This is a genomic window from Mesorhizobium bavaricum, from assembly GCF_056781655.1.
Genome location: NZ_CM165566.1, coordinates 3,629,943 through 3,739,787, shown reverse-complemented (window position 1 = coordinate 3,739,787; position 109,845 = coordinate 3,629,943). Strand labels below are relative to the sequence as shown.

Below are 109,845 nucleotides of genomic sequence, written 5' to 3'. Positions count from 1 at the left end.
GCCCTGGCTGCCGGTACAGATGATGACCAGGTTTTCGCGCGGGATGAAGCCAAAATCCTCCTCGGCGATGAACTCCGGCAGCCCGTCCATGTAGCCGAGTTCATCGGCGACATCGATGACCCGCTTCAGCGAGCGGCCAAGCACCAGGCACTGGCGGCCTGCATCGCGCGCCGCCTTGGCAATGGAAACGATGCGGCCGACATTGGAGGAGAAAGTGGTGACGGCGACGCGGCCCTTGGCAGCCTGGATGACGCCCTTCAGTCCCTCGCCGACGGCGACTTCCGAGGGCGACTCCCCTTCCCGCAGCGCATTGGTCGAATCGCAGATCAGCGCCAGGACGCCCTTGTCGCCATAGGCGCGGAAACGCGCCTCGTCGGTTTTCGGGCCGATCGTCGGTTCCGGATCGATCTTCCAGTCACCGGTATGGATGACGGTGCCGGCTGGCGAGGTGATCGCCAGCGACATCGGCTCGGGGATCGAGTGTGCGACCGGGATAGCCTCGATCTCGAACGGACCGACGGTGAATTTCTCGCCCGCCCGGTAAATCGTAAGCGGTATCTTCGGCGCGCCCTGCTCGCCCTGCCGCTTGGCCTCCAGCAGACCGGCGCTGAACGGCGTCATCCACACCGGCGCCTTCAGCTTCGGCCAGGTGTCGAGCAGCGCACCGTAATGGTCTTCATGCGCATGCGTGATGATGATGCCGCGCAGATTGGCGAGGTTCTCCTCGATGAAGCGCGTGTCGGGCAACACCAGGTCGACCCCGGGCAGACTGGCATCTGGGAAGGTCACGCCGACATCGATGACGATCCACTCTCGCGCGCTGGGCGGGCCGTAGCCGTAGAGGGCGAAGTTCATGCCGATCTCGCCAACGCCGCCGAGCGGCACGAACACGAGTTCGGCGTTTTCCGCTTTCGCCATGATTTTTCCCTTCCTGGCCCTCAGGCCAAGCCCCTTAGACCCTGGCCGACGCGACTGCGCCAAAATGCACGTCGCCGGCGGCAATCGTCAAAACCGAACCTTCATCGTCGCGAATCACAAAACGGCAGTCCTCGTCAATGGTTTCAAACACCCCACGCACCACATTACCGTCAATTCTGACAGCAACCTCGCCGCCAAGTCCCGCTGCGCGTGCCAGCCAGCGTCGCCTGACGGCGGCAAGTCCGCGCCCTTCGTCCCACAACCGGGCATTCTCGCTCCAGGCATCCGACAGCGCCAGAAACAGCGTTTCCGCATCGCATGTCGCGCCCAGTGCGCGCAATGATGTTGCCGGATAAGGCAAATCCTCGGGATAAGCCACAACATTGACGCCAATGCCGACAGCCACCGCGAAGCGGCCGCCGTCCAGGATCGCCGATTCCAGCAGGATGCCGGCCAGCTTGGCGTCGGAGGCAAGCACGTCGTTCGGCCATTTCAGTTCGAAACGGCTTTTTCCGGCGCTTGCGCCATCGAGGCCGATGGCGATTCGACCCTTCGGCACCACGGCGTCGAGTGCATCGGCTAGCGCCAGCCCGGCGACGAAGCCAAGCGTTGCGGCAAGGCGAAGCTCGGCAGTGGTCATGACAAGCAGTGTCGCCGCCAGATTGCCCTCGGGCGTCGCCCAGACGCGACCGCGCCGTCCGCGCCCGCTTTCCTGCTTCTTGGAGACGACCCACAGTCTGCCCGGGTCGCCTGCCCGGGCATGGTCCAGCGCCAGCGCATTGGTGGAACCGACGCTGTCATGCGCCTCGAGCCGGAACCCTTCCGACGCCGAGGTTGGAGCCAGCCGAAATGCCATGCCGTCTAGAAAAATGTCTTGGCGGCGGCTTCGGCATAGGTGCCGATCGGCCCGCCGATCAGCACATAGAACAGCACGAAGGCGCCACTGACGCCGAGCACGAGGCGCAGTTCCGTCGCCATCGGCACGAAGCCGCCGACCGGCTCGTCGAACCACATGATCTTGATGATGCGCAGATAGTAATAGGCGCCCACCACCGAGGCCAGAACGCCGATGATCGCCAGCGCGTAGAGGTTGGCGTTGATGGCGGCGAGGAAGACATACCATTTCCCCCAGAAGCCGGCGAGCGGCGGAATGCCGGCCAGCGAGAACATCAGGATGGTCAGGATCGTTGCCATGATCGGGTTGGTCGACGACAGGCCGGCCAGATCGCTGATCTGTTCGACATTGCCTTCCTTGCGCCGCATGGCGAGGATGAAGGCGAAGGTGCCGAGCGTCATTACCAGATAGATCAGCATGTAGATGGCAACGCCACGCACGCCCGCCTGACTGTTGGCGGCAAGGCCGACCAGCGCATAGCCCATGTGGCCGATCGACGAATAGGCCATCAGTCGCTTGATGTTGGTCTGGCCGATCGCCGCGAAGGCGCCGAGCGCCATCGAGGCGATCGAGATGAAGACGATGATCTGCTGCCAGTCGGAGGCGATCGGCTTGAACGCGCCCATGGTGACACGCACCATCAGCGCCATCGCCGCCATCTTGGGTGCAGCCGCCAGGAAGGCCGTCACCGGCGTCGGCGCGCCTTCGTAGACGTCGGGCGTCCACATATGGAACGGCACCGCCGAGATCTTGAAGGCAAGGCCGGCCAGCACGAAGACGAGGCCGAAAACCAGGCCGAGCTGGCGCTCGCCGCTGCCCAGCGCAGAAGCGATCTCCTGGAAGCCGGTGTTGCCGGTGTAACCGTAGACCAGACTGATGCCGTAGAGCAGCATGCCCGACGACAGCGCGCCGAGGACGAAATATTTGAGGCCGGCTTCGGTCGAACGCAGATTGTCGCGGTTGATCGCGCACAGCACGTAGATCGCCAGCGATTGCAGTTCGAGGCCGAGATAGAGCCCGATCATGCTGTTGGCCGAGATCATCAGCATCATGCCGAGCGTGCTGAGCAGCACAAGCACCGGATATTCGAACTTGTCGAAATGCTCCGCCTTGGCAAAGCGCATCGACATCACCAGCGTCACCGCCGAGCCGGTCAGCGCCAACACCTTCATGAAGCGGGCGAAGGAGTCCTGGATGAAGGCGTTGCCATAGGCACTGCCCTGTCCGACATGGAAGATCAGCCAGGCGCCAGCAATCACCAGCACGGCAACGGCAAGGCCGGTTACGGTGTTGGCGGTGTTGGCACGCGAATAGGCGCCAACCATCAGCAGCGCCAGGGCACCGATGGCAAGGATGAGCTCTGGCGTCGAAAGCGACAGGCTGGAGAGAAGGTCCGGCGTCATGGTTCGCAAAACCCCTGGTCAGTTCGCCGCCGCGGTTTGCGCGGCGCCGATGGATGCAGTGACATTGGTGACGAGCGACTTGACCGATTCGGCCGTCGCGTCGAAGACGGGCGCGGGATAGACGCCGAAGAAGATGACCAGCACGACCAGCGGGTAGATGATCACCTTCTCGCGCGGCGACAGATCCAGCAGGCCCTTCAGGCTGTCCTTGGTCAGCGCGCCGAAGATCACCCGACGATAGAGCCAGAGCGCGTAGGCCGCCGACAGGATGACGCCGGTGGCGGCGAAGAACGCCACCCAGGTGTTGACGCGGAACACGCCCAGCATGGTCAGGAACTCGCCGACGAAACCGCTGGTGCCGGGCAGGCCGACATTGGCCATGGTGAAGATCAGGAACACCGTGGCGTATTTCGGCATGTTGTTGACCAGGCCGCCATAGGCGGCGATCTCACGCGTGTGCATGCGGTCATAGATGACGCCGACACACAGGAAGAGCGCGCCGGAGACGAGGCCGTGGCTGAGCATCTGGAAGATGGCGCCCTGCACACCTTCCTGGTTCATGGCGAAGATGCCCATGGTGACGAAACCCATATGGGCGACCGACGAATAGGCGATCAGCTTCTTCATGTCCTCCTGCATCAGCGCCACCAGCGAGGTGTAGATGATGGCGACGACCGACAGTGTGAACACCAGCGGCGCGAACATTTCCGACGCCAGCGGGAACATCGGCAGCGAGAAGCGCAGGAAGCCGTACCCACCCATCTTAAGCAGGATTGCGGCCAGGATCACCGAGCCTGCCGTCGGCGCTTCGACGTGCGCGTCGGGCAGCCAGGTGTGCACCGGCCACATCGGCATCTTCACCGCGAAGGAGGCGAAGAAGGCGAGCCATAGCCAGGTCTGCATGTTGGCCGGGAAATTGTGCGTCAGAAGCGTCGGAATGTCTGTCGTGCCGGACTGATAGAACATCGCCATGATGGCGAGCAGCATCAGCACCGAGCCGGCCAGCGTATAGAGGAAGAACTTGAACGAGGCGTAGACGCGCCGCTTGCCGCCCCAGACGCCGATGATGATGAACATCGGGATCAGACCAGCCTCGAAGAAGACGTAGAACAGCACGATATCCAGCGCGCAGAACACGCCGATCATCAGCGTCTCGAGCAGCAGGAAGGCGATCATATAGGCCTTGACGCGCTTCTCGATCGCTTCCCACGACGCCAGGATGCAAAGCGGCATCAGGAAGGTCGTCAGGATGACGAACAGCATCGAGATGCCGTCGACACCCATATGGTAGGAGATGCCGGAGTCGAGCCAGGCAACCTTCTCGACAAACTGGAAACCGGCTTGCGAGTTGTCGAAGCCGGTCCAGATGAACAGCGAGATGATGAACGTGAACGTCGTCGTCAACAGCGCGATGGCGCGGATGTTTCGGCGCGCGTTTTCACTGTCATCGTTGATGAACAGGATGAGCAGCACACCAACCAGCGGCAGGAAGGTGACCAGCGAGAGGATTGGCCAGGCGGTCATCAGAGCATCATCCAGGTGACGAGTGCGGCAACGCCGATCAGCATGGCGAAGGCATAATGGTAGAGGTAGCCGGTCTGCAGCTTGACGACGCGGTTGGTGACATCGACGACTCGCGCCGAGACACCGTCCGGGCCGAGGCCATCGATGATGGTGCCGTCGCCGGTCTTCCACAGGAAATGGCCGAGGCGCTTGGCGGGCCGCACGAACAGGAAGTCGTAAAGCTCGTCGAAGTACCACTTGTTGAGCAGGAAGGCGTACAGCCCGCGATGATGGGCGGCCAGATTGACCGGCATGTCCGGCGAGCGGATGTAGAACTTCCAGGCCAGCGCGAAGCCGATCAGCATGGCGATGAAGGGCGACAGCTCGACCCACAGCGGCAGTTCGTGGATCTCGTGCAGTATGTGGTTGTCCGGTAGCGTGAACAGCGACGCCTTCCAGAATTCGGCATAGCCCTCGCCGATGAAGGCGCCGTGGAAGATGATGCCGGCAAATAGCGCGCCGGCGGCCAGGACGAACAGCGGCACCAGCATCACTGGCGGCGATTCATGGACGTGGTGCATCACCTCATGGCTCGCCCGTGGCTTGCCGTGAAAGGTCATGAAGATCAGCCGCCAGGAATAGAAGGAGGTGAAACAGGCGGCGATGACCAGGAGCACGAAGGCGAGGCCGGCGACTGAATTGTGGCTGGCAAAGGCGCTCTCGATGATGGCATCCTTGGAGAAGAAACCGGCGGTGCCGATGACCGTCACCGGGATGCCGACGCCGGTCAGCGCCAGCGTGCCGATCACCATCATCCAGTAGGTGGTCGGGATCAGCGACCTCAGGCCGCCCATCTTGCGCATGTCCTGCTCGTCGGAGACGGCATGAATGACCGAGCCCGAGCCGAGGAACAGCAGCGCCTTGAAGAAAGCATGCGTGAACAGGTGGAAGATCGCGGCACCGTAGGCGCCGACGCCGAGCGCGACGAACATGTAGCCGAGCTGCGAACAGGTCGAATAGGCGATGACGCGCTTGATGTCGTTCTGGACGAGACCGACGGTCGCGGCGAAGAAGGCGGTGAAGGCGCCGATGAAGGTGACGACCGTCAGCGCCGAATGCGACAGTTCGAACAGCGGCGACAGCCGCGCCAGCATGAACACGCCGGCGGTCACCATGGTGGCGGCATGGATCAGTGCCGAGACCGGCGTCGGGCCTTCCATGGCGTCCGGCAGCCAGGTGTGCAGCGGCACCTGCGCCGACTTGCCCATGGCGCCCATGAACAGGAGCAGGCAGACGATCGTCATGGCCGACTGTTTGTCCAGTGCATAACCCAGGAAGGTCAGCACGGCAGCACCTTGCGGCGCGCCTTCAGCCGGAATGAAGGTCGCCGCATTGGCGAAGATGGTGCCGAGATTGACCGAGCCAAACAGCACGAAGACGCCGAAAATGCCGAGCGCGAAGCCGAAATCGCCGACGCGGTTGACGACGAAGGCCTTGATGGCGGCGGCGTTGGCCGACGGCTTCTTGTACCAGAATCCGATCAGCAGGTAGGAGGCGAGGCCCACACCTTCCCAGCCGAAGAACATCTGCACCAGATTGTCGGCCGTCACCAGCATCAGCATGGCGAAGGTGAACAGCGAGAGATAGGCGAAGAAGCGCGGCCGGTTCGGATCGTGGTGCATGTAGCCGATCGAATAGACGTGGACCAGCGCCGACACGGTGTTGACCACCACCAGCATCACCACCGTCAGCGTGTCGATGCGCAGCGCCCAGGGCGCCTCCAATCCACCCGACTGGATCCAGCGCAGCACCGGCACGGTGAACACCTCGCCATGGCCGAAGCCGACGGTGAAGAAGGCGACCCACGACAGCACCGCGGCGATCACCAGGAAACCTGAGGTGATGTATTCGGATGCCTTGGCGCCAAGCGACGTGCCGAACAGGCCGACGATCAGGAAGCCGAGCAGGGGAAGGAAGACGATGGCCTGATACATGGTGGTTCCGTCAACCCTTCATCATGTTCACGTCTTCGACCGCGATCGAGCCGCGGTTGCGGAAGAAGACGACGAGAATGGCAAGTCCGATGGCAGCCTCGGCCGCCGCGACCGTCAGCACGAACAGCGCGAACACCTGGCCGACGAGGTCGCCGAGTGCGGCGGAGAAAGCGACGAAATTGATGTTGACCGCAAGCAGGATCAGTTCGACCGACATCAGGATGACGATGACGTTCTTGCGGTTCAAAAAGATGCCGAACACGCCCAGCGTGAACAGGATCGCCGATACGGTCAGATAATGTGCGATGCCGACGACCATCTCAGACTCCTTCGCCCGACTTCACCTTGCGGATTTCCATGCCGGTCGCCGCGGTGCGGCCGACCTGGGCTGATATCGACTGCCGCTTCACCCCTTCCTTGTGGCGCAGCGTCAGCACGATCGCGCCGATCATGGCGACCAGCAGCACGAGGCCCGAAATCTGGAAGTAGTAGAGGTAGTCGGTATAGAGGATGTCGCCGAGTGCGGCCGTATTCGTCCGCGTGGCGAGATCCGGGATCGGTTTCGACACCGTCGAGGCCAGCTGCGGCGCGAATGTATAGCCGCCGAGCACGACGATCAGCTCCGCCGCCAGGATCAGCCCAACCAGCGCGCCGATCGGTGCATACTGCAGCGCGCCTTCCTTCATCTCGGCGAAATCGACGTCAAGCATCATGACGACGAACAGGAACAGCACCATGACCGCGCCGACATAGACGACGAGCAGGATCATCGCCAGGAACTCGGCGCCCGTCAGCATGAACAGGCCGGCGGCGTTGAAGAAGGTCAGGATCAGGAACAGCACCGAATGCACGGGGTTGCGCGACGAAATGACCATGAACGCCGACGCCACCGCGACAAAGGCGAAGAGGTAGAAAAAGGCCGCCTCTAGTCCACTCAGCATGGGGTTCCCCCGGGTTCCTGTCCGGACCGGCTCTCGCCATGTCCGCTTCTGTGACTTGGTACCGCCTCCGGTTCCCAAGCCGCGTTGTCCTTAGACGAGGCCCCTCGCCCCGTCCATGCGTCAAATATCAGCGGTACGGCGAGTCCAGCGAGATGTTGCGCGCCAGTTCGCGCTCCCATCGGTCGCCATTCGCCAAAAGCTTGTCCTTGTCGTAGTAGAGTTCCTCGCGCGTCTCAGTCGCGAACTCGAAATTCGGCCCCTCGACGATAGCGTCGACCGGGCAGGCTTCCTGGCAGAAGCCGCAATAGATGCACTTCACCATGTCGATGTCGTAGCGCACCGTACGGCGGGTGCCGTCGTTGCGGCGCGGGCCGGCCTCGATGGTGATGGCCTGCGCCGGGCATATCGCCTCGCACAGCTTGCAGGCGATGCAGCGTTCCTCGCCATTGGGATAGCGGCGCAGCGCATGCTCGCCACGGAAGCGCGGGCTGGTCGGACCCTTCTCGTGCGGATAGTTGATCGTTTCCTTCGGCGCGAAGAACTGGCGCATCGACAGGAAGAAGGCGCTGACGAAATCCTGCAGCAGCAGCGATTTTGCGGCTTGGGACAAAGCGGACATCACGCAAACCCCGTGATCTTGAGGAAGGCGGCGGTGGCGACCACCATGAACAGCGAGATCGGAAGGAACACCTTCCAGCCGAGACGCATCAGCTGGTCGTAGCGGTAGCGCGGCACGAAGGCCTTCACCATGGAGATGCCGAAGAACACGAAGCAGACTTTCAGCACGAACCAGATAACGCCAGGCACCCAGGTGAACGGCGCAAAGTCGAAGGGCGGCAGCCAGCCGCCGAGGAACAGGATGGTGGCCAGCGCGCACATCAGCACGATGGCGACATATTCGCCGAGGAAGAACAGCAGGAACGGCGTCGATGAATATTCGACCATGTGGCCGGCGACCAGTTCCGATTCGGCTTCCACCAGGTCGAAGGGCGGGCGGTTGGTCTCGGCCAGCGCCGAGATGAAGAAGATGACGAACATCGGGAACAGCGACAGCCAGTGCCAGTCGAGGAAGCTGTTGGGCAGGCCGAGCTTCGTTCCCAGCCCATCCTGCTGCGACAAGACGATGTCGGACAGGTTGAGCGACCCGGCGCACAAAAGCACGGTGACGATGACGAAGCCAATCGAGACTTCGTAGGACACCATCTGCGCGGCCGAACGCAGCGCGCCGAGGAACGGATATTTCGAGTTGGACGCCCAGCCGCCCATGATCACGCCATAGACCTCGAGCGAGGAGATGGCGAAGACATAGAGGATGCCGACATTAACGTTGGCGATCGCCCAGCCCTGGTTGACCGGAATAACCGCCCAGGCCGAGATCGCCAGCACAGCCGAGACCAGCGGCGCCAAAAGGAACACGCCCTTGTTGGCGCCTGACGGGATCACCGGTTCCTTGAAGACGAACTTCAACAGATCGGCGAAGGCCTGCAATGTGCCCCAAGGGCCGACGACGTTCGGACCGCGGCGCAACTGCACCGCCGCCCAGATCTTGCGGTCGGCGTAGAGGATGTAGGCGACGAAGATCAGAAGCACGACGATCAGCACGACCGACTTGAGAAGGATCAGCAGCGCCGGCAGCACGTAGAAGGAGAAGAAAGTGTCCATGCTTATTCCGCCGCCTGCTTGAAGCCGCTCTTGGCCAGCGCCGAGCATTCCGCCATCACGGCCGATGCCCGCGCGATCGGGTTGGTCAGGTAGAAATCCTTGACCGGCGAGGTGAAGGTGCCCTTGTTCAGCCGCCCGCCGAGCTTCGCCACCTCAGTGATGTCCTCGGCATTGCCGGCCGCGACCTGATCGATGCGGGCCAGATGCGGGTATTCGCCATAGAGCTTCGCACGCAGCTGCGGCAGCGAATCGAACGGCAGCTTCTTGCCCAGCACATCCGACAGCGCCCGCAGGATCGCCCAGTCTTCGCGCGCATCGCCGGGCGCGAAGCCGGCGCGATTGGTCTGCTGCACGCGCCCTTCCGTGTTGACATAAGTGGCCGATTTTTCGGTGTAGGCTGCCGCCGGCAGGATGACGTTGGCGCGATGCGCGCCGTGATCGCCATGCGTGCCGATATAGACGACGAAGGCGCCGCCGGTCTTGCTCATGTCGATCTCGTCGGCGCCGAGCAGGAACAGCAGCTCCATCTCGCCCAGCATGCCGGCGACGTTCTTGCCGCCCTCGCCCGGCACGAAACCGAGATCGAGGCCGCCGACGCGGCCGGCCGCATTGTGCAGAACGGCAAAGCCGTTCCAGTCCGCCCTAGCGGCATTGACGGCGGCGGCGAGCTTTGCTGCCTGGCCGAGCACGGCCGCGCCATCGGCGCGCGCCAGTGCGCCTTGGCCGACAATGATCAGCGGATGCGTCGCCTTCTTCAGCGTCTGGAAGAACTTGCCGTTGCCGTCGGCCAGATCCTTCAGCGAGTCCGGTCCGACGCCCAGCTGTTCATAGTCGTAGCGAGTGTCGCCGACATCGCCGATGACGCCAACCGGCAGATTGCCGATCCGCCAGCGCTTGCGGATGCGGGCGTTGAGCACCGAAGCTTCGTAGCGCGGGTTGGCGCCGATGATCAGCACCGCGTCGGCCTGCTCGATGCCCTCGATGGTCGGATTGAAGATATAGCCCGCCCGGCCGAGCGCCGGATCGAGTGCGGCACCGTCCTGACGGCAGTCGGTGTTCTTCGAGCCGAGCGAAGCCATCAACAGCTTCAGCGCGTAGATTTCCTCGACCGCGGCGAGATCGCCTGAAATGGCGCCGATCTTCTCGGGTGCCGCCTTCGACACCGCGTCCTTGATCGCGGCAAAAGCCTCGGCCCAGCTCGCGGGAACCAGCTTGCCGTCCTTGCGCACATAGGGGCGGTCGAGGCGCTGCGTGCGCAGGCCGTCCCAGATGAAGCGGGTCTTGTCGGAGATCCACTCCTCGTTCACCTGCTCGTTGACGCGCGGCAGGATGCGCATCACTTCGCGGCCGCGGCTATCGACGCGGATCGCCGAGCCCACGGCGTCCATAACGTCGATGGATTCGGTCTTGGTCAGCTCCCACGGCCTCGCCTGGAAGGCGAACGGCTTGGAGGTCAACGCGCCGACCGGGCAAAGGTCGATGACATTGCCCTGCAGCTCCGAGGTCATCGCCTGTTCGAGATAGGTGGTGATCTCGGCGTCTTCGCCACGCCCGATCAGGCCAAGCTCGGAAATGCCGGCGACTTCCGTGGTGAAGCGGACGCAGCGCGTGCAATGGATGCAGCGGTTCATCACCGTCTTGACCAGCGGGCCGATATACTTGTCTTCGACCGCGCGCTTGTTCTCGTGATAGCGCGAGGAATCGACGCCGAAGGCCATCGCCTGGTCCTGCAGGTCGCATTCGCCGCCCTGGTCGCAGATCGGGCAATCCAGTGGATGGTTGATCAGCAGGAATTCCATCACGCCCTCGCGGGCTTTCTTGACCATCGGCGTGTTGGTGAAGATTTCCGGCGGCTCGCCGTTCGGGCCGGGACGCAGGTCGCGCACGCCCATGGCGCAGGAGGCCTGCGGCTTGGGCGGTCCGCCCTTCACCTCGATCAGGCACATGCGGCAGTTGCCGGCGATCGACAGCCGCTCGTGGAAGCAGAAGCGCGGCACTTCCGCGCCAGCGTCTTCCGCCGCCTGCAGCAGCGTGTAGTGGTCGGGTACAGTGATCTCTTTCCCGTCGACCTTGAGCTTTGCCATTCGCCTCAAACCCCTGCGGATTTCCCGCAATCTCTTGTCCCGGGCGCGGTCGAAACCGCAGCCGGCATTTCATTCATTTCCCGACGGCGAGTGCCGCAGCCTGGGCAGTCCAATCGTCACGGCCGATGCGGCCGGTGAGCGACAAATAGTCTTCGACCCAGGCAACCTCTTCCGGCGTCCATGCCGCGATCTGGGCATATGTCCAGATGCCCAGGCCATTGAGAACCCTCTCCAGCTTCGGGCCGACGCCCGATATCGCCTTGAGGTCGGAAGGATGCGCGGGCTTGTCCATGGCCTTTGGCTGCCTGAAATCCTCCGGCATCACCATGGCCGGAACCGCGCCCGCTATCGGGCCCGCATCGACCACCGGCACGGTGTCGGCGGCTTCCCTGGCTGCCATGTCGGTCACATCCTGCGCGAAGGATTGCGCTTCGGCGATCAGGGTCTTGGTCGCCGCGCGGGCTTTGGAAGCGTTCTTTTCCGTCTCCGAAAAGCGCTCGCTGCGCGCCTCGAAATCATCGACGATCGGCTGCAGCAGCCGTTGCGAGGCCTCGGTAGCCCCCGAAAGCGCGCCCAGCCAGACGCCGAAGGCGTGGTTGACGAGCCCGATGCCAAGCGCCGACATCGCTGCCGCACCGGCCACGGGGTGCGCGAGAAGGTTGACGGCACTCGCCATCTCCTTCGGCATCATCCTGGTCAGGTCCTGGTTCATCTTCTCGAGCTGGTCCAAATTGGGCATCAATGAGTAGGGTGTCGAATACGGCGCCATAGATATCTCCTGGTCGTTTGTTCGTTCGCCCCGCCCCGGTTGTCTCAAATCGGGCACTTGCCCGTATTTCGCTTCGGGCTTCGCCCGCAGTCACAAAGTCTCTATTCCGCCGCCACCATCACCGGCTCGGCCCGGTGCGCATTGCGCGAAAACTCATCGATGCGCCGTTCCACTTCGCCGCGGAAATGCCGCATCAGGCCCTGGATCGGCCATGCCGCCGCGTCGCCCAATGCGCAGATCGTGTGGCCCTCGACCTGCTTGGTGACGTCGAGCAGCATGTCGATCTCGCGCTTCTGCGCTTCGCCGCGAACCAGCCGCTCCATCACCCGCCACATCCAGCCGGTGCCTTCGCGGCACGGCGTGCACTGGCCGCAGCTCTCGTGCTTGTAGAAGTAGGAAAGCCGGGCGATCGCCTTCACGACGTCCGTCGACTTGTCCATGACGATGACAGCCGCCGTGCCGAGACCGGATTTGAGGTCGCGCAACGCGTCGAAATCCATCGGCGTGTCGATGATCTGTTCGGCCGGCACCAGTGGCACCGAAGCGCCTCCCGGAATGACCGCCAAGAGATTGTCCCAGCCGCCGCGAATGCCGCCACAATGCGTCTCGATCAGCTCGCGGAACGGGATCGACATCGCCTCTTCGACCGTGCACGGGTTGTTGACGTGGCCGGAGATGCAAAACAGTTTGGTGCCGACATTGTTGGGCCGGCCGAAGGACGAGAACCAGGCGGCGCCGCGGCGCAGGATGGTCGGCGCGACGGCGATCGATTCGACATTGTTGACCGTGGTCGGGCAGCCATAGAGGCCGACATTGGCGGGGAATGGCGGCTTCAGCCGCGGCTGGCCCTTCTTGCCCTCGAGGCTTTCGAGCAGCGCCGTCTCCTCGCCGCAGATATAGGCGCCAGCGCCGTGGTGCATGTAGATGTCGAAGTCATAACCGGACGTGTTGTTCTTGCCGATCAGCTTGGCTTCGTAGGCCTCGTCGATGGCGCGCTGCAGCGCCTCGCGTTCGCGGATGAACTCGCCGCGAACGTAGATGTAGGCGGCAACCGCGCCCATGGCGAAGCCGGCGAGCAGCGAGCCCTCGACCAGCGTGTGCGGGTCATTGCGCAGGATGTCGCGATCCTTGCAGGTGCCAGGTTCGGATTCGTCGGCATTGACGACGAGATAGCTCGGACGTCCGTCGCTCTGCTTGGGCATGAACGACCATTTCAGGCCCGTCGGGAAGCCGGCGCCACCACGGCCGCGCAGGCCTGAGGCCTTCATTTCGTTGACGATCCACTCGCGCCCCTTGGCGATGATGCCCGGCGTGTTGTCCCAGGCACCACGCGCCATCGCCCCGGCCAGCGACTTGTCGAAGAGGCCGTAGATGTTGTTGAAGATGCGGTCTTTGTCCTGAAGCATTTTTCGTCCCTCAGACCGGCTTCTTGCCGAAGACGCGGATGTATTCGGCGACGCCACCCTTGGCGAGCGCCTTGGCCTGCTTGACCCAGTCGTCGCGATCGATGCGGCCGTGGAAAGCGAGATAACCGTCCACCCAATCGCGCTCAGCCTTCTTCCAGGACGCAACCTGCGCAAAGGTGAAGATGCCCAGCGAATGCAGGACGCCCTCGATCTTGGGGCCAACGCCGGAGATCAGCTTGAGGTCGTCGACCAGCGCCGGCCTGTCGATGCCGGCCGGACGGTTCTTGTCCTCGAGCGACGGTTTGTCCGGCTTGGCAGCCTTCGCGGCTGGCGCCTTGACTTCCGGCGCCTTGAAGGCGGCTGCCGGCTCTGCCTTGGCCTTCGGACCATTGCGCTGCTTGGAAACTTTTTCGACTTCCGGTGCTGCCGTGTTGGCGTTGGCCGCGGAATGCAACGGCGCCGAGACGCTCGCCGCCTTTTCCGCCGCCGGCGCGACCTTGGTGGCCGAAGGCGTCTTCAACGCCGGGCTGGTTTCCGGCGCATCGGTCTTCGGCTTGCCGGCATTGGACGGCGCGACAGGGGCGGCCGGTGCCTGCGTCGCCGGAGCGACTGGCGCGGTTGCGGCTGCCGCAGCAGCCGGCGCCGCATTCTGGGCGGCCTTGGTCGCCGCCTTGGCTTCCTTGTCGCGCGTGCTCTTGAGAATTGCCTTTTCGCTGGTCAGCGTCGTCAGACCGGTGATCGGCTCCGACCCCGTACGGCCATCCTGCGGTCCAGGCGTCACCGAGGCGCCCTTGCCTGCTTCAAAGAGATCGATGATTTCGCCAAGCCGTTCCGGCGTCAAATCCTCGAACGTGTCCTTGAAGATCATCACCATCGGCGCGTTGACGCAGGCGCCAAGGCATTCGACCTCCTCCCACGACAAGGTACCCTTGGCATTGGTGTGGAACTGGTCGTGATGGATCTTCGAGCGGCACACATCCATCAGCGCTTCCGAGCCGCGCAGCATGCAGGGCGTGGTGCCGCAGACCTGGATGTGGGCGCGGGTACCGACCGGGCTCAGCTGGTATTGCGTGTAGAAGGTGGCGACCTCGAGCCCGCGGATACGGGGCATGCCGAGCATGTCGGAAATCGTCTCGATCGCCGCCTTGGTGACCCAGCCCTCCTGCTCCTGAGCTATCATCAGCAAGGGAATGATCGCCGACTGTTCACGGCCCTTGGGGTATTTCTTGATCCATTGCTTCGCCGCGGCCGCGTTCGCCCGGTTGAAGGCGAAGGATGCTGGCTGGACGCTGGCTTCTGCGAGACGGCGGACTGACATTTAGCGATCGACCTCACCAAACACGATGTCGAGGGAGCCGAGAACGGCGGTGACGTCGGCCAGCATGTGGCCGCGGCAGAGGAAATCCATGGCCTGCAGATGCGCGAAACCGGGCGCGCGCAGCTTGCAGCGGTACGGCTTGTTGGAGCCGTCGGAGACGAGATAGACGCCGAACTCGCCCTTCGGCGCTTCAACCGCCGCATAGACTTCGCCCGCCGGCACGCGGTAGCCCTCGGTGTAGAGCTTGAAGTGATGGATCAGCGCTTCCATCGAGCGCTTCATTGCCTGACGCTTCGGCGGCACCACCTTGCCGTCGAGGTTCGACACCGGGCCGGTGCTCTCCTTGCCGAGCAGAAGGTCGACGCACTGGCGCATGATCTTCGCCGACTGGCGCATTTCTTCCATGCGCACCAGATAGCGATCGAAACAGTCGCCGTTCTTGCCGATCGGAATGTCGAAATCCATTTCCGAATAGCATTCATAGGGCTGTGACTTGCGCAGGTCCCAGGGCGCGCCCGAGCCGCGTACCATCACGCCCGAAAAGCCCCAGGCCCAGGCATCGGCCAGCGAGACCGTGCCGATGTCGACATTGCGCTGCTTGAAGATGCGGTTGCCGGTGAGCAACTGATCGAGGTCGTCGATCGACTTCAGGAAGGGATCGATCCACTTGCCGATATCCTCGACCAGCTTCTGCGGCAGATCCTGATGCACGCCGCCAGGGCGGAAATAGGCCGCGTGCATGCGCGAGCCGGAGGCGCGCTCATAGAACACCATGAGCTTTTCGCGCTCGACGAAGCCCCACAGCGGCGGCGTCAGCGCGCCGACATCCATCGCCTGCGTCGTCACATTGAGGATGTGCGACATGATGCGCCCGATCTCGCAGTAGAGCACGCGGATCAGCTGGCCACGCTTCGGCACATCGATGCCGAGCAGGCGCTCGGCGGCCAGTGCGAAGGCATGCTCCTGGTTCATCGGCGCGCAATAATCGAGCCGGTCGAGATAAGGGATGGCTTGCAGGTAGGTCTTGGCCTCGATCAGCTTTTCCGTGCCGCGGTGCAGCAGGCCGATATGCGGATCGACGCGATCAACAACCTCGCCGTCGAGTTCGAGAACCAACCTCAAAACACCATGCGCTGCAGGGTGTTGAGGCCCAAAGTTGATGTTGAAATTGCGGACGGAGGTCTCAGCCATTCTGGCGCCTCAATTCGTCTTGGCTTTTTCATCGCCCGGCAGGACGTAATCCGTCCCTTCCCATGGCGAGAGAAAATCGAAATTGCGGAATTCCTGCTTGAGCTCGACCGGCTCATAGATGACGCGCTTGGCCTCGTCGTCGTAGCGCACCTCGACGAAGCCGGTCAGCGGGAAATCCTTGCGCAGCGGATGGCCTTCGAAACCGTAATCGGTCAACAGGCGGCGCAGATCCGGGTGGCCGGAGAACAGCACGCCATAGAGATCATAGGTCTCGCGCTCGAACCAGTCGGCACCGGGATAGACGCCGGTGATCGACGGCACCATCGTCTCTTCGTCGGCCTGCACCTTGACGCGGATGCGCACGTTCTGTTTCGGCGACAACAGGTGATAGACGACGTCGAAGCGCTTGGCCCGCGACGGATAGTCGGCACCGCAGACGTCGATGATCGAGATGAACTGGCAGCGCGCATCGTCGCGCAGGAAGGTCATCACTTCGACCAGATCGCGCGGCTCGACATGGACGGTGAGTTCGCCATAGGCGATCGCCGAGTCATTCACGCGGCCGTTCAGCTTCTCGCCGAGATAGGTCGACAGTTCGCTCAGGGATGCGGTCATGACAATCTCGCCAACCAGCCTAGGACCTTGCGCGAGTCTTCCGCGTCTTTTTCACCAAACCAACCGCTCTCTTTAACCGCGTCAATGGTCAAAAAAATTTGACATTCATCGTCACCACCCGGCTCGTCAAAAAACAACTTTCCGACAAACTGCCGGGTTTGCAGATTTGCGGGGTCACCATTTAGGGCAACGCACTCGACGAACAACTTTTCGGTGACTGCCCCCCGGCCTGACGACGCAGAGCAAAACCTGGCCGACATTTCAGAAATCAGGTTCTTGGTTCGATCTCCAAGCGAACGCAGCCTCACGTCGCCATGATAAAAGACTATTTGTGGATCGCTCGTCGGCTCGGCCTCCCAATCATTCAACATGATGTCGATACCGACACCGGCATTGCCAAATTTTGAGTTTGCTGAAAGCGTGGAAGAATAAAACCTCGAACCAGAGTCGGTTTCCTCAAATCGCTGCTCTAACGCCTTGAACGTCAAACCCAGCCAAGGCTCAGGGTTGCCGTAGATAATCTTGGCTTCATCCATAGTGATTACCGTTCGATCGTGCCGGTGCGGCGGATCTTCTTCTGTAGGAGAAGAATGCCGTAAAGCAGCGCTTCGGCGCTCGGCGGACAGCCGGGCACATAGATGTCGACCGGCACGACGCGGTCGCAGCCGCGCACCACCGAATAGGAATAGTGGTAGTAGCCGCCGCCATTGGCGCAGGAGCCCATCGAGATGACGTAGCGTGGCTCCGGCATCTGGTCGTAGACCTTGCGCAGCGCAGGCGCCATCTTGTTGGTCAGCGTGCCGGCGACGATCATGATGTCGGACTGGCGCGGAGACGCGCGCGGGGCAACACCGAACCGCTCCGAGTTGTAGCGCGGCATCGAGGTGTGGATCATCTCGACCGCGCAGCAGGCGAGACCGAACGTCATGAACATCAACGAACCGCTGCGCGCCCAGGTGATCAGCGCTTCCGTCGAGGTGACGAGAAAGCCCTTGTCGGCCAGTTCGTTGTTGATCTCGAGGAAGAAAGGATCATCCGCCCCGACCGGCCTGCCGGTGTTGGGATCGATCAGGCCCTTGGGCTTCGGCGCGACGAGCGTTCCGGAACTGTCGTTCAATCCCATTCCAGCGCTCCTTTTTTCCATTCATAGGCAAAGCCGATGGTCAACACCGCCAAGAAGACCATCATCGACCAGAAGCCGAGCATGCCGATCTTCGAGAACGACACAGCCCACGGAAACAGGAAGGCCACTTCCAGATCGAAGATGATGAACAGGATCGACACCAGGTAGAAACGGATGTCGAACTTCATGCGGGCGTCGTCGAACGAGTTGAAACCGCACTCGTAGGCGGAAAGCTTTTCGGGATCGGGATTGCGGTAGGCGACCAGGAAGGGTGCGGCCAGCAGCGCCAGGCCGACGACCAGCGCCACGCCGATAAACAGGACGATGGGCAGGTACGAACTCAATAGTGCGTTCATGCTCGGCTTTCCGTTGGCGCAATCACTTTGATTACAGCACCGGACCCTATTGCGGAAGCGTGACAGTTTAACCGCTGAACCGTTTTAAGGGCCTATGCTGCAACGCGGCGAGGGTTAGCGCAGCACTTCCAACGAAGCAAGTCAAACCTTGTTCAAAACGCGGTGCTGGACGGCATATCCGAGGAAACTGGTCCGATCCGCTCCTGTTTGATTTCCTTCGCTTTTTACTCCACTTTTCTCTCCTGACATGGTTGCCGCCAAAACCCTGCTAGCATGGGCCGGAATCACCCATCAGAACTTCGGCCAACCACCCTCAGAGTGACGCCTGCATGAAGGAAAAGATCTCGCTCCCCATGGCCCGGCGCATCGCGCTTGCCGCCCAGGGGTTTCTCGATCCCCGCCCCGTCGGTACGCCCGACCGCCGCCATTTCGCCCGCGTGCTGGCCCGCACCGGCCTGCTGCAGATCGATTCCGTCAGTGCGGTGGTGCGCGCTCATTATATGCCGCTCTATTCGCGCCTCGGCCCCTACCCGCTTGCCTTGCTTGATAACGCGGCCGTGACGCGCAAGCGCACGGTATTCGAATACTGGGCGCACGAGGCCTCCTTCCTGCCGGTCGAGACATACCCGCTGATGCGCTGGCGCATGCAGCGGGCCGAGCGCGGCGATGAAATGTATCTCGGCCTCGCCAAATGGGGCCGCGAACACGCTGGCTACATCGAACAGATCTACCGCGAGGTCGTCGATCGCGGCCCGATCGCCGCCTCCGCGCTCGAAGGCCAGAAAGGCTCCGGCGGCTGGTGGGGCTGGAGCCATGCCAAGCATGCCTTCGAATGGCTGTTCTGGGCCGGGCGCATCACCACGGCCCACCGTCGCGGTTTCGAGCGGTTCTACGATCTGCCGGAGCGCGTGCTGCCGCAGGCGATCCTCGACCTGCCGGTGCCGGCCGCCGAGGACGCGCATCGCGAGTTGCTGCGCATCTCGGCCCGCGCCCACGGCATTGCGACGGCCGGCGACTTAAGAGACTACTACCGCCTGTCGCCCGCCGACATGAAAGGCCGGCTGGAGGAACTGGTCGAACTCGGCGAGCTGTTGCCGGTACGCGTCCAAGGCTGGGACAAGCCGGCTTATCTTCATAAAGACGCCCGCCTGCCACGAAAAATCGAGACCCGCGCTCTGCTGGCGCCGTTCGATCCGGTGGTCTTCGAACGGTCGCGCACCGAGCGACTGTTCGATTTCCACTACCGTATCGAGATCTACACGCCGGCCGAAAAGCGCCAATACGGCTATTACGTCCTGCCGTTCCTGCTCGGTGACAGGATCGTCGCTCGCGTCGACCTCAAGGCCGACCGACCGGCCGGCGTGTTACGCGTCCATGCTGCTTACGCAGAGCCCGGCGCGCCGGCTGAAACCGCAGCCCAACTGTTCGAGGAACTGAAGTCCATGCAGGGATGGCTGGGGCTCGAACGCCTCGAAGTCACCCCGGCTGGTGATTTGGGTCCGGCGCTGGCCGACCTGACCGTGTCGTAAGCTCGCGTTGACACCACTGCCCGCAAAAGCCTAAATCCGTTCCAGACGGTCTCTTCTCTTCAACGAGAGGAGCCAAGAGGGAATGCGGTGCGGGATCTCGGTCTCAAATCCGCGGCTGTCCCCGCAACTGTAAGCGAAGAGCCAAGGCCGAAAGCCACTGGGACGGTCCCGGGAAGGCGGCACCAAGGCGAGGACTCGCGAGCCAGGAGACCTGCCGTCTACGACTACAGAATCCGATCGCCCGGCGGGTTTCCGGGCAAGGAGTTCGATTTTTGGACCATGACAGCAGTTTTTCGGCTGGCACAGCGGATGTTTCGTCCGGCCATGATGATGCCCTGGCCGGCGTCACCGTCATCGTCTGTGCCTCCTGTCGCGACGAAACCGGCTCCGACGCCCATCCCCGCGCCGGCGAACTGCTGGCCGAGGACACGCGCCGCGCCGCTTCTGGCGAAGATGTTCGGGTCCGCAGCGTCGAATGCCTCGGCAATTGCAAGCGCCGGCTTAGTGCCGCCATCCTGCGCGATGGCTGCTGGAGCTATGTCTTCGGCGACCTGACCGCGACCAGCGGCGCCGACCTCGTCTCTGGCGCAAAACTCTTCGCCACCTCGACCGACGGCCTCATTCCCTGGCGTGGCCGCCCCGATAGCCTGAAGCGTGGCCTCGTCGCCCGCATCCCTCCCCTCGACCTGTTGAAGGACTGATCATGACCGCTTCCGTCTCCCGCGTTCCCTGCACCGTCGTCACCGGCTTCCTCGGCGCCGGCAAGACGACGCTGATCCGCCATCTCCTGGAAAACGCCGGCGGCAAGCGGATCGCCATCATCGTCAATGAGTTCGGCGACATCGGCATCGACGGCGAGATCCTGAAGGGCTGCGGCATCGACACATGCCCCGAGGAAAACATCGTCGAACTGGCCAATGGCTGCATCTGCTGCACCGTTGCCGACGATTTCGTGCCGGCGCTCGACCAGATCCTGTCGCTGACGCCGAAGGTCGACCACATCCTGATCGAGACCTCCGGCCTCGCTCTGCCCAAACCGCTGGTCCAGGCTTTCCAGTGGCCGACGGTGAAGAGCCGCGTGACGGTCGATGGCGTCATCGCCGTCGTCGATGGACCGGCGCTGGCCGAAGGCCGTGTCGCCAACGACATGGACGCACTTCAGGCGCAGCGCGCGCAGGACACGACACTCGATCACGACGATCCGGTCGAGGAAGTGTTCGAGGATCAGATCGCTTGTGCCGACCTGATCATCCTGTCGAAGAGCGACCTGATGGATGCCGCCGGCTCGGCCCGCGCCAACGCCATCATCAACGAGCACATCGCTCGCGCCGTGAAGATCGTGCCGACGTCGCAGGGCAAGGTCGATCCGTCGGTGTTGCTCGGCCTTGGCCTTGCCGTCGAGGATGACATCGAAAACCGTAAGACCCATCACGACGACGAGCTCGACCACGAGCATGACGACTTCGACAGTTTTATTGTCGACATAGCGTCGATCGCCAATCCGGATGAGCTGGCAAAACGCGTCGCTACCGCCGCCGAGGAAGAAAACGTGCTGCGCGTGAAAGGCTTTGTCGAGGTCGGCGGCAAGCCGATGCGGCTCTTGCTGCAGGCTGTCGGACCGCGCGTCAATCATTACTATGACCGCGCCTGGACGGCGCAGGACGACCGCCGCTCGCGCCTCGTCGTCATCGGCCTGAAGGGGCTGAACCGCCCGGCGATCGAGCGTATACTCGCCGGCTGACGCACACCACGGACCGCGATGCACATCCTCACCACGACCTCCGCCTCGCTCGACGACCTCGCCGAGCCGGTCGATCTGCGGCAGACGCCGGCGGATATCGTGGCCCTGTCCTTCACCGACAGCGATCTCGCCGGGCTGGCGGCAGCATGGAAGACCGATGCCGACCGCTTGCCCTCGATGCGGCTGGCTGCCTTGCGCGACCTGCGCCATCCCATGTCCGTCGACCTCTGGATCGACAGCGTCGCCCGCCACGCCAAAATCATCCTCGTGCGCATCCTCGGCGGCTACAACTGGTGGCGATACGGCTGCGACCAGCTTGCTTCGACCGCCCGCGCACGCGGCATAAAACTGGCGCTGCTGCCCGGCGAATGCCGCGACGAGGATCTGCGCCTGATCGAAGCCTCGACGCTGTCGCGTGAGGAATTGGACGGCCTGCTCGACTATTTCCGCGAGGGCGGCCCGGCCAATATGAGCGCACTGGTGCAGAAGCTGGCGCGGTTGGCTGGGGCCAAGAGCACCGTCACAGCACCGGTGGCTGTACCGAAGGCGGGATTTTATGAGCCGGGGCGCGGTGTCGTTGATGACCTGGATGTCGTCCGGATGTCCAAGAACGGTAGCGATCCTTCCCACGTCTACGCCCCCGTCACCCCCATCCTGTTCTACCGCTCGATGCTGCTCGCCGCCGATGTCGCGCCCATCGACGCCCTTTTTGAAGCGCTCAGGCAGCGCGGCATCAACCCGGTCCCCATCTTCGTCTCCAGCCTCAAGGACCGGGCATCCCTGACGTTCGTGGAAACCGCACTGACCACGCTCAAACCTGCCGCCATCATCACCGCGACCGCCTTCGCGTCCGGCGCCGAACCCGGTGTTGAGACCCTGTTCGACCGCGCCGGCGTGCCTGTCTTCCAGGTCATCGTCGCCACCACCCGCCACGATATCTGGGAAAACAACCAGCGCGGGCTGGCGCCCGCCGACCTCGCCATGCATGTCGTGCTGCCGGAGCTCGACGGCCGCATCCTGGCCGGCGCGATTTCCTTCAAGGGCGAGACCGAGGTCGATCCCGCACTTGGTCACCGCGCCTTCGCCAACCGGCCGGAGCCCGACCGCGTCGCGCAAGTCGCGGACCGCGTCGCGACCTTCATCAAGCTGCAGGAAACGCCCCGCGCCGAGCGCAAGCTGGCGATCCTGATCCCGGATTATCCCAGTGCGCCCGGCCGCACAGGCTATGCCGTCGGCCTCGACGTGCCGTCCAGCGTGCTGGCCATGCTGCACGACCTCAAGGAACAGGGGTATGCGGTTGACGGGATTCCGCAAACGCCTCGTGAGCTGCTGGATTTGCTGGAAAGTTCAAACCACGGGCTGAAGCTTGGCGACTATCTCTCCTTTTCGACCGAACTGCCAAGGGCTGCAATGGCTGCGGTGGAAGCGGCTTGGGGGAAGGCGGAAGACGAAACCGGATTGCGCGAGGCACCCAGCTCCGCAAAATTCCCCTTCCGCGCCGCCACCTTCGGCAACGTCACCGTGGCGCTCGCCCCCGATCGCGGCCGCTCCGCGGACCGTCGCGCCGACTATCACGACCCGACACTACCGCCGCGCCATGCCCTGATCGCCTTCGGCCTGTGGCTGCGCAAGTCACTCGGCGTCCACGCTCTCATCCATGTCGGCGCCCATGGCACGCTGGAATGGCTGCCCGGCAAGACGGTTGCGCTCTCGGAAAACTGCTTTCCCGAGATCGTCACCGGTCCCCTGCCCGTCATCTATCCCTTCATCGTCTCCAATCCCGGCGAGGCGGCACAAGCCAAACGGCGCATCGCCGCCGTGACTCTTGGCCATTTGCCGCCGCCATTGACCGGCGCCGGGCTGGACGAGGACCAGCACCGGCTCGAGCGGCTGGTCGACGAATACGCCCAGGCCGACGGGCTCGACCGCCGCCGCCGCGATCGTCTGGCCAAGCTGATCGTCGACACCGCGCAGAAAACCGGCCTCGCCTCTGAAGCCGGCGTCGCCAGGACCGACGCGCCCGACGAAGCGCTGCGCCGCATCGACGCCTGGCTCTGCGACCTCAAGGATTTCGCCATCAAGGACGGGCTGCACATCTATGGCCGCGCGCCCGTGGACGAGCCTGACGCCATGCGCCGTCAAAGCGCGGACGCAGAGAAGACGGCTCTGCTCGCGGTACTGGATGGCCGTCACGTCAAGGCCGGCCCGGCCGGCGCGCCGGCACGTGGCCGTTCCGATGTTCTGCCCACCGGCCGCAACCTGTTCACGTCGGATCCGCGCACCATGCCGACGCCGACGGCCTATGATCTCGGCAGGGCTGCAGCGGAAGAAGTCGTGCGCGGCTACCTGCAGTCGCATGGCGACTGGCCGCGTTCGCTGGTTATCGATCTCTGGGGGTCGGCTTCGCTGCGCACCGGCGGCGAAGAAATCGCGCAGGGCCTGGCGCTGATGGGCTGCCGGCCGCAATGGGATACCTCGACCGGCCGCATCACCGGCATAGAAGTGATGCCGCCTGCCGCGCTCGGACGGCCACGCGTCGATGTTACCTGGCGCATATCGGGCCTGTTCCGCGACATGTTCCCGACCCAGATCGCACTGATCGATGCCGCCGCCAACGCGGTTGCCACCCGCGACGAGGAGGATTCGGAAAACCCGCTCGCAGCTCGGAGCCGCGCGGATGGCAAGATCAGCCCACGCATCTTCGGCACCTCTCCCGGCACCTACGGCGCCGGCGTTGAAGATTTGCTGTCGAGCGGTGATTGGGCGGCGCGCGAGGAGATCGGCCGCGCCTATCTCGACGCCACCTCGCATGCCTATGGCGGCGTCGAGGGCGAAGGTGTCTCCGCGCCCGGCGCCTTCGAGGGCAGCATCGCCGAAGCCGATCTTCTCGTCCACACCGGTGACGACCCCGGCCGCGACATTCTCGAAGGGTCCGCCGACGTCGCCTTCATCGGCGGCTTTTCAGCCGCGCTTGCGGCGCTCGGTCGGAACGCCGATGTCATCGTGCTCGACACCACAGATCCGCAGAAACCAAAGCCGCGTTCGATCGGTGAGGCGGTAGCCCGCGTCGTGCGTGCCCGCGCCGTCAATGCCCGCTTCATATCAGGCCAGATGCGCCACGGCCCGCGTGGCGCCTCCGAATTCGCCGAAACGGTCGACCGGCTGGTCGGCTTCGCCGAAACCACCCACGCCATATCGGGCACGCTGATCGAGGCGGTACATGATGCCTATCTCGGCGATCCCCTGGTGCGCGCCTTCATCTTGCGCGAGAACCCTGCCGCCGCCAAAGTCATTGCCGAGCGCTTCCTGTCGGCGCGCCTGCGTGGGCTCTGGCATCCCCTGCGCAATTCAATCGACGACGATCTCGCCGCACTGATTGCCGAGGCAGAAGCGCTTGGGGTTGCGGCATGAACGCCTTCTCGCGTCGCGGCGCCTGCCCCGCTCTGGCAGCCCCCATGCAGACCGGAGACGGCCTGCTGGTGCGGCTCAACCCGGTGGCTGGAGGATTGTCGCCGAAACTTTTGATCGCACTCGCCGAATCCGCCTTGCGGTACGGCAATGGCATCATGGAAGTCACAGCGCGCGGCAGTTTGCAGATACGCGGCCTGACGCCCGAAAGCGCGGCTCTTCTGGCGACGGAGGTTGATGCGCTGGGCATCGCCGTGCGCACCGGCGTGCCGGTCGAGACCGGACCGCTGGCCGGCATCGATCCGCAAGAGATTGCCGATCCCCGGCCGCTGGCCGAGCGGATCAGGGCAGCGGTTGAAGAGACTGGACTGACGCAACGGCTGGGGCCGAAGGTTTCGGTCATTGTCGACGGCGGTGGACAACTTGGACTGGATTCGGTGACGGCCGATGTGCGGCTTGTTGCAACGCGCACCGATACGGGAAATCGGTGGCGCGTGTCTGTCGCGGGTGATGGGCAGAATGCAAGGCCACTCGCCACGGCGGACGACGATGCGGCGCGCGATATTGCTGTTGCCGTGCTCAGGATGGTTGCCGAAAAAGGCCGTGACGCTCATGCAAGGGATTTGTCGGAGAGGCAGCTGACATCTCTCGCCGGTTGGCATTCCTTCGCGCCCCCCTCTGTCGTTGCCGGAGGGACAGAGGGGGGCGCGAAGGATCGCCGACCCATCGGTCTTTTCCCTTTGACCTGCGACGCCATCGCCGTCGGCATCGGCCTGCCCTATGGCAGCATGCCGGCGGACAAGATCATCGGCCTCGCCCAGAGCGTCCTCGCCCTCGGCGCAACCGAAATCCGACTGGCGCCCGGCCGTGCCCTGCTTTTCCTCGGCCAGCCGGCGACCGCCAACCGGCCCCTTCAAGACGCCGCAGCCACCCTTGGCTTCGTCACCGACCCAGCCGATCCGCGCACGCGTATCGCAGCTTGCCCCGGCACGCCGGCTTGCGCTTCCGGCCGGATCGCCACGCGCGACATTGCCGAGACGATAGCCAGGGAAAGTGCCGACATCCTCGACTTCACCTTGCACGTTTCCGGCTGCGCCAAAGGCTGTGCCCATCCGGGCAAAGCAGCGCTTACCCTTGTCGGCGGCGAAAACGGAGCCGGACTTGTCGTGAACGCGACGGCAAAGGGCCTTCCTGCCGGCTACAGGCCGGGCTATGACGCCGCGCGCGGCATCAGCCGCGTCGCGGCAGTGATCCGCAGCGCACGACTTCCCGGCGAAACCGCCGCAGCTTGCCTGACAAGGCTTGGCGCGGCCGGCATCGCCGAAGCTTACCGACAGGAATGAGCATGGCCGCCTACGACTACATCCACGACGGCACGGCGATCTACGAGCGCTCCTTCGCCATCATTCGCGCCGAGGCGGATCTCACGCGCTTCTCCGAAGCCGAGGCCGATGTCGCCATCCGCATGATCCATGCCTGCGGCCAGGTCGAAGCTGCCAGCCATTTTGTTTTCTCGACGGATTTCGTTGCCGCCGCGCGCACCGCACTTTCGGCGGGTGCGCCGATCTTCTGCGACGCGGAAATGGTCTCGCATGGCGTCACCCGCGCCAGATTGCCGGCCAGCAATGAGGTGATCTGCACGCTTCGCGATCCGCGCACACACGACATCGCCAAGGACATCGGCAACACCCGCTCGGCGGCCGCAATCGACCTGTGGGGCGACCACCTGGCCGGTTCGGTGGTCGCCATCGGCAATGCGCCGACCGCGCTCTTCTATTTGCTGGAGAAGCTGCGTGACGGCGGGCCTAAGCCGGCAGCCATCATCGGCATGCCGGTTGGCTTCGTCGGTGCGGCAGAATCCAAGGATGCGCTGGCCGAGAATTCCTATGGCGTGCCCTATGCCATCGTGCGCGGCCGGCTTGGCGGCAGCGCCATGACTGCCGCGGCACTCAATGCCCTGGCGAGGCCGGGCCTGTGAACGCGCTGGCCAAAGGTCGTCTGGTTGGCGTCGGCACCGGTCCCGGCGACCCCGAACTGTTGACGCTGAAGGCTGCACGCGTCCTGGCTGAAGCCGATGTCGTGGCGTATTTCGCCAAGCGCGGCAACAACAGCAACGCACGCGCCATCGTCGAAGCGCAGTTCCGCCCGGGCATGACGGAATTGCCGCTGCTCTACCCCGTCACCACGGAAATCGACAAGGATCACGACGACTACCGGTCGCAGATCACCGGCTTTTACGAGGAGTCCGCCGAGAAAGTCGCCGAGCATCTTCAGGCCGGCAAAATGGTCGCCGTGCTGTCCGAGGGCGACCCGCTGTTCTACGGCTCCTACATGCACCTACATGTGCGCCTCGCCCATCGTTTCCCCACCGAGGTCATTCCCGGCGTCACCGCCATGTCCGGCTGCTGGTCGGCGACTGGCCTGCCGATCGTCCAGGGCGACGATGTGCTGACGGTGTTGCCGGGCACGATGAGCGAGTTCGAGCTCACCCGACGGCTGGCGGATACCGACGCCGCCGTCATCATGAAGGTCGGCCGCAACCTGCCCAAGATCAGGCGGGCGCTGGAGGCGACCGGCAAGCTGGCGCGCGCCGTCTATGTTGAGCGTGGCACCATGGCCGGCAGCGTCTCGATGAAGCTTGCTGACAAACAGGACGACAAGGCTCCCTACTTCGCCATCGTGCTGGTCGCCGGCTGGTCCGCCCGGCCCGGCGTTTCGGGAGCACAGGCATGAGCGGCCGCCTCACCGTCATCGGGCTCGGACCCGGCAATGCCGATCAGGTGACGCCTGAGGCGAGCCGCGCCGTGGCGCAGGCCGCGTTTTTCTACGGCTATAAGCCCTATCTCGACCGGCTGGAGTTGCGCCCGGACCAGACCCGCGTTGCTTCCGACAACCGCGAGGAGCTCGCCCGCTCCACGGACGCCCTGACCAAAGCCGCCGAAGGCCATGACGTGGCCGTCGTTTCCGGTGGCGATCCCGGCGTCTTCGCCATGGCGGCTGCCGTCTGCGAGGCGATCGAGGCCGGCCCGGCTGAATGGCGTGCGGTCGATGTCGCGGTCGTGCCCGGCATCACCGCCATGCTCGCGGTTGCAGCCCGCATCGGCGCGCCGCTCGGCCATGATTTCTGCGCCATCTCGCTGTCCGACAATCTGAAGCCTTGGGAACTGATCGAGCTGCGCCTGCTGGCGGCGGCCGGCGCCGGCTTCGTCATCGCGCTCTACAATCCGATCAGCAAGGCGCGCCCCTGGCAGCTTGGCCGCGCTTTCGAATGCCTGACCGCGATCCTGCCGGGCACCACGCCGGTGATTTTCGGCCGCGCCGCCGGCCGTCCGGATGAGCGCATCGAAGTCTTCCTGCTGGCCGATGTCGACGCGCAAAAGGCCGACATGGCGACCTGCATCATCATCGGCTCGCCGGAAACCAGGATCATCAAGCGCGGCGAAAAGCAGTCGCTGGTCTACACACCGCGTTCGTCCACGGGTCAGAGAAAATGATCGACCCCAAATTGGTTGACAATGGCGGCCAGCGCTTCGACGGTTTCAGCCGAAGGGACGTCCGGCAGCGCGGGCCTGCGGACCATGACCACCTCGATGCCAAGCGCCCGTGCCGCCGCGATCTTGCCATAGGTTGCCTCGCCGCCGCTGTTCTTGGACACGACGATTTCGATGCGATGCTTTTCGAGCAGCGCGCGTTCTTCCGCCTCGGGGAATGGCCCCCTTGCCAGCAGATAGCTCGCATCCGGGACCATCAGTCTGGGCTCAACCCGATCGACGCTGCGAATGAGATAATGATGCTGGGGCGCCGCCTCGAAGGCGGCGATCTCTTGCCGGCCGAGCGCCAGGAAAACGCGCCGCGGCGCGGGACCCAGCGCGTGCACGGCGTCGCCGACCGTATCGACCTGCGTCCAGCGGTCGCCTTCGACGGGTTCCCAGCCGGGGCGTCGCAAGGCGATCATCGGCACGCCGGCCAGGCGCGCGCCTTGCGCTGCATTGGCCGAGATCCGCGCCGCATAGGGATGCGTGGCGTCGATCAGAAGGTCGATGCGCGTCTCCCGGAGATAGGCAGCCAGTCCATCGGCGCCGCCAAACCCTCCGGTTCGCACAGGCACCCCTTGCGCAGCCGGGCTTTCGGTACGGCCGGCCAGCGACAGCGTGACCGAGGCGTGCGCCGCCAGTTTTCCGGCCAGCTGCCGGGCTTCCGTGGTTCCGCCGAGGATCAGAATGCGGTGGGTCATCATGCCTGCTGAGGGTCCGCGCGGCGCCAAGCTCAACGCAAGATGGCTCTCCATCGTCGGCATCGGCGAGGACGGTTTAGCGGGTCTCGGCGACGAGGCCAAGCGACTGATCGCTAGGGCGGAAGTCATCTTCGGCGGCAAGCGGCATCTGGCGCTTGTCGCCTCCTTCGCCAAGGGTGAACCACGTCCCTGGCCAGTTCCCTTCGATGCCGAGATGACCGATGTGCTGGCACTTGCCGGTAGAAACGTCTGCGTGCTCGCCTCCGGCGATCCGTTCTTCCACGGGGTCGGCGCCACCCTCGCCCGCAAGGTGAAGGCGCTGGAGATGCATGTCATTCCCGCACCGTCGGCCGTTTCACTGGCGGCCGCTCGCCTTGGCTGGGCTTTGCAGGATATCGAGACCGTGTCACTGCATGGCCGGCCGCTCGACCTGATCCGGCCGCTGCTGCAGCCGAACGCACGCATCCTGGCGCTGACATCCGACGCGGAGGCACCCGCTGCAATCGCGCGACTGCTCGTCGAACTCGACTTCGGCGCCTCACGGCTGACGGTTCTGGAAGCTCTGGGCGGGCCGAAGGAGACTTTGCGCTCGGCCTGCGCCGATGCCTTCGGCCTCGAAAACATCAATCCGCTCAACGTGCTGGCGATCGAAGTTGAACCCGGTGCGGATGCGCGCGTCCTGCCGCTCACCGTTGGGCTTGCCGATCATCTGTTCGACCATGACGGCCAGATCACCAAGCGCGAGATTCGCGCCATCACCCTGTCAGCGCTGGCGCCCAGGCGCGGCGAATTGCTGTGGGACATCGGCGCGGGCTCCGGCTCCGTCAGCATCGAATGGATGCGCGCCCATTCCTCGCTGCGTGCCATCGCCATCGAGACCAACCCGATCCGCGCCGCCCGCATTGGCCGCAACGCCGCTGCCTGCGGTGTTCCCGGCCTTGTCGTGGTGGAAGGCAGCGCGCCCAAGGCGCTTGCCGGGCTGGACACGCCGGATGCGATCTTCATTGGCGGTGGCGGCAGCGATGCCGGCGTGCTGAACGCTGCCATCAAGGCCCTGCGCCCCGGCGGTCGTCTTGTGGCCAATGCGGTGACGCTGGAGATGGAAGGCCTGCTTCTTGCCCGCCATATCTCGCTTGGCGGCGACCTGACCCGCATAAACATATCCCGCGCATCGCCGGTCGGCTCGATGCAGGCCTGGCGGCCGGCCATGCCGGTCACCCAATGGAGCTGGGTGAAGCCATGATGGTCGCGGGCATTGGCAGCCGAAAGGGCGTGAGCGTTGAAGACGTGCTCGCGGCGATAGAAACCGCCCTGGAGACGCATGGGCTGGCCATGACGGCGCTTTCAGCGTTGGCCACCGCCCCCTTGAAGCGGGACGAAAGGGCCATCTTCGCCGCCGGACATCAGCTCAATCTTCCGGTCATCGTCGCCGATGCGGCCGCTGTCGAGGCCGCCTCATCAGCCACGATCAGCCTCTCCAGCCGTTCGCAGGATCTGGCCGGCACGCCTTCGGTGTCCGAAGCATCCGCCGTTGCCGTTGCCGGCACGGGCGCCAGGCTGCTTGGCCCCCGTACGGTGCTCGGCCCGGTCACCTGCGCCATCGCCATCAGCGGAGATGCGCCATGACCGTGCATTTCATCGGCGCCGGTCCTGGTGCCGCCGATCTCATCACGCTGCGTGGCGCCAGGCTGCTGGCAAGCTGCCCGGTCTGCCTGCATGCCGGTTCGATCGTCGCGCCCGAATTGCTGCAGCACTGCGCGCCGGGGACAAAACTGATCGACACTGCACCGATGTCGCTCGACGAGATCGAGGCCGCATATCTCGATGCCCACAAAGCCGGCCATGATGTCGCCAGGCTGCATTCCGGCGACCTGTCGGTATGGAGCGCCGTTGCGGAACAGATCCGGCGGCTGGAAAAGCACGGCATTCCCTACACGCTGACACCGGGCGTTCCCTCCTTCGCCGCGGCTGCCGCAGCACTTCGCCGCGAGCTGACCATTCCCGAAGTCGCGCAAAGCCTGGTGCTGACCCGCGTCTCCGGCCGTGCGTCCAAGATGCCGCCCGGTGAAACGCTGGCTGGTTTCGGCCGCACCGGCGCCACGCTTGCCATTCACCTTGCCATCCACGCCATCGATCGCGTCGTTGCCGAGCTGACGCCGCATTATGGCGGGGATTGCCCGGTGGCGATCGTCTTCCGCGCCTCATGGCCGGACGAGCGCGTGCTGACCGGCACGCTGGAAACGATCGAAATGTTGCTCGCGGCCGATCCGATGGAGCGCACGGCGATCATCTTCGTCGGCCGTTCGTTGGCGGCGGAAGATTTTGGCGAGAGTTCATTGTACGACGCCCACTACCAGCGGCGTTTTCGCGGACGGGACGGATTGTGAGCGGCAGCACCAGGAACAAGGGCGAGAACGCCACGCTCGAACAGGCTCTTGCGCGGCTGAACTTCACGCCGCGCCCACTTGCACCGGGCCACGTCTGGCTGGCCGGCGCCGGCCCCGGCGACCCTGGGTGCCTGACGCTGGAAGTGCTGGCGGCTTTGGCCGAGGCGGATGCCGTTGTCTACGACGCGCTGGTCTCCCCCGATGTCGTCGCCGTCGCCGCAAGCGCCGAACTGTTCTTTGCCGGCAAGCGCGGCGGAAAACCGTCGATGAAGCAGGACGACATCACCGCGCTGCTGGTTCGGCTGGCGCGCACAGGCCGCCGCGTCGTCAGGCTGAAGGGCGGTGATCCCTATATCTTTGGCCGTGGCGGCGAAGAAGCTTTGGCGCTGGCGCGGGAAAAAATCCCCTTCCGCGTCCTGCCCGGCCTGACGTCGGGGCTCAGTGCGCTGGCAGCCACCGGCATCCCGGCCACCATGCGCGGCATCAACAAGGCTGTGATCCTGGCGACCGGCCATGCCGCCGGCACCGATGACGACATCGACTGGGCAGCAATCGCGCGCACCGGCCAGCCTGTCGTGGTCTATATGGGCATGGCCAATTTGCCCCTCATCGCCGCCGCACTGCTCGACGGCGGCCTGGCGCCGTCGACACCAGCGGCCGTGATCGTCGCCGCGACGACACCGCAGGAGCAGATCGTCGTTGCCACGCTCGCCACCATTGCCGAGGAAGCGGCCGCCGCCGGGCTGACCGCGCCGGCGCTGATCGTCGTCGGCGGCATCGTCGCCATGCGCGCGGCACTGGCGGGTGCACTGTGAGCGCCCGCGCGATCATCATCGGCGCGCCGCGCTCAGGCTCGGGCAAGACCAGCGTCACCATCGGTATCCTGCGAGCGCTCACCCGGCGGGGCTTGAAAGTGCGCGGCGCCAAATCCGGCCCCGACTATATCGATCCCGGCTTTCACACCGCAGCCACCGGCCTGTCCGGCGTCAACCTCGACAGTTGGGCCATGCCACCATCGCTGCTCAATGCGCTCGCCAGACAAGCGGCCGACGATACCGATTTCGTCATCCTCGAAAGCGCCATGGGGCTGTTCGACGGTATTCCGGCGGCCCCCGGCCGCACCGGCTCCGCGGCGGATCTCGCCCGCCTCTACGGCTTGCCGGTGCTGCTGGTGCTTGACGTTTCCGGCCAGTCGACCACGGCGGCCGCTGTCGCCAAAGGGTTTGCCACCTACGATCCGGATGTGCGCATGGCCGGCGTCGTGCTCAACCGGCTGGGCAGCGAGCGCCACCGCCGTCTCTCCGGCGACGCCATCGAGGCGATCGGCCTGCCCGTTGTCGGCGCCATCCTGCGCGATCCGACGCTGAACCTACCCGAGCGCCATCTCGGCCTCGTCCAGGCCGGCGAATATGACGACCTGATGGCGCATCTCGACCGGCTGGCCGACATGGCCGAAAAGTCACTCGATCTCGATGCCATCATGGCCTTGGCGACCCCCCTCACCCCGGCGCCCGGCGGCTTTGACGAAGCGCTATCGCCACCTGGCCAGCGCATTGCACTGGCTGAAGATGCCGCTTTCACCTTCCTCTATCCGCATGTGGCGGCCTATTGGCGCAAGGCCGGCGCCGAGATCGTCCCGTTCTCGCCGCTCGCCGACGAAGCACCCGACGAGGACTGCGACGTCTGCTGGCTGCCCGGCGGCTATCCCGAGCTTCACGCCGGCCGGCTTGCCGCCGCCGCAGATTTCCGTGAGGGAATGGCAAGATTCGCCGCGACGAAGCCCATCCATGGCGAGTGCGGTGGCTTCATGGTGCTTGGCGAAGCGCTGGAGGACGCGTCGGGCGAAACGCACGGAATGCTCGGCCTGCTCGGCCATTCCACCAGCTTTGCCAAACGCAAGATGAACCTCGGTTATCGAGAGGCGCGGCTGCGCGCCGATTGTCCGTTGGGCGCGCAAGGCGCGCTGATCCGCGGCCACGAATTCCACTATGCGCAGATGATCGCGACCGGCAATGACGAGCCGCTGGCCGACCTCGCCGACGGCCAGGGCAATCCCATCGGCGCCTCGGGTTACCGGCGCGGCCATGTCAGCGGCACCTTCTTCCACGCCATTGCGAGGGGCTAGGACATGAAGCTTCGGAACTTGACCCTTTCCCCCCGGCAGGTCCTCGACGACATCGCGCTCTGCCTGGTCTTCTTCACCCGGCTGCCGCTGCCCGTCTTCGATTTTCGCGGGCGCAGCCTGGCCGCAGCGATCTGGGCAGCACCCGTTGCCGGTCTTGTCGTCGGCCTGATCGGCGCCATCGTCTTTGCCGCGGCGGAACGATTTGGCCTTGGCATGGGCCTGGCGGCAGCCCTTGCCCTTGTTTCAACCGTGCTCACGACCGGCTGCCTGCATGAGGACGGGCTTTCCGATGTCGCCGACGGCTTTGGCGGCGGCAAATCGCGCGGCCGCAAACTCGACATCATGCGCGACAGCCGCATCGGCGCCTACGGTGCCGCGGCACTGGCTCTGTCGCTGCTGATCCGCTGGAGCGCGCTGTCGGGATTCGTCGAACCCACGCAGGCCCTCTTCGCCCTGATCGCCGCGCACGCTGCCTCGCGCGGCGTGTTGGGCACCTTCATGCACCTGCTGCCCGCGGCCCGGTCCGACGGCCTCTCGGTCGACGCCGGCACAGTTTCGTTCGAGACGGCTATCGCCGGCGCCGTGGTCGGCGCGATATCGCTGCTCTTGCTCGGGCTCGGCGGCGCCGTTTTCGCGCTCATCCTGCTTGGCCTGCTGTTTGCGGCGTTCCGCGCCCTTTGCCTCAACCAGATCGATGGCCAGACCGGCGACACGATCGGCGCCTTGCAGCAGCTGAGCGAAATCGCCGTGCTGCTCGTCGCTTCCGTAGCTCTCTCCTGATTCCTCTTTGGCCTGATTCCCTTTGGAGACTTTGCCCCCATGCCCTTCAAATCACTAGATGAACTGCGCGCCGCCTGTGTCGACCTGCCCACCGGCAGCGATGCCGCCGCAAAGGCGGTCGCCCGCCGCCAGGACACGCTGACCAAGCCGCAAGGCAGCCTCGGCCGGCTCGAAACCATCGCCGCATGGCTGGCGCGCTGGCAGGGCCGCGACATGCCCAGGCTCGACCGGGTGAAGGTCTTCGTCTTTGCCGGCAACCATGGCGTCACCGCGCAAGGCGTGTCGGCCTATCCTTCGGAAGTCACCGTGCAGATGGTGGCGAATTTCGCCGGCGGCGGTGCCGCCATCAACCAGCTTGCCCGCATCGCCGGCGCCGAACTCGATGTCATCCCGCTCGATCTCGACCATCCCACCGGCGACTTCACGCAAGGCCCGGCGATGGACGAGAAGGTGTTTCTCGCCGCCGTGTCGGCCGGCTATGACGCGGTGACGAAGGACCTCGATCTGGTTTGCTTCGGCGAAATGGGCATCGGCAACACCACGCCGGCAGCCGCCATTTCGGCGGCGCTGTTCGGCGGCGGTGCACAAAAATGGACCGGGCGCGGCACCGGCGTCGATGACGCCGGCCTGAAGCGCAAGGTGGTCGCCATCGAAGCCGGCCTGAAGCGCCACGCTGTCGCCCTTAGCGATCCGCTGGGAGTTGCCGCCGCGCTCGGTGGGCGCGAACTCGCCGCCATCTTCGGCGCCACGCTCGCCGCCCGCCATCTGGGCATACCCGTACTGCTCGACGGCTTCGTCTGCACCGCCGCCGCCGCACCGCTGGCAAGGCTGCATCCGGCCGGCCTCGCCCACACCATCGCCGCCCATGTCTCGGCCGAATCCGGCCATCGTGGCTTGCTCGAAGCGCTCGGCCTGCCGCCGCTGCTCGATCTTGGCATGCGGCTTGGCGAAGGTTCCGGCGCCTGCCTCGCCGTCAACATCGTCCGTTCCGCGCTGGAGTGCCACACCCGCATGGCAAGTTTTGCCGAGGCGGGCGTTTCGGAGAAGTAGGCTAGCAACGCCCGGATCGCGCGATGAACGAGCCCTCCCAAATTTTCGGCGATCCCAAACAGGGTCTTCGCGATACTTTCGCGCTGATTATCAGAGATTTCGATCGCAGGATCGGAGCTTTTGCCGGACTGAAATACAACTCACCATGGATGTTGGCGACGCAGGACTGGGCAGATCGCTCGGGCCATACCATCGAAGAACTGCGCGACATGATTTCCGAGTGGCGGAGCTCAGTCCGCTCTGGCGATCCCATCAATCCGGCGATCCTCCGGACTTTTGAAGATCTTCGTCGCGCCGCAGAAGAGTGGAGAGCAGAAACCAGCTACAATGATCCGCCGATCCGTCTAACGCCTGAAAAGACCAAATTTCCGAACTACAAAGAATTGAAATCGCATACTTGGAAGGTCTGGAGCTCCATGGGATTGGCGACGCCATCACATGGTTACGCACTCAGAGATCTCAGCTTTCATGGAGTAATTGAAGATCGTTTCGGCCACAGGGTTTCTATCAGAATGACCTTCAAGCTTGGATATGGAGGGCCAATTTGGTTAGATTTTCGCTTTCCTTATTATGGAGAAAACGAGCCGACATATTTTGGGCTTGGTCTCCTCTCAGGTTGGGCGCTAAATCGTACCCTTCGGTTGCCGGAAGCCCCGGAACTCGAATGGATCGTTGGCAAAAGCAAGACAAACTTCGAAGACGTCGACGGCGTCCTCGCTATAACGCGAGCGATCCTCAGCTATCTGCGACCAACTATCCAATAGCGTCCACTGAATGCCGCCACCGAACGGCAGCGAAACATCCCACTTTCAGGGTCTTTCCACCAAGTCTTTGAAGATTTTGGTGGGTGCGCACAGGATTGAACTGTGGACCCGCTGATTAAGAGTCAGCTGCTCTACCAACTGAGCTACGCACCCACTCGGCCGGCAAAAACCGGCGTTGGCGGGCATATAGCCGCCACCATCGGTCCTGTCCAGCCCTGCCGGAATCATTTCCCGACAAATCGCCTGGAGCATGATCCCGAAAAGTGGAATCCGGTTTTCGGAAGAGATCATGCTCATACAAAAAGACAGAGCCCCATCCCGATTTTATCGAGATGGAACAGGCTCGAAGTGCCGCAGATGATCAGACGAACAGCTTGCCTTCCGCCACCTTGACCGCGTTGCCGCCGATGCGCGCCGAGGCCAGTTTTCCGCCTTGCACGGTCAGTTCGAGGCGGATGCGCGACGGCCGGCCCATCTCCAGCCCCTGCTCGATCCACAGCTGCGAAACACCGTCTGTCGGGCCATCGAAATGCATGATGGCGCCGGCGAAGGCGGCCGCCGCTGAGCCGGTCGCCGGGTCTTCATAGGACGGCGTGCCCGGCACGATCATGCGCACATGGAACGCACTTTCGTGGTTCACCGTCTCGCGGCAGTAGACATAGGGGCTGGCAAAGGCCCACTCGCTCTTGCGCGGCGCCAATTCGGACCAAGCCTGGTTGTCCAACCGGATTCGGCCCGCAGCTTCGAGATTGGCAACCGGGATGGTCACATAGGGCACACCCGCCGACCAGAACGCGACGCGGTGATTCTCGAAGCCGATCTCATGCGGCGCCAGCCCAAGGGCCGCACCGATCGCCTCCGGATCGGCCTCGAGCTTCAGCGGCTCCGGCAGCTTCGCCAGGTCGAACTCGGCGAAGGTGTTGCCATCGTGCTTGCTGACGGCGCAACGCACCGGACCGATGTTTTCTTCCAGCACGAAGATGCCGGCGCCGCCCTCTCCCGCCAGTTCAGCCAGCGCGATCGCCGAGCCGACGGTCGGGTGGCCGGCGAACGGCATTTCGTAGTCGGGCGTAAAGATGCGAATGCGGTTTCGGTGCTTGGGATTGGCCGGCGGCAGCACAAAGACCGATTCCGACAGGTTGAACTCACGCGCGATGGCCTGCATCGCGGCCGTGTCCAGACCTTTGCAATCCAACACCACGGCCAGCGGATTGCCGGCCAGTCGCTCGGTCGTAAACACATCGTAAAGCAAGTAATTCCGGGTTTGCATTCCTGCCTCAATCCCAACATGGGCGAAATTTAATTTGATATTTGAACCAGTAAGCCTGATCTGTGCACAGATAGGGACATTACGCATCATAGGGGTCCGACGTGGACCAGATTGTCAATCTGCCAAAGACGGAATCGGATTCCGCCATCGAGACGGCGCTCGGTCTCGACAGGCAAGGTCTGCACAAGACGCGACGGCGTGGCTGGCTCTATGCGCTGCTGACATTGATCGTGCTCGCCGCCGGGCTTGGCGCCTATCAGTGGTACGCCGGCTCGCCCGCCAAGATTGACTATACCACCGTGCCGGCCGCCAAGGCCGATCTCACCGTCGAGGTGTCGGCGACCGGCACACTGCAGCCGCTCACGCAGGTCGACATTTCCAGCCAGCTCTCCGGCATCATCCGTTCGGTATCCGTCGAGGAAAACCAGCAGGTCAAGAAGGGCGACATGCTGGCAGCGCTCGACACCGCGAAGCTGCAGGTGCAGATCGAACGGGCCGAGGCGTCCGCCAAGGGCGCGGCTGCCAATGTCGAAGACGCCACGGTAACGCTCGCCGAGAACGAAAAAGCGCTTGTCCGCGCGGCCGCGCTGACCAAGCGCGGCATGGCGACCGACCAGTCGCTGGAGGCGGCAGCCGCAACGCGCGACCGCTCCAAGGCGGCACTCGATAGCGCGGAGGCCAATCTCGCCATCGCCAATGCCGATCTGAAATCGCAGCAGACCGACCTTGCCAACAGCACCATCTATGCGCCGATCGACGGCATCGTGCTGACGCGCTCGGTCGACCCCGGCCAGACGGTCGCCTCCTCGCTGCAGGCGCCGCGGTGCTGTTCATCATCGCCGCCGATCTCAGAAACATGGAACTGGTGGCGGCGGTCGACGAGGCCGACATCGGCGCGGTCAAGACCGGCCAGCATGCCCGTTTCACGGTCGATGCCTTCCCCGACCGGCCGTTCGACGCCGAGATTCGCGACATTTCCTATGCTTCGGTCACCACCGACGGCGTCGTTACCTACAATGCGCGGCTTGAGGTCGACAACAACGAGCTGTTGCTGCGGCCCGGCATGACCGCAACCGTTTCGGTCGTCACCCGGCAGGCAAAGGACGTCCTCACCGTGCCTGCCACCGCCTTCCGTTATCGCCCGGCACAGCAGGCAGCGCGTGGCTGGAGCCTCAGCGATCTGTTCACCGGCCGCATGGGTCGCCCCGGCGGCAACCGCCAGCGCCAGGCCGTGACAGCGCCAACCGACGGCTCGCGCACGCTCTATGTGCTGGAGAACGGGCGGCCGCATCCGGTCAATGTCAAGATCGGTTCCACCGATGGCGAGCTGACCGAGATCACCTCGGGCCTCAAGGAAGGCGCTGAGGTCATCACCGCGTCGCAGCAGCGGAGCTGAGGCCGTGGCTGCCGGTGCTGCCCTCATCACCTTCGACAAGGTCTGGAAGAGCTATGGCCAGGGCGAAGCCAGGGTCCACGCGCTGGCCGGCGTCGACCTTGCCATCCGGCGCGGCGAATTCGTCGCCATCATGGGCCCGTCCGGCTCCGGCAAGTCGACGGCGATGAACATCATCGGCTGCCTCGACACGCCGACCGCCGGCACCTATTCGTTCATGGGCATCGACGCCGGCCGGCTCGACCGCAACCGCCGCGCCATGCTGCGCAACCTCTATGTCGGTTTCGTTTTCCAGGGCTACAATCTCTTGGCCCGCACCACGGCAGCGGAAAATGTCGAACTGCCGCTGATCTATCGCGGCGTCGCCGCCCGCGAACGCCGCGACCTTGCCATGCAGGCGTTGTCCCAGGTCGGCCTGGTCGGCCGCGAGCACCACACGCCGGCCGAGCTGTCCGGCGGCCAGCAGCAGCGCGTGGCGATCGCGCGTGCCATCGTCACCCGCCCGACGCTACTCGTCGCCGACGAGCCGACGGGCAATCTCGACACCGCGCGCACGCATGAGATCATGGAGTTGCTGACACAGCTCAACACCGAGCTTGGCCTGACCATCGCCATGGTCACCCATGAGGCCGACGTCGCCGGCTATGCCGAGCGCACCATTCGCTTCCTCGACGGCCACGTCGCCTCCGATTCCAAGAATCTCGAGGTGGCCTAACCATGATCTGGGAAACCGTCCGCCTCTCGCTCCGCTCGATCCGCCGCAACGTGCTGCGTTCGTTCCTGACATTGCTCGGCATCGTCATCGGCGTTGCCGCGGTCATTGCCATGCTCACCATCGGCTCCGGCACCACCGAAAAGGTCAAGGCCGACATCTCCAAGCTCGGCAGCAACCTGCTGGTCGTCCGTTCCGGCCGGCCGGCCGGTCCCGGCGGCCCGGGCGGTCTCGACCAGGTGGTCCGTCCGCTCGCAGAAAAGGACCTGGCGGCGCTGGTCGCGCACCTGACCGGCGCGCGGGCCATGTCGCCGGCCTCGCAAAAACAGGTCCGTGTCATCTTCGGCACCGAGAGCCTGACCTCGGGGGTCACCGGTACCGACAGCGCCTATCTCGATGCGCGCGACTGGAAGCTGGTGTCCGGCCGCGCGTTCAGCGATTCCGAGACCCGCTCCGGCACCGGCGTCTGCCTGATCGGTGAGACGGTGCGCCAGCAATTCTTCGGCGCCGGCGACCCCGAGGGCGAGATCATCCGCGTCAACCGCACCTCCTGCAAGATCATCGGCCTGCTCGAACCCAAGGGCTATACCGGCTTCGGCCAGGACCAGGACAATGTCGTGTTGATGCCCCTGCATGCCTATCAGCGCCGCATCGCCGGCAACCGCGACATCGACAACATCTACATCGCCGCCGACGACACCACGCCGACCAGCGAACTGCAGCCGCGCGTCGAGGACATCTTGCGCGATGCCCGCCGCATCACCCCCGACCGCGAGAGCGATTTCGCCATCCGCGACATGACCCAAATCGCCGACGCCATGGCCAGCGCCACCACCACCATGACCGGCATGCTGGGCGCGGTCGCAGGCGTCAGCCTGCTGGTCGGCGGCATCGGCATCATGAACATCATGCTGGTCTCGGTCACCGAGCGCACGCGCGAGATCGGCATCCGGCTTGCCATCGGCGCGCATGAAAAGCACATCCTCATCCAGTTCCTGGTCGAGGCGACGGTGCTGTCGCTGCTTGGCGGCATCATCGGCATCCTGATTGGCCTGGCGCTGGCCGGCCTTGCCGCGGCGGCGCTGACCATCCCGTTCGCGCCAAGCCCGGCGGTCATCCTGCTCGCCGTCGGTTTCTCGGCGCTGATCGGCATGGTGTTCGGCTTCTTCCCGGCGCTGCGCGGCGCCAGGCTCGACCCGATCGACGCGCTGCGGCACGAGTAAGCCCAGGTCAGCTTCCCACGGCGATCTCGCCGGGGGTTTTCTTCCGCGTCGTGAAGATTTCAGGCGGCCAACCGCGAGATCGACAGCTTCATGACCCTCCCAAGTTCGCGCCCAAGGTGACGAGAAGCTCGTCCAGCTGTTCGAACTGCTCGGGCATCCCATCCTCCATCCCGGCGATGGCCTCGTCGAGCGCTTCCTTAGAGGGATAGAGTTCGTGCAGCACCAGCAGCGTCTTGCCGTCTTTTTCCTCGAAGGTCACCGTGGTCACGGCGGCGTCCTCACTTTCCTCATTCGTCCAGACGAGGCGAGAGTTAGGTATCACGTCGATGTACTTGCCGAAGAATGCCATAGCGCTCGAGGCATCGTGGCCAAACGCAACGCGGTACCCGCCTCCGACACGAACATCCATCTCGCAGGAAAGCAGAGGAACGCCCATCGACTTCGGTGCCCACCACCGCATGAACAGCTCGGGCTTGGTCCACGCCTCGTACACGATGCGCGCCGGGCCATTGAACGTACGCGTAATGACGAGCTCACGTTCGGACTGCCGTTCGATCGTCGTGCGGTTGTTCATGGGGGTGGGCTCACTATGTCTTCTTTCGTCCATCGGCTTACTCCTTCCGTTTCAGTTCCTCGACAATCTTGTCCAACTCGTTGAAGCGTGCGTCCCACAGCTGGCGATACCTCTCGATCCAAGCCGCCTCTTCCTCCAGTTCGCGTAAGCCGAGCTTGCAGGTCCGCACGCGCCCGACCTTCTCCGTGGTGACGAGCCCCGCCTGCTCCAAGACGCCGACATGCTTCTTCATGCCCGTAAGGGTCATGTGGAACTTCTCGGCAAGCTCCGTGATCGAAGCGTCTGCACGTCCGAGCTGCTCCAGAACGCCGCGTCGGGTGGCGTCCGAGAGCGCGGCGAACGAGGCATCCAAGCGGGTTCGAGCATACTGAACCATGTGGTTCAGTATCTAACACACGAATTGGCGGCATGCAAGGAAAGGTCGGGCGCGCTGCGTTGCCGGCCGCGTTAACTCCCAAATCGGCATCATTTCGATGCGGATTCGATCGACTCGGCGATCCTCAGGCCCTAAGGCAAGATATCTCTGGTCGGGGGGAATAACGCATGAGCAAGAAGACACGACTGATCCTGGCGATGGTGATCATCGAGGGCGTCCTTGCAGGCATCTGGTGGTATCTCGCCAGCTACGGCATGGCCAATCCCGATCGCGTCACCGCCGACTTCCAGTCGGTCGTCGGCCAGACCATGGGAATGGCGATGGGCGGCTTGCTGGGTCTCGGCTTTATCTTGTTCTTCGTCGCCGCCAGCAACGATCGCAAGGCGGCGCAGAACAAGACGCGCCGCTAGTCCATCGTTTCACGGAAACGCAGAACCGCGCTATCTCTTTGTTTTGACGCAACTCCCCAGGGAAAGCGCTGCCCGCCTTCCCGGTAAACCTTTTCCTGGAATTGCTCTAAAGCACCCCGGCAAAATGCCATTCGACCAGCGGCTTCATGTGCGACGCCAGCCCGTCCGGAAGGTCCGTGGCGTGGCGGATGATGACCGGCCCCTCGATCTCCGGGTCGGTCTCGGTGGCAACGAACGCTGAGATCCGACGGGCAATCTCGTCGGCCGGCGCCGTCTCGTGAAAACGCCGAAACATCACCGTACCACTGGCCGTCGACAGGACGTGGTAGCGCTTGCCGCGTGGCGCGTCCGACAGATCTATACCGGTCTCCTCGCGCACCTCGCGGATCATGTTGAAATCGACGTCGACCTGGCCGTCGCGAAAATCAATGGGCTCGAACGAGCCGGCAGCGAAATAGACGCGCCCGGCATTGACCGTGTGCGAACCCATGCGGATCGCCACCAGCGCATTGTCGCCGGCCACCAGTATGGCATGGGCATAGGCATGCTCGGCGCCCGAATTCTCGCGCCGCTTACGCCAGAGCATGAAGGTGGAATAGTTGACCGCATGGCAGCGGCCGACCAGACGGTTGTCGCGGTACGCGAGTTGCGACAGTAGCACCACTGTGCCGTCGAACAGCGCCGGCTTGGCTGCTATCTCGCGCTGCCAGTTCTCGGCGATCGCCTCTGCATTATCGACCGCAAAGGGGTGCGGGCCGGGATCGAGCCGAACGTCGATGGCATCGACCGGCAGGATGACATTGCGCGGCAGGTCGAAACTCATAGCGTATCAGGTCATGTCCAGGGTGATCGCCAACGGGCAGTGGTCGGATGCCTTCGGCCGGTCCCAGCCGGCGCGCGGAAACCGCTCGACCTCCTGGCCGGGCGGGAAAATCGTGCGCCAGGGCTGGCCGTTGCGGATGATGTCGGGAACAGCCGTCGCGTTGCTGGCGGCGAGGCCCTTCGACAACAGGATGTAGTCGAGCTGGCACAGATGCCGCTCTTCCGGTCCACGCGTGTGGTAAAAACTCCAGCGGTTCATCTCCGGCCGCCGCTCGACGACGTTTTCGCAGAAGCCGCCCTCTGTCAGCACGTTGATGCAGGACTGGTTCTCGTTGACCACTTCGAAGCGGTAGCCGTCGATCGCGTCGCCGGCGATCTTCACGCGCTGCCGGTAATCATTCATGTCGCCGCAGATCGCCCAGCGCTTGTCGGCGGCGTGGTTCTTGCCGAAGCGCTCCTCGATGATCCGCCGCACGGCCTGAGCCTCGGCGATGCGCACCGGCATCGTCGCTTCGCGCCCGTCGAGCCCGTTGCGCGGCGGGCCCATCGACTTGAAGTGCACGAGATAAAGCGTCAGCGGCACGCCGCCCACGGTGATGTCGACTTCCAGGCAGTCGCGCCGGAAGATGCGCTCATTGGCCTGGTTGCCGAGCGCCGCCAGTTCGGGCGTCTGCAGCCCGAACTGTTCATAGGTGAGGTAGGCATGGCTGGTCATGCGCACGAATTCAATCGGCTGGCCCTGCGCGGTTTCGTTGCGCATCATCACGGCGACGTCGATGCCGCGCGAATCATTGCCCGATGTGGTGTATTTCTGCCGGTAGCCCTGCCCCACCATCTTGAACAGATAGCCGTATTCGAAGGCCTTCAGCGCTTCGATATTGTCGACCTCCTGCATGCAGATGATGTCGGCGCGGGTGGCCGCGATCGCCAGCGCCGTCAGCTGGCGCGTGTCGTCGGACTGGGCGATGGCCCGCGCCTGCTCCAGCATCTTGTATTCCGCTTCGCTCTGGATATCGAACAGCGCCAGCGTGCGATCCTCGTTGAGCTGGTTGCGATAGCCGGAAAAATCGAACCTGTTCATCAGGTTCTCGACATTGAAGGTGGCGAGGCGCAGCGACATGCCATGACCTTTGCCCGCAAGCGCGGCAGAAAACAAGGTCGCGGGACCACCAGCGGAGACCGATGGGTCCTGATGCCGCTCGCGCCATGGTTGACGGAACCTTTCCGTTCATCCGCCGTTCAGATGCAAACATCCACAGTAGGCCCCTAGAGTAGGCGTGGGGCCTGTGTCTCTTGGAGAGTGCAATGAACTCGCTCTTTTCTTCCACGGTCAAATCCGGGCTGATAGCGCTCGGTATCCTCTCGGGCGTCACGGCGCCGTCCACCGCCGGCCCGATCATGCAGCCGGACCTGTCGATTCCCGCAAGCACGGCAGCGCCGACCGCGGTCCGCGACGGCTGGGCGGGCGGCAATAACAACGGCGGAAACTGGAGATGGCGCCGGTCCGGAAACTGGAACGGAGGCCACGGACACTGGAACGGTGGCGGCGGAAACTGGAACGATGGAGACAACTGGCGTTGGCGCCATGGTCGCCATCACTATCGTGGCGGCCGTTATTACGATGATGGCGCGGCTGCCCTTCTGGGGCTCGGCCTTGGACTTGGCATTGGCAGCATGTACAACAACTACAATTACTACGACGCGCCGCCGCGCCGCTACTATCGCACCTACAGGACGCAGCGGGTTTCGAGCGCCCATGTCCAGTGGTGCTATGACAGGTACCGGTCGTATCGCGCCTGGGACAACACGTTCCAGCCCTACAACGGCCCACGTCAGCAGTGCTACTCGCCCTATTGATGAGCAGCGCTGATCAACGAATACCCTGCGGCGCCGCTCATCGCGGCGCCGTTTTTGTCCACGGGAACCGCGAGCACAGTGTCGTCAGTACGCCGCCGCGATCGTTCGGCTGACTCCTAGCCTGGATCTTTGGAGTGATCCTGCTGCGCCCTCGCTGACAGCTGCTTCAACACGTCAAGGAAGTTGTTGAATCGCTCCTCACCAATCTCCTCCGCCCATTCCGCATGCAATCGCCGCAGGCAGGTGAAAATCGTCTCGACAAGCTGCCGCCCGCGCGCGCTCACGTAGATGAGGCGCCGGTCGCTGCCCTCGGGAGCGCGCCGCTCGATATAGCCGAGCTCCTCGAGCTGGATGAGGAGGTAGTTGATCGCCTGCCTCGACATGCGTTTCTGGCGAGCCAGTTCCGACGGCCTTACGCCATCCGGAAGGGGATAGGAGAACACCGCGAAGTGAGCGTCCTGAAAGTCGGTGAAGCCAGCGTCACGAATGGCCTCGTGCATCTGGTTGCGAACGTGCTGCCAGGTGATGCGCAGGAGAGCCCCGAAGAAGGGTGGGCGCAGCTCTCCGTCGGGCTCCGGCAACTCTGCCGTCTGACTGGCTGTTGACATCGTTGTAAAGTCCTTTTACAAATTCTGTAAAACCACTTTACAACAAGGAGAATGTCTATGGAAGCGGGTACTCAGAGCGTCTTGACGATCGGTGAGCTGGAATTGCGCTTCCTGGTCACCGACAAGGGTGCAACCGTGTTTGAATTCGTTGTCCCGTCCCGCGCCCGCGTACCGGCGCCCCACTACCATCAGGAGGCGGACGAAACGCTGTATGGGCTGGAGGGCATTTTGACGATCACCGTTGATGGCCGAAAGCAGGAACTCGGTGCCGGCGATGCCATCTTCATTCCGCGCGGAAGTGTCCACCACCATGAGAACCTGCACGACGGGGTGTCGCGGACCTTGGCCGTGCTGACGCCGGGGTCCATCGGGCGCCGCTACTTCGAGGAGATTGCCGAGGTGGTCAATGTCCCCGGCAGGCCGGACCTGGCCAAGGCGAATGAGGTCATGCTGCGCCACGGGCTCGTGCCCGCGTAGGTCTCTATCCGAGGCACCCCCAAGCAGTGCTGGTGTATCGCCACGACAAGCTCACTGCGACCAACTCGCAGTGAGCCAGATTGAAGTACGACTGAGTCCGACCAGCTTGTTCCTGGAGATTCCTCCGCGCGCCCACGGGCGAAGCCCGAGGGCGCGCAAGGCAAGAACGTGGATTTTCGTTCAGTTCTTGGCCTTGTCGACCAGCTTGTTCTTGGAAATCCACGGCATCATCGCGCGCAGCTTGGCGCCGACTTCCTCGATCTGGTGGCTGTCATTGTTGCGGCGGATGCCCTTGAAGCGCGACATGCCGGCGCGGTACTCCTGCATCCACTCCGAGGTGAACTTGCCCGTCTGGATGTCCTTCAGAACGCGCTTCATCTCGGCCTTGGTCTCGGCGGTGATGATGCGCGGGCCGGAGACATATTCACCCCATTCGGCAGTGTTCGAGATCGAGTAGTTCATGTTGGCGATGCCGCCCTCATAGATCAGGTCGACGATCAGCTTGACCTCGTGCAGGCACTCGAAATAGGCCATCTCAGGCGCGTAACCGGCTTCGACCAGCGTCTCGAAGCCAGCCCGGATCAGTTCGACCAGACCGCCGCACAGCACGACCTGCTCGCCGAACAGGTCGGTCTCGCATTCCTCGCGGAAATTGGTCTCGATGATGCCCGAACGGCCGCCGCCGACGCCACAGGCGTAGGACAGCGCCAGGTCGAGCGCATTGCCCGAGGAATCCTGGTTGACGGCGACCAGGCACGGCACGCCGCCACCTTTCTGGTATTCGCCGCGCACCGTATGGCCGGGGCCCTTCGGCGCGATCATGACGACATCGACCGACGCCTTCGGCTCGATGAGGCCGAAATGCACGTTGAGGCCGTGCGCGAAGGCGATTGCAGCACCGTCGCGGATGTTCGGCGCGATCTCGTTTTTGTAGATGTCGGCCTGCAGTTCGTCAGGCGTCGCCATCATCATCAGGTCGGCCCATTTGGCGGCGTCCGCCACGCTCATCACCTTGAGCCCATCGGCCTCGACCTTCTTGGCGGTCGCCGAGCCGGCCTTGAGGCCTATGGCGAGGTCCTTGACGCCGGAATCCTTGAGGTTGAGCGCATGCGCCCTGCCCTGGCTGCCATAGCCGATGATGGCGACCTTCTTGCCCTTGATCAGGTTGAGATCGGCATCGCGATCGTAATAGACACGCATTTTGTCTTCCTTCCCGTTTTATGAATCAGAGGCCTTGCAGCCGGTTGTTGCTCTTGAAAAGAGCGAGAAACTGCTGCGTCGCCCGCGCGGCATCGCCGCCGATCGCTGCCTCAGTCAATTCCAGCCGGTCGCCAAGCAGCAGACGGATCTGCACGTCGCGGGCGACCAGCCCGAAAAAGGTGCGGAACGCCGTTTCGGCGTCCGAAAAATCGAGCAGTCCGGCCTGCCGACCAGCTTCAAGCACCGGCTTCAGCCGCTTGGCCAGGGCGAAGCGGCCGTTCTCCAGCACCACGGCGCCAAGGTCATCCTTGCCCGAACCGGCATGGCCGACCGCGACGCGGTTGAGCGCGATCGAAGTGTCGCTGGAAATCACCTTCAGCCAGTCGGAGGCGAAGCGTTCGAGGCTTATGGTCAGCGAGGCAAGATCGAGCCCCTTGCCATCGACCTGCGCCACCCGCACCTTGGATGCCTGCCACTGCACCGTTGCCGTCAGCAGCCCGTCGCGGTCGCCGAACCATTTGTAGAGCGTCTCCTTGGAACAGCTCGCCCGGCGCGCGACGGCGGTCATGGTTAGCTGATCGCCCTCCTCGACCAGCAGCCGCAACGCTGCGTCGAGCACGGCTTTCTGCCGCTCCGTCAGCGCTTCGCTGGTGTCGATCTCTGGCACGATGTGCAACACGCTCTTCTCTCGGCAGGCAAGGTCGGCCGGTCATTCCGGCAAGCCGTACCGTACGTTACGGTTCTCCGCTTTTATGGCGTATTGTTCTGAGCCTTGCAAGCCCTATTTCTACTACACGGCGTCGGTGTGGGACGGCTTGCGCGGGGAAACAGATGCTGATCGGATTGCTTGCCTTGACGGTTGCCGCCGCATTCTCCGGTGCCGCGATTTACGTCAGTGTCGCCGAGCAACCGGCGCGGCTCGGTCTCGACGACGAGGCGCTGCTGCAGGAATGGCAGCCTTCCTACAAGCGCGGCGCCGCCATGCAGGCGTCGATTGCCATTGTCGCCTGCGTTCTCGGTCTCATTGCCTGGTGGCAGACTGGCGGTCTCGCCTTTCTGGTTGGCGCGGTGCTGATCATCCTGCCCTGGCCGTGGACACTGATCGCCATGATGCCGACCAACAGGGTGCTGGAGGCGATGGACGCTGGCGCCGGCAATCCACAAGCCAGGTCCCTGATCGTCAAATGGGGCAATCTGCACCTCGTTCGCGTAGCCCTTGGCGTGTTGGCGACGCTGGCCTTTCTCTGGGGTAGCCATCTGGGCTGACATGGCCGGATCTTGCCAGGCCGTGCTCTCGGCACAAATGGCATCAGTCCGCAATGGGCGGATGGCGCAGCCGGCCAAGCAGTGCCGACACCATGGTCAGTTCCTCCGCAGAGAGTTTGTCGCCGACCAGTTCGGTGATCGACCGTCCGTAGACAGCCCACATGCCGCGGCGGGTCTCGCGGCCTCTTGCGGTGATGCGGATGGTCTGGCCACGACCGTCATCGGCCACCGGCAGCTTCTCCACCAGCCCGTCAGCCTCAAGCCGCGCCAGCAGCCGCGAGATGTTGTATTGCGCAAACAGGGTGCGCTCGATCAACTGGAACGGCCGCAGCCCGCCCTCACCGGCCTCGGCGAGTTCATGCAGCACGTCATACCATGCCAGAGGCGGCAGGCCACCGGCCTTCAACATCTCTTCGGCACTTTCGACCAACTGGCGCGAAACGCGCATCAGGCGGCCCCAGGCCTTGATGGCTTCGGGCGAAGGCATGGCTTTCTCAATCATGGTCCAGCATAGGCAATAGATGCAGTTGCATCAAGCTTGACGATCGATGCACCTGCATCTATATGGATGCAACTGCATTAACTTCGAAAGACGGATCCCATGAAACGAAATCTGCGACGACGCGCGTCGAGGACGGCGCGTTGAACTTGTCGGGGGAGAGTGAGATGACCGACAAGCTCATTCTCGTCAGCCATCCTCTCTGCCCCTATGTGCAACGCGCCGCGATTTCACTGGCCGAAAAGGGCGTGCCGTTCGAGCGCGTCGACATCGACCTCGCCGACAAGCCGGACTGGTTCAAGGCGATCTCACCGCTCGGCAAGGTGCCGCTGCTGCGCGTGCAGCGACTCGGCGAGGAAACGGTGATCTTCGAATCCGCTGTCATTCTCGAATTCCTCGAGGAGACACAAGCCAATCCCCTCCACCCCATCGATCCATATGCCCGCGCCCGGCATCGCGCCTGGATCGAGTTCGGCTCGGCCACACTCAATGCCATCGGCCGGTTCTATTCGGCCCAGACTGAGGCCGGCTTCCTCGCCGAATCCGGCGCACTGTCGGCGATGTTCGATCGTCTCGAGGCGGAGCTGGCGGACACCGAACGGAACGGGCCCTGGTTCACCGGCGAACGCTTCTCGCTCGTCGATGCCGTTTACGGCCCGATCTTCCGCTACCTGGACACATTCGACCGGATCGGCGATTTCGGCATCCTTGACGACAAGCCGCTTGTCCGCGCCTGGCGCAGGGCGCTGAATGCACGCCCATCGATCAGCCAAGCCGTCGCCCCGGACTACCCGCAGCGCCTGCACGCTTTCCTGGAAGCGAAGGGATCCTACCTTTCCAGCTTCATCCACGGAAACGATCCGGCCACAGCGCTTCGGTCAGTCCGATCCGCCTGAACGGATCGATCACCGTGCCGGCCACCATCGAGGCAAGGAACTGCGGCGCCGGCGGGATTTTTGCCACTGTCGCCACCAGCCTGTCGCGGATGAAGGGCAGCGCCACGGAATCCGACTGGTAGAACGGTGTGAATGCCAGCGACAGCGCCTGGAAGACCCGCACATGCCAGCGCCGCGCCTTGGCATAGGTCTCAAGTGCCGCCTCGACACTCCGCGTCCGCCCAAGCGCATGGCTGAGCGCCGCCGCGTCGAGCAGCGCCATGTTGGCCCCTTGCCCGAGCTGCGGGCTGGTCGAATGCGCCGCGTCGCCGATGATGGCCAGCCGCCGGCCGGCTGGCAGCTTCATCGTGTGGTGGCCATAACGTGCCAGCGAGAGCTGGTCGAAATCCCCGATCTGGCTGGTGAATGCCTCGCATTCGGGCCACAGGCGAACCACCCTCTCCTTCCAGGCATCGAGGCCCACCGCCCGAACGCGCTCGACATCGGCCGGCTTCAGGCTCCAGAAGAAGGCGGCCATCTTTTCAGCGCCCGGCTCCGGCCGGCCAATCGGCAGCACGCCGATCATCACGCTGGCCTTGTCGTAGCGTTGCAGCAGCGCGTGCTCGTCGAAACCTTCGTCGCGCCAGCGCAGCGACGCCCAGAACGCGCCATAGGTGAGCGGTCGTGGCGCGCTTGCATCGCCCGTGCACTGCCGCAGCTTCGAGCGCGAGCCGCTGGCGTCCACGACCAGATCGAACGGCCCTGCCCTTCGCCCGTTGCCACAGATCAGCGTCGCCCGTTCGCCGGTATCCAGAGTTTCGATCTCGACACCCGTCTCGATGGCGATCGACTCGCGCTGGACAGCGCGAAAGAGCACGCCGAACAAGGCCGCCCGATGCACTGCCAGCCCGAAACGATGGCCGCGCTGGGCATCATAGCGAACGTCGAGCACGGTGCGGCCGGTGCTGGCATCGGCGCCGTGCAGGCGGTCGATGCGGCTGCCCAGGGCCAGCATGCCGTCGAGCAGGCCAAGATCAGCCAATACCGTCAGCCCGGTTGGCTGCAGGATCAGTCCGGAACCGACCGGCTTCGGCTCCTCGAAGCGCTCGAACACGGTGACCCTATGCCCGGCGCGCTTGAGATAGAGCGCCATGGCCAGCCCGGCCGGGCCGGCCCCGGCAATCGCGATATCGTAGGAAATGCCAAAGCCCCCAAAGCCGAACTGGCCGGGACAATCCTTCAGCGGGGGGACTAAATCAAGCCGCAGCCACGGTCTTTGTCCTGCTCACCCTTGGGCGGCATCAAAACCGGCGCGCGCGTCGCGCACCGCATCATGGTTGAGCTCGGCCCACAGGATCAGCTGGTGCAAGGCGCCGAACATCGACCGTCCGAGGTCGGTCAGGCTGTATTCGACGCTCGGCGGCTTGGTCGGGAACACTTCGCGATGCACATAACCGTCGCGCTGCAGATCGTAGAGCGTCTGGGTCAGCATGCGCTGCGAAATGTCGGGCACCAGCCGCCGCAGCTCGCCGAAGCGGTACGGCTGCTCGGCCAGGGCTCCCATCAACAGCGAACTCCATTTGCCGCTGAGACCCTGAATCACGTCGCGGACCGGGCAATCGGCAATGTTGCCGCCATTGCTCATGGATTTGTAGACCTCGAGCTTGGATTTCAGATTGACGATCGTGCTGTCCACGGCTGGTTCCCTGGCTGTGCCTACCTCCCGAAAAACTGCCTTCTTTACGGCTACTGGTCAATTCCTATTTTAGTGCTGGTCTCTTTTTGAGACCACCTATGCCCTCTCCTCTGACCCTTGCCAGGATTACCCATGAGCAAAACTCTTCTCGTCACCGGCGCTTCCGGCCAGCTCGGCCGCGGCGTCATCAAGCACCTGCTGGACACCTTCAAGGTCCCAGCGGCGCAGATCATTGCCACCACCCGCACGCCGGCCAACCTTGCCGACCTGGCGGCGCGCGGCGTTGTCGTCAGGGCCGCCGACTTCAACGATCCGGCATCGCTTGCCAAGGCCTTCGCGGGCGCCGGCCGGGCGCTCATCATCTCGACAAACGAACTCGAGGTGCAGGGAAAGCGCCGTGAGCAGCAGATCGCAGCCGTCGCCGCGGCCACGCAAGCAGGCGTCGTCCACCTGCTCTACACCTCGATGCCCAACCCCGAACCAGGGTCACCGGTCCATTTCGCCCCCGACCACTACGACACAGAACAGGCGATCAAGGCGAGTGGCATTCCCTATACGATCTTCCGCAACAACTGGTATGACGAGAACCTGTTCATGGCGTTGCCGCAAGTCCTGGCATCGGGCCAATGGTATACGTCGGCAGGCGACGGCGGCATTTCCTATGGTACGCGCGACGACCTCGCCGCGGCGATCGCCGCGGGGCTCGCCTCCGGCACCAACGAGAGCATGACCTACACCCTGACCGGCCCCAAAGCCTATACGACCGCGGAGGTCGCGGCGCTCGTCACCGAAGTCACCGGCAAGCCCATCCAGGTCGTGCAGCTTTCCGACGACGCTCTGACCGAGGGCATGAAGGCAGCCGGCCTGCCTGAGCCCTTCGCCAAACTTCTGGTGTCCTTCGACGCCACCACGCGGGACGGCGGTCTTGGCATGGTGACGGACGCCGTGGAAAAACTCTCCGGCCGCAAGTCGGTGTCGCTCAAGCAGTTCCTCGAGACCAACAAGGCTGCCCTGGCGGGCTGACGGTCAGTGGCGCCGAGAGCCGGACTCCCGGGTTTCGGCGCTGCTACTTCGCTTTTTTGAGCAGCCCGAGCCGGATCAGGCTTTCGCCGGTGGCCACCAGCGCATCTTCCCGCGACCGCGGTGCCCAGCCGAGCAGGCGCACGGCCCTCGCCTTGGTTGCATTCTTGACCTTGCCCAGTTCCGGCACCAGCTGTGCGGCTTCCGGGTTGAACAGGGCCACGATCCGCACCAGCCAATCGGGAAGCTCCCGCGTCGAGACGCGCGCCCCGGCATCGCCCAGCCGCATTTTCAAAGTCTGCGCGATCTCCCGCACGGTCATGAAATCGCCGGCAACCGCGAGGAATCGCTTGCCCCTGGCGGCAGGATTGGTCATGGCACGCACATGCAGATCCGCCACGTCGCGCACGTCGACAACGCCGAAAGACAGGCGCGGCAGCCCCGGCATGGCACCGTTCAGCATACGCTGGACAAATTCGGTGGAAGTCGAGTGGTCGGGCCCGAGAACCGGTCCGAAGATGCCGACCGGATTGACGACGGCGAGTTCCAGTTTGCCACCCTCCGCGGCAATGAAATCCCAGGCAGCACGTTCGGCCAGGGTCTTCGATTTCACATAGGCGCTGACCTTGCCCGCCGGATCGGTCCAGTTCTCCTCGGTGAAAGGCTGGCCGCCGGGCGGCGGCTTTCCATAGCCGATCGCCGCGAAGGACGAGGTCAGCACGACGCGCTTCACGCTCGCATCCCGCGCCGCGCGCAACACCCGTAGCGCACCCTCGCGGGCCGGGATGATCAGGTCGTCTTCATGTTTCGGCTCCCCGGGCGGAAATGGCGAGGCGACATGAAGCACATACTTGCAACCGGCCACCGCATCCGGCCAGCCGGCATCGGCCATGAGATCTGCCACGGCGAAGGAGAGCATGCCGCCAGGCTCGGCGCCGCCAGCCTTGAGCATGGCGAGCACGTCGGCCTCGCGCTTGGCCGAGCGCACGGTGGTGCGCACGCGGTAGCCGGCCTTCAGCAGTTCGAGAATACAATGCGCGCCGAGGAAGCCGGAGCCGCCGGTAACAAGCACCCATTCGCCGCTCATTCCGCCTCCTCAGCCAGTCATCGGCAAGAGACCGTCAAATGGCTACCTGCGTACCGATCTCCACCACGCGTCCGGTCGGGATCTGGAAATACTCGGTCGCGTCGGCCGCCGTGCGCGCCAGGCCGATGAACAACCGATCCTGCCACACCGGCATGCCGGAATTGGGCGACGCCTTGAGCGAACGCCGCGACAGGAAGAACGAGGTCGTCATGATGTCGAACTTCCAGCCCTGTTTGCGGCAGATCGCCAGCGCGCGCGGGATGTTGGGCTGCTCCATATAGCCGAAGGTCAGCGTCACCCGCATGAACAGCTCGTTGACCGTCTCCATCTTGACCCGGTCGCTGTCGGGCACCACCGGCTGCGGCGCCGTCACCACCGAAAGGATGACGTTCTGCTCGTGCAGCACCTTGTAGTGCTTCAGACTGTGCATCAGCGCGGTCGGCGCACTCAAGGGATCGCTGGTCAGGAACACGGCGGTGCCGGATACCAGCTGCGGCTTCTTCTTCAACAGGTTGCCGGCGAGGAAATCGAGCGGGATCTCGTTGCGGCGGGTCTTGTCGAACAGATAGCGGCTGCCCCGCACCCAAGTCCACATGGCCAGCACGATGGTGAAGGCCACGGCCAGCGAAGCCCAGCCGCCCTCGAACACCTTGACGATGTTGGAAGCAAAGAAACCGACGTCGATAAAGGCAAACAGCGCCGTCAGCGAGACTGCCAGCCACAGCTGCCATTTCCAGATCCGCGTCATGACGACATAGAGCAGCACCGTCGTCACCAGCATGTTGCCGGTCACCGAAATACCATAGGCCGACGCCAGCTTGCTGGACTCGCCGAAGCCGACCACCAGCATCATCACCACCAGCGCCAGCAAGAGGTTGACGCGCGGCATGTAGATCTGGCCGGACTGCTTTTCCGATGTGTGCAGGATTTCCAGGCGCGGCAGCATGTTGAGCTGCACTGCCTGCCTGGTCAGCGAAAAGGCGCCGGAGATGACCGCCTGGCTGGCGATCACCGTCGCAGCCGTTGCCAGCACGACCATCGGGATCAGCGTCCAGCCCTCGTTCATCTCGAAGAACGGGTGACCGACCACGCCATTTTGCGCCAGCACGAATGCGCCCTGTCCGGCATAATTTAGCAACAGGCAGGGAAACACGATCGCCAGCCAGGCGAGCACAATCGGCTTGCGGCCGAAATGGCCGAGATCGGCATAGAGCGCTTCGGCGCCGGTGACGGCGAGGAAGATCGCGCCGATGGTGACGAAAGCGACGTCGGGCGAATTGATCAGAAAGGCGACGATGTAGTGCGGGCTCACAGCCCACAGGATTTCCGGGTCGGCGATGATGTGGTTGAGACCGGAAAGGCCAATGGCCAGGAACCATACTGCGGTCACCGGGCCGAACACCAATCCCACCCCGCCCGTGCCAAAGCGCTGCACCGCGAACACCATGGCGAGGATGACCAGAGTTAGCGGCACCACATAAGGCTGGAAGGTGGGGGTGACGACATTCATGCCCTCGACCGCCGACAGCACCGAAATCGCAGGCGTGATGACAGCGTCACCGAAAAACAGCGAGGCGCCGACGATGCCGATGGCAAGCATCAGCGCCGAGCGCTTCGGGAAACTGCCGCGCGCCAAAGCCATCAGCGACAGCACGCCGCCCTCGCCGCGGTTGTCGGCGCGCAGCACGAACATGATGTATTTGATGGTGACGATGATCGTCAGCGACCAGATGATCAGCGACAGAACGCCGAGAATATCGCCACGCTGGGCGACATTTCCGCCCGACGACGCCACCAGCGCCTCGCGAAAGGCGTAGATCGGGCTGGTGCCGATATCCCCATAGACAACGCCGAGCGCGCCCAGCATCAGAACCTTGGTGCTGTGCTGTTCGACTTCTGAATGGCTCGATTGTTCGACGGGTTCTGCCTCACTACCAGCATTGGCAAGGGCCATGGGCGACACTCCGATAAGCGCGCGGTGCTCTACGCTTGCTGCAATGCAATATCAAGTGCCGTCGCGTGATGGCTGCCATGCTTGCCCTGCGAGGCTGCCATCGCTACCACCCGCAGGCCTTGAGAAATCGCCCCACCGTGCCGGCCATGCCATACTCCAACGCGTCGGCTGTCAACCCATGTCCGATCGAGACCTCCGCCAAGGCGGGAATGCGCCTTGCCAGTGCCGGCAGATTGCTGATCACCAGATCATGCCCGGCATTGACCTGAAGGCCGGCGGCAAGCGCGGCATCGGCGGTTTTTCCCAGTCTTTCCAGCTCCTTGGCCGCTCTGGCGGGATCGGAATGATAGCTGCCGTACGGACCCGTATAGAGCTCTATGCGGTCGGCGCCGGTGTCACGCGCCGCCGTCACGCCTACGGAATCCGCGTCGGAAAACAGCGACACACGGAAGCCCCCCTTCTTCAGACGCTTGACGATCGGTGTCAGGAACGCGGCATCGGCGGCAAAATTCCAGCCGTGGTCCGATGTCGCCTGCGCCGGATCGTCCGGCACCAGCGTCACTTGCTCCGGCTGATGCTTTTCCACAAGCACAAGGAAATCCTCAGTCGGATAGCCCTCGATGTTGAATTCCGCGTGCGGGAACTCATCGTCGATCAGCGACCTGATCTCAGGCAGATCGGAGTGTCTTGTGTGCCGCTCGTCTGGGCGCGGATGCACCGTCAGCCCATGCGCCCCGGCTGCGAGTGCAATTCGGCCGAGCCCGGTCACGCTGGGCCACGGCAGGTCACGCCGGTTGCGCAGCATGGCGATGGCATTGAGGTTGACGGAGAGCTTTGCAGGCATGGAGGGCGGCCTCGGAAATCGTTCGACGCGCCACCTATAATGCCTTTGGCGGGAACAGACAGGGGGTTTCGAGTGTTCCAAGCCTGATGAACGATGTCCGTGAAAGGAAGCGCCATGAATTTTCTCGATTCCGTGCCGGCGATCCGTCGTATCGAGACCAGCCGTGACGACCTGCTCGCCATCGATGTTGTCGGGCACATCTCGGCGGCCGATGGCGAAAACCTTTTCGGCTTGATGGAGGCAGCCTATGCCCTTCACCCACGCATCGATGTTCTGGTGCGCCTTGTCGACCACGATGGCGTAGACTGGGCCAATATCGCGGAAGAAACCCTGAAGCAGGGCACCGCCCATGCGATGGAACATGTTGGCCGTTGCGCGGCAATCGGCGAGCCGGACTGGACCGCGGACGCGCGACACGCCCTGCGCGATTCGCCGTCAATCGAATTCAAGCATTTCGAGACCGAGGACGAAGCCGCGGCCTGGCAATGGCTCGGCGTCCAGCCGACCGGGCAGCAACAGGGTCGTGGCTAAAACACGACATTTCCGCGCGAGTGCTTGCTACCTGACGATCGTCAGCCGCTCGGCCGCCCGCGTGATCGCAGTATAGAGCCAGCGCTGGCGGGTTTCCTTGAAGGCCCAGCTTTCATCGAAAAGCACGATCTCGTTCCATTGCGAGCCCTGTGCCTTGTGCACGGTCAGCGCGTAGCCATAGTCGAAATCGTCGAAGCGCTTCTTCTGCTGCCAGGGGATGTCGGCATCCGGATCCTCGAAGGCCGCCTTGAGCAGCTTGATCTTGGCGACGCCGCGATCTGGATCGTCTTCTTCGGGAGAAACCAGCAAATTGATGCCGGGCTTCACCGTCTCGCGCGACGAAGTCATCACCTTCCACAGCGAGCCGTTGAGCAGGCCCTTGGCCGGATCGTTGCGCAGGCAGACCAGCTTGTCGCCGGCCTGCGGATAGTCGGCATTGAAGCCTTTGAGCTCGCGCAGCCGCTGATTGTAGCGCCGGCGCGTGCGGTTGGTGCCGACCAGCACCTGGTCGGCCTTCAGCACCAGATCCTGGGTGACGTCTTCCTTGCCGATCACCTGCGCCGTCCCGTAGTCGCCGCGCATGAATTCGCGGCCCTCGCGCACATCGAGCGCCAGCCGCAGGATCGGGTTGTCGCGCGCCTGCCGGTGGATTTCAGTGAGCAGGAAATCCGGCTCGTGGTCGGTGAAGAAGCCGCCGCCCGAGATCGGCGGCAGCTGGCCGGGGTCGCCGAGCACGAGGATCGGCGTGCCGAAACTCATCAGGTCGCGGCCAAGCTGCTCGTCGACCATCGAGCATTCGTCGATGACGACCAGTTTCGCCCGCGAGATCGGGCTCTGCCGGTTGAGCGAAAAGGTCGGCGACATCGAGGTCTTGCCGGTGACCTCGTCCGATACCGATTCCTCGCCCTTCGGCCGATAGATCAGCGAATGGATGGTGCGGGCATTGACCGCACCCTTGGAGCGCAGCACTTGCGCCGCCTTGCCGGTGAAGGCGGCGAACTGCACCTGGCCCTCGACATGTTCGGCGAAATAGCGCGCCAGCGTCGTCTTGCCGGTGCCGGCATAACCGAACAACCGGAACAGCTGCGGCTTTCCGGTCTTCAGCCAGCGGGCAACCGCTTGCAGCGCCTCGTCCTGTTGGGGAGAGAATTCCATCAGCGCGAGAGACCGGATTCGCAAGGGAAAGACAAGATAGCTGCCACCACCATCGACGCATCGATGGCGCGCCAGTGCCGCCGACACATCAGGCTATCAGGCGCGAACAAGAACGTAAAGGGAACAGATACCGCGCCACCACAACCTATCCGGTCGGGCCGCCACGACCTATGGTCGGGCTGCCACGACCGATATGGTCGGGCTGGGATCGTTCTCCAGAAGGATCGGCTTGCCGTGCGGGGTAGCATGTGCTGCGCGCCCCCAGGCTTCGGCCATCGCGTCGACATCGGCCTTGGCTGCCAGACCTTTGGAGGCAAGCAGGCCTTCGAGTGCCGCCAGCCAATGTTCGTAATAGTCGTGGCCGTCAGCCGCGGCACCTGGCTTCTTCACCTCGGTCGATAGCGCCTGCGCCCATTCGCTCCACGAAAACAGGCCCTTGCCATGCAGCGCCACCGTCATGGCGAACGCTTCGGCCTGCCATGGCTCGGCAAAGACCGGCGCATCGACGCCCGGTGGCAAATCGGCGGCGAGTTCGTTTGCCTCACGCCGGCTCAAGATAGCTCTCCCAGGCATCGATCGACACGCTCAGCGTCGGGTCGGCGCCCTCGCCCCAGATTTCCGCCCCGTCGAAAACAACGGTGTAGACCCATTGCGGATTCTCGCCCCGGCCATGTGCGTTGCTGTCGGGGAACACGAACCCATCGCGCACGGCCTCGATCGTTCCATGCTTGCCACGTGCATAACGCGGCAGCCGCGTGTGTCCGGTCGGGCTGAAATTTTTGGTCCGCACGGGATCGCCGGCCTTGAACCGAGCCGGATGCGCCATCGGCCGGTCGCAAGGACCGCCCTTGGCCAGCACACCAGGCACGTTTTCGGCCTTCAGCACCCGCTTGGGTGCCGCTGCCGGATCGACTGCCGTACCTGCCTTGAGATCGCGCTCGGTGACGAACCCGTGGCGCTTGAGTAGCACTTCCAGCGCCTTGATCCAGATCTGATAGTAGCTGGAGGCATAGTAGTCGGCGGGATGCAGCGATTCCCGCGCATGCCGGCTTTCATCGATGTTCCAGGCACCCATGGCGCCGGCGCACAGCGTCACACCGAGCGCCCGCCTTTCCCAAGCGGCATGGAAATACGGCTCGTCCTTTTCGGGTGCGACCGGTCCGAACCCCATCTGCCCGCCGAGGTCCTGCGGCCCGTTCATGCCGGCAGCCTCGCCAGTCCGGTGCCGATCATCGCGTCGCGGCTCACCAGATCGGCCAGCCGCTCCTCGCTCCAGCCCTCGGTGCCGTCGGGCCGCATCGGCACCACGAGATAGCGCAGTTCCGCGGTCGAATCCCAGACGCGGATTTTCTTGGTCGCCGGCAGCGTCAGCCCGAACTCCTCCAGCACACCGCGCGGATCGATGACCGCGCGCGAACGATAAGGAGGCGCCTTGTACCACACCGGAGGCAGGCCGAGCACCGACCACGGATAGCAGGAGCACAGCGTGCAGACGACGAGGTTGTGCGTGTCCTCGGTGTTGAACACCGCCTGCATGTGCTCGCCCTGACGGCCGGTGTAGCTCAGCGATTCGATCGCCGCCGTCGCGTCGCGTTTCAGCCAGTCGGCAAATGCCGGATCGGCCCAGGCCTTGGCCACCACCCTGGCACCGTTGCGTGGGCCGATCCTGGTCTCGTAGGTGTCGACGATGACATCGATCGCGGCCGGATCGATCAGCCCCTTGCGCGTCAGGATGGTTTCCAGTGCGCGGACACGTGCGGCAAACGGATCGAGTTCGTTGTCGTGGTCATGATCGTGTGACATGACCGCAAAATACGTTCCCGATCATGCCGCCGCAAGCACGACGGCTTGGGCCAGACCTATCGCCACCTCGACTTCTATTCGGCGGCCGCCTTTTGCGGCTCGCCCTGCATGTTGTCGCTGGCGTCGAACAGCGACGGCTGGTCCACCGTTTCGACCACATGCAACTCGGGCTTGCGCTTCGGCAACAGCCCAACCAGCCAGCCCGAGAAATTCTCCATGTAGACATAGATCACCGGCGTGACGAACAGGGTCAGCGCCTGCGAGGCCAGCAGACCACCGACAACGGCAACGCCCAGCGGCTGGCGCAGTTCGGCGCTGGCGCCGGTGCCGAGCGCGATTGGGAATGTGCCCATCAGCGCCGCCAGCGTCGTCATCATGATCGGCCTGAAACGCATCAGGCAGGCCTTGTGGATCGACTCGGTGGCCGACATGCCCTCTCGTCGCAATTCGAGCGCGACATCGACCATCATGATGCCGTTCTTCTTGACGATGCCGATCAGCATCAGGATGCCGATCACAGCGATCACCGACAGGTCCATGCCGGCGAAGCGCAAGGCAACAACCGCCCCTAGCACAGCCGACGGCAAGCCGGTGAGGATTGTGAGCGGATGGATGAAGCTCTCATACAGAATGCCGAGCACGATATAGATCGTCAGGATCGCGCCGCCGACCAGCAGGCCCTGGTTGGCCAGTGAGTCCTGGAAGGTCTTGGCGGTGCCGGCAAAGGTGGTCGAGATCGCCGTCGGCATGCCGATCTGCTCTTTGAGCGCGTCGATGCGCGTTACGCTGTCGCCCAGCGCCACGCCCTGCGGCAGGTTGTAGGAGATGGTGACGGCCGGAAGCTGGCCGAGCTGGTTGACGGTCAGGGCGCCTGCCGTGCGATCGACCCGGGCGAAGGCACCAAGTGGGACCAGACTGCCGCTCGCCGTCCTCATCTGGATGGCGAGCATCCGCTCGGGCGACCACTCGATCTTGGGATCGAGTTCGGTGATGACTTCGTAGCTGTCGGCCGAACCGAAGATTGTCGAAACCTGGTCGGTGCCGAACCCGCCATAGAGGGCGGAGCGCAGCGTGTCGGTGTCGATGCCGAGCTGGGCGGCCTTGTCGCGATCAATGACCAGCGATGCCTGCAGGGCGTTGTTCTGCAGGTCACTGGTGACGTCGGTGAAGGTCGCATGGTCTGCCGCCATCGCGTCATTCAGTTTTTGCGCCCATGTATCGGTCAGGCCGGTATCGAGGCCCTGAACCACGAGCTGGTAGGCGCTGGCCGACGAGCGCGAACCCAGCCTCAGGTTCTGCACCGGCTGCATGTAGGTCTCGATGCCCGCCACGCCAGCCAGTTGCTTGCGCAGATCCGAAAGCACCTTCTCGATATCGGGACGCTGGTCCTTTCCCTTGAGCTGGACGAAGAGCTGCCCCTGGTTGAGCGCATTGTTGCCGCTGCCCGCCGACCAAGCCACATGGTCGACATAGGGCGAATGCGAGAAGACGCTGGCCACCTGCCCTTGCAGCTTGGCCATGGCATCGAACGAGATGTCCTGGCGCGCGATGGTGGTCACCGATATCTGACCGATATCCTCCTGCGGGAAGAAACCCTTCGGCGAGACCTCGATCAGCCACACCGACGCTGCCGCGGTTCCGACAAAGACGAGGAACACCAGGAAGGTGTGCCGCAGGCAGAAGCTCAAGATTCGGTCATAGCCGCGTGTGACGAGGTCCTGCTTGTGGCCAGGGCCATGCTTGTCGCGATCGGCCTTAGTGACCGACAGCAAACGCGAGCACAGCATCGGGGTCAGCGTCAGCGACACGAACATCGACGCCAGGATGGCGACCGTGACCACGACGGCGAACTCGTTGAAGATGCGTCCGATGACGCCGCCCATCAAAAGCACGGGGATGAACACCGCCACCAGCGAGATCGAGATCGAGATGATGGTGAAGCCGATCTCGCGCGCACCCTTGAGCGACGCATCGAAGGCCGACAGCCCATCCTCCTCCATATGGCGGAAGATGTTTTCCAGCATGACAATGGCATCGTCGACGACGAGGCCGACGGCCAGCGTCAGTCCCATCAGCGAGATGTTGTCGATGGAAAAGCCGAACAGGAACATCGCGCCGAGCGTGGCGATCAGTGAGATCGGCACCGCCACGGCCGGGATGATGGTCGCCGTCACCCGGCGCAGGAAGACGAAGATCACCATGACCACCAGCGCGATGGTCAACAGCAGTGTGAATTGAACGTCGTCGACGGCCTGCCGGATCGAGCTCGAACGGTCGTTGAGCAGCTTGATCGAGGCGGCCGCCGGCATCTGGTCCTGGAAGGACGGTAGCATCGCCTTGACCTTGTCGACGACGTCGACCGTGTTGGCGTCGGGCTGGCGCTGCACCGCCATGATGATGGCGCGGGTGCCGTCATACCAACTCGCCGTCGTCGTCGTTTCGACCGAATCGACGACGCGGGTCACCTCGCCCAGCCGTACCGGGTGACCGTCTTTGGTGGCGATGATGATGTTGGAGAAGTCGGCGGCGTTCATCAGCTGCGTGTTGGCGGTGATGGTGAGCTGCTGCTTGTTGTTCTGGAGCACGCCGAGCGGCGTGTTGCTATTGGCCGAGGCAACTGCCGTCTGCAGCTGATCGATCGAGATGCCGCGCGCGGCAAGCGCGGTCGGATCGATCTGGATGCGTACGGCGTATTTCTGCTGGCCGTAGATTGAAACCTGCGCGACGCCGTCGATCGTCGACAGCGATGGCGAGATCACGTTCTCGGCGAAGGCGTCGAGATCGGTCAGCGGAACCGTGTCGCTGACCAGCGACATCAAAAGGATCGGCGCATCGGCCGGGTTGACCTTGCGATAGCTCGGCGGCGCCGTCATCTGCGGCGGCAGCGATTTCTGGGTGCGCGCAATCGCGGCCTGCACGTCCGCGGCCGCGGCGTCGATGTCGCGGTTGAGCACGAACTGGATGGCGATCGAGGTCTGGCCGAGCGAGTTGGTGGTCGAGATCGAATCGATGCCGGCGATGGTGGCGAACTGCTTGATCAGCGGCGTCGCCACAGAGGTCGCCATCGTTTCCGGCGAGGCGCCGGCGAGCTGCGCCGACACGTTGACCACCGGAAATTCGGCGCTCGGCAGTGCTGCCACCGGCAGGAACTTGTAGGCGAACAGTCCGCCCAGCACGAGGGCGAACGACATAAGAAGGGTGGCGACGGGCCTCCGGATGCAGAATTCGGAGATCATTGGGCCGCCTCGCCGGCGTTGGTCGCCTCGGCGACCTTGGGCGCGGCAGCACTCGCCGTGGCCTTGCCCTCATGCACGGCAGCACCGTTCTTCAGCCGCGTCTGACCTTCGGTGACGACCTTCTCACCGCTTTTCAGCCCTTGGCTGATGGCGCTGCTCTCACCTTCGGTCAGCGCCACCTCCACCGGCCGCATCTCGACGGTATTGTCCGGCTTGACCACGTAGACGAACGGGCCCTTCTGGCTCGGCTGGACCGCGACGGTGGGAACGGAGGTCATCTGCGGCATGATGCCGGCGTCCAGGATGACGTTCACATACTGGCCCGGCCAAAGCGAAAGATCGGCATTCGGAATGCTTGCCCGCGTGGCGATCGTGCCTGATGCGGTATCGACACTGGAATCGACGAAATCGAGCGTACCCTTACCGATCGGCGTCGGGTCGCCGTCCTTGGTCAGCGTGACCGCCCCTTGCTGCGGATTGACAAGCGCCTTGTGCAACAGCGCCAGATTGCTTTCCGGCAGATTGAAGTTCACCTGCAGCGGGTCCATCTGGGTGATGGTGACAAGTGGCGTCGCGGTGCTGCTGTTGCCATTGCTGACGGTGACGAGATCACCAACGGCGACGCTGACGGCGCCCAGCCTGCCGGAAATCGGCGCCGTGATCGTGGCAAAGCCGAGCTGGACATTGTCTGCGTCGATCGTCGCCTTGTCTGCATCGACGGTCGCCGCCGCGGCCTTCTGCGCGGCCACTGCCTGGTCATAGGTTTGCTGCGTGCCGGCCTGCTTGGCGACAAGATCCTTGGCGCGAGCAAGATCTGCCGCCGAACTGGCGAGCATCGCCTGGTCCTTGGCCAGCGTCGCCTGATCCTTGGCCAGTTGCGCCTTCAACGCGCGGTCGTCCAGCGAAAACAGTACGTCGCCGGTCTTCACCATCTGCCCGTCCTTGACGTCGATCGATACGATCTGACTGGATACCCGCGCATTGATGCTGACGACGGCCGGCGAGGAGACGAAACCGATCGCATAGCGCCGGATCGGAAAATCTGCCGTCGAAGCGACGGCCGAGAGGATGGATGCCGAGCGCGTCGCATTGGCGCCCTTTTTGTCGGAAGCCGAGGCCGGTTGGTCTGCCGCGGCAGCCTGCTTTTGGCCGATGAGCTGCTGAACCTTGCCCAACGCGTCTGGCGAAAGATAGAGCCAGGCCGCCCCGCCGAGGCAGGCGACGGCAAGCAACGAAAGAACGACTTTTCCACGCATTGTCAAAAGGCCCTCTCCATCCGACACGCCGTGGTCCGATGGTCATATTCTAGCGCAAATCACGGCCCATTGCCGTGGTTTCGCCGAATAGATAGGACACGCCTTTGTCGGAAAAGGGCCAAAACACGGCATTACGAAGATTTAATGTGCACTGCACAATGGCTGTGCAACGCGGTCGTCACTCCGAACGGGACGGCGAGTGACTTAACGCAGCATCGGCCAAAGCGTCGCCGCCAGCAGCACTCCCATGGCGATGTTGAACCATTTCAACCGCACGGGGTCCGACAGAAAACCGCGCAGCGCGGTGCCGAAACCCGCCCACACCGAGACGCTCGGCAAATTGACGACGGTGAAGGCTATCGAGATCAACACCACCGACAGGAACGGGCGATCCGGATTGGTGTAGACGGCCATGGCGGTGATCGCCATTACCCATGCCTTGGGGTTGACCCACTGGAACGCCGCCGCATCGATGAAGCGCATTGGCCGCGCTTTCGTCTCGCCCTTGCCGGTCAGAGTGCGCGACATGGCGATCTTCCAGGCGAGATAGAGCAGATAGGCGCCGCCGGCGACCTTGAGCGCCGTATGCAGCACCGGAAACGCCGTCAGCACGGCGCCAAGGCCAAGGCCCACCGCGACCAGCAGCACCAGGAACCCGATGCTGATACCCAGCATGTGCGGGACCGTCCTGACGATGCCGAAATTCACCCCCGATGCCAGAAGCATGAGATTGTTCGGCCCAGGCGTGATCGACGTCACGAGGGCGTAGACGAGCAGGGCAAGGAATGCGTCAAGGGACATCGGGACCACAAAGTCAGCAATGCTGCCTTAGATAACCAAAGCATCTGGCGCAACAACGATCCGTTGGTCCACCCAGAGCCGCCGGCCGCACCTTGATCATGACTTCAACCCGCCGGAAGCTGAGACGCGATCATCTGCCGTGGGACTGCACCGACAACCGGTTGTTCGCGACAAGCATGGTCTCCCGCTGGCCGCGCAGGCGGCGAGGTCCAGCCGACAAAATCTGACGACTAAGGCAGCCCTACATCCCCTGTGGGCCGCGGTTCAGTGCCGCCACGCCGGTGCGGCAGATTTCGACCAGGCCGAGCGGCTTCATGATGGCGATAAACTGGTCTATCTTGGTGCCCTTGCCGGTGATCTCGAAGATGAAATGCTCGGTGTTGGCGTCGATGACGCTGGCGCGGAAAGCGTCCGCCAGCCGCAGCGCCTCGACGCGGGCCTCGCCGGTGCCGGCAACCTTGACCAGCGCCAGTTCCCGCTCCAGCGGCCGCTCCTGGCCGAACTCATGCGAGCGCACGGTCAAGTCGACCACGCGGTGAACCGGCACGATACGCTCGAGCTGATGCTTGATCTGCTCCAACACATGCGGCGTGCCGCGCGTCACGATGGTGATGCGCGACAAATGCTTCTCGTGCTCGGTCTCGGAGACGGTCAGGCTCTCGATGTTGTAGCCGCGCCCGGAGAACAGCCCGATGACCCGGGCAAGCACGCCCGGCTCGTTGTCGACCAGCACGGAAAGCGTGTGGTTCTCGGGCTTTTCCGTTTCCTTGGCGATGAAGTAGGCGGAGCCGGTCGGTTGTAGCTGTGCGTTCATGACATGAATCTCGATTTCAAACTCTTGATCTAACTCTCTGTATACGCACGGCTTCTTGCGACAGCCCTGCCTTGGCTAGGCTGACTACACCAGTTCCCTGCCCTTGGCGTCGATGGCGTTCGCCACCGCCTCGTCGGTCGCCTCGTCGGGCAGCAGCATCTCGTTATGCGCCTTGCCCGACGGGATCATCGGGAAGCAGTTTGCCAGCGTCGCCACGCGGCAATCGAACAGCACCGGCTTCTTGACCGCGATCATCTCCTTGATCGCGTCGTCCAGCTCGTCCGGCTTCTCGCAGCGTATGCCGTGGCCGCCATAGGCATCGGCCAGCTTGACGAAGTCCGGCATAGCCTCGGTGTAGGAATGCGACAGCCGGTTGCCATGCAGCAGCTGCTGCCACTGGCGCACCATGCCCATATACTGGTTGTTGAGGATGAATATCTTGATCGGCGCGTCGTGCTGCACGGCAGCGCTCATCTCCTGCATCGTCATCTGCACCGAGGCGTCGCCGGCGATGTCGATGACCAGCGCGTCGGGATGCGCGATCTGCACGCCGAGTGCAGCCGGCAGGCCGTAGCCCATCGTGCCCAGTCCGCCAGACGTCATCCAGCGGTTCGGCTTTTCGAAATGATAGTGCTGCGCCGCCCACATCTGGTGCTGGCCGACCTCGGTGGTGATGTAGGTGTCCATGTTCTTGGTCAGTTCGTAGAGCCGCTGGATGGCGTATTGCGGCATGATCACGTCGTTGTTCATCTTGTAGGCGAGCGAGTCGCGCGCACGCCATTTGGCGATCTGCTCCCACCACGGATAGAGCGCCTTCTTGTCGGTCTTGGCGGTCGCCCGCCACAGCCGCACCATATCCTCCAGCACCCGGCCGACATCGCCAATGATCGGCACCTCGGTGTGAACGTTCTTGTTTATTGACGACGGATCGATGTCGATGTGGATCTTCTTCGAATTCGGCGAAAACGCGGTCAGCCGCCCGGTGATGCGGTCGTCGAAACGGGCGCCGATGCAGATCATCACGTCGCAATCATGCATCGCCATATTGGCTTCGTAGGTGCCGTGCATGCCCAGCATGCCCATCCAGTTCTTGCCCGATGCCGGATAGGCGCCGAGCCCCATCAGCGTCGAGGTGATCGGGAAGCCGGTGAGATCGACCAGTTCGCGCAGCAGATGGCTCGCTTCCGAGCCGGAATTGATGACGCCACCGCCCGAATAGATGATCGGCTTCTTGGCGCCAGCCATCAGTTCGACCGCCGCCTTGATCTTCTCCAGGTCGCCCTGGACCTTGGGCTGATAGCTGGTGCGCGGCGCGATCTGCGGCGACACGTAAAAACCCCTGGCGAACTGCACGTCCTTCGGAATGTCGACCACGACCGGACCGGGGCGGCCCGTGGTGGCGACATGAAAGGCCTCGTGGATGGTCGCTGCGAGCTCGTTGACGTCCTTCACCAGCCAGTTGTGCTTGGTGCAGGGGCGCGTGATGCCGACCGTGTCGCACTCCTGAAAAGCGTCGGAACCGATCAGCGAGGTCGGCACCTGTCCGGTCAGGCAGACCAGCGGGATCGAATCCATCAGCGCGTCCTGCAGCGGCGTCACCGCGTTGGTGGCGCCGGGACCGGAGGTCACCAGCATGACACCGGCCTTGCCGGTCGAGCGCGCATAGCCTTCCGCCGCATGGCCGGCGCCCTGCTCGTGGCGCACCAGAATGTGCTCGACCTCATCCTGCTGGAAAATCTCATCGTAGATTGGGAGAACCGCGCCGCCCGGATAGCCGAAGACATGCTTGACGCCATTGTCCTTCAGCGCCTGCACCACCATTTCGGCGCCCGTCATTTCGCGCCGTTCACTTTGTCCGTTGCTCATCGGTCTGGTCCCGTACTGTCCGCCATCTGGCGATTGCTGGTCGTTTAGTCGTGTTTCAGGCAATAAAAAAGGCCCCCGAGGGAGCCTGTGTGTGCGCATGGGGGGTTTTCGCCCGGCGGTTACACCGCCTTGCCCACGCGCTTTCCTACGAGAATGAGTGCCGTTTTCATGGTGGCGGACACTAAGGGCGGGAAAGGCAGCCTGTCAACGGGAAAAATCGCGCCGGTACGCGGAGCGTGCCGGGGCATGTGGTGGTCAGCCCGGCGCCTTGCAGCGGGAAACGCGCGGATCGCATTTCGCCGGCTTCTTGGCCTGCATCGTTGCCGGTGGGTGGTGAGGTGACACTTTCGCCGGACCATGGTGCTGGGACATGCGCATTGCCGGAGCCTGCTGGTGCGGCTTTTGCGGCCCCGCCCCGCGTGCGAGACGCTGGCCAGAAACCGCCTTGAGTGGAGCCGAGTTGGGCGACGACTTCACCACGACACGCCGCCCATTGCCTGCTGTCTTGTTGGCATGGGCCTTGAGCACATCGACTTTCGAGCCATTGCTGGCGACCATCCGCTTGCGGACACCCGGCGTCGCGACGGCGGGATTGCCCGCGGTCGCAGCGGAAATCGCCTTGTTGCCGGTCAGCGTCTTCGGCCCATGACCCGAGACGGTCGGCCCGCTCGCGTTGGCGGCCGTCGCGGCAGGCGCTCCATTGCCCGCCAGCTTCTTGATCTCCGCGCCTCTCGACGTATCGAGCCGCGCACTTGCGATCACCCCTTTGCGGGGCGGAGCCAATTTTGCCGCCTTGATCGAGGCTATGACGGGCTTCGGGAATTGTTGCAGCCTGGGTCCGGCATTGATCGCGACGACCTGGTTGCCGAGCCGCACATGTGGCGCGTTGTTGACCACGACGGTCTGGTTGATGATCGTCGTGTTGCGCACGATCACGACATTCTCAGTGGCAGGCCGCACCACTCTGACCAGATCGACCGCACCGATCGCCGCCACCGGCACGAAACACCACCATGCGTCGTCGAAGGCCACGTCGACATCGGGCGGCGCCGGGGCCCAGCCGACATCGTCGCCACCCTGGCGCCAGACCACCCAGGCCGGCGCCCATTGGTCGCCGGCGATCCACACCCAGCCGAAATCGGGATCATAGGCCCAGCGACCGTAGTGGTAGACGACATCGCCGAACGGTTCGGCGGATTCCCAGTACCAGCCGTCGTCGGTCCAGACCCATCGGCCGTCGGTGTAGGGCCGCCACTCGGCACGGACCATCGGAACCCAGACCTCGCCGAAGCGGCTTGAGGTGCGCCATCCGCCATAGCTTGAAAGCCTTTCGCGGATGGTCACGGAAATCTCCGCCGCACGCGCGGACTGGATTCCCGGCAACACCAGCGGGCTGGTCAAGACCGCGCTCAAGGCCATGACCAGAGCCATTGCGGCGACGCGTGTGCGCCGGCCGATAGAGAGGAATGAAGACGCTTGCATAACGGGCTCCACAGTTCCGCATCCAGAAAATCCCGGGAACCGCCCTGTTGCCCGCTTTCGCTTCCGGCTTCTCCGATCGGTTGTCCTCAGCCGCGGTGACCGCATTGCGGCATATGACCATCACGTTTGCGCGACCGGCGCGGCATTGCCCCGGCCTGATGACCTTAATTCCAGACAAACCATTGAAACCACTGGAAACTATGGTGGGGCGTGACGAAGTCTGTCATCTCTGTCGATACTTCATCGTCCGGCCGGCGCGTCGGGCGGAGCCACAATGACGATCTGGATTTCACGGGAGGAAGCTGATGCTCGACAAGGCCCCAAACAAGAAACTGTCCGACCTGCTCGACCAATTCGGCACCGCCCTGGCCGCCCATGACATCGAGAAAGCGGTCGATTGCTTTCAGGAGGATTGCTACTGGCGCGACCTCGTCACCTTCACCTGGAACATCAAGACCATGGAAGGTCGCGACCAGGTCCGCGACATGCTGAAAAGCCAGTTGTCGAAGACCAGGCCATCCCATTTTGCCATCGCCAAGGGTGAGGATGCGACCGAGAGCGGTGGGCTGATCGACGGGTGGATCAGCTTCGAGACCGAGGTGGCTCGCGGCTTCGGCCATGTCAGGCTGAAGGACGGCAAGATCTGGACGCTGCTGACCACCATGGCCGAGCTGAAGGGCCACGAGGAGCCGGCGGGCTTCGCGCGGCCGATGGGTGCCAAGCATGGCTCGGGCAAGAACCGCCCGACATGGAAGGAGGAGCGCGAGAGGGAAGCCGCCGAACTTGGTTTCAAGACGCAGCCCTATACGGTCATCATCGGCGGCGGCCAGGGCGGCATCGCGCTCGGCGCACGGCTGCGGCAGCTCGGCGTGCCCACGATCATCATCGAGAAGAACGAGCGGGCCGGCGACAGCTGGCGCAAGCGCTACAAGTCGCTCTGCCTGCACGACCCGGTCTGGTACGACCATCTGCCCTATATCGATTTCCCGAAGAACTGGCCGGTCTTCTCGCCCAAGGACAAGATCGGCGACTGGCTGGAAATGTACACCAAGGTGATGGAGCTGAATTACTGGTCCTCGACAGAGGCCAAGAGCGCTTCCTATGACGACAAGACTAAGGAATGGACCGTCATCGTCCACCGCGACGGCAAGGACATCACGCTGAAGCCGAAGCAACTGGTGCTGGCCACGGGACAATCCGGCAAGGCCAATATGCCGAAATTCAAAGGCATGGAAACCTTCAAGGGCGATCAGCATCACTCCTCGAAGCATCCCGGTCCCGATGCCTATGCCGGCAAGAAAGCCATTGTCGTGGGCTCGAACAATTCCGCCCACGACATAGCCGCGGCACTTTGGGAAGCAGGCGTCGACGTCACCATGGTGCAACGCTCGACCACGCATATCGTCAAGTCCGACACGTTGATGGAAATCGGGCTGGGGGCCCTCTATTCGGAACAGGCGGTTCAGAGCGGCATGACCACGGCCAAGGCCGATCTCGTCTTTGCCTCCCTGCCCTACAAGATCCTGCACGAATTCCAGATCCCTGCTTACGCAGAGATGAAGAAGCGCGATGCAAAATTCTACACGGGTCTCGAGAAGGCCGGCTTCATGCTCGACTGGGGCGATGACGATTCCGGCCTGTTCATGAAGTATCTGCGGCGCGGTTCGGGCTACTACATCGACGTCGGCGCTTCCGACCTGATCATTGATGGTTCGATCAAGCTGAAAAGCGGTGTCGACGTGGCCGAGATCAAGGAGCATTCGGTGCTGCTCAGCGACGGCACCGAGCTGCCCGCCGACGTCATCGTCTATGCTACCGGCTACGGCTCGATGAATGGCTGGGCGGCAGACCTGATCTCCAGGGATGTCGCCGACAAGGTTGGAAAATGCTGGGGCCTCGGATCGAACACCACCAAGGATCCTGGTCCATGGGAGGGTGAATTGCGCAACATGTGGAAGCCGACGCAGCAGGAAGCGTTGTGGTTCCATGGCGGCAATCTGCACCAGTCGCGCCATTATTCGCAGTTCCTGTCGCTGCAACTGAAGGCCAGACAGGCGGGCCTGCCGACGCCGGTCTATGGGCTGCAGCAGGTCCATCACAAGGCATAGTCCGCGGCCCTTGTGCACCCCGCGCGGCGTTTCCGCCGCGCGGGGTCTTCCGTCTCAGGCCATGAGCCGCACGCCCCTCGCCTTGGCCCAACGCTCGATGATCTTGCGCTCTTCCAACGAGTCGAGACGGTTGCCGACACCGCGCACCTGCACCGCGCGGTTTTGCGGATCGAGTTCGATCGTCAGCAAACGTTCGATCTTGCCGAGCGCCTTGCGCCGCAACACCCAGGTAGCAGCAAGACGCAGAGCGTGCTCGGCATCGGCGGGTTCGAACGAACGGGAAGCGGAGAGTTGGCCGGGCTCGCCGCCGGAAGCGATCAGTGACGAGGCGCGAGCGCTGGCGGCAGGCAGGCGCTCGCTGCAGTCATCCGGCCGGTGTGCGACCACCGCACGCTCGCCGTCGAAGCGGAAACACATGGCTGTCAGGTCCCCGGTGAGTTGCGGTCAGGCGCGATCGCGAAAGTCGCGAACGACCCGCTGCAGCAGCGGCACATACTCGCGAAACGTCCGCGTCTTCATGTTGGCAATCTTGCCGCTCTCATCCCAGATGCGGACCCGGACCGCTTCTTCATGGAAGGGATTCTTGCGAAACTCGGCTACCTCATCGGCGCTCATCGGCCCGCCTTGCAGCGACAGCGTATGCACCGAAGCCTGCGAAAGCTTGCCGAAATAGGTTGGGTCGGTGGCGCAGAGATAGCGCTTGGCCGAGACATGCAGCCTGACGCATTCGACGATGACAGGCGGAAAGAACGGTGCCAGCACCTCGCCGCCGGCTTCGTCATGATGCTTGTCCTCGACATCCTCGGGCGAATAGGTGCCGAACTCGCTGGTGTAATGGCCGATGTCATGCAGCAGGGCCGCCGCCACCAGCTCGTCCGGTGCGCCGTCCTGCTCCGCGAACCACGCGCCCTGCAGCATGTGCTCCGACATGGTGACGGGTTCGCCGAGATAAGATTCCGCCCCCCGGCGCTCGAAGATGTCGGCGATGAACTCGACGACGGTGTCCGCATTCAAATCCTGGCCGCTCATTCCGCAGCCTCCTTGAAGCCGTGTTCTATCGCCGCCAGCGTCGACAACAGACCGTCCTTGTCGGCGTAGCAGCCCTGCAGCCAGCGCTTGCCGCTGCCGGAAAACGCCTTGCGCGCATGCATGACCCGCGTGTTGTCGACGATGAACGCTTGCCCCGCTTCGAGCTTGAAGGTCACTTCGAAGGATGGATCCTCGATCAGTTCGGCAAACCGGCGATAGGCGGCGTAGTACGCCTCCATGTCGGCGAACGGCACATCGACAGTCGGCGCCAGCGAGCGGTTGTTGAAGCGGATGCAGATCAGCTCGCCGTCGGGCCCGAGCTCGATCATCGGCCGCTTCGCCTGCAGCCGCACGCCCGACGAACCGGCATATTCGAAACGAGCCGGGCATGAGCTCAACAGACGGAAGCCTTCGGGGTTCTCGGCCTGCAGCGCCGCCGCGACGGCAAACCCGTCGACGACACTGGACTCACCACCCTCCACCGTATTTTCGATGCAGGACAGGATCTGCAGCGTCGGCACCGGATCGCGATACGGATTGTCGGTGTGCGCCTGGAGGCCGAGATTGGTGTAGGCGAGATTGCTGGGATTGACCTCGGCGCGCACTTCGAACCAGCGTCCGTAGTTGGTTTCCCTGATGTAGCCGAACAGATCGGACACTTTGCAGAGCGCCCCGGATTCGGCCGGCAGATCGTCCATCACTGCGAAGCCATAGGCTTTCACCGCCGACAGCCATTGCCGCAACACAGCGCGGTCGCGGCTGGCTGCTGAGTACCCGGCGCGCGGTACCGAATTCTGCATCGTGGCCTTTGTCCATCGCACGGTGTCCTCGCCTGTCCATCCTGCTTGGCGCGGCGCATTGCGATCATAGGCATTGGCGCTCAGCCATATCGAGGGAAAGCTCACCGTCTTTCCTTCCGGCACGAAGCTGACCTCAAGGGCATCGCCCTTGATCGACGCCGCACCAATCTTCGTCTCGACGGGAATGTCGAGGATGGTGATCAGCCGCTGGCCGTTGCCGGCGCTGCGCGTCTTGTCGTCCAGCGCGTTGTCGCGCAGCCACATGGCGTGAAAGCGGGTGCGCGTCCCGTCCTTCCACCCAAGTTCGATTGTTCTGCCTTCGTCGCCGATCAGCGCGTGGGTGAGCATGGATATCCGTTCCTGTCCGCTGCGCCTGCGGTCCGATCCGCAGGTGTCGATTGCATGTTGACCGCGCGAAAGGCATAATTCCAATTATCATTTTTTGGCCAATGACCATAAATTTCTGATGCCTCGAACGATCCCCCCACCCTTGCCGCCGCTTGACTGGCTGCGCAGCTTCGAGGCCGCGGCGCGGCTATCGAATTTCACCGCCGCGGCGGCTGAACTCGGCCTGACCCAGGCGGCCGTCAGCCAGCACATCCGGTTACTTGAGGAACGGCTGAAGACGCGCCTGTTCTCCAGGCTGGCGCGCGGTGTCGCGCTGGCGCCGGAAGGTGCTGCTTACCTGCCTCACATCCAGTCGGCCTTTGCCACCATCGGCAACAGCACCGCGGAACTGTTCGAGCCGCGCGCCGTCCAGACCGTGACCGTTCGAGCGCCGATCTCCTTTGCTCTGCTGATGCTGGTCCCGGCTCTGCCCGATCTGGCCAAGGCGCTGCCACGCATCCAGCTCGATTTGGTGACGATCCATCGCCCAACCGACTACGACCTGCCGGGCTCGGTGCTCGACATCCGCTTCGGCAACGGATCCTTTCCCGGCCGCGAAGCCGACAGGCTGACCACCGAGCGGCTCGTGCCCGTGGCGGCCCCCGGTCTGGCGAGCGGCGCCGATTGGACCTCCCTGCCGCTGCTTCTGGTCGCCGGCGCGCGCGAGATGTGGGCGGAATGGTTCGCGGCCTCAGGATTGGCTGGCCACCCCAGGCGATCGCATCGCTTCGATAGTTTCGTCGCCGCGATGGAAGCGGCGAGCGCCGGCGGCGGCGTGCTGCTGGGCTCACGGCCTTTGGTCGATGCGGCGCTCGACGCCAGCACGCTGGTCAGGCTTTCCGATTTCGAACTTTCCAGCAGTTCGGGCCATTTTCTGACGAGGGCCTCGACCGCGCGCCTGACCAGCGCCGAGCAGGATTTCCGCGAGTGGCTGCTGTCGCGTCTCTCCGGTTCCGCGCCAGCGTGACTGGTTATAGGATTGACCCGATACGCTTCCAGTAGATGAGCGTGCCGGTCAGCCCGCCATGCGGCTTCAAGGCATAGTCCGGGATCTCGCCCGCCAGCGTGAAACCAAGCTTCTCGTAGAGGCCGGAAGCGCCCTCCTCGGTGGCTGTATCGAGAACCAGAAGCGTGCGACCCTGCTCCACGGCGAGGTTCTCGGCTGCCCGCATCAGGCGCGTTCCCACGCCCCTGCCCCGATAATCGACGCGCGTCATCAGCTTGGCGATCTCGGCCCGGTGCGGCTGGTTCGGCGGGCAGTCGAGCAGCAAGCTCACGGTGCCGATCAGAACCTTGCCGTCCCAGGCACCAAGCACCGCCCTTTCCCCTCTTGCCGCCGCAGCCAGCGATTTCTCCCAGAACGCCCTGGCTGCTTCCGGTGCTAGCGGATGCATGAAGCTGACCGATCCTCCGGCCGCTACCGTTGCGACCAGGAGTTCGGCCAGCATGTCCGGCGTCTCAGCTGCCGGGCTCAGGGATCCGATCTCGATCGAGTTCATGTGCACGATGTCCTGTGATTGCGATAGCACGGCGCTGCCGTCAGTCCAGATGGCGCACGCGGCGACGCTTTCGTGCCGCCTTGATGGCGCCGATGCGTTCGGTGTCCTCTTCCCTGAGATGCCGCCCGCGCTCCAGAATCTCGAGCGTATACTCCTCATAGGTCAGCCCCAGCCTTTCGGCCTTGTCCATGCGCAGCAGCATGACCTCGCGGCTTGGCGCCTTCCACGCCTTGGCATGAGCGGCCTGCCAGGCAAGGAAGATGTAGGGATCGCCCTTGCCCCATGGCGGCCCCTTGTACTCATCGAGAGGCGGCCCCCCATTGTGGGAGCGCTTTGGTCGTCTGGCCATCAGTTCAACCCCTGACCAGCGCGACGAGATAGTCGGCGCCCGCTTCCGGGGCGTGAAAGGTGCAGTCCGATGGTGCGCCGAGCGCCAGGCAGTCGCCCGGCTCGAGCCTGTGCACCACGTCGCCCTCCGTGAAGTCCAGCCGCCCCGAAATCAGCCATATCTGCTGCTTGATGAAAGCGTAGGAAGCGGCGGGAAAACTGACCCTGGCGCCCGCCGGCAACTGGACCCTGATCAGTTCCAGCGGCATGTCCGAGGCGGGCGACAGATGCCGCCTGACATAGCCGGTATCGGGATCGCGCCACACCGGTTGATCGGCTTGGCGCAGCAGCCCGCCGCCTTGCAATTCGGCGCGCGCGATGAGCGTCGACAGCGTCAGGCCGAAGGCCGCGGCGATGCGCACCAGAAGCGCAGCCGTCGGGCTGGTCTTGCCGCGTTCGATCGTGCTGAGCATCGCCTTCGACACAGCCGACCGCTCCGCAAGCTCGGCCAGCGACCAGTCCCGCATGATCCTCTCGGCATGGATTCTTCTGCCGATGGTCGAGGAAATATCGTTCGCTATATCATCCATACGTCCAGTATAGCGAAATATCGGCGTTGGAGAAGAGTCGTCTCGCGACAATTTTCACGAGCACCTTAATCGTCTCTACACCATCCGACCTCACCCCGCCTTAACCCCATTCCTGTAGGATCGATGCTCCAGGGGAAATGGGGATTGGCCTGTCCATGTATGTCGAACGCGAAGCCTCCGTTGGAGAACCAACATCGCAGGAGCGTCGCACCGCAGAGCAGAACGACAGGCGCATTCTGGGCAATGTCGTGCAATGCGATGGCGCGCGCGCCACCATCAGCGCCTATGCGGACGATGTTGACGGCGCGGTGACCGGCCTGTGGACGGTCGGCAAGATGATTTCCATCAATCTCGGATCCACGCGAACCGTCGGCCTGGTCTATGGGATCGGCAAGTCGGACCGCGCCTGGAGCAATGAAGGCCAGAACCCGATCGAGGTCAGCATCGAGCTGATCGGCGAAGTCCGCGACGGAGCAGAGCCGGGCGCCAAGCCGATCTTCGATCGCGGCATCACCACCTATCCGCATATCGGCGCCATCGCCCATCGCATCCGCACCCGTGACCTGCAGGCGGTCTATGATCTTGCCGGGCGTCATTCGATCACCATCGGCACACTCTCGCAGGATGAGACGATCGCCGCCAACATCGCCATCGACGACACGCTGGCGCGTCACTTCGCCATTGTCGGTACCACCGGCGTCGGCAAATCCACCGCCGTCTCGCTGCTGCTGCGCAAGTCGATCGCGGCGCGGCCCGACCTGCGCATCCTGATCCTCGATCCGCACAACGAGTTCGCCGCGTCGCTGCCCGAATATTGCGTCAGGGTCGATTCCAAGACGCTCGACCTTCCGTTCTGGATGTTCAGGCTGGAGGAATTCGCCGAGGTGCTATTCCGCGGCCGCGAGACCGTGCCGGAAGAGATCGACGCCTTGCGCGACCTCATCCCCGCAGCCAAGAACCTTTACCGCAATCCGAATTCGGGCAGCTACATCAGGCGCGGCAGCGACGCGCTGACCGCCGATACGCCTGTGCCTTACCGCATTGCCGACCTTATCAAGCAGATCGACGAGCGTATGGGCATGCTCGAAAGCAAGACCGATCGTCCGACGCTGAAATCCCTGAAGACGCGCGTTGAATCGGCCGCTGCCGATCCGCGCTACCGCTTCATGTTCAACTCGCGCCTGATCGAGGACACCATCCACGAGACGATCGGCAACCTCTTCCGCGTGCCGCATCATGGCCGCCCGGTGACCTGCTTCGAGATGGCCGGCATGCCGTCCGAAGTAGTCAATTCCGTCTGTTCGGTGCTGGCGCGCCTGGCCTTCGACCTTGCTTTGTGGAGCGAGGGCAAGCTGCAGCTTCTGTTTTTGTGCGAAGAAGCGCACCGCTATATGCCGGCCGATCCGCGTCTCGGCTTCGCGCCGACCAGGCACGCGCTGTCGCGCATCGCCAAGGAAGGCCGCAAATATGGCTGCTATCTCGGCGTCGTCACCCAGCGCCCGGGTGAGCTCGACCCAACCATCCTGTCGCAATGCTCGACCTTCTTCGCCATGCGGCTTGCCAATGAGCAGGACCAGGCGATCATCCGCTCGGCGATTGCCAACTCCTCTGCCTCGACGCTGGCCTTCCTGTCGTCCATGGGCCAGCGCGAAGCCATTGCCTTTGGCGAAGGCGTGGCGACGACCATGCGGCTGAAGTTCGAAAAACTGTCCTCGGAATTGCTCCCCGGCACGGCCAAGCGCGAAGAGGCCGCATCATCGAAGTCAGGCGACGATATCGATCTGGTGGCGATCGTCGAGCGGCTGCGCAACGTGCCGAAGCCGACACCGCAGGCGATGGCCTTCGCCGAAGTCGTCGATTCCGGCCGCCAGGCCGGCGATCCCGACTACCGCAAGCCGCCGGCCGCCACCCGCGTGCAATCGGATGACGATTTCGACATGCGCTACGGCCTCAAGCCCGCGACCTTCGGCCTGCGCCCGCAAAACGACTAAACCTGCAGCGTTACGTCCTTCTGCCGACAGATTGGGAAGCCGCGTCAAGCGTCCAAGGCGTCTGCTCGTTCGCGCGCTGGGTAAATCCCGAAAGGGAATTCATCAGGCCGAGCTGAATGACGTGGCTTTCGAGAAGCACCGGAAGTCGAGAAAGCCGCGTCAAGCGGCCTGCCTCATGAATTCTTCGTCGGGATTTCAGGCGCAGACGCGGTTGCGGCCTTGCCTCTTCGCCTCATAGAGCTGGCGGTCGGCCCGGCGATAGAACTCCTCCGCGGTTTCCTTTCGGTCCCAGACCGCCAAACCGACGCTGGTGGTGATCTTGAGGCGGACATTGCCTGATAGCACCGACATGTTGGCAATCGCCTTGCGGATGCGCTCGGCGAACTTGCCCAGCAGTTCGGCGTCCATGTTGGGCGTGACCACGGCGAACTCCTCGCCGCCCAATCGCGCCACCACGTCGTGATAGCGTGTCATGTCCTTGAGGCAATTCGCGACGGCCTTGAGCACCTCGTCGCCGACATCATGGCCATGGGTGTCATTGACCTGCTTGAAATGGTCGAGATCGAGGATCATCAGCCCGACGGGCTTTTCGATGCGCCGGAACTCCTCGAGATACTCCTTCAGCGCATCGTCGAAATAGCGCCGGTTCTGCATGCCGGTCAGGCCGTCGGTCAGGGCCGCATGCTCGAGTGTCTCCGAGCGGGCGCTGAGCGAAACCGTCATGGCGCGCAGCTTGCCTTCCTCCGTTGCCTGTTTGCGGATCAACGGATAGATGAAGAAGATGCCGAAGAACAGCGCCGTGGCCAAAAGCACGCCGGTCGCGAACAGCAGCTTGTTGAGATAGATGACCTTGTCCATGCCCGAAGCCGTATGCAGCTCGGTGGCGAAGGATTGCAGAAGCCCGTACGCATGCAGCGTCACCAGGCCGGCGGCCAGGATCACGAAGATAAAGACGAAAAATGCTGATTCCGCCTTGTGGAAACGCATCTGCTCCCCGTTGGAAAAGTGCCCACTGACCTTATGGCACGGGCGGGCTTACGGAGGGTTAATCCGGACAACCGCAACGCGAACCTTTCCTTGCAAGTCAACTTTTCAGGTTGCAGCGGAAACAAGCGATCAGATCGTGGTTTCCAGATCATCACCGGGGCGCAATCTGAGCCATTCCGGCCCCAATTGATGCCTGAACCAGGTCGACTGCCGCTTGGCATATTGTCTGGTTGCGATCTTGGCGCGCTCGATCGCCTCGGGAAAGCCAATCTCGCCTGCCATCGCCGCCTTCAGTTCGCGAACGCCGATCGCTTTCATCGCAGGCAGGTCGGGATCGAGGCCAAGCGCCGATAGCCGCCTGACCTCGTCCAGCGCCCCCTTGTCCAGCATTTGGTCGAAGCGTTTTTCGATGCGGTCGACCAGCGCCGCCCGGTCCGGCTCGATCACGAAGAAATGCGCGCTCTGCCTGTCGACGAGCGGCTGGCCGCGCTCCGCCTGCCAGTCCCGGATCGAACGGCCCGACGCGTCGAGCACTTCCAGTGCCCGCACGATGCGCTGGCTGTCGGTCGGCTTGAGCATCATGGCTGACGCGGAATCCTCGCGCAGCAGCAGGCCGTGCAGCTTGACGGCGCCCTGCTCCTTCAACTCATAGCGCCAGCGGTCACGGATTCGCTGCGGAATGTCGGGCATTTCCGAAATACCCTCAGCAAGCGCACGGAAATAAAGCCCGGTGCCACCGACAAAAATTACAGGCCGTTCGAAGAACGTGCTGTCAGGTCGCCCGCGGAGCGTCCCGTCGTCGATCAGCTTCATCACGTCGCGTAGCCAGGCGCCGGTGGAATAGGCTGTGGCCGGGTGGACATGGCCATAGAGAAAATGCGGCGCGCGGGCGAGGTCGGCCGCTCCCGGCCGGGCGGTCAGCACGTCGAGCACGGAATAGCCCTGCATGGAATCGGTGTTGACGATGACGCCACCCCTGCGCTCGGCCAGATCGAGCGCCAGCGCAGACTTGCCGCTGGCGGTCGGCCCGGCTATCAGGATCGCGTTCTTCACGCGGCCCTCGCCCGCCTGTCCGCCGGAATCTTCCATGCCGCTCATCGCCACGCTTGTTTCCCGTCCCGCCGACCGCGCTTTGTCGCTGTCGCTTGCGAATATGGCGTCACAGTCGGTCGGCGCAAGCGCTGTTGTCTGGCTTGCCGACGGGATTGCCTGCGATCTTGCCTTGCCCCGGGAAGCCAACGTCGCCGATACGAGTGCCGCCTTGCGCGCAGCACTCGCCACCGAGGCGGTCGACGTGATCGTCCAGCAGGCGGAAACCAGGCGCAAGAAGATCCTCATCGCCGACATGGATTCGACCATGATCGACCAGGAATGCATCGACGAACTGGCCGACGAGATCGGCGTCAAGGATCGGGTTGCCGCCATCACCGCGCGATCTATGAATGGCGAGATCGCTTTCGAACCGGCCTTGCGCGAGCGGGTGGCGTTGCTGAGGGGCCTCGACGCCGCGGTGGTCGACCGCATCGTCGCCAATCGCCTGACGCTGGCCTCGGGTGGCCGCGCGCTGGTTCGGACCATGCGCGCCAATGGCGCCTGGACAGCACTCGTGTCCGGCGGCTTCGAAGTGTTCACGACGCGCATCGCGGCCATGCTTGGCTTCCAGGAGAACCGCGCCAATCGCCTGCTCGAACAGGACGGCCGCTTCACCGGGCTGGTCGGCGAGCCGATCCTCGGCCGCGCCGCCAAGGCCGATGCGCTGCTCGAGATTTCAGCGCGGCTCGGCCTGACGCCCGCCGATGCCATGGCGGTCGGCGATGGCGCCAATGATCTCGACATGATCCGGCTGGCCGGCACCGGTGTCGCCCTCCATGCCAAGCCGACGGTGGCGGCACAGGCAAAGGTTCGCATCGACCATGGCGACCTGACCGCATTGCTCTATGTGCAGGGCTACAGCCAGGAAGAGTTTGTGCAATGAAACCAATGCGTACCGAGCGCCTGATCCTGCGCAACTGGGAGGATCGCGACCGCGAACTGTTCCACAGGATCAACTCCGACGAACAGGTAATGGAGTTCTTTCCGTTCCGCCGCGACCGTGCCGCCGCGGATGCCAGGATGGAAGAGGTCCGCGCATGGCTCGAGGAGGACGGCTATGGCTTCGCCGCAGCCGAAATCGCGGCCACGGGAGAGTGCATCGGCTTTGTCGGGATAACCGGAACAGAAGATATTGACGTCCTATCTGCCGGCACGATCGAGATCGGCTGGCGTCTTGCCCCGGAATTCTGGGGCAAGGGCTACGTCACTGAGGCGGCCGAGGCCTGGCTGGCCTACGGTTTCGAAACGCTTGGCCTGGACGAAATCGTGTCTTTCGCGGTCTACGACAACCATCGCTCCACCGCCGTCATGAAACGCCTCGGCATGAGCGCGGACCCGGCCGGCGATTTCGACCATCCCGACGTCCCGGACAGCCACCCCCATCTCAAGCGGCATGTCCTCTACAGACTGTCGCGCCAGGACTGGCAGGCAAGAAAAAAGGCGGCTCGATAGCCGCCTTTCTTCTTGCTAAATTCAGGGACTACAAGCTGTTCTGGACTTCAGTCCATCCGGATCGTCACAAACCGCAGTTCACCGGTCTTCGACGCCAGCATCAAGAGCGCGTTCTTGCGCCCCTGTTCCTTCAGAGCACCGATCCGGTCCATGACGTCCTTGGGCGTTGCGACCAATTCCTGCGCAATCTCGGTGATCACCTCGCCCGGTTGGATGCCGCGCTCGGCGGCGGCCGAATCCTTGGTGACGTCGGTGATGACGACACCCGAAACATCGGCCGCGATGCTGAACTTCTTGCGCGTCTCGTCGTTCAGTTCGCCGACAGTCATGCCAAGCACCGAGGCCGTCGAAACCGCAGGAGCCTTGTCGCCCTTGTCCTGGTCGGTGTTGCTGCCGTCCTCGCCGCTGGCGAGCTTTTCGCCATCCTCGAGCCGGCCGAGCGTCACCTTCACGGTCTGCTCGACGCCCTTGCGCACGATCAGCACGTCGACGGCCTTGCCGACCGGACTTTCGGCGACCACGCGCGGCAGGTCGCGCATTTCATGGATGTCCTTGCCGTCGAACTTGATGATGACGTCACCGGCCTGGATGGTGCCGTTGTCGACGGGGCCGCCCTTGATGACGCCGGCAACCAGCGCGCCCTTGGCGGTCGCCATGCCGAGGCTCTCGGCGATATCGTCGGTCACCGGTTGGATGCGCACGCCGAGCCAGCCGCGCCGCGTCTCGCCGAACTGGCGCAACTGGTCGACGACGCCGGAGGCGAGCTGCGAGGGGATGGAGAAGCCGATACCGATCGAACCGCCGGACGGCGAAATGATCGCGGTGTTGATGCCTATGACTTCACCCGCGCTGTTGAACAGCGGCCCGCCGGAATTGCCGCGGTTGATCGCGGCATCGGTCTGGATGAAGTCGTCATAGGGACCGGAATTGATGTCGCGGTTGCGGGCCGAGACGATACCGACCGTCACCGTGCCGCCGAGGCCGAACGGATTGCCGATCGCCATGACCCAGTCGCCGACGCGCATCTTGGTGGAATCGCCGAACTTCACCGCCGTCAGCTTGTGGCCTTTCGGGTCGACCTTGAGCACCGCGACATCGGTTTTGGTGTCGGTGCCGACCAGCGTCGCCTTCAGCGTGATGCCATCCGAGAAATTGACCTCGATGTCGTCAGCGTCTGCGATGACGTGGTTGTTGGTGACGACGATGCCTTGCTCCGCGTCGATGACGAAGCCGGAGCCCAGCGACTGCACCTTCTGCCCGCCATTGTCCTTGTCGCCACCACGGTTCTTGAAGAAATCGTCGAAGAAATCCTGGAAGGGCGAGCCCTCCGGCAACTGCGGCATCGGCACCGCGCCCGGTCCCTCGGTACCCTTCACCGTCTGCGAGGTCGAGATATTGACCACCGCGCCAAGCAGGCCTTGCGCCAGATCGGCGACCGAAGCGGGTCCGTCGGCGGCAAATGTCGGCGTCACGAAGGATGGGACAGCGGCGGCGCTGACAAGAAGTGCTGCCGCGCCGGCGATGAACGTCCGCCGTGCCGCGCGCAAAAGGGTGTTGGATGTCATCGAGAAGCCTCCCGGTATTCTTGAAAAGAAAAGCGCTTCGACGAAAACGCCGCGTCGCGCCATGTTGGCAAAAAATACGGCACGTTTGCGGCTATGACTAACGGCAGTGGATAAATCATCCGTTATCCCTTGGATCGAAAGCTCGTATGCCTTGGATCGAAGCTCGTATCCCATAGAAGCTCGTATCCCGGGATCGAAGCTCGCATCCCGAAAACCGAAGCGCGCCGCTCACCCGCTTCGCACCAGCCAGACGATGCCGACGCCGATGGCAATTGCCGCCAGCCCTGCGATCCGCAACGCGTTCTCGGGCAACGACAGAACTTCGGTGGCAAGCTTCCTGGCAAGGCCGGGAAAGCCGCCATAGACCAGACCTTCTATCACAAGGACGAGGCCCATGGCGGCGAGAAAATCCCGCACCGACCGCTACTGGCCGGTGCTGGGCTGTGCCGCCGGCGCGGCGGGTGCCGTCGCCGGAGCGGCTGGCGCGGGCGAAACCGGCTTCGCCGGTCCCTCCTTGCCGTCGGGATCGCGGAAGAAGCGGAAGAACTCCGAGTTCGGCGACAGCACCATCGTCGTGCCGGTGTTGTCCAGCGCCGTGCCATAGGCGTTCATCGACCGGTAAAAATCGAAGAAGGCCGGATCGCGCTGATAGGCTTCCGCGAAGGTGGCACTGCGCTGGGCTTCGCCCTCGCCGCGCAGGATTTCCAACTCTTTCTGCGCTTCGGCGACGATCTCGACCACTTCGCGATCGGCACGGGCCGTGATGCGCTGTGCCGCTTCGTTGCCGCGTGCCCTCAGCCGCGCAGCCTCTGCCAGGCGTTCCGCCTTCATGCGGTCGAAGGTCTGCTGTGAGACTTCGGCCGTGAGATCCGTGCGGCGGATACGGACATCCTCGATCTGCAGGCCGAGCGACGTGGCGTCCGGCCGGAGCTGATCGCGGACTTCGCGCATCATCACGGCACGCTGTTCGGAGAGTGCGGCCTCGAAATCGCGCAGACCGTAGACGCGGCGCAAGGCAGCGTCGAGACGCGTCCTGAGCCGGGCTTCGGCCAGTTCGATCTGGCCGGACACGGCGGCACGGAAGACGCGCGGATCCGAGATGCGATAAGCGATGAAGGCATCGACCTCATAGAACTTGCCGCCCGACACCTGGACGCGGATGTTGTCGAGGTCGAAGCGCAGCACCCGGTTCTCGATCAACTGCACCGTATCGGCGTCGAAGAACGAGAACGGTGCCTTGAAGTAGATGCCGGGCTCGCTCTTGACGTCGACGATCTCGCCGAACCTGAGCACCAGCGCCTGCTGGCGCGCATTGACCACGAACACCGACGAATAGAGCAGGAACAGGATGACGGCCGCGGCGACGGCGATGATGGGGAGACGATTGGCCATCACTGGTTACCTCCCGTAGTGCCAACAGGCGCGGCCGGTACCGGCGCTTTCGGCTGCAATGCCGGCAGCGGCAGATAGGGGACGACCCCTTGCCCGTTGCCCTGCTCTACGATCACCTTGTTCGAATCCTTCAGAACCCTCTCCATGGTTTCCAGATAGAGGCGCTTGCGTGTCACATCCGGCGCCTTGGCATATTCGTCATAGACCGAGATGAAGCGCTGCGCCTCGCCTTCGGCTTCCTGCACGACCCGGTTCTTGTAGGCGGCCGCGTCTTCGCGAACCTGTGCGGCCTCGCCGCGTGCCTGGCCGAGCTTTTGGTTGGAATACTGGTTGGCCTGCTCGACGAACTTGTCCTCGTCCTGCTCGGCGCGCTGCACCTCGTCGAACGCATCGGCCACCTCGCGTGGCGGTGCTGCATCCTCGATCGAGACGGCGTTTATGTTGAGGCCGGCCTTGTAGCCGTCCAGCGTCGTCTGGATGATCTCACGCACGGAAGCTGCGATGCCCTGGCGGTCATCGCGGAAGATGTCCTGTGCCGGCCGGCGGCCGACGGCTTCGCGCATCGCGCTTTCGGCAACCTGCCGCAGCATGCCGTCGGGATCTGAGACGTCGAACAGATAGGCCCGGGGGTCGGAGACCTGATAGGCCACCGAGAACTGGACGTTGACGATGTTCTGGTCGCCCGAAAGCATCAAGCCATTGCCGCTGGTGTTGCCGCCGCCAATGTCGACGAGCTGTTCGGAAATCTTGGCCGTTTCGACGGTTTCGAGCGGCCACCAATGGAAATGCAGGCCGGGCTGCGACAGTTCGGCCTTCGGCTTGCCGAAGCGCAGTTCAACCGCGACCTCGTCGGGCTGCACGGTGTAAACCGCCTGGAACGCCCACAGCACCACAAGTGCTGCCGCGATCAGCCCGAAAATGGCCGGGCTTGCGCCACCGCCACCCGGCAGGGCGCGCCGCAGCCTGTCCTGGCCGCGGCGGATGATGTCTTCGAGATCGGGAGGCGAGCCCTGCGGGCCGCTCGGTCCCTTTGGTCCCTGCCCCCAGGGTCCCTGATTGTTGCCGCCGCCGCCCCATGGGCCGCCGCCACCGCCGCTTTTGTCGTTCCAGGGCATGAATGTCCTTTCGCTTGGAATTCCCTCAAGCGCCGATGCTACGGCGCGAAATCCAGTGTGATACTTCTATAGGGACGCCACGAGGCGCTTTCAACGCGATGCGTTGCCGACTTCGTTCGATTTGGTCCGGTCGCGACCCTTTGTCGTTCTTTCAATGCACGTCGCGGCGTCGCTCGTAAACCGAATAGCGCGTTGCGTGGCTGTCCTTTTCCCCGGCCGGCACCTCCTGCGAGCTGACAACGCGCCAGGAATTCGCGTCGATCGGCGGAAAATGCGCATCGCCATCGACCGTTTCCAGCACATGGGTGACATGCAGCCGGTCGGCGAGCGGCAGCGCCTGGGCGTAGATTTCGCCGCCGCCGATGACGCAGACCTCGTCCACACCGACCATGCAGCGCCCGCGCACCGTAGCCAGCTGGATCGCGGCTTCGAGCGAATGCACGACCTCGACGCCTTCGGCGCGCCAGGCCTTGTCGCGGGTCACCACGATGTTCAACCTGCCCGGCAGCGGCCGGCCGATGCCTTCATAGGTCTTGCGGCCCATGATGATGGGCTTGCCCATCGTGTCCGCCTTGAAGCGCTTGAGATCAGTGGACAGCCGCCACGGCAGCCCGCCGTCCCGCCCGATCACGCCGTTTTCGGCGATGGCGACATAGATTGCGACGTACATCAGTTGCCATCCCCGTTATCGCTGTCCGTTGGATCGAGCAGCAGGATGTCGATGTCGTGCTCGGGATAGAAATCGTCCGCCGTCATCTCGAAGGTGGTTGGCCCGACCTTTTTGACATTGTCGCCGCAGAACGAGACCAGGGCTTTCGGATTGCCCTTGTCGACCGTCAGCTTGAACTTGCCGATGGTACCCGCCGCCCCGTTGCCGCCGGTGGTCAGGATATAGGCGATGCGGCTTTCGTTGTAACTGGGATAGCCCTCGGGATCATCCTTCGCCGCCTTGCGCACCGCGTTCTCGAAAGTATCGTCCATGCAGTAGCGGGTCTTGTAGGTGGCGTATTGGCCCTGGAACTGGCCGTCGAAGAAAAAGCTGACCGAAGACGTGCCGCCGACGCTCGGCTTGTAGCGGTGCGAGACATGAACGTCCTTGTTGGCCGGAAAGGTCGAGCGCCACCAATAGGTCGAACGCAATTGCCAGAACGGCGCGTAGTCGGGTTTAGCGCCGGGGCTGTCGTCAATCGTGTCCTCAATAATGATGCCGCGGTTGACCCAGTCATCGGCCACCACTTGCGGCAGCTTTGCCAATGCGGCCTTTGCCGCGTCGCCAAACGGGTTGAACGGCACATTCTGCGCTTTCAGGTCGGCACCGATATCGATGCCGAGCGCGAACACCTTCTGCTCGAGCTGCGGCTTGGCCGCGATGCCGTCGATCGTTACCTCGAAGCCGAGAAAATTATCGCTCTGATTTTCCGGAATCGCCGGCATCTCCTCGGGATCGCCCGAAATATCCGGCATCGGGAAGGCGACGATCGCATCGACATCCTTGTCGGTGTTGTTGTGGAAGACGTAGTCGACCGTCATCTTTTCCGGCGAGATGAAGAGGTCCTCGCTTTGCATCGACACGGCATCGCTGCGCGACAGGATCAGGCCGCCAGTGCCAAGCTCGGCAACCGAATCATTGGCGAATGCAGGCACGGCTGAAAGCGCCAGCGCTGCAGTCATAACGTATCGCAACATGGAAGCCCCCTCGGCCAGAATGCCCACATGACCCTAGCCGGTTCAACGTGACGTTTCAAAGCCCTTCCGCATCCGCGGGCGCGCCAAAGGGGGTCTGGACCAAGCGGTCTGGACTAACAGGTTCCGATCGGGCAGGAGTTCGCTCCATGCGCAAGCTTCTCGTCATCGGCATCGGCGCCGGCAATCCCGACCATATGACCGTTCAGGCCATAAACGGCCTGAACCAGGCCGACGTGCTGTTCATTCCCGACAAGGGGGCGAAAAAGAACGACCTTGCCGACCTGCGTCGCCAGATCTGCGACCGCTTCGTTAGCAACCCGAAATCACGCCGCGTCGAATTCGACGTGCCGGTGCGCGCCGAGCCGGCGCCCTCCTACCGCTCGACCGTGGACGATTGGCACGAGGCCATCGCCACGATCTACGAAGACCTTATCCGCGACGAGATTGCGCAGAACGGCTGCGGTGCCTTCCTGATCTGGGGCGATCCTTCGCTCTACGACAGCGCATTGCGCATCCTCGAGCGCGTGCGCCTGAGAGGCAATGTCGCGTTCGAGCTGGAGGTGATACCCGGCATCACCGCTGTCCAGGCGCTTGCCGCCAGCCACAAAATGGCGCTGAACCGCATTGGCGATTCCATCCTGATCACCACGGGGCGCCGTCTCACCCAGGAAGGCTTGGCCGACAATGCCGGCAGCACCGTCGTCATGCTCGACGGCAAATGCGCCTTCAACGTGCTGACCGACAAGGATGTCGTCATCCATTGGGGTGCCTATCTCGGCACGCCGGACGAGATCCTTCTCTCCGGCCGGATCGGTGATGTCGGCGCAGAGATCGAAAAGGTCCGCGAAGAAGCCCGCCGGCAAAAGGGCTGGATCATGGACACTTATATGCTGCGCAAGCCTGGCGAGCCGGAGGAATAGAGCGCCCGCCCTCTCACCCGCCGTCGATTTCAGACTGCAACGCCTCCATGTGGGTTGCAGCCGCCGAGGCCGCCGCGCGCTCGATGGCGCGGAAGCGGCTGACCACCGCAAGACCCACCGCCGTCAGGTGCGCACCGCCGCCCTTGCGGCCACCCGTCTGCGCCGCGACCAGCGGTTTGCCGAACACCCGGTTCATGTCCTCGACCAGGTCCCAGGCGTGCTTGTAGGACATTTCCATGCCGCGCGCGGCGGCCGAGATGGAGCCGAAGGCGGCGATCTGCTCCAGCAGCTCGATCTTACCCGGGCCGATGCGCCCGTCGGGATCGAGATTTATCCGCAAGCTCAGCGACGGCATTTTTTGTCCTCCGCGGTCACGCCCGATCCCATCTTAGAAGCTCTCCAGCGATGCCGCTATTCCAAAAAAACATAGCGATGATCATCCGTGCGCTTCGAGGGGCAGGCCGGCGCCAGTGTTGGCCCGGTCGAAGCTCACCGTCTTGACCACAGCGAAAATCTTGCCGCCGAGTTGAAGCTTCAGCGTGTGCCGCGACTGCTCGGTGATGCGGGCAAGCACGACTACGCCGTTGCAGTCGATGCCGACCTCGACCGTGGGGCCCTCACCGGGGCTTATCGCAGTAATGGTGCCCGGCAGGATGTTGAGTGCGCTGAGGCCGGTCGGCTCTTCGGTGGCGATCATCACATCGCGGGCGCGGATACGGATGCGCACCGGCGCGCCTGTCTTCGCCACCAGCCGCGGCACCCGGATCTCGCCGGCGGCCGAGCCGAGCACGGTCATGCCAAAAGTCTCGTCATGACGCAGCACCGTGGTGTCCAGCACGGCGCCGCCCTCGCCGCGCTCCTCCACCGGCAGCAGGTCGAGCCTCTGCATCACCGCATCGGTCGGGCCGCTGGCGATGACATGACCTTGCGCCAGCGTCACCACGTCGGTGGCCAACCGCGCCACCTCTGCTACGGAATGGCTGACATAGACGATCGGGGTCTTCGTCTCGTCGCGCAGGCGTTCGATATAGGGCAGGATCTCGGCCTTGCGCGCCTCGTCGAGCGAGGCCAGCGGTTCGTCCATCAGCAGCAATCCGGGGCTGGTCAGCAACGCCCTGCCGATCGCCACACGCTGCTTCTCGCCGCCCGAGAGCTTTGCCGGCCGCCTGTCCAGCAGCGGGCCGATGCCGAGCAGTTCGACGACGGCATCCATATCCGCGTAGCGCTGCGCTGGCGGCGTGAACCAGCGGCCATAGCGCAGATTGCCGGCCACGCTCATATGCGGAAACAGGCGCGCATCCTGGAACACCATGCCGATGCGGCGCTTGTGTTTCGGCACGAATATGCCGGTATTGGTGTCGACCAGCACGCGGCCATCGACCTCGATGCGCCCTTTGTCGGGTCGGATCAGCCCGGCGATCATGTTGATCACCGTCGTCTTGCCGGAACCCGAGGGTCCGAACAGCGCCGTCAGCCGCCCGGCGCTCTCGAAGCGGACGTCGAGGCTGAAGTCGCCGAGGCGATGGCTGATGTCGACGAGAACCGTCATTCGATGTCCATCCGCCTGCCGACACGCCGCGCCAGCACTTCCGACGCGACCAGTGCGGCCATCGAGATGACGATGGAGATCAGCGTCAGCCGGAGCGCGCCCTCATCACCGCCTGGCACTTGCGTGAAGGTATAGATCGCCGACGGCAGCGTCTGCGTCTCGTTGGGGATGTTGGAGACGAAGGTGATGGTCGCCCCGAACTCGCCCATCGCCTTGGCGAAGGACAGGATCGCACCGGCAATCAGCCCGGGCAGGATCAGCGGCAGCGTGATCGTGGCGAACACCCACAGAGGGTTGGCGCCGAGCGTTCCCGCCGCCGCCTCCATCTTGCGGTCGACCGCCTCGATCGACAGCCGGATCGCCCGCACCATCAGGGGAAAACCCATGATGCCGCAAGCGAGCGCAGCACCTGTCCAGCGAAACGAGAAAACAATGCCGAAATGCTCCGCCAGGAAGGCGCCGGCCGGGCCGCGCTTGCCGAAGGTGAGCAGCAACAGATAGCCCGTCACCACTGGCGGCAGGATCAGCGGCAGATGCACCAGGCCGTTGAGCAACGTCTTGCCCCAGAATTGTCCTCGGGCAAGCACCAGTGCAATCAATGTGCCGGGCGGCAGGCTGGCGACCATCGCCACCGTCGCCACCTTGATCGACAGCCGGACCGCATTCCATTCATCGGGAGTGAGGTCCAGCAGCCAGTTCATATTGCGATATCAGGCCCTTTCGAACTCAGTTGCTCGGCGTCAGGACGGTAAAACCCTGATCCTTGAACAGCGCACCAGCCTTGGCCGACTGCAGGCATTTCAGGAAGGCCAGCGTATCCTTGTCCTTCGAATCGGCGGTCTGGGCAACCGGGTAGATGATCGGCGGATGCGAATCCTCCGGGAAGGTGCCGACCACCTTGACGGCCTTTTCGGCATGCGCGTCGGTGGCGTAGACGATGCCGAGGGCCGCTTCGCCGGTCGAAACCAGCTTCAGCGCCGCGCGCACATTCTCGGCCTGTGCCACCTTGCCCTCGACCGACGACCAGACACCGAGCGATTCAAGCGCCGCCTTGCCGTATTTGCCGGCCGGCACCGCCTTGACATCACCCATGGCCAGCTTGCCGTCGCCGATCAGCTTGGCCAGGTCGAAGCCTTTCTCGATCCTGGTTTCAACCGTCGAGTCCTTCGGCGCCACCAGCACGATCTCGTTGCCGAGCAGCTTCACTTCGGTATCCGGCATGGTCAGCTTCTTGTCGGACAGATATTTCATCCAGTCGAGGTCGGCAGAAATGAAGACATCCGCCGGCGCCCCGCCTTCGATCTGCTTGGCCAGTGCCGAACTTGCGGCGTAGGAGACGGTCGCGGCTTCGCCGACATCGGCCTCGCAGGCCTTGTTCACCGCATCGAGCGCGTCCTTGAGGCTGGCCGCGGCAAACACGACCACCTTGTCTTGCGCATGCGCGGCCGGCACTGCCACCATCAGCGTCGCCGTCAAACCGCCAAGGGCGATCGCTCTCAATCCGAAACCTTTGCGCGTCATGGAAAACTCTCCCTGGGTTTGAAATCCGGTCGGCTCGAAGCCTGTCGACCGATATATCCGCATGAATATAACAAGGGAAGACCCGGTGCCCCGCGAAAACGTCTGTTCGACGTCGATTGTTCTGGTAAGACGGGCAAAGAAACCTTGAAAAAGGAACTCCGATGAAGATCAGTGCCCGCAACATCCTCAAGGGAACGATCACCGAGATCGTCAAGGGAGCCACCACCTCGCATGTCAGGATCGACATTGGTGGAGGCGCCATCGTCACCGCCTCGATCACCAATGAGGCGGTCGCTGACCTCAAGCTCGAAAAGGGCAAGCAGGCCTATGCCGTGGTCAAGGCTTCGGACGTGATGGTCGGCATCGACTGATCGGTGCCTGGTTTTTCGAAGGGCGCGCTAAATCGGCGGGCTCTAGACGGCGATAGGCGCCTTGATCGACGCATCAGCGACGTAGTTTTCCAGCCGAAAATCCTCGAAGCGGAAGGCGAACAGGTCCTTCACCTCGGGGTTGATCCACATCGTCGGCAGCACCCTCGGCGTGCGCCGCAGCTGCTCGCGTGCCTGTTCGAAATGGTTCGAGTAGAGGTGGGCATCACCAAGCGTGTGGACGAAATCGCCCGGCTTCAGCCCGGTCACTTGCGCCACCATCAGCGTCAGCAGCGCATAAGAAGCGATGTTGAACGGCACGCCGAGGAAGATATCGGCTGAGCGCTGGTAGAGCTGGCAGGAAAGCCGCCCTTCCGAAACGTAGAACTGGAACAGGCAGTGGCACGGCGGCAACGCCATGGCTTCCACTTCGGCCGGATTCCATGCTGAAACGATCAGCCGCCGCGATTGAGGATTCCGGCGTATCTCCTTCAGAAGATTCGTTATCTGGTCGATGGAACCGCCATGGCCATCCGGCCAGGAGCGCCACTGCTTGCCGTAGACCGGGCCGAGGTCGCCATTCTCGTCGGCCCATTCGTCCCAGATCGAAACGCCATGGTCGGTGAGGTACTTGATGTTGGTGTCACCGGCCAGGAACCACAGCAGTTCATGGATGATCGACTTCAGGTGCAGCTTCTTTGTGGTGGTCACCGGGAAGCCGCGCGCCAGGTCGAAGCGCATCTGATAGCCGAACACGGAGCGTGTGCCGGTGCCGGTGCGGTCGCCGCGATCGGCACCATTGTCCAGCACATGCTGCAAGAGGTCGAGATATTGGCGCATCGGTTCCGGCTCGATTCGATATTTCACCAATCATAGCGCATGTCTGGGCTGACGCCACGCTTGTCTGAAGTCTTCCCCATCCTGGCAGTGGAGACTTTGCAGAATTCGCCCTGGCGAGCCGAATGTGTGGTTTTCTAGAACCGAAGCTGGACGTACTTTGAAGCACGTTAGCGCCGGAAGCACAGAAAACCGCGCCGGTCGTCCGCCGGAAGTGAGATCAGAGGTCTCAGAGAGAGCCGAGCTTGCCCAGATCCTTCGCAACCAGATAATAGAAAGTCACCCGGTTCTTGGTGTTGTCGGCGGCCATCGCCTTGCAGGCCTTCTCAATCGACGCGTCGGCCTTCTTGTCGTCAGTGACGCCGAGCTTCTTCGAAACCCAACCCGCCTTGACGCGGTCGAGTTCCTTCGGATCGGTGCAGGACACCAGCGAGGAATCGCGGTTCCTGAGCGCAATGCCCAGGTGCTTCACGATCTTGTCGACCACGTCGGCGCTTGCCGCGGCGTCGTACTTCTTCACGTCTGCAAGATAGTCGGCCATCACAATTCCCCTCGTCGGCGCCACGGATCCGATCGATGAGGACTGTGGCGCGCTGCTGCAACCCTGCGCTAGGTCGGTAACTCCTCACCGTTGCAAAGCTTCGGTTGAGACCGCCCCCAAGTCAACCCTTGGCGACGCGGTTTTGGCGACGGACAAAGTGCCAATGCGGCCTTTCATTTCGTGCGATGTCCCCCTATATTCGTTTTGTCGGCTTGACCGACTATGGCGATAAATGGGCGATGAAATAAGCCGTTCGGACCCGGGGGCGGTACCCGGCGCCTCCACCAAAAGCCGCTGCTGACGACAGGGCGGTTCTTGCTGGGGGCGAAATAGGATCGACGAAGGTGTAAAGATCGTACTTTTGCCCGGCATGGTACCACCGTCATCGGGCTAAACCTGTAGTTGCAAATGACAACTATGCGGAAGCACGTCTCGCCGCGTAAGCGGTGCGATAGCTTCAATTCAAGCCCTAGGGGTTCGCACTTCTAGGCGGGGTTCGGAGGTACCTGGCAACAGAAACCTCCACTTCTCCTCCTTCACTATGTGTCACGCGCAATGGCAGCCCGCTGGCCAGCCTTGGCGCGTCTTTCGGGCCGCGAAGATCGCGAAGATCCCGCGCGCGTGCACCCCTCCCTCCCTGGACAAAGATGCAAAACGATTCCGATCGATTCTTCGTGTTGACCGGCGGTCCGGGTTCCGGCAAGACCACCTTGATTGAGGCCCTGTGCCAGTCAGGCTTTGCCACCTCGCTCGAAGCCGGCCGCGGCATCATCCGCGACCAGTCCGCCATAGGTGGGATTGCCCTGCCCTGGCGCGATCGCGCGCTGTTTGCCGAGCTGATGCTGTCGTGGGAGATGCGCTCCTATCAGGCCGCGCGCGAGCAGACGGGCCCGGTCTTCTTCGATCGCGGCGTGCCGGACACGCTTGGTTATTTGCGCCTGACCGACCTGCCAGTTTCCGAGCACGTCATGCATGCCGCCGAACGCTTCCGCTATGCCAGACGCGTCTTCATAGCCCCACCCTGGCCTGACATCTTTACGCAGGATGCCGAAAGAAAGCAGACGCTCGACGAGGCCGAGCGCACCTACCATGCGCTGGTCAAGACCTACACCGAACTGGGCTATGAGCTGGCCCCGCTGCCCTTGGCGCCGGTCGAGACGCGGCTGCGCTTTGTGCTGACCGAGGCAGGATTGATATGAAAAAGGCCGGGCAAGCCCGGTCTTCTCCTTGATTTCGATTGCTTATTCCGCCGGTGCCTCGACGGCTTCGCGCGCACGGCCGAGCGTGAACTTGGCCAGCGTGAAGGAAATCACTGCGCAAAGCGTGATGCCGGCGACCATCGGCAGCGGCGTCCCGTCGAAGAACACGCCGGCGACGCCCATGGCGAGCGCGCCGATACCGAAGTGCAGCGTACCCATCAGCGCCGAAGCGGTGCCGGCGATCTCGCCATGCTCTTCCATGGCCAGCACCGAGGTGGTCGGAATGACCAGGCCGAGGAAGCCGTAGCCGACGAACAGCAAAGCCGCCATCACGTCGAGCCGGTCGACGCCGGTCGCCATCACCGCAAACAGCACCACCATGGTCGTCGCATAGCCGGTCACCGCGACACGAACCACGCGTCGCAGCCCGAAGCGCTCGGACAGCAGTCCCGTCAGCTGCGACATGCCGATGAAGGCTACCGCGTTGATCGAGAAGAACACACTGTAGACCGACGGCGACAGACCGTAATGGTCGATCAGGATGAACGACGAACTCGACAGGTAGACGAAGAAGCTGGCAATGCCGAAACCGGCGATCGCCGTCAGCCCGAGGAAGTTGCGGTCGCCCATCAGCAAGCGGTAGGCGGACAACGCCGTGCCGAAGGAGGAACCGGCGCGTTCTTCCACCGGCCGCGTCTCCTTGAGCGAGGTCGCCAGAAGGATGGTCGCCAGCAGTGCAGCTCCGGTCACCGTCCAGAACACGGCGCGCCAGCCGAAACTCTCGATGATCACGCTGCCGGTCAGCGGCGCCAGGATCGGCGACACCGAAAACACCAGCATCAGCAAGGACATCAGCTTGGCGGCTTCAGTGCCGGTGTGCAGGTCACGCACGATGGCGCGTGGCACCGCCATGCCGGCGCTGGCGCCAAGGCCCTGCAGGAAGCGGAAGGCGATCAGCCATTCAATGGTCGGCGCCATTGCCGAACCGATGCCGCCAACCATGAACAGCGCAAGACCGCCATAGAGCGGCAGCTTGCGGCCGACCATGTCGGAGATCGGCCCGACGACGATCTGGCCAAAGCCCATCGACAGGAAAAAGATCAACAGGCTCATCTGCACGGCAGCGGTGCCGGAGTGCAGATCCGCGCCGATCGACGGCAGCGCGGGCAGATACATGTCGATGGCGAACGGGCCGATGGCGGACAACAGGCCGAGCACGACCGCGATGCGGAGGAATTTGGGACTCATGATCAAGGCTTCTTTCGAATCTGGTTGCCGCCGCAGTCGACGGGTAACCCAAGGACGTTCCATCCCCTGAAATTCCGACTTCCGAGAGACGAATTCTCTTCGTCTCCCCGGAGCGAAATCTCTTCAAGCTATGTCCACAAATTTAGACACTCTTGTCTAATTCGTCAATCACCTCTATATAGATTTCCATGAAGCTGCCCGTTTCTCCTGACACTTTCCCGCCACGCGGCCATGAGGCCAAGCGCATATCGATCGTCGAACTCGGCAGCTGCCGTGTTTTGCCGCGAAGGTTTCGCCGGCGCCAACATCGATCTGATCGCGGCCGAGGCCGGCGTCTCGCGCCAGACCGTCTACAACCATCATGGCGACAAGGAGAAATTGTTCATCGCCGTGGTTCGTGACCTGACCGAACGCTGCAATGCCGGTATCTTCGCCACCATTGCCACCTTCCCCGATCAGCCCAAGGACCTCGAAGTCGATCTGATCGGCTTTGCTGTGCGCCTGAACCAGAACTGCATCTGCAACCGCGATGGAAAATTCCTGCGCAAGCTGATCCAGACCGAAGGCGAGCGCTATCCCGAATTGTTTGCCGAGTGGCTCGAGCAGGGCCCGGGCCGGACATTGCCGGCAATCGCCGCGCGCTTCGCACGGCTGGCCTATGGTGGTTATCTCGCGATCGAGGATCCCGACGTCGCGGCACGCCAGTTCCTCGGCCTCGTCAATGCCGAACTGCAGACGACCTTCATGCTCGGCGGCACGCCGCGCGAGGACGAAGTGCTGCAATCAGCGACAAATGGCGTGCGCACCTTCCTGCGTGCCTTCGGCAAGCGGCGGTCTGTTGCCTCGGTGGAAAAGCAAACCGCGCTGGCCAGCGCCTGAACGATCAAATCGTTGGCAATAGTGCTCGCCTCGGTGCGGCGGTGATCTATATGCGGTTTACGCCGCCCTCAAGCTTGATTACAGGTATGCGGACGATTCAACGGAACCCGACCGCCACATGGCCGACGACCACATCCGCTACGACATTCTGGCCCAGGAGGCCTTGCGCGGCGTCATGCGCAAGGTCCTGGCCGAAGTCGCGCGCACCGGCCTCCCCGGCAACCACCATTTCTTCATCACATTCCTGACCGGCGCGCCGGGCGTGCGCGTGTCGTCGCGGCTGCGCGAGCGCTATCCCGAGCAGATGACCATCGTCATCCAGTTCCAGTATTGGGACCTGAAGGTGACCGACACCGGCTTCGAGGTTGGTCTGTCCTTCTCCGACGTGCCGGAGAAACTCGAAATTCCGTTCTCGGCCGTGCGCGGCTTCTATGATCCCTCGGTCAATTTCGAGCTCGAATTCGACGTCAAGACGGACGGGGCAGCCGAGGAACCAGTCGCCCAGGCCTCGCCGGAGCCGCTGACCGTCGTCTCCGAGAAAAAGCCGAAGGCCGAGAAGAAGGCCGCCGCCGAGTCGGAGAAGAAGCCCGCTGCTGCCGACGCCGCCGCCACCAAGGGCGCCGAAGTGGTCTCGCTCGACGCCTTCCGCAAGAAATAATCCACGTTTCGCGCAATGGCCGATATCGTCAATCTCCGCCAGGCCCGCAAGCAGAAGGCGCGGGACGAGAAGGTGCGCGTCGCCGGGCAGAACCGGGCCCTGCACGGCCGTTCCAAGGCCGAAAAGGAACGTGACCGCATGACCGCCGACAAGAGCGACAAATTCGTCGCCGGCCACCGACGCGAACCCTTTGGCGACAAAGACAGCCAGAGCGTCGGACCGAAAAGTGCACAGCGCTTTTCGGATGAATCCGATGCTTAGAGCAAAATGAGCGTTCTGCGGTGAGCGCGGTCGAAAAGCGCTCGGTGACCATTCGCGGTCACCGCACCAGCTACTCCTTGGAAAAGCCCTTCTACGACGATCTCGTCACGATCGCGGCGGCCAGAAAGCTGACGCTCGCCGCTCTTGTCGCCGAAGTCGACGAGACGCGCCCGCGCGATACCAACCTGTCCTCGGCTCTCCGGCTCTTCGTCTTGGAGTGGGCAAAGCGCGGCGCCTAGAGCCCCTCGAGAGCGTCTGCCTTTTTCCGGCGTCTGGTGCCGAAGCCAAGCAAGGTCGAGCGATCGCGATCCTCGGCCTGTTTTCTCGACCGCACCCGCATCAGATCCTTCCAGCCGACATAGCCGACCAGTTGCAAGTCGTCCCGGGTGACGACGGGCAGATGGGACACATTGGCCATCAGAAGCTTGTCGGAGAGACCTTCCAGGTATTCATCCGGATAGGCGAGCGTCACCTTGCTGCCGGCCAGCAGTTCGCCAAGCGTCGTGGTGCGGTGCCTGCCGACGCGTCTCCAGCGCAGGATCGCCGGCGGGTCGATGAGGCCGAGCACATGCCCGTTCTCGTCGACTACGGGAAAACTCGGATGCCGCGTTTCAGGCGCGGTCAGGAATGCCGCCGCGCCATGCAGGGTCATGTTCGCCGGCACGCTCTCGACCTTTGAGGTCATCACCTCGCGCACCCTGGTCAAGGCGAAGGGATCGACACGATATTCGCGAACCAGATGGTGTCCCCTTCTGGCGATCTTCTCGGTCAGGATCGACCGCTTCATCAGGAGCACAGTGACGGCGTGCGCCGCCGCGCAGGCCGCGATCAGTGGCACCAGCATATGTGTGTTGCCGGTCAGCTCGACCGCAAAGAAGGTCGCGGTCAGCGGCGCGCGCATCGTGCCGCCCATGGTGGCGGCCATCGCCAGCAGCGCCCAGAAGCCCGGATCTGCGGCAGGCAGAACGCCGGCAAGCACTGCTCCCATTGCACCGCCCATGATCAGCAGCGGTGCCAGCACGCCTCCGGACGTCCCCGAACCCAGTGCGGCCGACCAGATGATGGCCTTCACCACCAACAGGGTCAGTGCCGCCGTGGCGAATGTGCGACCATCCAGCATGTCGGCTATGTTGTCATAGCCGACGCCGAGCGCCCGTGGTTCGATCAGCCCGCCTATGCCGACCACCAGGCCGCCAAGCATCGGCCACCACATCCAGTGAATGGGCAGCTTCTGGAAGCCGTCCTCGCAGGCATAGACCATCTGCGTCAGCAGCCCCGACAGCAGGCCGGCCGCAACACCGATCGAGACCCAGCCGGCAAGGCCGACAAAGGACACTTGCATGCCGCCCTGAAACGGAAGGATCGGCCCGGGCATATGCAGCACCGTCCGCTCGACCTCGGCAATGATTGCCGCGACCGCCACGGGAACGAAGCTGCGCGGGGTCCATTCGAAAAGCAGCAATTCGACCGCCAGCATGATGGCGGCGATCGGTGTTCCAAAGACCGTGGTCATGCCCGCTGCCGCTCCCGCCACCAGCAACGTCTTGCGTTCATTGTCGCTGACCGGCAGCATCTGCGCGATCAGCGAGCCGATCGCGCCGCCCGTCATGATGATCGGACCCTCGGCACCGAATGGTCCGCCGGAACCGATCGAGATTGCTGACGACAACGGCTTCAGGATCGCAACCTTGGCGTCGAGCCTCGAACGCCCAAGCAGGATCGCCTCGATGGCCTCGGGAATGCCGTGGCCGCGAATCTTCTCGCTGCCGAAGCGCGCCATCAGGCCGATGAGCAGCGCGCCGATCACCGGGACGACGATAGAGGCATAGCCCAGCGGCGTGTCCTGGAGCTTCAGATCGGCAAGCGTGAACTGGCCAAAATAGGCAATGTTGGTGGCGAGCCGGATCAATTTCAAAAGCGCGATGCCGGCAAACAGCCCCGCCGTCGCCACCACCACGGCGATGGCGGCGACGACCAGCACCCTGGCGTCGGTGGTGAAATCCCTGAGATGGCCGGGATTGGAGTGATGGGACTTCATGGCTGATTTTGCTTTCTGGCGGCAGTTGGATCTCGGATAGGCGGCACGGTCGAAGCGGCCAGCCGGCTTTGTCGGCTGGATATGTATCGTAACACGATATAAATATTCAAGCCGGTTTTGTTCGAAATCCGTTTGAGCTTTTGCCGAAAACGAACAAATGTCCGGTATGACGCAGCCACAGAAACCACGCCCCGCCATCAGCCGCGCCGACTACCAGCGGCTGTCCGAGTTTCGCTACCTGATCCGCTGCTTCCTCGAATTCAGCCAGATCCAGGCAGAAGACGCCGGCCTGACCCCGCGCCAGCACCAGGCGCTGCTGGCAATCAAGGGGTTCCCGGGCGGCGCACCGGTGACGGTTGGCGATCTGGCGGAGCGCCTGCGCATCCGCCATCACAGCGCCGTCGAGCTGGTCAACCGGCTTTGCGAGGCGGGACTGGTCGCAAGGGATCAGGACAAGGATGACCATCGCCGCGTGCTGCTGCGGCTGACCGAGCGCGCCGACGATTGCCTGGCCGAACTGTCGGCCGCGCATCTCGACGAGCTGTCACGCATCGAACCCATGCTGAAACGCCTGCTCGTCCGCGAGTGAACACTCCCGCGTCTCAGCGGTGCCGAATTATTTCCCGGCACCCCGAATCCTTTGGCTTCATAGGAACGTCTCGGACAAGAGCGCGCCTGCAAGACGAAATAGGATCACAGGAACAACCAAGATGAAACGCCATCTGATACGCTACAAGATAAAGCCGGAGCGGGCCGACGAGAACGAGCGGCTGGTCAAGGCTGTTTTCCAAGAGCTGGGCGACAAAGCTCCGGACGGCGTTCGCTACATGACATTGCGGGCCGGCGACGGAACCTTTGTCCATCTGGTCGAAACGGAAACAGATGCCCATGCGGACCTCATCACCGGGCTGGCGGCATTCGAGGCCTTTCAGAATGGGTTCAGGGATCGTTGCATCGAACGCCCACAACGCGAGGAAATGACCGTGGTGGGCAGCTATCGGATGCTGGACCGGTAGGAGCCGACGACATCACGGGAACGCACATGAACATTCCCGGCGGCACCCGCGAGCCCTTCGATCGCCTGTTCGGCGAACTGCGCCCGAAGCTGCACCGCTATTGCGCCCGCATGACGGGCTCGGTCATCGACGGTGAGGACGTGCTGCAGGACGCCCTGACCAAGGCGTTCGAAGCCCTGCCCAACGCCGGCCCGATCGCAAATCCGCAGGGTTGGCTGTTCCGCATCGCCCACAATGCGGCGCTCGACTTTCTGCGCCGGCGAGCCCGCGAAAAGGCCTTTTCCGATGAGGATACGGACATGATCGTCGACCCGGCCAACCCCACCGTCGACCGTCAGGCCGCGGCCGCCGGCCTGCATACCTTCATGCGTCTGCCCGTCGCACAACGAAGCAGCGTCATCATGATGGACGTTCTGGGCTATTCGCTGCAGGAGATCGGCGCCATGCTCGACACCAGCATCCCCGCCATCAAGGCGGCGCTGCACCGTGGGCGCGGCCGCCTGCGCCAGCTCGCCGATGAACCCGAGGATCGCCCTTCCCCCAGACTGAGTGCGTCCGAACGCCTCCTCCTCGACGCCTACATTGATCGCTTCAACGCCCGCGATTTCGACGCGGTGCGCGACATGCTGGCGGACGAGGTGCGGCTGGAGCTGGTGGCCAGGGCGCGGCTGTATGGTCGCAAGCAAGTGGGCACCTACTTCCACAATTATTCGCGGGTCGAGGATTGGCGTTTCGTGCCCGGTTTCGTCGAAGGTCGGGCGGCAGTCCTCGTCTGCGATCCCGGCGACCCTACGGCGCGGCCGTCCTACTTTGTGCTGCTGGGATGGCAGGAGGGCAGGCTTGCCGCCATTCGCGATTTTCGTCACGCCCGCTACGTCGCGGACAGCGCCGAGATGTCCCTTCTTTGAACAATTGCCCGGTCGGATTGAACGACGGGAAGGGTCTGCGCTACTGCCTACTGCAACGACTTCAACAGATTGTCGATGGTGAACGGGTTGGACTTCGGCTTGGCCGGCGGCAGATTGTAGTTGACCCCCGGCAGCGGCGCACCCTTCGGAGCCTGTTGCGCGGCCTTGCGTTCGGCCTCGAGCCTGGCCTTTTCCTGCGAAGCGATGCGCATCGCCTCTTCCGCCTTCTGCCGCTCCTGCTCGTCGGCTTGCGCCTTGGCTGCCTCGTCGGCTTGCGCCTTGGCTGCCTCGTCGGCGGCCTGCTGCTCGGCCGCAGCCTTGGCGTCGGCATCCGCCTTTGCTTTGGCGTCGGCATCGGCCTTGGCCTTCGCGTCCGCGTCGGCCTGAGCTTTTGCTTCGGCATCGGCTTTCGCCTTTGCGTCGGCTTCAGCCTGGGCCTGCGCATCCGCTTCGGCCTTTGCCTTGGCGTCGGCCTCGGCTTTTAGCCGCGCCGCTTCCTCCCGTTGGCGAAGTTCCTCGGCGGCTTTGTCACGCGCATCCTGCAGCGCCGCGTAGTAGCGCACCTCGCGCCGCAGCCGCTGCTTTTCGAGCAGCGCCGCCTGCATTGCCTCGACGCGCTGTTGTTCCCTCTCCAGCGCGCGCTGGGTCAGGAACTGCGCCAGCGGCTCGCTGTCGAACTGCCGCTTTACGGCGCCGAACGGCCCCTCGGCGGTGAAATTCACGACCGGCTCGGAGCCGACCAGCGCCTCGTCGCCGGGCCGATAGGTGATCGCGCCCTTGGCGGAAACCATGGCTGCGTTGAGGTCGGCCGTGATGTCGGCGGACAAGGTCGCCGCCGGATTCTCCAAGCTGATCGGCGGTGCCCTGAGCGTGCCGCCGGCAACCGTGAAGGCGATGTCGCTATCCTTGGCGGCAAAACTGCCATCGGCGGCGATCTGCGGCGCGAAGCCGGCGGTCTTGGCCGCATCGATGTCGCGCCCGATCGCATCCGCCTTGGCGAGGAACGCGCTGAACGCATCGGGATTGACGCCGGCGACCTGCAACCTCTTCAGCGTCGCCGTGCCGGAGCCGGACAAGGCGGCCACCATCCCGTCGACCGATTTGCCGCTGGTCGACAGTGCCGTCGAGAAATCGCCATTGCCGCTGATGCCGGCATCCGGCAGCACGCTCGCCAGATCGGCGCCGGCCAGTTTCATCTGGCCGCTGAAAAGCCCGGTGCCGTCATTGTTCTTCAGTTCGAACAGGCCCGTCAGCGCACCATTGAGGAATTTCGCCTTGAGATCCGAAACCCGGATGCCTTCCTGGTCGAGCTTCAGCGAAAAGCTGGCGTCATAGGCGGTGGCGAACGGACCGGCGGCAAGCGCGGCCGTCGTCAGGTCGAGATCGGCGGTGAACGGCAGGCTGGATTTCTGACTGAACGGAGCAGCCGGCCACCCGCCAATCTTGTCCCTCAGGAACGCGGAATCGCCGAACAGCGCCACCGCCATCGGATCGAGGTCGAGTTCGTCGAGCGCCAGCGCGCCTGCCAGATGCGGCACGCCGTCCTTGACGTCGACATTGACATCACCCGACACCGCCGCCTCGTTGAGGGCGCCATTGAGATCGCCCAGCACCAGCAGGCCGTTGCCATAGTCGCCCTGCGCCGAAAGCGACGCCGACATGCCGGCGCCCATGCCGGGCAGACCGATGCCGGTCGTCATCAGCCACGGCTCGATGTCGGCGGCATCGAGGCTGAGCTTGCCCTTGGCGGCGAGGCCTTGCGACGTATCGGCGAGCGTCCCCTCGAAACCGGCCTTGAAGTCGTCGCCGGCAAGGCTGAAACTTGTCGCCAGGCCTCCGCCAAGCGTCCCCTTGGCCTGGATGTCCGTGCTTGCCTCGCCCAGCATTCCGAGCGGCAGCGCCGGCAGGCCGTAGAGCGCCAGCAGCGCGGTGGCGTCGGGGTTCTTGGCGTTGAAGGTCAGCGTCACCGGCGCTTCGAGAAGCTTGTCCGCAGCCCCCTTCCCCGACAGTGACGCCGAAAAGGCAGAGCCGCCGGCCTTGCCTTGTCCGCTCACCGCCAGCCCGGTCGTGCCATCGCCATTGTCGGCAGCACTTGCCACAAGGTCGACGCGCGCATCCTGGAACAGCTCGGGATAGGCTGCGGCGCGGCTTGCCAGCCCGTTCAGCACCGCATTGTCGCGATAATGCTGGGCCGCGACGTCGATCAGCGGCTTGAGATCGACGGCGACCACCGAAGCATCGAGCTTGCCCGTCGGACTCGCTGGAAAATCCTTGATCCGGCCGGTGGCGCTGATCGAGGCACCGGCAAGCCCGCCGACCGACAACCGGTCGATTTCAAGCAGCCCGTCGCGCAGCCTGAGCGCCGTGTCGACCGTGTCGGCGGTCAGGCCGCCGGCGCTGACAGGCCCCGCCTTGATCTGGAAATCGAGGTCGCGGTCGGCAAAGCGGTTGGCGCCCTTGTCGCTGACGAAGATCGAGCCGAAGGCCGCCAGCCCGTCTACATCGAGCTCGCCGCCTTCGAGCCGCATCAGCACCGATGGCTTGGCGTCGTCGGGCTGGCTGGAATCGATGCGGCCGGAAAACTTCGCCTTGCCCAGGATCAGTTCGAGATCGCTGAAGGCCTGGCGCTTTTCCGAGAGATCGACCTTGGCCTTGAAGCCGGCGGCGGGCAGACGGCGGATCGCCTCGTCGACATCCTTCGACAGCCAGGCGGCAAAGCCGGAAGGTTGCGCCACCGCCAGCAGCAGCGAGCCGGTGAAGCCGAAATGATCCTCGACGCTGAGCATGCCGTTGGCTTCCAGCGTGGTACGGCCGGGCAGTGTCGCGGCGAGCGATTTCACCAACCAGCCGCCATCCGTCGGCTCGGCGGAAAGGTGAACGTCGCGCACCGTGGTGTCGCCGGCGACCACTGCCGGCAGCTTGACCTCGACGGTTCCGGGTATGGTCGGCTTCGGCAGCTCGTGCAAAGCTTGCTCGAGCGCTGCGATGCGCTGGTCCAGTGTCGCCCCGGCGTCCGCCTCGGCGCCCACCGCCGCGTCGAACTGCACCTGTGCGCCACTCGCCTCGATGGCGAAGCTCGGCTTCAGCCCGAGATCGACCGAGGCCTTGCCATCGGCGGTGTAGGGATTGTCGAGCGGTCCGGTCTCGAAGCGGAATTCGTCGACGCCGAGCCTCTGGTGGTCGAGCGAAAACTTGCCGTTCAGCCGAAAGCCCGGATCGGGCTTGCCGGCGCTGACCTTCACCGTCTCGCCATCGGTGCCGCGCAGCGCCCCGCTGTTCTTGTCGGCACCGGAAATCTTGAACTGGCCGGAATAGACGGCCGCACCGTTGACGATGCCGGCATTACCGTCGGTCTCGATGACCAACGGATAGGCATCGGGATCGGCCTTCAGCCGAAGCCGCATCTGCCCATTGCCTTCGGCCTTGCCGGTGGAGGCATCGACCGTGGTGCGAAGGCCGTCGAGCCGCAGCGTGCCGTCCATGCGCCACGGACCTGCCAGCGACTTGGCCGAGATGGTCGAGTTGATCTCGGAGATGAGATGGCTGCGCCCACCGGCGGCATGGCGCAGTTCGATCTGCCCTTCCGTCACCGTCAGCTTTTCGATCGAGATCTGGTTGAGGTCGAAGGGCGAGGACGGCCGCATCGCCCAGTCGACCGTGCCGTTGTTGGCAATATCGATGGTCGCCTTCGGCCGCACCAGCCGCATGTCGAAGATCAGCACTTCGCCGCGCAGGAAGGGCGCCAGCTCGGCATCCATCGAAAACGTCTCGACGGTCATCGCCGGCTGGCCATTCGGGCCACCGGCGACGGCGACATCGGAGAAGGTCACCGAGGGGAACGGCAACAGCCGCGCCGTGGCGTCGCCCTGCACGGTCACCTTGCGGCCGAGAATGGCGCTGGACTCGCGCTCGAACTCGGCGCGGTAGCCGGTCCAGTCGACAAAATACGGCACCACCAGCGCCGCACACAGCACCAGCACAAACAGGCCACCAAAGATTACGAACAGGCGTGCGAGCATCAGCTCCGAACGAGTTGATTGAAATTCTGCCGCACTCTACCCGCATCCGCGTGTCGATAAAGAGGCAATTCATCCAGTGTTGCGCGATGTCGGATGATCTGAAACAAATCCGGGAAAAGCGGAGTGTTTTCGGATGTCGGGCAAGAACTGGGACCGCGTGCCGATCGACGCACAGAGCGTCGACGCTCCACTGTCGTTGTCGGCGGTCTTTCTTGTTGTCACCGTCGCCAGCGAGCAGAGCGCGCTCGCCAAGGTCGGCTCGGTGCTCGGCGGACTGGACGATCTCGTCAAGACTGTCGGCTTTCGCGACCTTTCCGGCCGCCTGTCCTGCATCGCCGGCATCGGCCGCGATCTCTGGGATCGTCTCAGTCCAGACCGAAGGCCGCTCGAACTGAAACCGTTTGCGCCGATCAAGGGAGCGGTTCATTCGGCGCCGTCGACAGCGGGCGACCTCCTCTTCCATATCCGGTCCGAGCGCCCAGACATGTGCTTCGAGTTCGAGCGCATTTTGCTCGACAGTCTTGGTGCCACGGTGACTGTCGTCGACGAGGTGTCGGGCTTTCGCTATTTCGATGCGCGTGACCTGCTCGGCTTTGTCGATGGCACGGCCAACCCGACCGGCCTCGATCTGCCCGCCGCGGCGCTCGTCGGCGACGAGGATGCCGATTTCGCCGGCGGCAGCTATGTCGTCGTCCAGAAATATCTACACGATCTCAATGCGTGGGCGCGAACGCCAACGCCCGTTCAGGAAGAGATCATCGGCCGTACCAAGATCGACAACATCGAAATCGATGATGACGACGCGCCGCGCAAGTCGCACAAGTCGCTGGCCACCATCGAGGATGCCGATGGCAATGAACACGAAATCCTGCGTGACAACATGCCCTTCGGCCAGCCGGGGCGGCAGGAGTTCGGAACCTATTTTATCGGCTATAGCAGGTATCTCTGGGTGATCGAGAAGATGCTGCAGCGAATGTATGTCGGTGACCCGCCAGGCGCCTACGACCGGCTGCTCGATTTCTCCACGCCGCACACCGGCACGACGTTCTTCGCACCAACCCGCCCCATGCTGCAGACACTTGTTCAGGGCACGCTGGAGCAGTCACCATCACCTGCGCCGTAGCAGCCTGTCGAGTAAGCGAACCGGTTTGACCTGGCGCATGGGCGCCTGATGTCCGGCGGCTTCCATCAAAACGCTCAAGACCGCCCCCTCATGCAGGCTGGCCGAAAAACTCTCGGCAATGAATTCCAGCGTCGAATCGTGGAACGTCAGGATAAAATGCCGGTAGTCTGAAAACATTTCAGGTTTGTGGGACGAATGAACTCGATTTGCCCGCTCCAGGGAAGCGATCCACGAGGAGTTGAGAACTTCGAATGACCCGTAGGACCGCAAGCCCAGCGCGTAAAGACGGTGGCCGCTGATGGCTTCGTCGTTCGGCGGGCCGAATTGAAATGCCAGATAAGGGTCTGCCGTCAGGATCGCGACGGACTGGTTGCCCGTTACAGGCGAAACCGAGCGCGGATTCGTGCCATCGAATGACGGATCTGGAATGTTGACGATATAGGCAACGAGCAGTCTGCGTTCATCCGCGAAGACGTGGGGCAGTGGAGCGCCAGCAGACGATTGCGGCACCTCGATCGGCAGAAGCGTCTCGGCCGCCGACATCTATCTGCCGACGCCCGGCAGGATCTTGCCGGGGTTCATGATATCAAGCGGATCGAGCGCCTGCTTGATCGTGCGCATGATGTCGACGCCATGACCGAGTTCATGGCGCAGGAAGCCAATCTTGCCCTGGCCGATCCCGTGCTCGCCGGTGCAGGTGCCGTCCATGGCGATCGCCCGCATGTTGAGCCGCGCGACGAACTTTTCCGACAGCGCGATCTCCTTGGGGTCGTCGACGTCCATCAGCACCAGCACGTGAAAATTGCCGTCGCCGGCATGGCCGACGATCGGCGCGATCAATCCCATTTCTGCGATATCGGCTTCGGTCTCGGTGACGCATTCGGCAAAGCGCGAGATCGGCACGCAGACGTCGGTCGACAGCCCCTTGGCGCCCGGCCGCAGCGTCAGCGACGACCAGTACGCGTCGTGCCTCGCCTTCCACAGCTTCGTCCGTTCCTCGGCGACGCTGGTCCACAGGAATGGGCCGCCGCCATTCTCCTCGGCGATCATGCCGAAGGTCTCTGCCTGCTCGGCAACGCCGGCATCGCTGCCGTGGAATTCGACGAATAGGCACGGGCTCTCGGGATAGTCGAGCTTCGAATAGATCTTCATCGCCCGCATCTGCAGCGCGTTGACCAGTTCGATGCGCGCCACCGGAATGCCCATCTGGATGGTTGCGATGACGGCGTTGCAGGCCGCCTCGACGCTCGGAAACGGGCAGACGCCGCCGGAGATCGCCTGCGGGATGCCTTGCAGCTTCAGCGTCAGCGAGGTGATGATGCCGAGCGTGCCTTCCGAGCCGATCAACAGCCGTGTCAAATCGTAGCCGGCCGAACTCTTTTTCGCGCGCTTGCCGGTCGTCACCGTCTCGCCGTCGGCCATGACGGCTGTCAGCGACAGCACGTTCTCGCGCATCGTGCCGTAGCGCACCGCATTGGTGCCGGACGCCCGTGTCGCCGCCATGCCGCCGAGCGAGGCATTGGCGCCCGGATCGATCGGAAAGAACAGGCCGGTGTCGCGCAGATGCCGGTTCAGATCCTCGCGCGTGACGCCGGGTTCGACCGTGCAGTCGAGATCCTGTGGATTGACCGCCAGGATGCGGTTCATCCCCGACGTATCGACCGAGATGCCGCCGCCCGGTGCGTTGGTGTGGCCTTCCAGCGATGAGCCGACGCCGAAGGCGATCACCGGCACCCGATGCGCGGCGCAAGCGCGCACGATCTCCTGCACCTCGGCCGCCGTCTCCGGAAAAGCGACTCCGTCCGGCGCCTGCGTCGGGATATAGGTGGTGGTGTGGGCGTGCTGCTCGCGGGTCGCCTGGCCGGTCTGGAAGCGCTCGCCGAGCCTTTGCTTGAGGATGCCGAGCACCGCAGCGATGCCTTCCTCGTTGCGCTCGACCGGATTGAGGTCGCTCAGAGCCATGAATTCCTCCGCGAATGGACCAGCGTCCACCCTTGTTATGCATTTATGGATGCGTAGTCTCACCGGCCACGCTCTGTCCAGACCAGCCCGCTGTGTCCCAGCACCAGAACAAGGAAGTTTCGATGTCCATCCCCGCCCCCTTCGTCTCCCAACCCATGGACATCGAGAAGGACTGGATCGATTACAACGGCCATCTCAACATGGCCTATTACAACGTGCTGTTCGACCGCTGTTCGGACGATGCCTTCGAGGCGATGGGCATGGGGCCGAACTACGCCAGGGACCGCCGCCTCACCATCTACACGGCGGAAGTCCATGTCTGCTACGTGCAGGAGCTGCATCTGGAGCACAAGGTCACGGTTACCTTCCAGTTGATCGACCATGACGACAAGCGGCTGCGTGTCTACCAGGAAATCCGCCACGTCGACGGTTGGCTCGCCGCCACCTCCGAATCGCTTTCGCTGCATGTCGACATGTCCGGGCCGAAGGTAGCGCCGTTCCCCGCCGATGTGTTGTCCAAGGTCGAAGCCATGCGCGCCGCCCATTCCGCATTGCCGATGCCGGAGCGCGCCGGCCGTTCGATCGGGATTCGTCGCAAGACCGCTTGAAGCGACTCGAGGCCCACGTTAACCTTACCGAGGTTTTAACGGGAAGAAGCCAATTGGGCCATTGAACGACTCAGCAGAGCGGTCGAAAACGATCCTCATGGGTTGCGATACGGGCGGCGCGGCGAAGCCGGTTCGAGGGACGTGCATGAAAACCGACATCAAGGTCGAGGTGGACAGGCTTGTCGCCGATCCGCGCATCACCGACTATGATTTCTGGCGCTCTCTCAAGAACGTCAACAACGAGATCTTCCACATCGCCAACAACAACGAGCCGATCCCGTTCGACATGATCCGCTGGCGCGCCATCCTGAAACAGGCGCGCATGAAGCGCGGCCACGCCTAAAATCTTCGAACCGACAATCCTGCCTTCAAGGCGACCTCTTCACCGCCGCCAGCGGCGAGCGCGCCACCACCGGTGACGACTGGATGATCGCCGTATTCGTCATCGCATAGGGGATGATGCGGTCGATCACCCGTTCGAGCTCGGCCACCGAGCCGACATGCGCGAGCGCGATGAAACAGTCCTCGCCGGTCACCCGGTCGCATTGCGCGATCTCCGGCAACTCGCGGATGATCTCGGCCACGACAGCCAGTTGCCCCGGCACCGGACGGATGCGCAGCCATGCCGACAGCGGCAGGCCAAGTGCGGCAGGGTTGATCCTGACCGAATAGGCCTCGATCACGCCGCTCTCCTGCAGCCGTTTGATTCGCTCGGCGACACTCGGCGCCGACAGGCCGACCGAGCGTGCAAGTTCGGCCGTGCTGATGCGTGCGTCCTTTTCCAGCAGACGCAGGATCTTCATATCCGCCGCATCGAGGTCGACACTTTCAGTTCGAAGGCGTTTCATGGAAAATCCCTTGATTCCG

111 protein-coding genes, 1 tRNA gene, 1 other RNA gene, 2 pseudogenes and 1 riboswitch (1 of these 116 cut by a window edge) are annotated in these 109,845 nt (G+C 63.6%); of the genes and pseudogenes, 45 read left to right on the top strand and 70 right to left on the bottom strand.

Translation table 11 applies throughout. The annotated features are described in order from the left end of the window. The 18 genes from AC1RZR_RS18325 to AC1RZR_RS18240 all read right to left on the bottom strand — a co-directional run. Positions 1 to 918: the 5' portion of a ribonuclease J gene (locus AC1RZR_RS18325; protein WP_379096315.1), read on the bottom strand. It extends 753 nt beyond the left edge of the window; only the first 918 of its 1,671 coding nucleotides appear in the window; the start codon lies at positions 916 to 918; the stop codon falls past the left edge of the window. Between the two features lie 34 nt (positions 919 to 952). Beyond that, positions 953 to 1,774: a biotin--[acetyl-CoA-carboxylase] ligase gene (locus tag AC1RZR_RS18320; RefSeq protein ID WP_477274858.1), complete on the bottom strand. Its 822-nt coding sequence runs from the start codon at positions 1,772 to 1,774 to the stop codon at positions 953 to 955. Positions 1,775 to 1,779: 5 nt separating this feature from the next. Next, entirely contained in the window at positions 1,780 to 3,216 is a 1,437-nt protein-coding gene (gene nuoN / locus AC1RZR_RS18315; RefSeq protein ID WP_481825513.1) for an NADH-quinone oxidoreductase subunit NuoN, read from the bottom strand. Between the two features lie 18 nt (positions 3,217 to 3,234). Next, complete coding sequence (locus AC1RZR_RS18310) at positions 3,235 to 4,740, bottom strand: NADH-quinone oxidoreductase subunit M (protein WP_477274854.1); 1,506 nt, start codon at positions 4,738 to 4,740, stop codon at positions 3,235 to 3,237. Then, positions 4,740 to 6,713 (bottom strand): NADH-quinone oxidoreductase subunit L, encoded by a 1,974-nt coding sequence (gene nuoL / locus AC1RZR_RS18305; RefSeq protein WP_481825512.1) that lies wholly within the window; start codon positions 6,711 to 6,713, stop codon positions 4,740 to 4,742. The genes AC1RZR_RS18310 and nuoL overlap by 1 nt, the downstream gene beginning before the upstream one ends. A 10-nt stretch (positions 6,714 to 6,723) precedes the next feature. Further along, the gene (gene nuoK, locus AC1RZR_RS18300; RefSeq protein ID WP_019858930.1) at positions 6,724 to 7,032 is read right to left on the bottom strand and encodes an NADH-quinone oxidoreductase subunit NuoK; all 309 of its coding nucleotides are present in this window, start codon (positions 7,030 to 7,032) and stop codon (positions 6,724 to 6,726) included. 1 nt (position 7,033) lies between these two features. Beyond that, positions 7,034 to 7,654: an NADH-quinone oxidoreductase subunit J gene (locus AC1RZR_RS18295; RefSeq protein ID WP_477274850.1), complete on the bottom strand. Its 621-nt coding sequence runs from the start codon at positions 7,652 to 7,654 to the stop codon at positions 7,034 to 7,036. 127 nt (positions 7,655 to 7,781) lie between these two features. Then, entirely contained in the window at positions 7,782 to 8,273 is a 492-nt protein-coding gene (gene nuoI / locus AC1RZR_RS18290; protein WP_023812382.1) for an NADH-quinone oxidoreductase subunit NuoI, read from the bottom strand. After that, complete coding sequence (gene nuoH, locus AC1RZR_RS18285) at positions 8,273 to 9,316, bottom strand: NADH-quinone oxidoreductase subunit NuoH (RefSeq protein WP_481825511.1); 1,044 nt, start codon at positions 9,314 to 9,316, stop codon at positions 8,273 to 8,275. The genes nuoI and nuoH overlap by 1 nt, the downstream gene beginning before the upstream one ends. Positions 9,317 to 9,318: 2 nt before the next feature. Next, the gene (gene nuoG / locus AC1RZR_RS18280) at positions 9,319 to 11,400 is read right to left on the bottom strand and encodes an NADH-quinone oxidoreductase subunit NuoG (RefSeq protein ID WP_481825510.1); all 2,082 of its coding nucleotides are present in this window, start codon (positions 11,398 to 11,400) and stop codon (positions 9,319 to 9,321) included. A gap of 73 nt (positions 11,401 to 11,473) precedes the next feature. Continuing rightward, a complete protein-coding gene (locus tag AC1RZR_RS18275; protein ID WP_481825509.1) occupies positions 11,474 to 12,169 on the bottom strand; it encodes a helix-hairpin-helix domain-containing protein in 696 nt (231 codons plus the stop codon). A gap of 101 nt (positions 12,170 to 12,270) precedes the next feature. Next, a complete protein-coding gene (gene nuoF / locus AC1RZR_RS18270; RefSeq protein ID WP_477274842.1) occupies positions 12,271 to 13,575 on the bottom strand; it encodes an NADH-quinone oxidoreductase subunit NuoF in 1,305 nt (434 codons plus the stop codon). A 10-nt stretch (positions 13,576 to 13,585) separates the two neighbouring features. Next, complete coding sequence (locus AC1RZR_RS18265; RefSeq protein WP_481825508.1) at positions 13,586 to 14,893, bottom strand: NADH-quinone oxidoreductase subunit E; 1,308 nt, start codon at positions 14,891 to 14,893, stop codon at positions 13,586 to 13,588. Next, entirely contained in the window at positions 14,894 to 16,084 is a 1,191-nt protein-coding gene (locus tag AC1RZR_RS18260) for an NADH-quinone oxidoreductase subunit D (RefSeq protein WP_379025246.1), read from the bottom strand. Between the two features lie 9 nt (positions 16,085 to 16,093). Continuing rightward, a complete protein-coding gene (locus AC1RZR_RS18255; protein WP_477274836.1) occupies positions 16,094 to 16,699 on the bottom strand; it encodes an NADH-quinone oxidoreductase subunit C in 606 nt (201 codons plus the stop codon). Beyond that, positions 16,696 to 17,235 carry a hypothetical protein gene (locus AC1RZR_RS18250; protein WP_481825507.1) on the bottom strand — a complete coding sequence of 180 codons (540 nt, stop codon included), beginning with the start codon at positions 17,233 to 17,235 and terminating at the stop codon, positions 16,696 to 16,698. Before AC1RZR_RS18250 ends, AC1RZR_RS18255 begins: the two co-directional genes overlap by 4 nt. Positions 17,236 to 17,240: 5 nt before the next feature. Further along, positions 17,241 to 17,822: a NuoB/complex I 20 kDa subunit family protein gene (locus tag AC1RZR_RS18245; RefSeq protein WP_481825506.1), complete on the bottom strand. Its 582-nt coding sequence runs from the start codon at positions 17,820 to 17,822 to the stop codon at positions 17,241 to 17,243. Continuing rightward, positions 17,813 to 18,178 carry an NADH-quinone oxidoreductase subunit A gene (locus AC1RZR_RS18240; protein WP_010910112.1) on the bottom strand — a complete coding sequence of 122 codons (366 nt, stop codon included), beginning with the start codon at positions 18,176 to 18,178 and terminating at the stop codon, positions 17,813 to 17,815. The genes AC1RZR_RS18245 and AC1RZR_RS18240 overlap by 10 nt, the downstream gene beginning before the upstream one ends. Positions 18,179 to 18,507: 329 nt before the next feature. Here AC1RZR_RS18240 and AC1RZR_RS18235 point away from each other — a divergent pair, with 329 nt between their 5' ends. The 8 genes from AC1RZR_RS18235 (at position 18,508) to AC1RZR_RS18200 (ending at position 28,350) form a co-directional block, all read left to right on the top strand. Then, positions 18,508 to 19,707, top strand: coding sequence for a winged helix-turn-helix domain-containing protein (locus AC1RZR_RS18235; RefSeq protein ID WP_481825505.1), 1,200 nt, complete (start codon positions 18,508 to 18,510; stop codon positions 19,705 to 19,707). A gap of 29 nt (positions 19,708 to 19,736) precedes the next feature. Next, a riboswitch (cobalamin riboswitch) is annotated at positions 19,737 to 19,940 on the top strand. A gap of 39 nt (positions 19,941 to 19,979) precedes the next feature. Beyond that, positions 19,980 to 20,408, top strand: coding sequence for a DUF1636 family protein (locus AC1RZR_RS18230; RefSeq protein ID WP_481825504.1), 429 nt, complete (start codon positions 19,980 to 19,982; stop codon positions 20,406 to 20,408). A 2-nt stretch (positions 20,409 to 20,410) separates the two neighbouring features. Further along, the gene (gene cobW / locus AC1RZR_RS18225) at positions 20,411 to 21,448 is read left to right on the top strand and encodes a cobalamin biosynthesis protein CobW (protein WP_477274824.1); all 1,038 of its coding nucleotides are present in this window, start codon (positions 20,411 to 20,413) and stop codon (positions 21,446 to 21,448) included. A gap of 18 nt (positions 21,449 to 21,466) precedes the next feature. Beyond that, positions 21,467 to 24,859 carry a cobaltochelatase subunit CobN gene (cobN, locus tag AC1RZR_RS18220; RefSeq protein ID WP_481825503.1) on the top strand — a complete coding sequence of 1,131 codons (3,393 nt, stop codon included), beginning with the start codon at positions 21,467 to 21,469 and terminating at the stop codon, positions 24,857 to 24,859. Then, entirely contained in the window at positions 24,856 to 26,199 is a 1,344-nt protein-coding gene (gene cobG / locus AC1RZR_RS18215; RefSeq protein ID WP_481825502.1) for a precorrin-3B synthase, read from the top strand. The genes cobN and cobG overlap by 4 nt, the downstream gene beginning before the upstream one ends. Positions 26,200 to 26,201: 2 nt before the next feature. Next, positions 26,202 to 26,834 carry a precorrin-8X methylmutase gene (locus tag AC1RZR_RS18210; protein WP_481825501.1) on the top strand — a complete coding sequence of 211 codons (633 nt, stop codon included), beginning with the start codon at positions 26,202 to 26,204 and terminating at the stop codon, positions 26,832 to 26,834. Next, positions 26,831 to 27,589 carry a precorrin-2 C(20)-methyltransferase gene (locus tag AC1RZR_RS18205; protein ID WP_477274815.1) on the top strand — a complete coding sequence of 253 codons (759 nt, stop codon included), beginning with the start codon at positions 26,831 to 26,833 and terminating at the stop codon, positions 27,587 to 27,589. The genes AC1RZR_RS18210 and AC1RZR_RS18205 overlap by 4 nt, the downstream gene beginning before the upstream one ends. Further along, positions 27,586 to 28,350, top strand: a complete 765-nt coding sequence (locus AC1RZR_RS18200) for a precorrin-3B C(17)-methyltransferase (RefSeq protein ID WP_477274813.1) — start codon at positions 27,586 to 27,588, stop codon at positions 28,348 to 28,350. Before AC1RZR_RS18205 ends, AC1RZR_RS18200 begins: the two co-directional genes overlap by 4 nt. On the opposite strand, the gene AC1RZR_RS18195 is transcribed toward AC1RZR_RS18200, so the two are convergent. Continuing rightward, positions 28,338 to 29,090 carry a cobalt-precorrin-6A reductase gene (locus tag AC1RZR_RS18195; protein WP_481825500.1) on the bottom strand — a complete coding sequence of 251 codons (753 nt, stop codon included), beginning with the start codon at positions 29,088 to 29,090 and terminating at the stop codon, positions 28,338 to 28,340. The two genes, AC1RZR_RS18200 and AC1RZR_RS18195, sit on opposite strands and share 13 nt — an antisense overlap. A gap of 1 nt (position 29,091) precedes the next feature. Between AC1RZR_RS18195 and cbiE the strand changes: the two genes are divergently transcribed. Genes cbiE through AC1RZR_RS18155 form a run of 8 tightly spaced genes read left to right on the top strand, consistent with a single transcriptional unit; the run spans position 29,092 to position 36,196 of the window. Beyond that, the gene (cbiE, locus tag AC1RZR_RS18190; protein WP_481825499.1) at positions 29,092 to 30,333 is read left to right on the top strand and encodes a precorrin-6y C5,15-methyltransferase (decarboxylating) subunit CbiE; all 1,242 of its coding nucleotides are present in this window, start codon (positions 29,092 to 29,094) and stop codon (positions 30,331 to 30,333) included. Then, entirely contained in the window at positions 30,330 to 30,716 is a 387-nt protein-coding gene (locus tag AC1RZR_RS18185; protein ID WP_481825498.1) for a cobalamin biosynthesis protein, read from the top strand. Before cbiE ends, AC1RZR_RS18185 begins: the two co-directional genes overlap by 4 nt. Continuing rightward, on the top strand, positions 30,713 to 31,477 hold the full coding sequence (cobM, locus tag AC1RZR_RS18180; RefSeq protein ID WP_477274805.1) for a precorrin-4 C(11)-methyltransferase: 765 nt from the start codon (positions 30,713 to 30,715) through the stop codon (positions 31,475 to 31,477). The genes AC1RZR_RS18185 and cobM overlap by 4 nt, the downstream gene beginning before the upstream one ends. Then, the gene (cobA, locus tag AC1RZR_RS18175) at positions 31,474 to 32,292 is read left to right on the top strand and encodes a uroporphyrinogen-III C-methyltransferase (RefSeq protein ID WP_481825497.1); all 819 of its coding nucleotides are present in this window, start codon (positions 31,474 to 31,476) and stop codon (positions 32,290 to 32,292) included. The genes cobM and cobA overlap by 4 nt, the downstream gene beginning before the upstream one ends. Next, positions 32,289 to 33,602, top strand: a complete 1,314-nt coding sequence (locus tag AC1RZR_RS18170; protein ID WP_481825496.1) for a cobyrinic acid a,c-diamide synthase CobB — start codon at positions 32,289 to 32,291, stop codon at positions 33,600 to 33,602. Before cobA ends, AC1RZR_RS18170 begins: the two co-directional genes overlap by 4 nt. Positions 33,603 to 33,605: 3 nt before the next feature. Continuing rightward, positions 33,606 to 34,382: an adenosylcobinamide-GDP ribazoletransferase gene (locus tag AC1RZR_RS18165; RefSeq protein WP_481825495.1), complete on the top strand. Its 777-nt coding sequence runs from the start codon at positions 33,606 to 33,608 to the stop codon at positions 34,380 to 34,382. Between the two features lie 39 nt (positions 34,383 to 34,421). Continuing rightward, positions 34,422 to 35,432, top strand: coding sequence for a nicotinate-nucleotide--dimethylbenzimidazole phosphoribosyltransferase (gene cobT / locus AC1RZR_RS18160; RefSeq protein WP_481825494.1), 1,011 nt, complete (start codon positions 34,422 to 34,424; stop codon positions 35,430 to 35,432). 23 nt (positions 35,433 to 35,455) lie between these two features. Continuing rightward, positions 35,456 to 36,196: a hypothetical protein gene (locus AC1RZR_RS18155; RefSeq protein ID WP_477274795.1), complete on the top strand. Its 741-nt coding sequence runs from the start codon at positions 35,456 to 35,458 to the stop codon at positions 36,194 to 36,196. A gap of 77 nt (positions 36,197 to 36,273) precedes the next feature. Here AC1RZR_RS18155 and AC1RZR_RS18150 read toward each other — a convergent pair. Beyond that, positions 36,274 to 36,349, bottom strand: a tRNA-Lys gene (locus AC1RZR_RS18150). 208 nt (positions 36,350 to 36,557) lie between these two features. After that, positions 36,558 to 37,466 (bottom strand): PhzF family phenazine biosynthesis protein, encoded by a 909-nt coding sequence (locus AC1RZR_RS18145; protein ID WP_481825493.1) that lies wholly within the window; start codon positions 37,464 to 37,466, stop codon positions 36,558 to 36,560. Between the two features lie 101 nt (positions 37,467 to 37,567). On the opposite strand from AC1RZR_RS18145, the pseudogene AC1RZR_RS18140 reads away from it, so the two are divergent. From AC1RZR_RS18140 to AC1RZR_RS18130, 3 genes and pseudogenes are all read left to right on the top strand, one after another. Further along, positions 37,568 to 38,862 (top strand): annotated as a pseudogene (locus tag AC1RZR_RS18140) (efflux RND transporter periplasmic adaptor subunit). A 4-nt stretch (positions 38,863 to 38,866) separates the two neighbouring features. Continuing rightward, positions 38,867 to 39,574 (top strand): ABC transporter ATP-binding protein, encoded by a 708-nt coding sequence (locus AC1RZR_RS18135; protein ID WP_481825492.1) that lies wholly within the window; start codon positions 38,867 to 38,869, stop codon positions 39,572 to 39,574. A gap of 2 nt (positions 39,575 to 39,576) precedes the next feature. Continuing rightward, on the top strand, positions 39,577 to 40,794 hold the full coding sequence (locus AC1RZR_RS18130) for an ABC transporter permease (protein WP_481825491.1): 1,218 nt from the start codon (positions 39,577 to 39,579) through the stop codon (positions 40,792 to 40,794). Between the two features lie 88 nt (positions 40,795 to 40,882). On the opposite strand, the gene AC1RZR_RS18125 is transcribed toward AC1RZR_RS18130, so the two are convergent. Then, on the bottom strand, positions 40,883 to 41,368 hold the full coding sequence (locus AC1RZR_RS18125; RefSeq protein ID WP_481825490.1) for an SRPBCC family protein: 486 nt from the start codon (positions 41,366 to 41,368) through the stop codon (positions 40,883 to 40,885). Positions 41,369 to 41,405: 37 nt separating this feature from the next. Beyond that, on the bottom strand, positions 41,406 to 41,744 hold the full coding sequence (locus AC1RZR_RS18120) for an ArsR/SmtB family transcription factor (protein ID WP_481825489.1): 339 nt from the start codon (positions 41,742 to 41,744) through the stop codon (positions 41,406 to 41,408). A 167-nt stretch (positions 41,745 to 41,911) separates the two neighbouring features. On the opposite strand from AC1RZR_RS18120, the gene AC1RZR_RS18115 reads away from it, so the two are divergent. Then, complete coding sequence (locus AC1RZR_RS18115; protein WP_481825488.1) at positions 41,912 to 42,154, top strand: hypothetical protein; 243 nt, start codon at positions 41,912 to 41,914, stop codon at positions 42,152 to 42,154. 106 nt (positions 42,155 to 42,260) lie between these two features. Here the strand turns inward: AC1RZR_RS18115 and AC1RZR_RS18110 are convergent, their stop codons facing one another. Together AC1RZR_RS18110 and AC1RZR_RS18105 are read right to left on the bottom strand one after the other, a co-directional pair. Next, positions 42,261 to 42,977 carry an NUDIX hydrolase gene (locus AC1RZR_RS18110; protein ID WP_481825487.1) on the bottom strand — a complete coding sequence of 239 codons (717 nt, stop codon included), beginning with the start codon at positions 42,975 to 42,977 and terminating at the stop codon, positions 42,261 to 42,263. A 6-nt stretch (positions 42,978 to 42,983) separates the two neighbouring features. Further along, the gene (locus tag AC1RZR_RS18105) at positions 42,984 to 44,096 is read right to left on the bottom strand and encodes an endonuclease/exonuclease/phosphatase family protein (protein ID WP_481825486.1); all 1,113 of its coding nucleotides are present in this window, start codon (positions 44,094 to 44,096) and stop codon (positions 42,984 to 42,986) included. A 185-nt stretch (positions 44,097 to 44,281) separates the two neighbouring features. Here AC1RZR_RS18105 and AC1RZR_RS18100 point away from each other — a divergent pair, with 185 nt between their 5' ends. After that, positions 44,282 to 44,833, top strand: a complete 552-nt coding sequence (locus tag AC1RZR_RS18100; RefSeq protein ID WP_477274777.1) for a BA14K family protein — start codon at positions 44,282 to 44,284, stop codon at positions 44,831 to 44,833. Between the two features lie 116 nt (positions 44,834 to 44,949). On the opposite strand, the gene AC1RZR_RS18095 is transcribed toward AC1RZR_RS18100, so the two are convergent. Beyond that, on the bottom strand, positions 44,950 to 45,441 hold the full coding sequence (locus tag AC1RZR_RS18095) for a MarR family winged helix-turn-helix transcriptional regulator (protein WP_477274775.1): 492 nt from the start codon (positions 45,439 to 45,441) through the stop codon (positions 44,950 to 44,952). Positions 45,442 to 45,498: 57 nt separating this feature from the next. Here AC1RZR_RS18095 and AC1RZR_RS18090 point away from each other — a divergent pair, with 57 nt between their 5' ends. Continuing rightward, on the top strand, positions 45,499 to 45,918 hold the full coding sequence (locus AC1RZR_RS18090; protein ID WP_477274773.1) for a cupin domain-containing protein: 420 nt from the start codon (positions 45,499 to 45,501) through the stop codon (positions 45,916 to 45,918). Between the two features lie 180 nt (positions 45,919 to 46,098). Here AC1RZR_RS18090 and ilvC read toward each other — a convergent pair whose 3' ends face one another. Next, positions 46,099 to 47,118 (bottom strand): ketol-acid reductoisomerase, encoded by a 1,020-nt coding sequence (ilvC, locus tag AC1RZR_RS18085; RefSeq protein WP_481825485.1) that lies wholly within the window; start codon positions 47,116 to 47,118, stop codon positions 46,099 to 46,101. Between the two features lie 25 nt (positions 47,119 to 47,143). Then, the gene (locus AC1RZR_RS18080) at positions 47,144 to 47,797 is read right to left on the bottom strand and encodes a TetR/AcrR family transcriptional regulator (protein ID WP_481825484.1); all 654 of its coding nucleotides are present in this window, start codon (positions 47,795 to 47,797) and stop codon (positions 47,144 to 47,146) included. A 152-nt stretch (positions 47,798 to 47,949) separates the two neighbouring features. On the opposite strand from AC1RZR_RS18080, the gene AC1RZR_RS18075 reads away from it, so the two are divergent. Further along, positions 47,950 to 48,384 carry an anthrone oxygenase family protein gene (locus AC1RZR_RS18075; RefSeq protein ID WP_481825483.1) on the top strand — a complete coding sequence of 145 codons (435 nt, stop codon included), beginning with the start codon at positions 47,950 to 47,952 and terminating at the stop codon, positions 48,382 to 48,384. 43 nt (positions 48,385 to 48,427) lie between these two features. On the opposite strand, the gene AC1RZR_RS18070 is transcribed toward AC1RZR_RS18075, so the two are convergent. Continuing rightward, positions 48,428 to 48,886: a MarR family winged helix-turn-helix transcriptional regulator gene (locus tag AC1RZR_RS18070; protein ID WP_481825482.1), complete on the bottom strand. Its 459-nt coding sequence runs from the start codon at positions 48,884 to 48,886 to the stop codon at positions 48,428 to 48,430. Between the two features lie 164 nt (positions 48,887 to 49,050). Here AC1RZR_RS18070 and AC1RZR_RS18065 point away from each other — a divergent pair, with 164 nt between their 5' ends. Next, positions 49,051 to 49,779 (top strand): glutathione S-transferase family protein, encoded by a 729-nt coding sequence (locus tag AC1RZR_RS18065; protein WP_481825481.1) that lies wholly within the window; start codon positions 49,051 to 49,053, stop codon positions 49,777 to 49,779. On the opposite strand, the gene AC1RZR_RS18060 is transcribed toward AC1RZR_RS18065, so the two are convergent. Together AC1RZR_RS18060 and AC1RZR_RS18055 are read right to left on the bottom strand one after the other, a co-directional pair. Further along, the gene (locus AC1RZR_RS18060) at positions 49,727 to 50,911 is read right to left on the bottom strand and encodes an FAD-dependent oxidoreductase (RefSeq protein ID WP_481825480.1); all 1,185 of its coding nucleotides are present in this window, start codon (positions 50,909 to 50,911) and stop codon (positions 49,727 to 49,729) included. The two genes, AC1RZR_RS18065 and AC1RZR_RS18060, sit on opposite strands and share 53 nt — an antisense overlap. A gap of 132 nt (positions 50,912 to 51,043) precedes the next feature. Beyond that, positions 51,044 to 51,454 carry a winged helix-turn-helix transcriptional regulator gene (locus tag AC1RZR_RS18055; protein WP_481825479.1) on the bottom strand — a complete coding sequence of 137 codons (411 nt, stop codon included), beginning with the start codon at positions 51,452 to 51,454 and terminating at the stop codon, positions 51,044 to 51,046. Positions 51,455 to 51,586: 132 nt separating this feature from the next. On the opposite strand from AC1RZR_RS18055, the gene AC1RZR_RS18050 reads away from it, so the two are divergent. Then, positions 51,587 to 52,477 carry an SDR family oxidoreductase gene (locus AC1RZR_RS18050; RefSeq protein WP_481825478.1) on the top strand — a complete coding sequence of 297 codons (891 nt, stop codon included), beginning with the start codon at positions 51,587 to 51,589 and terminating at the stop codon, positions 52,475 to 52,477. A gap of 43 nt (positions 52,478 to 52,520) precedes the next feature. Here the strand turns inward: AC1RZR_RS18050 and AC1RZR_RS18045 are convergent, their stop codons facing one another. The 3 genes from AC1RZR_RS18045 to AC1RZR_RS18035 all read right to left on the bottom strand — a co-directional run bounded on the left by AC1RZR_RS18045 (position 52,521) and on the right by AC1RZR_RS18035 (position 56,359). Further along, positions 52,521 to 53,561, bottom strand: a complete 1,041-nt coding sequence (locus AC1RZR_RS18045) for an SDR family oxidoreductase (protein WP_481825477.1) — start codon at positions 53,559 to 53,561, stop codon at positions 52,521 to 52,523. A gap of 34 nt (positions 53,562 to 53,595) precedes the next feature. Next, positions 53,596 to 55,515: a potassium transporter Kup gene (locus tag AC1RZR_RS18040; protein WP_477274753.1), complete on the bottom strand. Its 1,920-nt coding sequence runs from the start codon at positions 55,513 to 55,515 to the stop codon at positions 53,596 to 53,598. 103 nt (positions 55,516 to 55,618) lie between these two features. Next, a complete protein-coding gene (locus tag AC1RZR_RS18035; RefSeq protein WP_481825476.1) occupies positions 55,619 to 56,359 on the bottom strand; it encodes a pyridoxine 5'-phosphate synthase in 741 nt (246 codons plus the stop codon). A 114-nt stretch (positions 56,360 to 56,473) separates the two neighbouring features. Here AC1RZR_RS18035 and AC1RZR_RS18030 point away from each other — a divergent pair, with 114 nt between their 5' ends. Then, a complete protein-coding gene (locus AC1RZR_RS18030) occupies positions 56,474 to 56,890 on the top strand; it encodes a SpoIIAA family protein (RefSeq protein ID WP_477274749.1) in 417 nt (138 codons plus the stop codon). A gap of 27 nt (positions 56,891 to 56,917) precedes the next feature. On the opposite strand, the gene AC1RZR_RS18025 is transcribed toward AC1RZR_RS18030, so the two are convergent. The 10 genes from AC1RZR_RS18025 to AC1RZR_RS17980 form a co-directional block, all read right to left on the bottom strand. Next, positions 56,918 to 58,045, bottom strand: a complete 1,128-nt coding sequence (locus AC1RZR_RS18025) for an ATP-dependent DNA helicase (protein WP_477274747.1) — start codon at positions 58,043 to 58,045, stop codon at positions 56,918 to 56,920. A gap of 168 nt (positions 58,046 to 58,213) precedes the next feature. Continuing rightward, positions 58,214 to 58,600 (bottom strand): nitrile hydratase accessory protein, encoded by a 387-nt coding sequence (locus AC1RZR_RS18020; protein WP_481825475.1) that lies wholly within the window; start codon positions 58,598 to 58,600, stop codon positions 58,214 to 58,216. Continuing rightward, on the bottom strand, positions 58,587 to 59,246 hold the full coding sequence (gene nthB / locus AC1RZR_RS18015) for a nitrile hydratase subunit beta (RefSeq protein ID WP_481825474.1): 660 nt from the start codon (positions 59,244 to 59,246) through the stop codon (positions 58,587 to 58,589). The genes AC1RZR_RS18020 and nthB overlap by 14 nt, the downstream gene beginning before the upstream one ends. Continuing rightward, complete coding sequence (gene nthA, locus AC1RZR_RS18010) at positions 59,243 to 59,848, bottom strand: nitrile hydratase subunit alpha (protein ID WP_481825473.1); 606 nt, start codon at positions 59,846 to 59,848, stop codon at positions 59,243 to 59,245. Before nthA ends, nthB begins: the two co-directional genes overlap by 4 nt. A gap of 74 nt (positions 59,849 to 59,922) precedes the next feature. Next, a complete protein-coding gene (locus tag AC1RZR_RS18005) occupies positions 59,923 to 63,084 on the bottom strand; it encodes an efflux RND transporter permease subunit (protein WP_481825472.1) in 3,162 nt (1,053 codons plus the stop codon). After that, positions 63,081 to 64,340, bottom strand: a complete 1,260-nt coding sequence (locus AC1RZR_RS18000) for an efflux RND transporter periplasmic adaptor subunit (protein WP_481825471.1) — start codon at positions 64,338 to 64,340, stop codon at positions 63,081 to 63,083. Before AC1RZR_RS18000 ends, AC1RZR_RS18005 begins: the two co-directional genes overlap by 4 nt. Before the next feature lie 204 nt (positions 64,341 to 64,544). Further along, positions 64,545 to 65,141 carry a LysE family translocator gene (locus AC1RZR_RS17995; RefSeq protein ID WP_379096151.1) on the bottom strand — a complete coding sequence of 199 codons (597 nt, stop codon included), beginning with the start codon at positions 65,139 to 65,141 and terminating at the stop codon, positions 64,545 to 64,547. Between the two features lie 241 nt (positions 65,142 to 65,382). Next, on the bottom strand, positions 65,383 to 65,955 hold the full coding sequence (gene ilvN, locus AC1RZR_RS17990) for an acetolactate synthase small subunit (protein WP_379096145.1): 573 nt from the start codon (positions 65,953 to 65,955) through the stop codon (positions 65,383 to 65,385). 84 nt (positions 65,956 to 66,039) lie between these two features. After that, positions 66,040 to 67,821, bottom strand: a complete 1,782-nt coding sequence (locus AC1RZR_RS17985) for an acetolactate synthase 3 large subunit (protein ID WP_481825470.1) — start codon at positions 67,819 to 67,821, stop codon at positions 66,040 to 66,042. Positions 67,822 to 68,076: 255 nt separating this feature from the next. Next, on the bottom strand, positions 68,077 to 69,303 hold the full coding sequence (locus AC1RZR_RS17980) for a DUF6600 domain-containing protein (RefSeq protein ID WP_481825469.1): 1,227 nt from the start codon (positions 69,301 to 69,303) through the stop codon (positions 68,077 to 68,079). 305 nt (positions 69,304 to 69,608) lie between these two features. Between AC1RZR_RS17980 and AC1RZR_RS17975 the strand changes: the two genes are divergently transcribed. Further along, complete coding sequence (locus AC1RZR_RS17975) at positions 69,609 to 71,411, top strand: NAD(P)/FAD-dependent oxidoreductase (RefSeq protein ID WP_481825468.1); 1,803 nt, start codon at positions 69,609 to 69,611, stop codon at positions 71,409 to 71,411. Positions 71,412 to 71,465: 54 nt separating this feature from the next. Here AC1RZR_RS17975 and AC1RZR_RS17970 read toward each other — a convergent pair whose 3' ends face one another. From AC1RZR_RS17970 to tmpA, 3 genes are read right to left on the bottom strand one after another with little or no spacing between them, the layout of a single operon-like run. Next, entirely contained in the window at positions 71,466 to 71,828 is a 363-nt protein-coding gene (locus AC1RZR_RS17970; protein WP_481825467.1) for a hypothetical protein, read from the bottom strand. A gap of 27 nt (positions 71,829 to 71,855) precedes the next feature. Next, a complete protein-coding gene (gene tmpB, locus AC1RZR_RS17965) occupies positions 71,856 to 72,440 on the bottom strand; it encodes a (R)-1-hydroxy-2-trimethylaminoethylphosphonate oxygenase (RefSeq protein WP_481825466.1) in 585 nt (194 codons plus the stop codon). Next, the gene (gene tmpA, locus AC1RZR_RS17960) at positions 72,437 to 73,588 is read right to left on the bottom strand and encodes a 2-trimethylaminoethylphosphonate dioxygenase (RefSeq protein WP_481825465.1); all 1,152 of its coding nucleotides are present in this window, start codon (positions 73,586 to 73,588) and stop codon (positions 72,437 to 72,439) included. The genes tmpB and tmpA overlap by 4 nt, the downstream gene beginning before the upstream one ends. Positions 73,589 to 73,706: 118 nt before the next feature. On the opposite strand from tmpA, the gene AC1RZR_RS17955 reads away from it, so the two are divergent. Beyond that, positions 73,707 to 74,594: a LysR family transcriptional regulator gene (locus AC1RZR_RS17955; RefSeq protein ID WP_481825464.1), complete on the top strand. Its 888-nt coding sequence runs from the start codon at positions 73,707 to 73,709 to the stop codon at positions 74,592 to 74,594. A 4-nt stretch (positions 74,595 to 74,598) separates the two neighbouring features. Here the strand turns inward: AC1RZR_RS17955 and AC1RZR_RS17950 are convergent, their stop codons facing one another. The 3 genes from AC1RZR_RS17950 to AC1RZR_RS17940 are packed head-to-tail and all read right to left on the bottom strand — an operon-like array spanning position 74,599 to position 76,043. After that, complete coding sequence (locus AC1RZR_RS17950) at positions 74,599 to 75,126, bottom strand: GNAT family N-acetyltransferase (RefSeq protein ID WP_481825463.1); 528 nt, start codon at positions 75,124 to 75,126, stop codon at positions 74,599 to 74,601. A 40-nt stretch (positions 75,127 to 75,166) separates the two neighbouring features. After that, positions 75,167 to 75,475, bottom strand: coding sequence for a hypothetical protein (locus AC1RZR_RS17945; protein WP_184873406.1), 309 nt, complete (start codon positions 75,473 to 75,475; stop codon positions 75,167 to 75,169). 4 nt (positions 75,476 to 75,479) lie between these two features. Continuing rightward, on the bottom strand, positions 75,480 to 76,043 hold the full coding sequence (locus AC1RZR_RS17940; RefSeq protein ID WP_481825462.1) for a helix-turn-helix domain-containing protein: 564 nt from the start codon (positions 76,041 to 76,043) through the stop codon (positions 75,480 to 75,482). Between the two features lie 155 nt (positions 76,044 to 76,198). On the opposite strand from AC1RZR_RS17940, the gene AC1RZR_RS17935 reads away from it, so the two are divergent. Then, a complete protein-coding gene (locus AC1RZR_RS17935; RefSeq protein ID WP_481825461.1) occupies positions 76,199 to 78,034 on the top strand; it encodes an ATP-binding protein in 1,836 nt (611 codons plus the stop codon). Between the two features lie 195 nt (positions 78,035 to 78,229). Here the strand turns inward: AC1RZR_RS17935 and AC1RZR_RS17930 are convergent, their stop codons facing one another. Beyond that, entirely contained in the window at positions 78,230 to 79,021 is a 792-nt protein-coding gene (locus AC1RZR_RS17930; RefSeq protein WP_379021989.1) for a GGDEF domain-containing protein, read from the bottom strand. Between the two features lie 129 nt (positions 79,022 to 79,150). Next, positions 79,151 to 80,119: a tRNA (adenosine(37)-N6)-dimethylallyltransferase MiaA gene (miaA, locus tag AC1RZR_RS17925; RefSeq protein WP_481825460.1), complete on the bottom strand. Its 969-nt coding sequence runs from the start codon at positions 80,117 to 80,119 to the stop codon at positions 79,151 to 79,153. Between miaA and serB the strand changes: the two genes are divergently transcribed. Then, the gene (serB, locus tag AC1RZR_RS17920; protein ID WP_481825459.1) at positions 80,109 to 80,996 is read left to right on the top strand and encodes a phosphoserine phosphatase SerB; all 888 of its coding nucleotides are present in this window, start codon (positions 80,109 to 80,111) and stop codon (positions 80,994 to 80,996) included. The genes miaA and serB overlap by 11 nt on opposite strands. Next, positions 80,993 to 81,565: a GNAT family N-acetyltransferase gene (locus AC1RZR_RS17915; protein ID WP_481825458.1), complete on the top strand. Its 573-nt coding sequence runs from the start codon at positions 80,993 to 80,995 to the stop codon at positions 81,563 to 81,565. Before serB ends, AC1RZR_RS17915 begins: the two co-directional genes overlap by 4 nt. Before the next feature lie 47 nt (positions 81,566 to 81,612). On the opposite strand, the gene AC1RZR_RS17910 is transcribed toward AC1RZR_RS17915, so the two are convergent. From AC1RZR_RS17910 to AC1RZR_RS17885, 6 genes are all read right to left on the bottom strand, one after another. Further along, positions 81,613 to 83,130, bottom strand: coding sequence for a DegQ family serine endoprotease (locus AC1RZR_RS17910; RefSeq protein ID WP_481825457.1), 1,518 nt, complete (start codon positions 83,128 to 83,130; stop codon positions 81,613 to 81,615). A gap of 228 nt (positions 83,131 to 83,358) precedes the next feature. Next, positions 83,359 to 83,547, bottom strand: a complete 189-nt coding sequence (locus AC1RZR_RS17905; RefSeq protein WP_481825456.1) for a DUF2065 domain-containing protein — start codon at positions 83,545 to 83,547, stop codon at positions 83,359 to 83,361. 6 nt (positions 83,548 to 83,553) lie between these two features. Continuing rightward, positions 83,554 to 84,522 (bottom strand): protease modulator HflC, encoded by a 969-nt coding sequence (gene hflC, locus AC1RZR_RS17900; RefSeq protein ID WP_481825455.1) that lies wholly within the window; start codon positions 84,520 to 84,522, stop codon positions 83,554 to 83,556. After that, on the bottom strand, positions 84,522 to 85,637 hold the full coding sequence (gene hflK, locus AC1RZR_RS17895; protein ID WP_477274698.1) for an FtsH protease activity modulator HflK: 1,116 nt from the start codon (positions 85,635 to 85,637) through the stop codon (positions 84,522 to 84,524). The genes hflC and hflK overlap by 1 nt, the downstream gene beginning before the upstream one ends. Positions 85,638 to 85,788: 151 nt before the next feature. Beyond that, entirely contained in the window at positions 85,789 to 86,307 is a 519-nt protein-coding gene (locus tag AC1RZR_RS17890) for a dihydrofolate reductase (RefSeq protein ID WP_477274696.1), read from the bottom strand. After that, on the bottom strand, positions 86,307 to 87,323 hold the full coding sequence (locus AC1RZR_RS17885) for a DUF4424 domain-containing protein (protein WP_481825454.1): 1,017 nt from the start codon (positions 87,321 to 87,323) through the stop codon (positions 86,307 to 86,309). The genes AC1RZR_RS17890 and AC1RZR_RS17885 overlap by 1 nt, the downstream gene beginning before the upstream one ends. A gap of 146 nt (positions 87,324 to 87,469) precedes the next feature. Here AC1RZR_RS17885 and cobF point away from each other — a divergent pair, with 146 nt between their 5' ends. After that, entirely contained in the window at positions 87,470 to 88,243 is a 774-nt protein-coding gene (gene cobF / locus AC1RZR_RS17880) for a precorrin-6A synthase (deacetylating) (RefSeq protein WP_481825453.1), read from the top strand. Positions 88,244 to 88,256: 13 nt separating this feature from the next. On the opposite strand, the gene AC1RZR_RS17875 is transcribed toward cobF, so the two are convergent. The 4 genes from AC1RZR_RS17875 to modA form a co-directional block, all read right to left on the bottom strand. Continuing rightward, positions 88,257 to 88,598 (bottom strand): winged helix-turn-helix domain-containing protein, encoded by a 342-nt coding sequence (locus AC1RZR_RS17875; RefSeq protein WP_481825452.1) that lies wholly within the window; start codon positions 88,596 to 88,598, stop codon positions 88,257 to 88,259. Positions 88,599 to 88,679: 81 nt separating this feature from the next. After that, a complete protein-coding gene (gene modC / locus AC1RZR_RS17870) occupies positions 88,680 to 89,792 on the bottom strand; it encodes a molybdenum ABC transporter ATP-binding protein (protein WP_481825451.1) in 1,113 nt (370 codons plus the stop codon). Next, positions 89,789 to 90,493 (bottom strand): molybdate ABC transporter permease subunit, encoded by a 705-nt coding sequence (modB, locus tag AC1RZR_RS17865; protein ID WP_481825450.1) that lies wholly within the window; start codon positions 90,491 to 90,493, stop codon positions 89,789 to 89,791. Before modB ends, modC begins: the two co-directional genes overlap by 4 nt. A gap of 25 nt (positions 90,494 to 90,518) precedes the next feature. Continuing rightward, a complete protein-coding gene (gene modA, locus AC1RZR_RS17860) occupies positions 90,519 to 91,313 on the bottom strand; it encodes a molybdate ABC transporter substrate-binding protein (RefSeq protein WP_481825449.1) in 795 nt (264 codons plus the stop codon). A gap of 161 nt (positions 91,314 to 91,474) precedes the next feature. Here modA and AC1RZR_RS17855 point away from each other — a divergent pair, with 161 nt between their 5' ends. Next, positions 91,475 to 91,684, top strand: a complete 210-nt coding sequence (locus AC1RZR_RS17855; RefSeq protein ID WP_095202217.1) for a TOBE domain-containing protein — start codon at positions 91,475 to 91,477, stop codon at positions 91,682 to 91,684. 42 nt (positions 91,685 to 91,726) lie between these two features. On the opposite strand, the gene AC1RZR_RS17850 is transcribed toward AC1RZR_RS17855, so the two are convergent. Next, positions 91,727 to 92,521: a thymidylate synthase gene (locus AC1RZR_RS17850; RefSeq protein ID WP_477275011.1), complete on the bottom strand. Its 795-nt coding sequence runs from the start codon at positions 92,519 to 92,521 to the stop codon at positions 91,727 to 91,729. A 226-nt stretch (positions 92,522 to 92,747) separates the two neighbouring features. Further along, positions 92,748 to 93,059 carry a DUF2853 family protein gene (locus tag AC1RZR_RS17845; protein WP_477274683.1) on the bottom strand — a complete coding sequence of 104 codons (312 nt, stop codon included), beginning with the start codon at positions 93,057 to 93,059 and terminating at the stop codon, positions 92,748 to 92,750. A 167-nt stretch (positions 93,060 to 93,226) separates the two neighbouring features. Between AC1RZR_RS17845 and ssrA the strand changes: the two genes are divergently transcribed. Then, positions 93,227 to 93,586, top strand: a transfer-messenger RNA (tmRNA) gene (ssrA, locus tag AC1RZR_RS17840). A 120-nt stretch (positions 93,587 to 93,706) separates the two neighbouring features. Continuing rightward, on the top strand, positions 93,707 to 94,258 hold the full coding sequence (locus AC1RZR_RS17835; RefSeq protein ID WP_481825448.1) for an AAA family ATPase: 552 nt from the start codon (positions 93,707 to 93,709) through the stop codon (positions 94,256 to 94,258). A gap of 42 nt (positions 94,259 to 94,300) precedes the next feature. Here AC1RZR_RS17835 and AC1RZR_RS17830 read toward each other — a convergent pair whose 3' ends face one another. Further along, the gene (locus AC1RZR_RS17830) at positions 94,301 to 95,506 is read right to left on the bottom strand and encodes a multidrug effflux MFS transporter (RefSeq protein ID WP_481825447.1); all 1,206 of its coding nucleotides are present in this window, start codon (positions 95,504 to 95,506) and stop codon (positions 94,301 to 94,303) included. 188 nt (positions 95,507 to 95,694) lie between these two features. Here AC1RZR_RS17830 and AC1RZR_RS17825 point away from each other — a divergent pair. The 4 genes and pseudogenes from AC1RZR_RS17825 to AC1RZR_RS17810 all read left to right on the top strand — a co-directional run bounded on the left by AC1RZR_RS17825 (position 95,695) and on the right by AC1RZR_RS17810 (position 97,543). After that, positions 95,695 to 96,385 (top strand): annotated as a pseudogene (locus tag AC1RZR_RS17825) (TetR/AcrR family transcriptional regulator). A 118-nt stretch (positions 96,386 to 96,503) separates the two neighbouring features. Beyond that, positions 96,504 to 97,043, top strand: coding sequence for an SspB family protein (locus AC1RZR_RS17820; protein ID WP_477274675.1), 540 nt, complete (start codon positions 96,504 to 96,506; stop codon positions 97,041 to 97,043). 15 nt (positions 97,044 to 97,058) lie between these two features. Then, positions 97,059 to 97,304, top strand: coding sequence for a DUF4169 family protein (locus AC1RZR_RS17815; RefSeq protein WP_477274673.1), 246 nt, complete (start codon positions 97,059 to 97,061; stop codon positions 97,302 to 97,304). Positions 97,305 to 97,324: 20 nt separating this feature from the next. Continuing rightward, positions 97,325 to 97,543, top strand: coding sequence for a ribbon-helix-helix domain-containing protein (locus tag AC1RZR_RS17810; RefSeq protein ID WP_477274671.1), 219 nt, complete (start codon positions 97,325 to 97,327; stop codon positions 97,541 to 97,543). Here the strand turns inward: AC1RZR_RS17810 and AC1RZR_RS17805 are convergent. Next, positions 97,540 to 99,342: a chloride channel protein gene (locus AC1RZR_RS17805; RefSeq protein WP_481825446.1), complete on the bottom strand. Its 1,803-nt coding sequence runs from the start codon at positions 99,340 to 99,342 to the stop codon at positions 97,540 to 97,542. The genes AC1RZR_RS17810 and AC1RZR_RS17805 overlap by 4 nt on opposite strands. Before the next feature lie 157 nt (positions 99,343 to 99,499). On the opposite strand from AC1RZR_RS17805, the gene AC1RZR_RS17800 reads away from it, so the two are divergent. The 3 genes from AC1RZR_RS17800 to AC1RZR_RS17790 all read left to right on the top strand — a co-directional run bounded on the left by AC1RZR_RS17800 (position 99,500) and on the right by AC1RZR_RS17790 (position 101,266). Beyond that, positions 99,500 to 99,931, top strand: a complete 432-nt coding sequence (locus tag AC1RZR_RS17800; RefSeq protein ID WP_477274667.1) for a MarR family winged helix-turn-helix transcriptional regulator — start codon at positions 99,500 to 99,502, stop codon at positions 99,929 to 99,931. 121 nt (positions 99,932 to 100,052) lie between these two features. Then, positions 100,053 to 100,358, top strand: coding sequence for a hypothetical protein (locus AC1RZR_RS17795; protein WP_481825445.1), 306 nt, complete (start codon positions 100,053 to 100,055; stop codon positions 100,356 to 100,358). Positions 100,359 to 100,384: 26 nt separating this feature from the next. Then, positions 100,385 to 101,266 carry a sigma-70 family RNA polymerase sigma factor gene (locus tag AC1RZR_RS17790; RefSeq protein WP_481825444.1) on the top strand — a complete coding sequence of 294 codons (882 nt, stop codon included), beginning with the start codon at positions 100,385 to 100,387 and terminating at the stop codon, positions 101,264 to 101,266. Between the two features lie 47 nt (positions 101,267 to 101,313). On the opposite strand, the gene AC1RZR_RS17785 is transcribed toward AC1RZR_RS17790, so the two are convergent. Further along, positions 101,314 to 105,285 carry an AsmA family protein gene (locus AC1RZR_RS17785; protein WP_481825443.1) on the bottom strand — a complete coding sequence of 1,324 codons (3,972 nt, stop codon included), beginning with the start codon at positions 105,283 to 105,285 and terminating at the stop codon, positions 101,314 to 101,316. 133 nt (positions 105,286 to 105,418) lie between these two features. On the opposite strand from AC1RZR_RS17785, the gene AC1RZR_RS17780 reads away from it, so the two are divergent. Further along, on the top strand, positions 105,419 to 106,408 hold the full coding sequence (locus AC1RZR_RS17780) for a Dyp-type peroxidase (RefSeq protein ID WP_481825442.1): 990 nt from the start codon (positions 105,419 to 105,421) through the stop codon (positions 106,406 to 106,408). On the opposite strand, the gene AC1RZR_RS17775 is transcribed toward AC1RZR_RS17780, so the two are convergent. Both AC1RZR_RS17775 and AC1RZR_RS17770 read right to left on the bottom strand, forming a co-directional pair. Beyond that, the gene (locus AC1RZR_RS17775; protein ID WP_477274657.1) at positions 106,394 to 106,951 is read right to left on the bottom strand and encodes a hypothetical protein; all 558 of its coding nucleotides are present in this window, start codon (positions 106,949 to 106,951) and stop codon (positions 106,394 to 106,396) included. The two genes, AC1RZR_RS17780 and AC1RZR_RS17775, sit on opposite strands and share 15 nt — an antisense overlap. After that, complete coding sequence (locus AC1RZR_RS17770) at positions 106,952 to 108,370, bottom strand: FAD-binding oxidoreductase (RefSeq protein WP_481825441.1); 1,419 nt, start codon at positions 108,368 to 108,370, stop codon at positions 106,952 to 106,954. Between the two features lie 122 nt (positions 108,371 to 108,492). On the opposite strand from AC1RZR_RS17770, the gene AC1RZR_RS17765 reads away from it, so the two are divergent. Beyond that, positions 108,493 to 108,978 (top strand): thioesterase family protein, encoded by a 486-nt coding sequence (locus AC1RZR_RS17765; protein WP_477274653.1) that lies wholly within the window; start codon positions 108,493 to 108,495, stop codon positions 108,976 to 108,978. A 145-nt stretch (positions 108,979 to 109,123) separates the two neighbouring features. Beyond that, complete coding sequence (locus AC1RZR_RS17760) at positions 109,124 to 109,321, top strand: hypothetical protein (RefSeq protein ID WP_095087062.1); 198 nt, start codon at positions 109,124 to 109,126, stop codon at positions 109,319 to 109,321. A gap of 25 nt (positions 109,322 to 109,346) precedes the next feature. On the opposite strand, the gene AC1RZR_RS17755 is transcribed toward AC1RZR_RS17760, so the two are convergent. Beyond that, on the bottom strand, positions 109,347 to 109,826 hold the full coding sequence (locus AC1RZR_RS17755) for an Lrp/AsnC family transcriptional regulator (RefSeq protein ID WP_477274651.1): 480 nt from the start codon (positions 109,824 to 109,826) through the stop codon (positions 109,347 to 109,349). Between the last annotated feature and the right edge of the window lie 19 nt (positions 109,827 to 109,845).

Bases quoted from the DNA above. Each gene is read 5' to 3' on its own strand.
- AC1RZR_RS18040 (WP_477274753.1), bottom strand. From the start codon at position 55,515: ATGGCCCTTGCCAATGCTGGTAGTGAGGCAGAACCCGTCGAACAATCG.
- nuoN (WP_481825513.1), bottom strand. From the start codon at position 3,216: ATGACGCCGGACCTTCTCTCCAGCCTGTCGCTTTCGACGCCAGAGCTC.
- AC1RZR_RS17845 (WP_477274683.1), bottom strand. From the start codon at position 93,059: ATGGCCGACTATCTTGCAGACGTGAAGAAGTACGACGCCGCGGCAAGC.
- cobT (WP_481825494.1), top strand. From the start codon at position 34,422: ATGCCCTTCAAATCACTAGATGAACTGCGCGCCGCCTGTGTCGACCTG.
- AC1RZR_RS18200 (WP_477274813.1), top strand. From the start codon at position 27,586: ATGAGCGGCCGCCTCACCGTCATCGGGCTCGGACCCGGCAATGCCGAT.
- AC1RZR_RS18130 (WP_481825491.1), top strand. From the start codon at position 39,577: ATGATCTGGGAAACCGTCCGCCTCTCGCTCCGCTCGATCCGCCGCAAC.
- AC1RZR_RS18210 (WP_481825501.1), top strand. From the start codon at position 26,202: ATGGCCGCCTACGACTACATCCACGACGGCACGGCGATCTACGAGCGC.
- AC1RZR_RS18155 (WP_477274795.1), top strand. From the start codon at position 35,456: ATGAACGAGCCCTCCCAAATTTTCGGCGATCCCAAACAGGGTCTTCGC.
- AC1RZR_RS17775 (WP_477274657.1), bottom strand. From the start codon at position 106,951: ATGTCGGCGGCCGAGACGCTTCTGCCGATCGAGGTGCCGCAATCGTCT.
- ilvC (WP_481825485.1), bottom strand. From the start codon at position 47,118: ATGCGTGTCTATTACGATCGCGATGCCGATCTCAACCTGATCAAGGGC.
- AC1RZR_RS17755 (WP_477274651.1), bottom strand. From the start codon at position 109,826: ATGAAACGCCTTCGAACTGAAAGTGTCGACCTCGATGCGGCGGATATG.
- nthA (WP_481825473.1), bottom strand. From the start codon at position 59,848: ATGTCACACGATCATGACCACGACAACGAACTCGATCCGTTTGCCGCA.
- modB (WP_481825450.1), bottom strand. From the start codon at position 90,493: ATGAACTGGCTGCTGGACCTCACTCCCGATGAATGGAATGCGGTCCGG.
- AC1RZR_RS18125 (WP_481825490.1), bottom strand. From the start codon at position 41,368: ATGAACAACCGCACGACGATCGAACGGCAGTCCGAACGTGAGCTCGTC.
- tmpA (WP_481825465.1), bottom strand. From the start codon at position 73,588: ATGCTCACCCACGCGCTGATCGGCGACGAAGGCAGAACAATCGAACTT.
- AC1RZR_RS18075 (WP_481825483.1), top strand. From the start codon at position 47,950: ATGCTGATCGGATTGCTTGCCTTGACGGTTGCCGCCGCATTCTCCGGT.
- modC (WP_481825451.1), bottom strand. From the start codon at position 89,792: ATGACGGTTCTCGTCGACATCAGCCATCGCCTCGGCGACTTCAGCCTC.
- AC1RZR_RS17915 (WP_481825458.1), top strand. From the start codon at position 80,993: ATGAAACCAATGCGTACCGAGCGCCTGATCCTGCGCAACTGGGAGGAT.
- AC1RZR_RS17975 (WP_481825468.1), top strand. From the start codon at position 69,609: ATGCTCGACAAGGCCCCAAACAAGAAACTGTCCGACCTGCTCGACCAA.
- hflK (WP_477274698.1), bottom strand. From the start codon at position 85,637: ATGCCCTGGAACGACAAAAGCGGCGGTGGCGGCGGCCCATGGGGCGGC.
- AC1RZR_RS18295 (WP_477274850.1), bottom strand. From the start codon at position 7,654: ATGCTGAGTGGACTAGAGGCGGCCTTTTTCTACCTCTTCGCCTTTGTC.
- AC1RZR_RS18260 (WP_379025246.1), bottom strand. From the start codon at position 16,084: ATGGCTGAGACCTCCGTCCGCAATTTCAACATCAACTTTGGGCCTCAA.
- AC1RZR_RS17855 (WP_095202217.1), top strand. From the start codon at position 91,475: ATGAAGATCAGTGCCCGCAACATCCTCAAGGGAACGATCACCGAGATC.
- AC1RZR_RS17830 (WP_481825447.1), bottom strand. From the start codon at position 95,506: ATGAGTCCCAAATTCCTCCGCATCGCGGTCGTGCTCGGCCTGTTGTCC.
- AC1RZR_RS17835 (WP_481825448.1), top strand. From the start codon at position 93,707: ATGCAAAACGATTCCGATCGATTCTTCGTGTTGACCGGCGGTCCGGGT.
- AC1RZR_RS18030 (WP_477274749.1), top strand. From the start codon at position 56,474: ATGAATTTTCTCGATTCCGTGCCGGCGATCCGTCGTATCGAGACCAGC.
- AC1RZR_RS18265 (WP_481825508.1), bottom strand. From the start codon at position 14,893: ATGTCAGTCCGCCGTCTCGCAGAAGCCAGCGTCCAGCCAGCATCCTTC.
- AC1RZR_RS17980 (WP_481825469.1), bottom strand. From the start codon at position 69,303: ATGCAAGCGTCTTCATTCCTCTCTATCGGCCGGCGCACACGCGTCGCC.
- AC1RZR_RS18250 (WP_481825507.1), bottom strand. From the start codon at position 17,235: ATGGATGAAGCCAAGATTATCTACGGCAACCCTGAGCCTTGGCTGGGT.
- AC1RZR_RS18310 (WP_477274854.1), bottom strand. From the start codon at position 4,740: ATGACCGCCTGGCCAATCCTCTCGCTGGTCACCTTCCTGCCGCTGGTT.
- AC1RZR_RS18090 (WP_477274773.1), top strand. From the start codon at position 45,499: ATGGAAGCGGGTACTCAGAGCGTCTTGACGATCGGTGAGCTGGAATTG.
- AC1RZR_RS17765 (WP_477274653.1), top strand. From the start codon at position 108,493: ATGTCCATCCCCGCCCCCTTCGTCTCCCAACCCATGGACATCGAGAAG.
- AC1RZR_RS17940 (WP_481825462.1), bottom strand. From the start codon at position 76,043: ATGGATGATATAGCGAACGATATTTCCTCGACCATCGGCAGAAGAATC.
- AC1RZR_RS18115 (WP_481825488.1), top strand. From the start codon at position 41,912: ATGAGCAAGAAGACACGACTGATCCTGGCGATGGTGATCATCGAGGGC.
- AC1RZR_RS17820 (WP_477274675.1), top strand. From the start codon at position 96,504: ATGGCCGACGACCACATCCGCTACGACATTCTGGCCCAGGAGGCCTTG.
- AC1RZR_RS17785 (WP_481825443.1), bottom strand. From the start codon at position 105,285: ATGCTCGCACGCCTGTTCGTAATCTTTGGTGGCCTGTTTGTGCTGGTG.
- AC1RZR_RS17985 (WP_481825470.1), bottom strand. From the start codon at position 67,821: ATGAGCAACGGACAAAGTGAACGGCGCGAAATGACGGGCGCCGAAATG.
- AC1RZR_RS17760 (WP_095087062.1), top strand. From the start codon at position 109,124: ATGAAAACCGACATCAAGGTCGAGGTGGACAGGCTTGTCGCCGATCCG.
- AC1RZR_RS18185 (WP_481825498.1), top strand. From the start codon at position 30,330: ATGATGGTCGCGGGCATTGGCAGCCGAAAGGGCGTGAGCGTTGAAGAC.
- cobG (WP_481825502.1), top strand. From the start codon at position 24,856: ATGAACGCCTTCTCGCGTCGCGGCGCCTGCCCCGCTCTGGCAGCCCCC.
- nthB (WP_481825474.1), bottom strand. From the start codon at position 59,246: ATGAACGGGCCGCAGGACCTCGGCGGGCAGATGGGGTTCGGACCGGTC.
- cobF (WP_481825453.1), top strand. From the start codon at position 87,470: ATGCGCAAGCTTCTCGTCATCGGCATCGGCGCCGGCAATCCCGACCAT.
- nuoK (WP_019858930.1), bottom strand. From the start codon at position 7,032: ATGGTCGTCGGCATCGCACATTATCTGACCGTATCGGCGATCCTGTTC.
- serB (WP_481825459.1), top strand. From the start codon at position 80,109: ATGCCGCTCATCGCCACGCTTGTTTCCCGTCCCGCCGACCGCGCTTTG.
- AC1RZR_RS18145 (WP_481825493.1), bottom strand. From the start codon at position 37,466: ATGCAAACCCGGAATTACTTGCTTTACGATGTGTTTACGACCGAGCGA.
- AC1RZR_RS18100 (WP_477274777.1), top strand. From the start codon at position 44,282: ATGAACTCGCTCTTTTCTTCCACGGTCAAATCCGGGCTGATAGCGCTC.
- nuoF (WP_477274842.1), bottom strand. From the start codon at position 13,575: ATGCTTCAGGACAAAGACCGCATCTTCAACAACATCTACGGCCTCTTC.
- AC1RZR_RS17955 (WP_481825464.1), top strand. From the start codon at position 73,707: ATGCCTCGAACGATCCCCCCACCCTTGCCGCCGCTTGACTGGCTGCGC.
- AC1RZR_RS18110 (WP_481825487.1), bottom strand. From the start codon at position 42,977: ATGAGTTTCGACCTGCCGCGCAATGTCATCCTGCCGGTCGATGCCATC.
- AC1RZR_RS18045 (WP_481825477.1), bottom strand. From the start codon at position 53,561: ATGAGCGGCGAATGGGTGCTTGTTACCGGCGGCTCCGGCTTCCTCGGC.
- AC1RZR_RS17945 (WP_184873406.1), bottom strand. From the start codon at position 75,475: ATGGCCAGACGACCAAAGCGCTCCCACAATGGGGGGCCGCCTCTCGAT.
- AC1RZR_RS17930 (WP_379021989.1), bottom strand. From the start codon at position 79,021: ATGCGTTTCCACAAGGCGGAATCAGCATTTTTCGTCTTTATCTTCGTG.
- AC1RZR_RS18000 (WP_481825471.1), bottom strand. From the start codon at position 64,340: ATGCGTGGAAAAGTCGTTCTTTCGTTGCTTGCCGTCGCCTGCCTCGGC.
- cobN (WP_481825503.1), top strand. From the start codon at position 21,467: ATGCACATCCTCACCACGACCTCCGCCTCGCTCGACGACCTCGCCGAG.
- AC1RZR_RS18065 (WP_481825481.1), top strand. From the start codon at position 49,051: ATGACCGACAAGCTCATTCTCGTCAGCCATCCTCTCTGCCCCTATGTG.
- AC1RZR_RS17995 (WP_379096151.1), bottom strand. From the start codon at position 65,141: ATGTCCCTTGACGCATTCCTTGCCCTGCTCGTCTACGCCCTCGTGACG.
- miaA (WP_481825460.1), bottom strand. From the start codon at position 80,119: ATGAGCGGCATGGAAGATTCCGGCGGACAGGCGGGCGAGGGCCGCGTG.
- modA (WP_481825449.1), bottom strand. From the start codon at position 91,313: ATGACGCGCAAAGGTTTCGGATTGAGAGCGATCGCCCTTGGCGGTTTG.
- AC1RZR_RS17790 (WP_481825444.1), top strand. From the start codon at position 100,385: ATGAACATTCCCGGCGGCACCCGCGAGCCCTTCGATCGCCTGTTCGGC.
- hflC (WP_481825455.1), bottom strand. From the start codon at position 84,522: ATGGCCAATCGTCTCCCCATCATCGCCGTCGCCGCGGCCGTCATCCTG.
- AC1RZR_RS17780 (WP_481825442.1), top strand. From the start codon at position 105,419: ATGTCGGGCAAGAACTGGGACCGCGTGCCGATCGACGCACAGAGCGTC.
- AC1RZR_RS18120 (WP_481825489.1), bottom strand. From the start codon at position 41,744: ATGGTTCAGTATGCTCGAACCCGCTTGGATGCCTCGTTCGCCGCGCTC.
- AC1RZR_RS18235 (WP_481825505.1), top strand. From the start codon at position 18,508: ATGAAGGAAAAGATCTCGCTCCCCATGGCCCGGCGCATCGCGCTTGCC.
- AC1RZR_RS17935 (WP_481825461.1), top strand. From the start codon at position 76,199: ATGTATGTCGAACGCGAAGCCTCCGTTGGAGAACCAACATCGCAGGAG.
- AC1RZR_RS18255 (WP_477274836.1), bottom strand. From the start codon at position 16,699: ATGACCGCATCCCTGAGCGAACTGTCGACCTATCTCGGCGAGAAGCTG.
- cobW (WP_477274824.1), top strand. From the start codon at position 20,411: ATGACCGCTTCCGTCTCCCGCGTTCCCTGCACCGTCGTCACCGGCTTC.
- AC1RZR_RS18050 (WP_481825478.1), top strand. From the start codon at position 51,587: ATGAGCAAAACTCTTCTCGTCACCGGCGCTTCCGGCCAGCTCGGCCGC.
- cobM (WP_477274805.1), top strand. From the start codon at position 30,713: ATGACCGTGCATTTCATCGGCGCCGGTCCTGGTGCCGCCGATCTCATC.
- nuoG (WP_481825510.1), bottom strand. From the start codon at position 11,400: ATGGCAAAGCTCAAGGTCGACGGGAAAGAGATCACTGTACCCGACCAC.
- nuoH (WP_481825511.1), bottom strand. From the start codon at position 9,316: ATGGACACTTTCTTCTCCTTCTACGTGCTGCCGGCGCTGCTGATCCTT.
- AC1RZR_RS18005 (WP_481825472.1), bottom strand. From the start codon at position 63,084: ATGATCTCCGAATTCTGCATCCGGAGGCCCGTCGCCACCCTTCTTATG.
- AC1RZR_RS17875 (WP_481825452.1), bottom strand. From the start codon at position 88,598: ATGCCGTCGCTGAGCTTGCGGATAAATCTCGATCCCGACGGGCGCATC.
- tmpB (WP_481825466.1), bottom strand. From the start codon at position 72,440: ATGAGCGGCCAGGATTTGAATGCGGACACCGTCGTCGAGTTCATCGCC.
- AC1RZR_RS17850 (WP_477275011.1), bottom strand. From the start codon at position 92,521: ATGCGCCAATATCTCGACCTCTTGCAGCATGTGCTGGACAATGGTGCC.
- AC1RZR_RS17815 (WP_477274673.1), top strand. From the start codon at position 97,059: ATGGCCGATATCGTCAATCTCCGCCAGGCCCGCAAGCAGAAGGCGCGG.
- AC1RZR_RS17890 (WP_477274696.1), bottom strand. From the start codon at position 86,307: ATGTACGTCGCAATCTATGTCGCCATCGCCGAAAACGGCGTGATCGGG.
- AC1RZR_RS18035 (WP_481825476.1), bottom strand. From the start codon at position 56,359: ATGCCTGCAAAGCTCTCCGTCAACCTCAATGCCATCGCCATGCTGCGC.
- AC1RZR_RS17970 (WP_481825467.1), bottom strand. From the start codon at position 71,828: ATGTGTTTCCGCTTCGACGGCGAGCGTGCGGTGGTCGCACACCGGCCG.
- AC1RZR_RS18025 (WP_477274747.1), bottom strand. From the start codon at position 58,045: ATGGAATTCTCTCCCCAACAGGACGAGGCGCTGCAAGCGGTTGCCCGC.
- nuoI (WP_023812382.1), bottom strand. From the start codon at position 8,273: ATGTCCGCTTTGTCCCAAGCCGCAAAATCGCTGCTGCTGCAGGATTTC.
- AC1RZR_RS18070 (WP_481825482.1), bottom strand. From the start codon at position 48,886: ATGATTGAGAAAGCCATGCCTTCGCCCGAAGCCATCAAGGCCTGGGGC.
- AC1RZR_RS17805 (WP_481825446.1), bottom strand. From the start codon at position 99,342: ATGAAGTCCCATCACTCCAATCCCGGCCATCTCAGGGATTTCACCACC.
- AC1RZR_RS17795 (WP_481825445.1), top strand. From the start codon at position 100,053: ATGAAACGCCATCTGATACGCTACAAGATAAAGCCGGAGCGGGCCGAC.
- AC1RZR_RS18165 (WP_481825495.1), top strand. From the start codon at position 33,606: ATGAAGCTTCGGAACTTGACCCTTTCCCCCCGGCAGGTCCTCGACGAC.
- AC1RZR_RS18060 (WP_481825480.1), bottom strand. From the start codon at position 50,911: ATGGCGCTCTATCTCAAGCGCGCCGGGCATAGGGTCACCGTGTTCGAG.
- cbiE (WP_481825499.1), top strand. From the start codon at position 29,092: ATGCCTGCTGAGGGTCCGCGCGGCGCCAAGCTCAACGCAAGATGGCTC.
- AC1RZR_RS17950 (WP_481825463.1), bottom strand. From the start codon at position 75,126: ATGAACTCGATCGAGATCGGATCCCTGAGCCCGGCAGCTGAGACGCCG.
- AC1RZR_RS17885 (WP_481825454.1), bottom strand. From the start codon at position 87,323: ATGTTGCGATACGTTATGACTGCAGCGCTGGCGCTTTCAGCCGTGCCT.
- nuoL (WP_481825512.1), bottom strand. From the start codon at position 6,713: ATGTATCAGGCCATCGTCTTCCTTCCCCTGCTCGGCTTCCTGATCGTC.
- AC1RZR_RS18095 (WP_477274775.1), bottom strand. From the start codon at position 45,441: ATGTCAACAGCCAGTCAGACGGCAGAGTTGCCGGAGCCCGACGGAGAG.
- AC1RZR_RS18240 (WP_010910112.1), bottom strand. From the start codon at position 18,178: ATGAACGCACTATTGAGTTCGTACCTGCCCATCGTCCTGTTTATCGGC.
- AC1RZR_RS17770 (WP_481825441.1), bottom strand. From the start codon at position 108,370: ATGGCTCTGAGCGACCTCAATCCGGTCGAGCGCAACGAGGAAGGCATC.
- AC1RZR_RS18320 (WP_477274858.1), bottom strand. From the start codon at position 1,774: ATGGCATTTCGGCTGGCTCCAACCTCGGCGTCGGAAGGGTTCCGGCTC.
- AC1RZR_RS18275 (WP_481825509.1), bottom strand. From the start codon at position 12,169: ATGGCGCCGTATTCGACACCCTACTCATTGATGCCCAATTTGGACCAG.
- ilvN (WP_379096145.1), bottom strand. From the start codon at position 65,955: ATGAACGCACAGCTACAACCGACCGGCTCCGCCTACTTCATCGCCAAG.
- AC1RZR_RS17800 (WP_477274667.1), top strand. From the start codon at position 99,500: ATGTCCGGTATGACGCAGCCACAGAAACCACGCCCCGCCATCAGCCGC.
- AC1RZR_RS17910 (WP_481825457.1), bottom strand. From the start codon at position 83,130: ATGACATCCAACACCCTTTTGCGCGCGGCACGGCGGACGTTCATCGCC.
- AC1RZR_RS18105 (WP_481825486.1), bottom strand. From the start codon at position 44,096: ATGTCGCTGCGCCTCGCCACCTTCAATGTCGAGAACCTGATGAACAGG.
- AC1RZR_RS18195 (WP_481825500.1), bottom strand. From the start codon at position 29,090: ATGACCCACCGCATTCTGATCCTCGGCGGAACCACGGAAGCCCGGCAG.
- AC1RZR_RS18245 (WP_481825506.1), bottom strand. From the start codon at position 17,822: ATGGGATTGAACGACAGTTCCGGAACGCTCGTCGCGCCGAAGCCCAAG.